We start from the raw sequence: 84,723 nt of genomic DNA, 5'->3' as shown, positions 1-84,723 counted from the left end.
GCCCTCAGCGGCCGCAGGCACGCCGACGGCCGCTGAGGGCACGTCGCTGGATCTGGTCTGTTCGTTGGTTTCGGTCATGGTTGGAGGCGGTTCAGAACTGAAGGCCCGCTTCCCGGGCGGCATCGGCGAGGGCCTTGACCCGGCCGTGGTACAGGTTGCCACCGCGGTCGAAGACCACCTGCTGGATGCCCTTGGCGATGGCGCGGGTGGCCAGAAGCTGACCTACGGCGACGGAGGCGTCACAGGAGGCGCTGGACTCGAGGCTTGTGCGCAGATCCTTGTCGAGGGTCGAGGCCGCGCAGAGGGTGGTCTGGGCGGCGTCGTCGATGACCTGGGCGTAGATGTGGTTGTTCGAGCGGAACACGGCCAACCGCGGACGGTCGGAGGTTCCGTTGAGATGGCGACGCAGACGGCGGTGACGCTTCTGGGTCTGCTGTTTTCTGGAAAGGGTGGACATGGCAGTACAGGGTGGGGACGCTCAGGCAGGCCTCATTTCTTACCGGTCTTGCCGGCCTTGCGCAGGATGCGCTCGCCCGCGTACTTGATGCCCTTGCCCTTGTAGGGCTCGGGCGGCCGAATGGCGCGGATCTTGGCGGCTTCATTGCCCACCAGCTCCTTGTCTGCGCCGGACACCATCACCTGGGTGGTGCCTTCGACCGTGAAGCTCACGCCCTCGGGGGGATTGACCTCCACGGGGTGGCTATAGCCGGCGCTGACCACGAGCTTGCGGCCCTGGACCTGGGCTCGGTAGCCCACGCCGATGATCTCGAGCTTGCGGGTGAAGCCCTGGCTGACCCCCTCGACCATGTTGGCGACGAGGGTGCGGCAGAGGCCGTGACGCTCCCGTGAGCGGCGGCTGCCGTTGGACGGGGTGACCACCAGGGTGTTTTCCTGCTGGCTGACCGCCACACCGTCCGGGAGGGTGCGGCGGAGCTCACCCTTGGGACCTTTGACCGTGACCGCAAGGCCCGACAGGGTGACGTTCACCTTGTCGGGGATGGGGATCGGCGCTTTACCAATACGTGACATGGATCGACTCCCTGATCAATAGATGTAGCAAAGCACTTCACCGCCCACGCCCTGCTTGCGGGCGTCACGGTCGCTCATCACCCCTTTGGAGGTGGAGATGATCGCCACACCGAGGCCACCGAGGACCTTGGGAAGCTGGCGGGTGTTTTTGTAGATGCGCAGGCCAGGCTTGCTCACCCGTTGCACGGAGCGAATGGTGGGCTGGCGGTGCTTGCCGCTGTATTTCAGCTCAAGCACGAGAAAGCGTTCGACGCCTTCTCCCTCTTCGCTGATCTGGTCAATGAAGCCTTCATGCTGCAGCACCTTGGCGATGCTGTGGGAGAGGCGTGAGGCGGGCACCTTGGTGGTCTGGTGCTTCTTCTCACTCGCATTGCGGATGCGAGTGAGCATGTCGGAAATCGGGTCGTGATTGGCCATGGTTGGGATCCGGGGAGAGCTCAGTTGCTGCGGAACGGCATTCCCATCTCGCGGAGGAGGGCCCGGCCCTCTTCATCGTTGCGGGCGCTGGTCACGATGGTGATGTCCATGCCACGGATGGCGTCGATCTTGTCGTAGGAGATTTCGGGGAAGATAATCTGCTCCCGCACCCCCAGGGTGTAGTTGCCACGGCCGTCAAAGCTCTTGGGGCTGACCCCGCGAAAGTCGCGGATGCGTGGCAGGGCCAGGTTGATCAGGCGCTCCAGGAAGGCATACATACGGTCACCCCGCAGGGTGACGACCACGCCGATCGGCATGCCCTGGCGAATCTTGAAGCCGGCGATGGCTTTCTTGGCGCGCGTCACCACCACCTTCTGTCCAGTGATCGTGGCCAGCTCGCTGATCGAGGCCTCAAGGGCCTTGGCGTTCTGGGCGGCTTCGCCAAGTCCCCTGTTGACGGTGACCTTCATCACCTTGGGGACTTCATGGATGTTCGAGAGAGTGAGATCCTTGAGCAACTTGGGCTGGATCGTCTCCCGATAGCGCTGTTTGAGTGACATGGCGGGGATGGGGGAATGCGCTTCTGGGCGTTGTCAGAAAGCGGACGGGTTGGCGTTCAACGGTGGCAGCGGTCGTCCTTGCCCTCAGGCAAGAAGTTCACCCGTCTTCTTGAGGCGACGCTTCTTGGTGCCGTCGGCTTCGACGACGAGCTCCACCCGGCTGGGAACGTTGTTGACGGTGGAGAACACCATCACGTTGGAGGCGTGGATGGAGGCCTCCTCGGTGAGAATTCGGCCGGACTCACCCTCCTGGGTGGGTTTCATGTGACGGGTGCGCAGGTTGATGCCCTGCACGACCACACGGTTCAGGTCGGGAAGGGTGCGCAGGACCTCACCGGTCTTGCCCCTGTCCTTGCCGGCAATCACCTTGACGGTGTCACCCTTGCGGATGCGCATCTTGACCCGTTGGACGGGCCGGGCTTTTGGGGTGGCTGTGGCCATTTCAGATCACCTCCGGGGCGAGTGACACGATTTTGGTGAAGTTGCGTTCCCGCAGCTCCCGGGCCACGGGTCCGAACACCCTGGTGCCTTTGGGGTTGTTGTCGGTGCCCAGGATCACGGCGGCGTTGTCGTCGAAGCGGATCGCATTGCCGGTGTCGCGGCGCAGGGTGGCCCTGGTGCGAACGACCACGGCCTTGACCACATCCGATTTCTTGACACCCATGTTGGGCATGGCGTCCTTGACGGTCGCCACGATCACATCACCCACGTGGGCATAGCGACGGTTGGTGCCCAGCACACGAATGCACTGGATGCGTTTGGCCCCGCTGTTATCCGCGACGTTGAGGAAAGTTTCCTGCTGAATCATGGTGTGGTCTCCTCAGCTCGCGCCGGATGTGGTGAAAACCTCGGCGACGGCCCAGCGCTTGGTGCGGCTGAGGGGACGGGTTTCGGTGATGCGGACCCGATCACCCACGCGACAACGGTTGTCCTCGTCGTGGGCTTTGTAACGGGTGGTGCGGCTGACGGTCTTCTGGTAGATGGGATGGGGGAAGCGGTTTTCAACCGCGACAACCACCGTTTTGTCCATCTTGTCGCTGACGACGACGCCGACCCTTTCCTTGAGTGCCATGGATGGTGTGGGGGGGATCAGGAGGCGGAGGGGGCGGAGCTCTGACGCTCCTTCTGCACCGTCAGCAGGTGGGCCAGCTTGATGCGGCTCTCCTTGAAGCGGTGGGGATGCTCCAGGCGGCGGGTGGCCTGCTGGAAGCGCAGATCAAAGAGATCGCGGCGGCAACCGGTGATCTGTTCGTTGATTTCGGCGTCGGTGAGCTTGCGCACCTCGGCGATGTCAGGACGGGCCATGGGTTCAGGACTCCACAGGAACGGTGGTCTCCGGTTCGACCGCGCTCGCCTGCTCGTCAAGGGCCAGGAACTTGGTCTTGATGGGCAGCTTGTACTGGGCCAGGCGCATAGCCTCCTTGGCAATGGTTTCGGTGATTTCGGCACCGCCCATTTCAAAAAGAATGCGACCTGGCTTGACCACGGCCACCCAGAACTCGGGGTTGCCCTTACCAGAACCCATTCGGGTTTCGGCGGGGCGCATGGTGACGGGCTTGTCGGGGAAGATCCGGATCCAGATCTTCCCGCCTCGCTTGACGTGGCGGGTCATGGCCCGGCGGCTGGCCTCAATCTGGCGGGAGGTGATCCACCCGCACTCCTGGGCCTGCAGAGCAAACTGGCCGAAGGCAATGGTGTTGCCCCGGCTGGCGACACCGCACATGCGGCCTCGCTGCTGTTTGCGGAATTTGACGCGACGTGGACTCAGCATGGTTCAGGCTTCCTGCTCACTCCTCGTTGGAGCGGTCTTCGAACTGTTGGGGCCGCCGGTTGGCGCGGCGCCTTGGTGCTGCTCCAGCGGGGAGTTTTTCCTGTTGACCAGGAAGTACTTCTCCTTTGAATACCCACACCTTGATTCCCAGCACCCCGTAGGTGGTGGTGGCCACCTTGGTGGCGTAATCGATGTCGGCGCGGAGGGTGTGCAGCGGAACCCGGCCTTCCCGGGTCCATTCCGTCCGGGCGATTTCGGCGCCGTTGAGGCGTCCGCTCACCTGGATCTTGAGGCCGAGCACGCCGGCCCGTTGGGCCCGCTGCACGGTCATGCGCATGACCCGGCGGAACGCCACCCGCTTCTCCAGCTGCTGAGCGATGTACTCGGCCAGCAGGAAGGCGTCGGCGTCGACCCTCTCCACTTCCACCACGTTGATGCGTACCTGGCGGTTGCGATCACCGACGGTTTTCTGGATGCCGGCGCGCAGCTCCTCGATGCCGCTGCCCTGGCGTCCCACCAGCACACCGGGGCGGGCCGTCTTGAGCTCGACCTCCAGCTGGTCGGCCTTGCGGGCGATCAGCACATCGCTGATGCCGGCGGAGGCGTACTTCTTGTTGATGAAGCAGCGGATCCGATCGTCCTCCTGGAGGAGGGTCGGATAGGTCTTGCTGGGGGCGTACCAACGGGAGCGGTGTTCCTGGGTGATCCCCAGGCGCAGGCCGGTTGGATGGATCTTGTGTCCCATCGGGCGGTGTCCTCGGGGGTCAGGCGGAAGGGGCCACAACAGCAATGCTGATGTGGCAGGTTTGCTTTTTGATGGCGTAGGCACGGCCCTGGGCCCGTGGCCGGAAGCGCTTCAGGGACGGACCCATGTCGGCGCTGGCGGTGCTGATCACGAGCGAGGCGGGATCGAGCCCCATGTTGTGCTCGGCGTTGGCCACGGCGGAGCGAAGCACCTTGGTGATCGGTCCGGTGGAGCGGTAGGGCATGAACTCGAGCAGGATCAGAGCCTCGCGGTAGGTGCGGCCGCGGATCTGATCGAGCACCCGACGCACCTTGGAGACGGAACCGCGGATGTAGCGGCCGTGTGCGCGGGCTTCTTGGCTGGGGGTGGTGGTGTTGGCCATGGTGATTCGCTCCTTAACGGGCACCTTTTTTGTCTTTGATGTGGCCCCGGAAGGTGCGGGTGGGGGCGAATTCCCCCAGCTTGTGGCCCACCATCTGCTCGGTCACGTAGACCGGCACATGGCTTTTGCCGTTGTGTACGGCAATGGTGTGGCCGATCATCATCGGCAGGATGGTGGAGGCCCGTGACCAGGTCTTGATCACGGTCTTGTCACCAGCGCTGTTCTGCGCTTCGATCTTGCGCAGCAGATGATCGGCGACGAAGGGGCCTTTTTTGAGTGAACGTCCCATAACGAATCAGGCAGACAGCAGTGCGGTGTTGAGCATCAGGAATCCCGTCCGCCACGGCTCCGCTTGGAGGTGCGGCGACGCTTCCGCAGCACAAACCGATTGCTGGGCTTGTTGCGTTTGCGGGTTTTCAGGCCTAGGGCAGGCTTGCCCCAGGGGGTGACAGGACCGGAGCGGCCGATGGGAGCCCGGCCTTCACCACCACCATGGGGGTGATCGCAGGGGTTCATCACACTGCCGCGCACCTGAGGACGGCGTCCGAGCCAGCGGGTGCGGCCGGCTTTGCCAAGGCTGGTGTTGCGCACTTCGGCGTTGCCCACTTCCCCGAGGGTGGCGAAGCATTCACGACGCACCAGACGCACCTCGGTGGAGGGCAGCTTGAGGGCGACGTAGTCGCCTTCTTTGGCCATCACCTGGGCACTGGCACCGGCTGTGCGCACCATCTGGCCGCCACGACCGGCGTAGAGCTCGACGTTGTGAACGCTGGAGCCCAGGGGAATGGCCGACAGCGGCAGGGCATTGCCCACTTCAATCGGGGCCTCGGGCCCGGAGACGACGCTCTGGCCCACCGAGATTCCAGCCGGAGCCAGGATGTAGCGCTTTTCGCCGTCGGTGTAGAAGAGCAGTGCCAGCCGCGCATTGCGGTGGGGGTCGTAGTGGATGGCGGCCACCCGGGCAGCCACGCCGACCTTGTCGCGGCGGAAGTCGACGAGGCGGTAGAGGCGCTTGTGGCCACCGCCGCGGTGGCGGCAGGTGATCACACCGCGGTTGTTACGACCTTTCTTGCGGTGTTTGGCCACCACCAGCGTGCGCTCGGGACGGCGCTCGGTCACCTCGCTGAAGTCGCTGGAGGAGCGGCCGCGGGTGCCGGGGGTGTAGGGGCGGTAGTTGCGGATTGCCATAACGATTCAGACCCCTCAGGCCTCTGGGAACAACTGGATGGCATCGCCAGGGGCAAGACGCACCACGGCTTTCTTCACCTGAGCGCGCTTGCCGGCGAAGCGGCCGACCCGCCGGCTGCGGCGGGGTGGATTCATGGTGCTCACCCCAACCACATGCACGTCGAAGAGATGTTCGACGGCAGCCTTGATGTCGGGCTTCGCCGCCCGCGGATCCACCTCGAACGTGTACTGGTTGAGTTCCAGGGCACGGGTGGCTTTTTCGGTGATCAGCGGCTTGCGGATCACATCCGCGAGCCGGCCATTGAAACGTTCAGTCATCGCCGTAGATCTCCTGAATCTTCGCCAGTGCCTCTTCGCTCAACACCAGCACATTGGCGTGGAGCAGGTCGAACACATTGAGCTGATCAGCGGCGATCAGCTTCACCTTTTCGAGGTTGCGCACCGAGCGGCGCACCACGTCGGTTGGTGCATCAAGCACCAGCAGCACCTTGCTGCCCGCCGGCACCTCCCAGCGCTCCAGGGCCGCCACGATCTCCTTGGTCTTGGGAACCTCAAGATCAGTGGCGAAGCCCTTGACCACCAAGATGTCGGCGGAGCGGCTGATCAGGGCCGTGCGCAGGGCCAGACGACGTTCCTTGCGGTTCATCGCCAGGGTGTAGCTGCGGGGCTTGGGCCCGAAGATCACACCACCACCGGGGCGCAGCGGGGTGCGGATCGAACCCTGCCGAGCCCGGCCCGTGCCTTTCTGCTTGTAGGGCTTCCGACCGCCACCACGGACCTCGGCCCGGGTGAGGGTGCAGGCGGTGCCCTGTCGGGCATTGGCCAGCTGCCTGACCACCGCCCTGTGCACCAGGTCGGCGGCGGAGGATTTCTTGGCGACCTTCAGGTCAAGGGTGGCCTCACCGGCCGCCTTGCCCTGCCAATCGCGAACAACACAATTCACCATCACATTTCTCCTCAGTTCGCGGCCTTGGCGCCGACCCGCAGGGCGGGGCGGATGCTGAGCAGGGCACCGGGCTTGCCGGGCACCGAACCCTTCACCACCAACAGGTTGCGCTCATGATCCACCTTGAGGATGGTCAGGCCGCGGGTGGTGATCTGCTTGCCGCCGTAGCGGCCCGCCATGCGCTTGCCCGGATAGACGCGGCCCGGCGTGGTGCCGGCACCGGTGGAACCAGGTTGGCGGTGGTTCTTGGAGCCGTGGCTCATGGGACCGCGGCTGAAGCCATGGCGCTTCTGGTAGCCGGAGAAGCCCCGGCCGACCGTGTCGCCACTGACATCCACTTTCTGTCCGGCCTCGAAGGCTTCGACAGTGATGGAGGCGCCGAGCTCAAGGCCGTCAAGGGACTCGAGCCGGTATTCCTGCAGGTGGCGCAGAAGTTCGTCGCCCGATTTGGCCAGGTGACCGGCCGCAGGCTTGTTGACGAGCTTCTCGCGGATCTCGCCAAAACCGATCTGAGCGGCGCTGTAGCCGTCGGTGGCTGGAGTTTTGAGTTGGGTAATGCGGCAGGGGCCCGCCTCGATCACGGTGACCGGGATGGATTTGCCGTTTGGGTCGAAGAACTGAGACATGCCCAGTTTCTTCCCAAGGATGCCGAAGGACATAGGAGGGAGAAACGCCAGCGGGACAGTGGCGCGCACTGGGGCGAACCACTCGGGACTGAATCGTGCAGACGCGCTGGGCCAGAAAACTGGCTCCGGAACCACAGGGAGGACGAACCTTCCAGGCGATTGCGGGTGGGCTAGCGGTTAGCGAGACAGTTGGCTGGGACTTGTCCGCGCCTGCTGGGCAGGGCGGCAGTATCCCGGCGGCTGAGGCGTTGCGCGGCTTTACAGCCGGCAAGCCTGGCCGCACTGGCCAGAAGAGACCGTCGCCAGCGACGATCCCGTGCACAGCTCTGGAGGCCCGGCTAGCGGTCGGGCGCAGATCAGATGCACAAGCAAATACCTTACCCCATGGGCTCCACCTACTCCATCCACTCCCTGCCAGACTCTCCAAACCAGTTCTGCGCTGCCCCATGCCTCTGCTGCTCTCTGGCCGTCGCTTCCGTCAGGACCTGGAGAAGGCCGGTGCCCTGGCCCTCTACGCCCCCCTGGAGGGCGGCGCGGAAACCCGGCTGCTGCGTCGTCTGCGGGCGGCCGGCTATGCCGCCCAGATCACCTCGGCCCGGGGACTGGGTGATCCGGAGGTCTTCCTGTTCCAGAGCCACGGGGTTCGCCCGCCCCACCTCGGCCACCACAGCGTTGGCCGTGGGGCCGCCGTGGGTGAGGTGCAACGGGTGATGCCCCAGCTGGGGGCCCTGCTGGAGGGCGCCAAGCCGATGGTGCTGTGGCTGCTGGAGGCCCAGGTGCTCTCCTCGGCGGAGCTGCAGTCGCTCTGCGCGCTCACGAGGCGCGAGCCCCGGCTCAAGATCGTGGCGGAGTTGGGCGGCTCCCGCAGCCTGCGCTGGAAGCCCCTGGAGCCGATGCTTGCCGCCTGAGCAGGCCCTGGCCTGCGGGCGCTGGGTCAAGTTGATCTGCGGGGCCAGCAACCAGGATCTTGCTGCCATCGAAGATCTCTGCGGCCTCTACGCCCTCGCCGGAGTCCACTGCATCGACGTGGCGGCCGACGACGCGGTGGTGGCCGCCGCCCGCCGTGGCCTCAGCTGGGCCAGTGAGCAGCGGCCCCAGCTGAGTACCCCCTGGCTGATGCTCAGCCTCAGCGACGGCGAGGATCCCCATTTCCGCAAGGCTTGGTTCGACCCCAGCCGCTGCCCGCCCGACTGCCCCAGACCCTGCGCCCGCGTCTGCCCTGCCGAGGCGATCCCGGCCGGGGCCGGCGTGAGCAGGGAGCGCTGCTACGGCTGTGGCCGCTGCTTGCCCGCCTGCCCCCTCGGACTGATCGAGGCCCGGAGCCATGGGCTTGATGCCACCACCGTGCCGGAGCTCCTGGCCCGGCTGCGCCCGGATGCGGTGGAGATTCACACCAGCCTGGGCCGGGGGGAGGCCTTCGCCCGACGGCTAGAGCAGGTGGCGGCCTCGGGCCTGCCCTTGCGGCGCCTGGCGGTGAGTTGTGGCCTTGAGGCGGGCGCTGGCGCCGCCAGCCCCCACCCCGGAGTCGGTCCGAGGGAGCTGGCCAGCGAGCTCTGGCAGCGGTTCGCGTTGCTTCGCCGCCATCGCTTTCTGCCCCTCTGGCAACTCGATGGCCGACCGATGAGTGGCGACGTGGGCGATGGTACGGCCCATGCCGCCGTGAATCTTCTGCTGGCGCTGCGCCAGCTGGCGCCGCCGGGACCCCTGCAACTCGCCGGTGGCACCAACGGCCGCAGCCTGGCGCTGCTGCGCCAGCGCAGCGGCGGCCCCCAGTCCGCCCGCCGCGTCGCCGCCGGTGTGGCATTCGGCGGGCTGGCCCGCCGGCTGCTGGCCCCGCTGGTGCTGGAGGCGGAGCGCCGCGGCCGGCGCCTGCTCGATGAACCTTCCCTCTGGCCCCAGGCCCTGACGCTGGCCCAGCAGCTGGTCTCGCCCTGGCTGGCCGCCGATGGCTAGAACGTCGAAGCAGAGGGACCGTGTCCATGACCAGTCCACGTGTTGTACCCCTGGCCGCGGCCTCCTGGCCGATCAGCCCCCAGCGGATCACCGACGATCTCGACCGCCTGCTGGAGGTGCTTCCCGAGCGCGTCTGTGAGGCGCTGGCGAGTCCCTTCAGCCGTGATCAGTTGCTGGAGGTGGTGCTCGACCTGGGGCGCGCCCCGGAAGCCCGCTATCCGGGGCGCGCCCTGCTGCTGGATCAGCGACCGATCGAGCGCTCCGATCTGGCGGCGGTGGTGGGGCGGCTGGGGTCCTTCGGTGGCGACAACCGGGCCGGCATCGAGCGCACACTGCACCGCATCAGTGCGATCCGCAACCGCGGCGGGGAGGTGGTGGGGCTCACCTGTCGGGTGGGCCGGGCGGTTTTCGGCACGGTGGAGATGGTGCGCGACCTGCTGGATAGTGGCCAGTCGCTGCTGCTGATGGGCCGTCCGGGTGTGGGCAAGACCACGGCCCTGCGCGAGATCGCCCGGGTGCTGGCCGACGACCTGGAGCGGCGGGTGGTGGTGATCGATACCAGCAATGAGATCGCCGGCGATGGCGACATCCCCCATCCCGCCATCGGCCGGGCCCGGCGCATGCAGGTGGCGCGGCCTGAGCTGCAGCATCAGGTGATGATCGAGGCGGTGGAGAACCACATGCCCGAGGTGATCGTGATCGACGAGATCGGCACCGAACTCGAGGCCCAGGCGGCCCGCACCATTGCCGAGCGCGGCGTGATGCTGGTGGCCACGGCCCACGGCAACGAGCTGGCCAATCTGATCAAGAACCCCACCCTGGCCGACCTGATCGGCGGCATTCAGTCGGTCACCCTCGGAGATGAGGAGGCCCGCCGGCGCGGCTGCCAGAAAACAGTGCTGGAGCGCTGCGCCGACCCCACCTTCCCCCTGGCGGTGGAGATGCACAGCCGCAGTCGCTGGCTGGTGCACCGTGATGTGGCCCGCACCGTCGATCAGCAGCTGCGGGGACAGCCGGTGCGCCCCCAGGTCCGCGAGCTGGGCAGCGATGGCCTGTTGCGCCTCAACGATCCCGAGCCCGATCCGCCCTCGCCGCGGATGCCCCGCCGCGGGCTTGTGGCCGCTGCCGGCCGCCCGGCCCTGGCGCCGGTGCCCCTGCCTGATCCGGAGCTGCTCCCGCCCCATCGCCGCCCTGCAGCCCCCGCGCCCGTGGCCCCGCCCCTGCGCCTCTACTGCTGCGGGGTCAGTCCCCAGCTGCTGGAGCAGGTGGTGCGCAGCCGCCAGCTGCCCGTGCAGCGCGCCAGCCAGCTGGAGGAGGCCGACGCGGTGCTGAGCCTGCGCCAGCAACTGGGCCGCGAACCGCAGGTGCGCAGCCAGGCCCTGGAACGGCATGTGCCGATCCTGGTGATCAAGGCTGACACCCTTCCCCAGATCCAGCGGGGTGTGGAGCGGCTTCTGCGCCGCCGTGCCGGTGATGGCGATGGGTCGGCAGCGGCCATGGGCCTTGCCGGCGCCCCTGACGATGCCCATGGCGCCATGGAGGAATGCCGGCTGGCGGTGGAGCAGGTGGTGCTTCCCCAGGGCCGGCCGGTGGAGCTGCTGCCCCGCAGCGCACCGGTGCGCCGCATCCAGGCCGATCAAGTGAACGGGTACGGCCTGCGCTGCGCTGAATTCGGCAGTGGCGAGCTGCAGCGGCTGCGGGTCTTTCCCCCCTGACTCGGTGCGCCCAGAGGCAGCGGCTTCGCCACCGGCCCCCAGAGATTGACGAAGGACGGCCCGCTGTGGGTAACTAACAAGGCAACCGGTCAAGCGCCCGACCAACCCTGATCCACCCGCCTGGATCGCCTGGATTGGAAAGCCGCCACTGGAGCTTTGGGCCGTCGCCAAGTGGTAAGGCAGCGGGTTTTGGTCCCGCCATTCCTAGGTTCGAATCCTAGCGGCCCAGTTTTGAGAGATCCCTGCGTGACCCCCAGCCCATTGCTGGTGTTCGACTTCGATGGCGTGCTCGTCGATGGCATGGCGGAGTATTGGTGGGCGGCCCGCAAGGCGGCCCTGAGTCTGCGGCCGGATCTGAGGCTTCCTGAGCAGGCGCCCGCCGCCTTTGTCCGGTTGCGCCCGCTGATCCACAAGGGCTGGGAGATGGTGCTGGTGGCCGCTGAGCTGGCCCGTGGCACCTTCGACCTCACGGCCCCTGGGGCGGCCTACGGCCAGGCTCTGGCTCCGGCCCTGGCCCACTGGGGCTGGAGCCCCGAGATCCTGCAGGCCAGCCTTGAGGCGGTGCGCCGCCAGGCCATTGCCGCCGATCGCCCCCACTGGCTGGCCCTGCACCGCCCCTACCCCGGCGTGCCGCAACGGCTGCGGGCTCTGGCCCAGGAGGGGGCCGACTGGGCCGTGCTCACCACCAAGGGCGGGGCCTTCGCCCGGGAGCTGCTGGCTGCCCAGGGCCTCGCCCCCCTGCAGACCTTCGGCCATGAGGATGGGACCAAGCCCGAGGTGCTGCTGCGCCTGTGCGCGCTGCGGCGACCGCTCTGGTTCATCGAGGACCGCCGACCCACGCTGGAGGCGGTGCGGGCCACCGCCGGGCTGGAGGCGGTGCGTTGCTTCCTGGTGAGCTGGGGGTATCTGTCCCCCAGCGATCTGATCGACCTGCCCGAGGGCCTGGCGCTGCTGGAGCCGGCGGCCTTCGCGGCCCCCTTGGCGGCGTGGCCCTGATCCGCTAGCGTACGCCTGTACTAATTTAAAGTTGTCCGGCGCCAGGGGCGCTGCCGCTGGTTCGCCACCTCCTTGATACAACCAGCGGCTTTGGTGGCACCTCTAGCTGTGAGGCCGCACGGCGACAGGCCCCCAGGGTCCGTCCCTTTCCGGTCCGTTCCTTCATTCTCTTCTGACCATGCCTGCCGACCACAAGAGCACTGACCTCAGGGCTGCCCAGCCCCGCTCCTCGAGCGCAGCGACGGCGGCCGGGGCGGCTGAGCGCGACAAGGCTCTCAACCTGGTGCTCGGCCAGATCGAGCGCAACTTCGGCAAGGGCTCGATCATGCGCCTGGGAGATGCCTCCCGGATGCGGGTGGAAACGATGCCCACGGGTGCCCTCACCCTCGATCTGGCCCTGGGCGGTGGCTATCCCAAGGGCCGGGTGGTGGAGGTCTACGGGCCGGAGAGTTCCGGCAAGACCACCCTCACCCTCCATGCCATCGCCGAAGCCCAGCGCCGCGGTGGGGTGGCCGCCTTCGTGGATGCCGAGCATGCGCTCGACCCGGTCTATGCCGCGGCCCTGGGGGTCGATGTGGAGAACCTGCTGGTCTCCCAGCCCGACACGGGTGAAATGGCCCTGGAGATCGTTGATCAGCTGGTGCGCTCCGCCGCGGTCGACATCGTTGTGGTCGACTCCGTGGCGGCCCTGACGCCCCGCGCCGAGATCGAGGGGGAGATGGGGGACCTGGCGGTGGGCAGCCAGGCGCGGCTGATGAGCCAGGCGATGCGCAAGATCACCGGCAACATCGGCAAGTCGGGCTGCACGGTGATCTTCCTCAACCAGCTGCGCCAGAAGATCGGTGTCACCTACGGCAACCCTGAAACCACCACCGGCGGCAACGCCCTCAAGTTCTATGCCTCGGTGCGGCTCGACATCCGCCGCATTCAGACCCTCAAGCGCGGCACCGAGGAATACGGCATCCGCGCCAAGGTGAAGGTGGCGAAGAACAAGGTGGCGCCACCGTTCCGCATCGCTGAGTTCGACATCCTCTTTGGCCGTGGCATCAGCACCCTGGGCTGTGTGATCGATCTGGCCGAGGAAACCGGTGTGGTGATCCGTAAGGGCGCCTGGTACAGCTACGGCGGCGACAACATCGGCCAGGGCCGCGACAACACCATCACCTGGCTGGAGCAGAACCCTGAGCAGAAGGAGCTGATCGAGGCCGAGGTTCGCCGCAGGCTCACCGAAGGCGCTGATGTGACCGCCAATTCGCTCAAGCCATTGGCAGCGGCGGCCGCCAAGCTGGCCGCCAGCTCAGCTGCATCGGCCCCTGCTGAACCGGACTCCAGCGAATCAGCGCTGGAGTCCGGTTCAGACTCCCTGGAGCCTGCCGCCAGCTGAGCTCAGCTCAGGGGAGCCTCAAGCCTGCTGGCCTGGGGCTCTTGCCTGGGCTTGGCAGCAGTTGGGGTGGGCGCTGGAGCCTGTTGCAGAACGGTGGCGACCCGTTGTAGCTCCTGGATCGCCTCGGCCCCTTCGAGTTTCACCAGTTCGCAGCCGTGGCGTGATTCCACCCAGCTGATGCCGAAGTCGGAGACGAGAAAGCGCACCATGTGGGCATCCCCCAGGTCGGCCACAAACGATGCCCCATGGCCATCGCGGCCATCACCGCAGACGTAGCAGGTGGCCGCTAGGCCTTTGCGCTGCAAGCTGTTGGCCAGGGCCTGCAAGCTCATCACCAGGTCCAGCACCACGGAGCGGTACTGCTCAGCGAGGCGGGGGAACATCGGCCAGCTCAGGATTTCCAGTGATCCTAAGATTTTCTTCCATTTTCTGCTGTGGGCTGGGGCCGGTGTGGGCAAAGGCGCACCCGATCAATCCGAGCCCGATCAATCCGAGAGGGTCCACCAGCCGGCGGCCGGTCCGACGAAACGCACCGTGATCCATAGCAGCACCAGGGCCGCAATGCCCACCCAGGCCCCCTGGGTGGAGACCTGAACGAAGCGGTCGGCCTGGCGGCGGGTCAACGGCAGCCAGGGGACCAGCCGTGGGGAGGTGTCCTTGGCTTTGGCCGATCCGGCTTGCTTCTGCGGCCCACGCGGCGGCAATCCCTGTTCCGATCGGCGTTTGGCCTCTCCCATGCTTCCTGGCAACGTCCTTTCGGCCACCAGGCTACGGGCTCCACTTCGACGGCTGGATCCGCTCAGGTGTCAGAGCGGCAGCAACCTGTTCAGGGCCACCCATGGCTCCAGGGCACTGAGCACCTGCTGCCCCCAGCTGCGGCTGCGCAGGCGTCCGTCCAGCACCGCCAGCCGCCCTCCGCTCCGGCGCAGCCCCGCCAGCGCCAGCTGGAGACGGGTCATGGCCTCCGGCAGCAGCAGCTCCCGGAACCAGTCACGGCCGGCCTGGCGCAGCCGGTTGACCCGGGCTGCCGTGAGCGGGTCTTCGAGGCTGGCGATCGGCAGCGGACCGACGATCACCTGGTGCGGCAGCGGCAGTCGACCCTGGTGTTCCAGCCACCATTGCCAGCCGCAGCAGATCACCCCATTGCTCTCAGGTGCGGTGGTTTCATGGCCCACCCGGCGGCCGAACTCCGCCGCCAGGGCGCTGGCGAGGCTGAGCCGCTGGGAGTGTTCATCCACCAGCACGATCGTCAGACCGCTCTGGCCCAGCACGAGCCGCCGGCAGTGATCGAGCAGATGGGTGCCGAAGTGCGGGCTGTTGGGGAAGGGCTGGCCCAGGGGCGCATACAGGGGCATCGGATCGGAGAGGGGCGGATCCGAGAGGTTCACGCTCACCTGCGGGTGGATGCCTGCCAGGGCGGCGCTGCGCCCGAACTGGCCCACCAGCACAGCGCCGCGGTGCTCCAGCAGCCCCTCCATGGCCTCAAGGGGCTCCAGGGGCTGGCGGTGAAGGCGCCACTGCAGCAGCGCCCTGTCAACGCTGGCCCAGCTGGTCCAGCCAGCTCCAACGGCTGACCGCCAGAGCTGCCAGACCTCCGGCAGAGGGCCGAGCAGCGCCAGCAGGTGCCGCAGAGGGGCTTCCTCCTCGGGACTGATCGGCACCAGTCCCGAGGGGGTGGGGGGATGGGCGAAGATTCTCCGGCTCATGCGCTCATGCAGGACCAGCAGGCTTGGTTCAGCGCTGGGCAGCACCCGGCGCAGCCGCTCCCAGTCGCCGTTCTTGATCGGACGATCGAGGGCCTGGCGCAACTGCTGGTGCAGCCGCTCGGCCTCCGGAATGACGAGTTGCCGCTCCCCCAGCTGGCCCTGGCGCCAGGCCAGCTCCAGCTCCGCGTGATTAAGCAGCCAGAGGGGGGCCTCGGCGGGGGCTCCGGTGGATCCTTCCCAGCAGGGCAGTTGCAGGCCCACGGCCTTCAGCCTGGGTATCTCCACCTGCTGCAGGCGCCGGCGCAGGGGATCGCTCAGCACCAGGGCGATCGAAGCATCCCCCAGGGCCAGGGGCACCAGCAGGCCCACCAGCCAGTCGGGGTCGCTGCCCGGCGCCAGGCGCACCAGGGTGTGGTCAGAGCGCCGCAGACTGCGCGCCACCAGCCGGCTCATGGTCAGGTGGTGCGGCCAGCGGATGCCGCCCTCCTGGCGCAGGAGTTGCTTGAGCTGCTGGTGGGCGCGGGCTTCCAACATCGCGGAATCGTAGGAAGGTGGGGCCCGTGGGCCGTACCAGCGATGACAACTCTCTGGCGAGAGCGACCGGTGGGGGTGGTGGGCCTGGGCCTGATCGGCGGCTCGATCGGCCTTGATCTGATGGCCCTTGGCGTTGATGTGCGCGCTCTGGTGCACCGCGAGGCCACGGCGGAGCGGGCCCTTCAGCGGGGTCTGGCCACTCAGGTGAGCACGGATCCTGTGGTGCTCAGGGGTTGCGGGCTGGTGTTGCTGGCCTTGCCGCTCGATCGGCTGCTGGAGCCCCCACCGGAGCTGCTGGCAGCCCTGCCCAAGGGGGCGGTGATAGGGGATCTGGCCTCGGTGAAAGCGCCGGTGTTGGCGGTCTGGGAGCCCCTCGTTCCCCGCTTCGTGGCCAGCCATCCCATGGCTGGCACCAGCGCGGCCGGGGTGGAGGCGGGCCTGGCGAACCTGTTCCGCGGCCGCCCCTGGGTGGCCACCCCCAGCGACCACACCGACCCCGCAGCCCTGGAGCAGGTGCGCGCCCTGGCGGGCGCCCTCGGAGCCCAGTGGCTGGAGTGCGCCGCACCTGATCACGACAGGGCCGTGGCCCTGATCTCCCACCTGCCGGTGCTGGTGAGCGCCGCCCTGCTGCGGGCGGCCGAGCGGGGCGCAGCGGCGGCGGCGCCCCACTCGGCGCTGCCGGCACTGGTGCGCGCCCTGGCCTCCAGCGGCTTCGCCGACACCACCCGGGTGGGCGGCGGCAATCCGGAGCTGGGCACCCTGATGGCGTGGAGCAACAGCGCCGCCGTGGCCGAGGCGCTGGGGCACTACCGCCAGGCCCTCGACGGCCTTGAGGGCCTGCTGGAGCAGCACGACTGGGAAGGGCTGGCTCGGGAACTGGAGGGCTGCCAGGCCCTGCGGCCGGAGTTTCTCTGACCCCTGGCCTAGGCCAGGGCCAGGCTGCTGCCCCGCGCCTGTAGCAGCTGTTTGCAGGCCATCAACGCCGACAGGCTCACCCCCGCCGTGCCCTCGCCCGGGTGGATGCTGTCGCCGCAGAGCCAGAGCCCAGGCAGGGGGGTGCGACTGGCCAGGCCGAAGGGCCCGAAGCGGGAGGGGTGTTGCCCCAGCCCGCCCACGAAGCCGAAGGGTCGCCCCGTCCAGCGGGCAAACCCCCGTGGCGTAGCCAGTTCCCGATGGCGCCAGGCCGTGGCGGCGAGCCCCAGCTTCTGCTCCAGGCCGGCCTGGATCCGGGCCATGGCCTCAGCCTTGGCCAGGGCATAGGCCCCTTTCTCCAGTTCCAGCCAGGGGCGCGCCGGGGTGAACACGCTGGCGATCACCGTGGCCTGCCCCGCCGGTGCCCGCCCATCCCCCTCGCGGCTCACCGACACAAACAGCGAACCGGGGTCACTCCAGTCGATCTGCAGATGGGCCGGACACTCCACCGGCAGCAGGGCCCGCTCCACGGCGCCATAAAACACCAGGGCTCCGCTGGGGTCGGGGAAGCCGCCGATGCGCTTGCCGTAGGCCCTGGGCATCGCCTCCCCCAGCAGATCAGCCAGGAGCTGGGGGGGCAGGGTTACCACCAGATCACGGCTGAGGCTGGTGAAGGGTCGCCCGCCGGGCCCTTGGCCCCGCACACACCAGCCCTTCGCCTTCGTCTGCTGCAGGCTTGTTGCCCGGTGGCGCAAGAGAAGCTGGCCGCCCTGGGTGGCCAGGGCAGTTTCGAGCCTTGCACTCAGGGCCTGCATTGAGCCCTGCAGGTGCCAGAGGCCCAGGGGCGCCTGGGCCATCGACAGCACGCTGGCGCCATAGAGGGCAGCGGTCCCCCCGGCTGGTTCCTGGGAGTAGAGGCGCAGCTGCAGATCCAGGAAGCGCCGCAGGCGGCGATCGTCGCTGCAGCCGCTGAGGCGCAGCAGGTCAGCCACGCTGGCGAGCACCAGGGCACCACTGACGAGATTGGCGGGTCTCAGGGCCCCGAGCAACTGCCCCATGTCCCAGGGGGTGCGGGGCGGCAGCACCGGATCACGCCCCGCGAACGACCAGTTGGCCCCGTGCAGGGCGGCGCAGAGAGTCCAGAAGCGCTCACTGCCGGGAAACTGCCGCTGCCGTTCCTGGCGCCAGCGCTCGGGATCCCGCCACAGCTGCACGGGCGGATGGCCATCGCAGAGATCCACCACGCAGCCCGGATCGAGCGGGCTGGCCGCCGGCGCCTCGACCCCCAGATGGCGGAACAGCCGCTCGTGGATGCCGCCGGGCTCCAGCCCCGCCACCTGGGTGGCCCCCACATCGAAGACATAGGCGCCACGGCGAAAGGTGCCGGCGCACCCCCCCGTCTGGCTGTGGGCCTCCAGCAGCTGCACCGAGAGGCCTGCGTGGGCCAGCAGCGCGGCGGCGCTCAGCCCGGCGATGCCCCCGCCGATGACGGTGACGTCGTGCTGCACTGAATCGCTGGGGCAGGGGCTGACAGCCAAGCGCAGGCGGCAGGGGCGGCCGGCATGCTGGCAGGGGTGGCAAGGCCGGTGATGCGCGACGCCTGGGTGGGTTGGCTGGAGGAGACCCTCGGCCAGGGGGTGGTGCGCTGCCGGCCCGTGGGTGGCGGCTGCAGTCACAGCGCCTGGGCCGTGGAGCTGAGCGGCGGCGGGCGGCTGTTTGCCAAAACGAACCAGGGACGTCTCCTGCCCGTGCTGGAGGCGGAGATGGAGGGTCTGCGGGCCCTGGCCGCGGCCGCCGACTCCGACCTGCGGGTGCCCAGGCCCTTGCACTGCGCCCTGGCGGGTTCCCAGGCCCTGCTGGTGATCGATTGGTTGGATCTGGACCCTGGTGGATCCGGGTCAGGCACGGCGGCTCAGCTGGCCTGGGCCGCCGCCGGGGCGGCGCTGGCACGGTTGCACCGGCGCAGCGCCGCCTCCAGTGCCGCCACCGGCTCCGCCGGCTTCGGTTGGGCGCACGACAACTACATCGGCAGCACCCTGCAGCCCAATTCCTGGTGCCCCAGCTGGGGACAGTTTTTCGCCGAACAGCGCCTGGGCCCACAGCTGAAGCTGGCCGAGCACTCGGGCCGGGTGTTGAGGGGACGCCAGAGGCTGCTGGAGCTCACGCCGGCCTGGCTCGATGGCCACGGGGCTGTTCCCTGCCTGGTGCACGGCGATCTCTGGGCAGGCAATGCCGCCCGGGTGGCCCCCAGCTCAAGCTCGCCGGGCTCAGCCGTGGTGGCCTTGTTCGATCCCGCCGTCTATCTGGGGGACAGGGAAGTGGATCTGGCCATGGCCCAGATGTTCGCTGGCTTTCCGCCAGCCTTCTTCAGCGGCTACGAGCAGGAATGGCCCAGACCCGCGGGCCATCCGCAGCGGCGCAAGCTCTACGACCTCTACCACCTGCTCAACCATGCCAATTTGTTTGGCGGGGGCTACTGGAGACAGGCCCAGGCCCTGATCGCCGAACTGGTGGCCTGAGCCTGGGCCTGCTGGCGGGTGCGGGCGCTTCAGCCCAGGTATTCCTGACGCAGGGTCTGGAACTGGGACACCACGCCGGCGCGTTTCTCACTGGTGCTGAGGTTCTTCCAGCTCCACTGGCCGACCACCACCAGACCGAGCAGTTCCAGCAGGCCTGGCACCACCGGCAGCAGATTGATGGTGTCGAGCACCCCTTTGATCAGCACCTGGGCCACGATCACCGCCAGCAGGATGCCGACGCCCTTGCCGATGCGGCTGACCTGGGACCAGTCCACCTGATCCAGGGTCTGGTTGACCTTGGAGAGGATCTCGCCGTAGCGCTCGGTGAAGTTGGTGCCAGCTTCGCTCTCCGCCCATGAAGTGCCGGCCTCGGTGGTCGTCGGCTCCTGTTCGGTGGTTGCGTCGCTCATCAATGGAGTGGCGATGGTGTGAGAGTCAAGGGCTCAAGGTATCGGCATGGACAGCGACTGGCCAGAGCAGCTGGCGGTTGATTCGCATCAGCTGACCGTTCTGCGGGCCGTGCTGGCCGCTGCGGCGCCCCAGGAGGGCTGCGCTCTGCTGCTGGGACAGCCCGCCCGCTCAGGAGCTGGAACGCCCGCCCCGGCCCACGTGAAGCTGATCTGGCCCTGTCTGAACATCTGGCCGCAGAAGGAGAAGCGCTGCGGGCGTTTCGCCCTCGACCCACGCGAGCAGCTGCTGGCCCAGAAGTGGGGGCGGCCGCGCGGCTGGCAGGTGCTGGGCACGGCTCACAGCCACCCCAGCTCGGCGGCGATTCCCTCCAGCACCGATTGCGCCTGGGCCTTCCCTCCGGCTCTGATGCTGATACTCGGCGTTGCCGCTGAGCTGCGCGCCTGGTGGATCGTTGAGTCGGCCGAGGGCTCCAGCGCCCTGCCGGCGGCGCGAGAACTGGAGCTGATTCAGCCGGATGTCCGCTCCTTTCGGGGGGGCGAGGATTTGGGAGAGTAGGGAGAGGACCGCCGCGCGCGGTCCCCTCTGCGGTCCACGGCCTTCCTGCCCATGCTTCCTCCTGACATCAGCGGTGTCCAGCTCAGTCCCGACGAGGTGGCGCGTTTCTCCCGCCACTTGATCCTGCCGGAGGTGGGCATGGCAGGGCAGAAGCGTCTCAAGGCGGCTTCAGTGCTCTGCGTGGGCACCGGTGGCCTGGGATCCCCCCTGCTCCTCTACCTGGCCGCCGCCGGCGTCGGCCGCCTCGGCATCGTCGACTTCGACGTGGTGGATCACTCCAACCTGCAGCGCCAGGTGATCCATGGCACCAGCTGGGTGGGCAAGCCCAAGATCGAATCAGCCAAGGCGCGCATCCTTGAGATCAACCCCCACTGCCAGGTGGATCTCTACGAGACAGCACTCACCAGCGAGAACGCACTCGAGATCATCGAGCCCTACGACCTGGTCTGCGACGGTACCGACAATTTCCCCACCCGCTACCTGGTCAACGACGCCTGCGTGCTGCTGGGTAAACCGAATGTGTACGGCTCGATCTTCCGCTTCGAGGGCCAGGCCACGGTGTTCAACCTCGATGCCGAAAGCCCCAACTACCGCGATCTCTTCCCTGAGCCGCCGCCGCCGGGCATGGTCCCCTCCTGCGCCGAGGGCGGTGTGGTGGGCGTGTTGCCCGGCATCATCGGCATGATCCAGGCCACCGAGGCCGTGAAGATCATCATCGGCATCGGCACAAGCCTCAGCGGCCGGCTGCTGCTCTTCGATGCCCTGGCCATGAAGTTCCGCGAGCTCAAACTGCGCCCCAATCCCGAGCGGCCGGTGATCACCGAACTCATCGACTACCAGGAGTTCTGCGGTGTGGGCGGCACGGCGCCGGGTCAGGAGGAATCCGGCAGCGTGCCCAGCATCACCGTGGTCGAGCTCAAGACCGTGATCGACGGCCAACTGGAGGAGTTCCTGCTGCTGGATGTGCGCAACCCCCCCGAAGCCGACATCGCCGTGATCCCCGGCTCGGTGCTGATGCCCCTTGACCGGATCGAGAGCGGTGAGGCCATTGAGACTGTGCGCCGCCTGGCTGAGGGGAAACGGCTCTATGTGCACTGCAAGCTGGGGGGACGCAGCGCCAAGGCTCTGCTGGCCCTGGGTCGCCATGGCATCGAAGGTGTGAACGTCAGCGGCGGCATTCAGGCCTGGAGTGAGCAGGTGGACCCTGCCGTGCCGATCTACTGAGTGCCCCTGCCACTCAGTAATCCACTCCCCGCTTGAGATCGACGCCGCGCTCGGCGTAGTGCTTGTGGCAAACCATCTCGGAATGCACACTGGCCAGATCAAAATAAGCGGGGGGATTTTTGCAACGTCCGGTGATGATCACCTCAGTTTCGGCTGGTTTCCGCAGCAGGGTCTGCATGATCGGCTCCACCGGCAGCAGCTCCAGATCAACGGTGGGATTGAGCTCATCGAGGATCACTGTTTTGTAGAGCCCACTAGAGATGGCAGCCCGGGCAATTTCCCAGGCTCGCTCCGCTTCCACATAGTCAATCGGCTGCTGCTGACCCCTCCAGACGATGGCATCGCGGCCGGAGCGGAGATGATCCACCAAGTGGGGATAGCTCTCGCGCAGGGCCGCGATCGCCGCATCTTCGGTGTAGCCGCTGCCGCCCTTGAGCCATTGCAGGATCAGTACGCGGTGGCTCTTGTCCTGGCTGATGCCCCGACCGATCGCCTGCAGGGCCTTGCCCAGGGCGCTGGTGGACTTCCCCTTGCCTTCACCGGTGTAGATCTCGATGCCGGTGATCCCCTCGCTGTCGTTGGAGCCGCGTCGGTGGGCCCGCATCTCCGAGTGGAGGTCGGCGAGTTGCACCAGTGATCGCGGCGCCCCCCGGCCGGTGACGATCACCTCCATGCCCGCCGGCCTGGCGGCCAGGGTGCGCACCACCTCCTCCACCTCCAGCAGTCCGAGGTCGAGCACCGGGCTGAGCTCATCCAGCACCACCACGGAATAGAGGGCACTGGCGATGGCCCCGCGGGCGATGTCCCAGCCCCGCTGGGCCTCCTGTCGATCGAAGCGGGTGGCCTCCTCGGCGCTGAAATAGTCGCCGCGGCCGGTGCGCACCTGATCGATCAGGTGGGGGAAGCCCTGCTGCAGGGCTTCGATCGCCGAATCCTCGTCGTAGGCGCGGCCGGGGCCCTTGAGGAAACGCAGCAGCAGCACCCGGGTGCGCTTGCGCTCGCAGATTCCCAGGCCGATGGTGCGCAGCACCACCCCGAGGGCAGCCTGGCTCTTGCCCTTGCCGTCGCCGTCGTAGACGTGCAACTGGCCGTGGCTGCGCTCATGGCTGCCGGCGGCCGTTCGGATGCCGATGGCGCGGGATGGCGCACCGGAGGCCGCGCTGGAGGTCGGTGCCATGGCCAGGCCTTCTACGGTTGGATCCTAACGACCCCTGCTCGAGTCCATGCTTTCCCCGGCCCTCCATCCGCTGGTGGAATTCCTGCCAGCGCCTCTGGAGCTGGCCCTTGCCCAGCTGCGCCAGAGCGTCAGGGGGCTGGGCACAGCACTGGTGGCCTACTCCGGTGGGGTCGACAGTGCCCTGGTGGCGGCCATCGCCGCCGAACAACTGGGGGCCGGCGCCGAAGCGGTCACTGGAGTGTCGCCGGCCCTGGCACCCCACCTGCTGCAGGAAGCGCGCTCCCAGGCGGCATGGATGGGGGTCCAGCACCGGGAACTGGCCACCCGCGAACTGGAGGATCCCGCCTACAGCAGCAATCCCACCGACCGCTGCTACGCCTGCAAGCGGGAACTGCATGGCCTGCTGGCCTCGCTCACGGGCGGCACGATTCAGGTGCTTGATGGGGTGAACCAGGACGACCTCGGCGACCATCGCCCAGGCATCCGGGCCGCCCGTGAGCGGGGTGTGCGCTCGCCTCTGGCGGAGCACGGCCTCGACAAGGCGGCCGTGCGCCAGATCTCCAGAGCCCTGGGTTTCCCCTGGTGGGACAAGCCGGCCCAGCCCTGCCTGGCGTCGCGTTTCCCCTACGGCGAGCCGGTCACGGCCTCCCGTCTGCAGCGGGTGGCCGCCGCCGAAGACTGGCTGCGCCAGCGGGGAGTGGAGCAGCTGCGGGTGCGCTGCCAGGGGGCGACCGCCCGTGTGGAGATTCCGGCCGATCAACTCGACGACCTGTTCAGCTGGTTGCCGCGCCAGGAGCTGGTGGAGGCGTTCCGATCCCTGGGGTTCGCGGCTGTCAGCCTCGATCTGGAGGGATTGATCAGCGGCAGGCTCAACCGTGAGGCGAACCTGCAGCCAGCAGCACCGGCGCCACCGGCTTCGCCCGGGCTCAGGCAGCCAGACCGAGCGGTTCCCTGATCTGTTCGCTTATCGAATCAGGGGTTTCCCGGCGGAAGCTCTTGAGGTTGCGGCTGGAGGCCTCCAGCTCATCGGCCAGCACCTGACAGGCTCGCTCGGGCATGGTGTGATCGCCACAGGTGAACACATCCACCGCCGCATAGCCCGACTCTGGCCAGGTGTGGATCGAGATGTGGGATTCAGCCAACAGGGCCAGGCCCGTGACCCCCTGCGGTTCAAAGCGGTGGGTGATCAGATTGAGCAGGGTGGCGCCGGCACGTTTCGCTGCAATCGTGATGGCGTCTCTGAGAAAGGCTTCGTCGTCGAGCTTCTTGGAATCGCAGTTATAGAGCTCGAGGATGCAATGTTTCCCCACCATGTCGCTCGTCGTGGGGGGCTGGCTCGCAGGGCTTTTGGGGCTTTGAGCTCCACTCCATCCCGGGTTGGGGTGGAGGCAGGGCAGGGTCTGGGTCATCGAATGCGGGCACACAAGGCTGCACTCTACGCATCCCTTCAGGTTCACTACGGTTCATGGTCTGAATCCGCCAGCGCCCCCCGGCAGATCCGCACCAGCTGGGAGTCGCCCCCCTGCCAGGTGGCGCTGAATGAGGTCAGGTGGGTGGCGCTCACCAGGCACTGGTGCCCCTTGCCCACCACCTCCAGCAGCAACTCCTGACGCTTGGGGTCCAGCTCCGCCAGCACGTCATCGAGCAGCAGCAGCGGCGGCTCTCCCCACAGCTGCTGCACCAGCTCCAGCTCCGCTAGTTTCAGGGCCAGCACCAGGGTGCGCTGCTGGCCGGCGGAGCCGAAGCGGCGGGCGGGCTCCTCCCCCAGCAGCAGTGCCACCTCATCGCGCTGGGGACCCACCTGGCAGACCCCCAGCCGGCGTTCCTCCGGGCGCTGCCGCAGCAATTGCTCCAGCAGTGCCTCCCGCCAGGGGGCTTCCGCTTCCTCCCCTTCCAGGCGGCTGCCGGCCTGGTAGCGCAACTCCAGCCGCTCGCGGCCGCCGCTGAGCCGCTCCTGCCAGGCGGCGGCCAGCGGCTGCAGCCGGGCCAGGGCGCGGCGGCGGCGGCGGTGCAGGCGCGTGCCGATCAGGGCCATCTGCAGATCGAAAGCGTCGAGCAGCGAAGTCAGTTGTTGCTCCCCCTGGCTGAGGCCCCGGCGCAGCAGCTGACTGCGCTGGCGCAGCAGGCGGCCGTAGCGGGCCAGCAACTCCCCGTACACCGGCTCCAGCTGCAGCACCACCCGATCGAGCCACTGACGCCGCAGGGCGGGCTCTCCCCGCACCAGCTCCAGATCGAGGGCGCTGAAGCCCACGCAGCGCAGAGGGCCCACCAGGTCGAGCTGGCGCTCCAGGGTCCGGCCGTTGCGGCGGGCCTGGCGCCCCCCCTGGCGCCTCATCTCCAGTTCCAGCTCCAGCTGATTGAGCTGCGGCGCTGGCCCGTCCGCTCCAGGGGAGTCGTCATCAGCGCACCAGCCGCGCACCAGCGCCCGGCTCTGGCCATGGCGGATCAGATCGCGGTCGTGGCTGCTGCGCTGGGAACGCAGGCTGCCCAGCAGCTCCACCGCCTCCAGCAGGTTCGACTTGCCCTCGCCATTGGCGCCGATCACGAGCAGCCGCGGGGCTGTGAGCTCGAGCGAAAGCTGGGTGTAGTTGCGAAAATCGAGCAGCTCCAGGCGATGCAGCCGAATGGGTCAGGAGCGACGTGCGGGTAAGCTACGACCACCGGGACAGGGATGACCTCCCCGCTCGGGCATGTAGCTCAGTTGGATAGAGCGTCAGATTCCGGTTCTGAATGTCGGGGGTTCGAGTCCCTCCATGCTCGCTTCATTCGGCTTCCCCTGCTCGCTCTCTGTGTTGCTGGTGAGCACCAGGCCCATGGCCCGGATGCCACCGGGGTCCACCAGGAAGCCGTGCTGTTGAAGGGCTGATAGGGCCTCCGGCGGTGCCGCCACCGAAATGCTGCAGCCACTCAGTTCCCGCCGCAGGCGACTGAGGGCGCCGTGCACCAGCACCGCCAGCACGGTGGTCTGCTGGGGGTCCCGCGGCCAGGCCGAAAGATCCCAGAGGTTGGCGTTGAGGGCCTGATCGCTGGTGGCCCGCACGAAGCCCACCAGGCGTCCCTGTGAATCCCGCACGCACAACTGCCAGGCGCTGCGCTCCAGCACCAGGGCCAGGCGCCGTTCATCGCGCCTCGCCTCGCCGCAGGCCATCAGCAGGCCGTTCAACTCCCCGCTCTCGGGGGGCTCGGTCTCGGTGCGGTAGCCCTCGGGCAGACGCGGGGCTGGTGGTTGGCTTCTGAAGGGAATCAAGTGCCGCTCAACCGGTGTTGCGCAGGCCTGCGGCGATGCCGTTGATGGTGAGCAGGGCGCCGCGCAGCAGTTCGCTGCGGCTATAGGTGCGGCCATCCTGGCCATCACCGCTGCTGGCTTCGCTCATCGGCGGCTGCCGGTTCTGGTCGCGCAAGCGCCGCAGCAGGGCCACCTGCAGGTAGCCCAGGGGAACGATCGTCTGGTTGCGCAGATCGACGGAGAGCTGCAGGGCCGGATCGCCATCCAACAGTCGGCCGTGGCCGGAGATCTTCAGCACCAGATCACGGGTGAGCTCGAACTCGGCGGCGATCACCTGGAAGATCTGCTCGAAGGCCTCGCGGTGAGTGGGGCGACCCAGGGCCTGCACGTAGTGGTGAGCCAGGTCGAGATCCACCTTCGAGAGGGTCATCTCCACCTTGGAGATCAGCATCCGGAAAAAGGGCCAGCGCTGATACAGCAGACGCAGCAACTCCAGCTGGTCGGGATCGTTATCGAGTTCCTCCTGCAGGGCCGCCCCCACACCGAACCAGCTGGGCAGAAGGAAGCGGCTCTGGGTCCAACCGAACACCCAGGGGATCGCCCGCAGGCTGGAGAGATCCTTGGCTCCACTCTTGCGGCGGGTGGGGCGGCTGGAGATCTGCAGCTTGCTGATCTCCTCGATCGGTGTGACCTGCTGGAAGAAGGTCACCAGGTCGGGGTTCTCATGCACCAGCCGGCGGTAATGCACCCGGGAGCGGGCTGCCAGGAGGCCCATCAGCTCGTTCCAGCTCGGGATGGCGTCCACGTTCGTGCCCACCAGGCTGTTCTGCAGCACGGCGGTGGTGACTGTTTCGAGGTTGTAGAGCGCCAGCTCCGGCAGGGAGTATTTGGAAGCCAGCACCTCCCCCTGCTCGGTGATCTTGATGCGGCCGTTGAGGGTGCCACTGGGCTGGGCCAGGATCGCCTGGTAGGCCGGCCCGCCGCCCCGTCCCACGGAGCCACCCCGGCCGTGGAAGATGCACAGCGCCACATCGTGCTCGCTGGCCAGTTGCTGCAGGGCGATCTGGGCCTTGTGGATCTCCCAGTTGCTCGAGAGGAAGCCCGAATCCTTGTTGCTGTCGGAGTAGCCGAGCATCACCTCCTGCAGGGGCTTGTCGGTTTCGGCGCTGCTGGCCAGCAGGGTCCGGTAGAAGGGCTCCGAGAACAGGCGCTGCATCACCGCCGGCGCCCGCTGCAGATCCTCCACCGTTTCAAACAGGGGCACCACCAGCAGCTGGGTCTGCACCGCTTTGGGATCCACCAGGCCGGCTTCCTTGGCCAGCAGCAGCACCTCCAGCAGGTCGGAGACCGTATGGGCCATCGAGATGATGTAGCTGCGGCAGATGCGGGGGCCGAATTCCTGCTGCAGCCGCTGCAGCATGCGGAACACCGCGAAGGTCTCGTCGGTGGCCGGGCTCCAGCGGGCGGCCGGCGGCAGCAGCGGTCGGCGGGTCTTCAGTTCCTGCAGCAGCCACTCCACGCGCTGCTCCTCCTCCATCTCCCCATAGGGAATGGGCAGCTGCAGGTAACGACTCAGTTCATCGAGGGCATCGCTGTGGCGGGTGCTCTCCTGGCGGATGTCAAGGCTGGCCAGGCAGAAGGCGAAGATGTGCACCTGGCTGAGCAGGGTCTGCAGCGGTTCACAGCTCAGGCCGGTGGTCTCCAGGCTGTCGCGCAGCAGTTCCAGATCCTGACGCAGCTCGTTCACCGAGCCGTAGTGCAGTTCGGGCGGTGCGGCGGCCATGGGCCCGGTGCCCGTGCTCAGCACTGATGGACCGGCATTCTCGCAGGGGGATTCCCAGCCGGCTTCGGCCAGCTGCTGGTTGCGCTGGTGGGTGAGGCGCAAACGTTCGAGGATGTAGCTGAGCTTGAGCCGGTAGGGCTCCAGCCGGTAGCGGGCGGCCCGCTCCTCGTAGATCTCCGGGAAGCGCAGCCGGTCCATCTCCAGCGACTCCAGCAGGGGAGCACTCACCTGGGACCACTGCATCGAGATGCTGAGCTGGTCGCGCAGGCCCGATACCGCTGTGATGTAGCGCTCGATCATCAGCTGGCGCTGATAACAGGCGGTGCGCCAGGTGATGTCCGGGGTGACGGAGGGGTTGCCATCGCGGTCGGAGCCCACCCAGGATCCGAAGGTGCAGAAGGCATCACGCGGTGCCTCCACATCCGGGTAGCTATAGGAGAGGGCATTGATGATGCGCTGGCGCAGCAGCGGCATCGCATCGAAGAGCACCTGCTGGAAGTAGTGAAGGGCGTAATCCACTTCATCAAGCACTGAGGGCTTGAACTGATGCAGCTCGTCGGTGCGCCACCACAGCCGGATCTCCTCCTCCAGCTGCAGCCGCAGGCTGCGCTCGTCCTGCAGCTCGCTGGGGCTGTCCTGCTGCAGGCGGTGGATCAGGGCCGCCACCCGCCGCTGTTTGTGGCGCACGGTGTGGCGCACGATCTCGGTGGGGTGGGCCGTGAACACCAGGCGGATGTCGAGTTCCCGCAGCAGGTTCTCGATCTGAGCGGGGGGCACATTCAGCCCGCGTAGGCGGGTGAACAGCTCACGGAAGGTGGCCGGATCGGTCTGGCTGGCCAGCGGTGGGGCGAAGGGATCGGGGCTGGAGGGAGTGGAGGCCTCTTGCAGACTGGCCAGATAGCTGTCTTCCTCGATGTGCTGCTCGAGGATGTTGACCAGCTGGAAATAGAGCGAGAAGGCGCGGGCTGCGGCGATCGCCTCCGAGAGGTCCATCTCGCGGATCAGCTGAACAATGGTGGCTGTGGTGTCGATCGTGCCATCGGCCGCTTCCGCTGGGTCGCTCAGTCGCTTGAGCTGCAGCAGCCGCTCGGCCTGATCGGGCGGGCACTCGCTGCGCAGCACCGTTTGCCAGAGATCCTCCACCAGCTCCAGACGCTCACCCAGCAGCCGGGTGACTCGGGGGGCTGGAGCCGTGGGAACTGCCTGGGCCAGAACGGAGGATGGGGCGGACAGGGGCTGCCGCATGGGGGCCGGCGCAGGCGAGGAAGACTCCATGATCATCCCTAAGGGTGAGAGGCCGCTGTGTTGCGTGGTGCTGGTTCCACTTCGGCCAGCCCCATGGCCGTGACTCCATCGGCCAGGATCCGGCTCAATGGCACTCCGGCGTCGTGCCGCTCCAGCCAGCGCATGGCTTCATTGCCCTGGCGCAGCATGGTGTGGAGCGGCTCCAGCCAGGGACTGAGGCCGAGTTTGGCGGCGAGCGGCGCCATCTGCTCCAGCTCCCGCTGAATCCAGGCAGCGGCTTCGATCTCCTCCCCCGTGCGCCAGTCATGAAGGATGGCCCTGAGGCTGTGGCGGGCGGCGGCGCGGTCGTTGCGGTCGGCCAGCTTGGCCAGCTCATCCGGCCCCAGCCGGCTGGCGCTCAGGGGGTCATGGAGCTGGGGAGTGTCGAGAAGCTGCAGCAGGCGCAGTTCCGCGAACACCGTGACGGCCAGGAGCTGGCGGGGATGGCTGATCAGGTCGCAGATCCGGATCTCCAGCCGGTTGAGGTCGTGGGGCCGGGCGTCCCCGTTGGGCCGCACGGAGGTCCAGAGATGGCGCACGTTGCGCATGGCACCGGCCGCCAGCTGGGCCTCCATCCAGGTGATGTAGTGCTGATGATCGAGAAACAGCGGCACCGTGGGCGGGGTGAGCGGGAACTGCAGCCAGCGCTGGGAGTGGGCGCCGGTGGCGGCCCCATCGAGGAAGGGTGAACTGGCGCTGAGGGCCAGCAGCAGGGCGCCTTCGCAGCGCAGCAGCCGGCAGCCGGCGAACAGGCCCCCCATCTCGGTGAGCCCGAGGTTGATGTGCACGCTGGCGGTCACCACCCTGGTGCCGTAGGTGGCCTCGATGTAGCCGTGATAAGGGTTCGAGGGGTCGGAGCGCTCGAAGCGCTGGCTGTCCCCCAGGCTGAGGGTGCTGCCCGGCAGAAGGGTCAAGCCGCGCTCGTCCAGCCAGCGGCGCAGTCGCCTCCTCGGCTCCAGCAGCAGCTCCAGCTGGCGGGCGTAGTCGGCATCCGGCGGGGTTATGTACTCGAGGTTGCGGTGGTCCGGTTCGGTGACGAACCCCTCGAGCTGGACCGCCACCTGCTCCGCCACCCCCACCACGGTGCCGTCGGCCCGGCCGGTGAACAATTCCACTTCAAAGCCTTTGAGCAGCAGGCGATCGCTCATGTGCCGCTCCCCTGCAGGCAGGCCAGGGCTTTGAGCAGACCGCGGGCCTTGTTGAGTGTTTCCTGATACTCGGCGGCCGGCTGGGAATCGGCCACCAGGCCTGCCCCGGCCTGCACCTGCACCCGCCAGCCCCCCTCGCCGTCGGGGAGCACCACCATGGTGCGGATCGTGATGGCGGTGTTGAGGGCACCGGCCAGATCCACCGCCCCGTACACCCCGGAGTAGGGGCCGCGGGCATCTGGTTCGTGCTGGTGGATCAGTTGCATGGCCCGGATCTTGGGGGCGCCGCTGACGGTGCCGGCGGGGAAGGAGGCCTTGAGCAGATCCCAGACATCGTGGCCTGAATCGAGCAGGCCCTCCACCTGGCTGACGATATGCATCACGTGGGAGTAGCGCTCCACCACCATCAGCTCGGTCACCTCCACCGTGCCCGGCCGGCAGACCCGGCCCAGGTCGTTGCGTCCCAGATCCACCAGCATCACGTGCTCGGCGCGTTCCTTGGGATCGGCCAGCAGCTCCTCTTCCAGGGCCAGGTCGTGGGCCTCATCCACCCCGCGCGGGCGGGTGCCGGCGATCGGGCGCAGGGAGGCCCGGATGCCGCCGGCCACCGGCTCGGCCTTGACCATCACCTCGGGGCTGGAGCCGATCAGATACCAGCCGCCGAAATTGAAGAAGGCCATGTAGGGGGATGGGTTCACCATCCGCAGGCTGCGGTAGAGATCGAAGGGGTCCTGCTGGATGCGGGTCTCCAGCCGCTGGCTGAGCACCAGCTGGAAGACGTCACCGGCGGCGATGTGCTCCCGGGCGGCCACCACCGCTGCCTCGAAATCGGTCTGGCTGCGGTTGCTGCGGGTGTCCAGCTCCAGCGTGGGCTCAGCCTCCCAGCGCAGGGGGCTGACGCCGTCAGGAAGCGGGCCGTGCATGCGCTCCTCCAGTGACTGGATCCGGGCGACGGCCTCGGCGTAGGCCTGCAGGGGATCGGCGCCGCCGCTGAGGTCGGCGTAGGCCACGGCCGTGATCTGACGTTTCACCTGATCGAACACCAGCAGGCTGTCGGCCAGCATCCAGCAGCCGTCGGGCGGGCCGCCGGGGTCGCTGGGGTGGACGGGCACGCTGGGCTCGATCCAGCGGATCAGCTCGTAGCCCCAGAAACCGAACAGTTGCCCCAGGGGCGGCAGGCCGGGGATGGTGCTGGGCCGGAGCGAGGCCAGGCAGCCGGAGAGCAGTTCGAAGGGGTTGCCCCGCAAATGGGCCTGACGGCCATCGCGCCAGCACTGAACGCCGTCCTCGCCGCGCACGGTGAGGGTCCAGAGCGGATCGGCCACCACAAAGCTCCACCGCCCCAGCTGCTCGCCCCCCTCCACCGACTCCAGCAGCACGCCATGGCCGCTGGCGGACCCCACCTTCAGCCAGGTGGTGAGCGGGGTTTCCAGGTCAGCGGGCCAGCGCTTCCAGAGGGGGATGAAGGTGCTGCCGCCCGCCGCCTGGGCGAGGAATGCGTTGCGATCGGGAGAGGGCATCACGGCAACGGGCAGACAAAAAAAACGGGGCACCCGGCCCCGCCTTTCTAAAGGTTGGAGGAATCACGCCCAGGGGCTGATTCCCACCTGGACTCAGGAGTCGAAGGTGTTGCGTCCGGAGAACTTGAGGGTGGAGGGATCGGGGTTCTGGCCGATGCTGCGGGGGTTGTGGCCCACGATCGGACGACCTTCGTTCACTTTCTCGGGGAAAACGCCATCCTTCGGATGCAGATACTCGGTATCTCCGCCCGGGAAAATGCGGTAGATCTTGTAATCCTCGATGCGAGGCTTGAACTTGGTGCGTAGCTGGGTGCCGAGCGCCAGGCACTGCTCCTTGCGGGAGAAGTACATGATGTTCTCGCCCACATTCATCTCCGCAGCTCCACCGGTGGGAAGCTCAAACACCTGGCCCTTGCCACTGGTCCAGGTAATGGCGTACTTCTCCTCGGTTTCGGCGGAGTTGAGCAGACCGCCCGTGCTGCCGATGGACTTGGGGAGTTGACCGCTCAGCGCCGTTGCTGTCATGGCTGTTGGGGATGGTTGAGTCGGCGGACCCATCAGTGAGTCGGCGGACCATGTCGGCTGGAAGCTAGCACTGCAATCTGGGGGGTCCTGCCACAGGCGCGGCTCTCTTCACACCCGTCAACAAACGTTGCCGTCGCCTTCGTTGCTGTGGTCTGCTACTGGAAAGAACACGGTCAGTCCCTGGCCGGTCCGTTCGGTGAAACGGCCCCCCAGGCTATGAAATAGCCGCTGGGTGGCCTGGCGGCTCAACTGCAGGCTGCCGGTGAGCGGATTCCAGCGCAGCACGGGGCCCACATCGGCGGCGGCGTCCTGCTCAGGGGCGTCGGGGGGGGATGCTTCCCGTGCGGGTGGCTCGGTGCAGCGCAGTTGCAGCTTCAAGCGCGAGCCTGCCGGCTGCAGCCGGATCAGCACCGTGCTGCCCGAGGGCAGGCTGCGGATGAAGCGATCCACCAGGCCGCCCAGCATCGTCTCCAGCCGGCTCGGATCGCTCAGCACTGGCGGCAGCTGCGCGCTGATCTCCAGCTTCAGTTTCAGGCCCCGGCGACCCAGCTGCCGTTGCCAGAGCTCCTCGAAGCCCTGCAGCAGCTGGGCCAGGTCGGTGCGGGCCAGGGTCTGGCGGGGCCGAGGCTGGCGCTGGAGTTCGGCCGCATGGAAGATCAGGCCGAAGCGATCGATCTGTTCGCTGCACTCCCCGTCGATCTGCTCCAGCCGCTGACGCACCACCGACGGCAGGTCAGCGCGCCGCAGCAATGAGCGAATCAGGGTGCGGATCGTGGCCAGGGGAGTGCGCACCTCATGGGTAAGGGCCTCGAGCAGGGCCAGCTCACCGCTGCTCTCCCTCTGCCCGTCGTCCCGGCCTTGGACCAGGGGCTGCAGGGTGAGGCTCGGGGCCATCGCCGCCAGCCGCTCCGCCAACCTCGGCCAGAAGCGCAGCGCCATGGTCTCCTCACTGCTCAGCGGCCCGAGGGCCTGCAGGGCCTGGCGCAGCTTTAGGGCGGCCTGGGGGGCGGTGGCCCGCAGGCGCTGATCCACCAGAGCCAGCGTTTCCGAGAGGGTGGTGGGATCGAAGCGCAGCAGCAACTGCCGCTGCCGCGGAGGGCCCTCTAGGGCCATGGCCAGCTGCAGCTTGGGTGTGATCAGCACCAGCAGGGGGTCGGTGCCGTCTTCGGGCTCGAGGGCCAGGCGTTCGTAGCTGCTGGCGTGGCCTGGGGACGGCGCCCCAGCGCTGCCCCTGCTGCCCGGAATGGGCAGCAGGGGCCCCGAGGGGCTGAGGTTGCCGGCGATCTGGGGCGGTGCCCAGACCCAGCCCTGCAGGGGTTCCAGCAGCTCGGGTTCATAGAGCGCCGGCAGCGGCGAGGCCAGCCAGACCCCCCGCAGCGGCTGCAGGGGCGGCAGAAAGTCATCCTGCAGGGTGGCCAGCGCCGCCCACCATTGCCGTCTGGCGGTGTCGTCGTCGCTGCGGCCCGCCGGGACCCCCTGGGCCAGCCGCGCCCGCAGGGCGGCCAGGCTCACCATCGCCGCTGAGGCGGGCGCCCGTGGCGCGACACCGAGGCGCACAGCCCCAGAGAGATGAAGTTCACCAGCATGGCGGAGCGGCCATAGCTCAGCCAGGGCAGGGGAATGCCGGTGATCGGGCCCAGACCGATGGTCATGTTGATGTTTACCACCACTTGAAACATCAGCATCGCGCCGATCCCCACCACCACCAGCGATTCGTAATCGCTGCGGGCCCGCCCGGCGATCTGGAGCAGGCGCCACATCAGCAGCACGAATCCCACCACCACCAGGGTGGAGCCGATGAAGCCGGTCTCCTCCCCCAGGGCACTGAAGATGAAGTCGGTGTGCTGTTCGGGGATGAAGCGCAACAGGGTGAGGTGGCCCTGCATCAGTCCGGTGCCCCAGAGCCCCCCTGAACCGATGCCCACCGTGCTCTGCAGGAGGTGGTACCCCCCACCGAGGGGATCCTGGGAGGGATCGAGAAACATGGTGAGTCGTGCCCGCTGGTGCTCCTTGAGGCCGTGGGCCCAGAGCCAGGGGGTGCCGAGGGCGAACATCCCCTGAATCACCAGAGTGACCGACGCGGCCAGGGACTTCCATGGCAGGGAGCGCCAGGCCAGCACAGCCATGGCCGGCACCCAGGCCACCAGGGCCCAGGGAATGGTGCCCGCCAGGATGGCGCTGAACAGGGGCGAGAGCAGCAGCAGCAGCCAGGCCCCTGGCATCCCCGACCAGAACATCATCACCAGCAGTACCGCTCCGAACACCAGCGAGGTGCCCAGATCGGGCTGCACGAACACCAGCAGCCAGGGCACGCTGATCATGGCCACCGGCCGGATCAGGTCAACGGGCCGCTCCACCGGATGCCGGGCCAGCACACCGGCCAGCAGCAGGATCGCAGCCACTTTGGCGAACTCCGAGGGCTGCACGTTGAAGCCGGCGATGTTGATCCAGCTCTGGGCACCCAGCGCGCTGACCCCCACCACCCGCACCGCCATCAGGCTGGCCACCATCGCCCCGTAGATCAGCCAGCGGAATGGCTGGTAGCGCTCCAGCGGAATCCGGGCCAGCACCAGGGCGAGGCCCAGTCCCACAGCGGCAATGATCCAGTGCTGGTACCAGATCGCGTAAGGGGCCTGGCGCTGGGTGCTGGCGATCAGGATGCCGGCCACCGCCACCATGGCCAGGGGGATGCCCCACAGCATCAGATCCACCCCCTCAAGAAGCCGCCGGCGAGCCGGTTTGGCCGCTGAGAACATGCTGCGCCGGCTGCCCAGCAAGGCCATCGGGATCAGGCGGCGGCCAGGCTGAGGCTGCTGATCCGCTGGGCCAGGCCTTGGAAGGCGCGGGCCGTGGCCGACTCGGGTTGGGCGATCACCACCGGTTGCCCCTGGTCGCCCCCATCCACCACGGCCATCTCCAGGGGCAGCTTGGCCAGCAGGGGCACATCGGCTTCGGCGGCGAGGATGGCCCCGCCGCCACTGCCGAAGATGGCGTAGCTGGCCTCGGGCCGGTCGGGTGGGATGAAGCTGCTCATGTTCTCGACCACGCCGAGCACGGGAACCCCCATCTGCAGGAACATGGCCAGACCGCGGCGGGCGTCCTGCAGCGACACCCGCTGGGGGGTGGTCACGATCACCACTCCGGCCATTGGCACCGCCTGGGCCAGGGTGAGCTGGGCATCGCCGGTGCCGGGCGGCAGGTCCACCACCAGCACGTCGCGCTCACCCCAGTCCGACTGGTAGAGGAACTGGCGGATGATGCCGTTGAGCATCGGCCCCCGCCACACCACCGGCTGGTTCTCCTGGATCAGCAGCCCCATCGACACCATGGCGATGCCGCAGGTCTCGATCGGCACCAGCACCTGCTCGTTGCCGCTGCCGCGTACTTCGGGAGTGCGGTCGGCCACACCCAGCATGGTCGGGGCATTGGGGCCATAGATGTCAGCGTCGAGCAGACCCACCCGCAGGCCGCTCTGGGCCAGGGCACAGGCCAGGTTCACGGCCACGGTGCTCTTGCCCACGCCGCCTTTGCCACTGCTCACGGCGATGATCCGGCCCACGCCGGGGATGCCCTGGCGCTCGGGGAGGGTGCCGCCGCCGCCGGGGCCATGGCCGGCGCCGCCGATCGGTGAACCCTCGGGCCGCCCGCCAGCGCTGGGCTGCGCCAGCTCGATCTGAACATCCTCGATGCTCTCGATGGCCATCAGCGCCTCGCGCGCTTCGGTGGCGATCCGCTCCCGCTGGCTGGTGGCGTAACCCGGCAACGCCAGGCTGAAGACCACGCGGCTCCCCTGGGGACGCACCTGCTGGATCCAGCCCAGTTCGAGCAGACTCCGTCCGGTGCCCGCGTCGCAGAGGGGCTGGAGGGCGGCGAGAGCCTGTTCAGCGGTGGCCATCCGTGGGTGCCGGCATCAGGGCTGATCCTAGGGGCCGCCCCCATGACAGAGGCTCTCGAAGGGTTGTGCCCCGGTTCCACGGGCTGGAATGGTGGAGAGGTTTCGAACGTCCGCTGGGGCGTGATCGTCAGTGGCGGAGCAGGGACAGACGGGCGTGGCCGATGGGGAGACGAACCCTGGGGGAGCCCAGCTCTTGGAGCATCCGCCGGCCGACTCCCGCGCCCGGGCCCGCGCCCTGCTGATGGGCCTTCAGGACAGCATCTGCGCTGGCCTCCAGGCCCTGGATGGCGAAGGGGTGTTTCAGGAGGAGAGCTGGGAGCGGCCGGAGGGCGGCGGCGGCCGCTCGCGGGTGATGAAGGCCGGTCGGATCTTCGAGCAGGGCGGGGTGAACTTCTCCGAGGTGGAAGGCGATCAGCTGCCCCCCTCGATCCTCAGCCAACGGCCTGAGGCCGCCGGCCAGCGCTGGTTCGCCACAGGCACCTCAATGGTGCTCCATCCCCGCAATCCCTACGTGCCCACGGTGCACCTCAACTACCGCTACTTCGAGGCGGGGCCGGTCTGGTGGTTCGGAGGTGGCGCCGACCTCACCCCCTACTACCCCTTCCTCGCGGATGCCCGTCACTTTCACCGCAGCCTGCAGGGGGCCTGTGACAGCGTGGATCCCAGCCTGTATCGCGTCTTCAAGCCCTGGTGCGATGAATATTTCTTCCTGAAGCACCGCGATGAAACCCGGGGTGTGGGCGGCATCTTCTACGACTACCAGGACCCCACCGGCGCGCTCTACAAGGGACAGGATCCCAGCGGACCGGCTGCGGCCGCAGCGGCGAGGGTTGGAGCCTCTCCCCACAGCTGGGAGCAGTTGTTCCAGCTGGCGAGTGCCTGCGGCAATGCCTTTTTGCCCAGCTACGTGCCGATCGTCGAGAAGCGCCATGGCATCCCCTACGGAGATCGGGAACGCCAGTTCCAGCTCTACCGCCGAGGCCGCTACGTGGAATTCAATCTGGTGTTCGATCGCGGCACGATCTTCGGCCTGCAGACCAACGGCCGCACCGAATCGATCCTGATGTCGCTACCCCCTCTGGTGCGCTGGGAGTACGGGTATGGGCCCGAGCCCGGTAGCCGCGAAGCACTGGTCAGTGAGGTGTTCACCACCCCCCAGGACTGGAGCGGGGATGCTGCCCTGGAAGAGCTCTGCCGGGCCCGGGGGGCTTTCGACTGAACCGCCCGGCTAGCTCTGGGGACGCCGCCTTTGCACAGGGCTGAGGCCCTGCTCCAGGGCCGTCACCACCCGCTCGGCGATGGCGTTGAGCGCCGCATCCCGGCTGCCGGGATCCCTCAGGGTCGACTCCAGCGGACTCTCCAGCTTGCCGATCTCGAGGATGGCGATGCCGCGGCGCGGTGCTCCCAGTCCGCCTCGGAACTGAAAGGGAAAGGCCCCGAAGGCAGCGGCCAGGCTTTCGTCGAGCAGGCTGGGGGCTTGGTGCAGGGGCGGGATCAGACCGGAGCCGAAGCCATCCGGTCCGTAGGCGTCGTAGTGGATCTCCATGGCGTACCCCCCCCGGCGCACATGCTCCTTGCCCACACTCCAGTTGGTGCGGGGATCATCCCCGTCGGCGATGCTGCGTTGAGCTGGCACGTAGAGGCTGATCGGAAGACCGCGCTGGCGTCCCAAGGCCACCACCCGCTCGGCGGTGAGCAGATTCCAGTAGAGCTCATCACGGATGCCGGGGATCATCGGCTGGGCCCCGAAACGATCCACCGCTTCACCGCTGGTGCCTGATCCGGCCATGCCCTGGGAATCGGCGTGGCCGGCCATCACCAGGATCGGTGTGCCCGCCGCCAGCGACCGGCGGCCGATCCAGTCTTTGTTCAGTGGTGTGCGCGGCCCGGTGAGCGGGTCGATGGCGAGCATGGCCGGGGCTTCGGCGGCGCTGCCCAGCACCAGCACCAGGCTCAGCCCCAACAGAGCCCAGCGCAGGGGGCGTGGTTGCGCCCGGGGCCGACGCGGGATTGGAGGCTGGGGATGGGGGGGCATGGTCCGGGGATTCAGATGGGGGAACTGAGCAGGGTGCCGTCACTGGCCAGTTGCAGGCGGGGCCCCAGCTCCAGTTCCAGGGCGATCAACTCGTCGCGGTGGGCCCGTAGGCGCAGCTGGCTGAGGGGAGCGTCGTCGGCGCTGACCAGGCGCAGTTCCACCAGCTCCTGGCGGGCGGCCCGCCGCCGGTAGACCAGCCCCGCCATCGGACCGATCAGGGCCAGCAGCAGCGGCCACCAGCCCAGCGCCGGCAGCAGCTGACGCAGCACCAGGCCCAGGCAGGCCGCCCCGACCGTCCCCAGCAGCGAGAGCAGCAGCGCCAGGGTGCCGCTGGCTCCCACCTGGCCGCGGAAGCGCAGCAGCCGTCGCTCGGGATCGCCGTCCTCCGCCTGCCAGCCCCGTTGCTTCAGCCACTGGCTGAGGCCGTCGAGCACCTCGAGGGCCGGCCGCGGCGACTGCACATCCACCACCGTGGTGCGGTCCTTGCTGGCGGCGCGCAGGAAGAACACCAGGCCGATGGTCATCAGCAGGGTCAGCAGCAGGGTGGAGCCCAGGGTGGGGGACAGGAGCGACGGCACGCGGGGGATCCAGTGCGGAGGAGCTCCATTCTCCCCCTTTCGGCACGATGGCGTCGGTTGCTCCCCCGCTCATGCCCTCGGCCCTCTCCCCCACCCCCCATCGCTTCGCTGTGTTCGAGGGGGATCTCGACGCCGACTGGCTCAGCCTGCTGGCCCAGGCCCCGGCCCTGGCGGTGGACACCGAAGCGATGGGGCTGATCCATGGCCGCGACCGTTTGTGCCTGGTTCAGATCGCCGACCATCTCGACAACGTCTGCTGCATCCGCATCGCCCGGGGCCAGCAGGAGGCGCCCCGCCTGCGCCAGCTGCTGGAGAGTGCGGCGATCGAGAAGGTGTTTCACTTCGCCCGCTTCGACCTGGCGGCCCTGGGGGAAGGACTGGGCATTGCCGTGGCGCCACTGTTCTGCACCAAGGTGGCCAGTCGCCTGGCCCGCACCTACAGCTCTCGCCACGGGCTCAAGGAGGTGGTGCAGGAGCTGGTGGGGGTGGAACTCGACAAGCAGTCGCAGAGCAGCGACTGGGGACGGGTGGAGGATCTGGGCGAGGCCCAGCTGATCTATGCGGCCAACGACGTGCGCTATCTGCTGGCAGCCCGTGACGCCCTGTCCGCCATCCTCGAGCGGGAGGGGCGCCTGGATCTGGCCCGCCGCTGCTTCGCCTGCCTGCCGGTGTTTGCCGATCTCGACCGCAGTCGCTTCGGCTCGGTGTTCGAGCATTCCTCCCAGTCGCGCTGAGGCTCGAGGCGAACCAATGTGGCCAGCTCCAGTGGGTTCTGCGATCAATGAGCCCTGCGGTCAGTCCTCGACCATGAAGCCGCTGTCGTCGTCTTCGGCCACCAGCAGCTCATCCAGCAGCTGACCCTGGGCCCTGGCCCCTCCCTGGGCCTCCTGGATCATGCGCTCGGCGATGGTGATGCGCTCGCCCGCCGCTCGCGTTCCCTCCCGGGCGGCCTGCTGATCGACCCGGCGCCGGGCTGCGGCGATGCTCACCCCCAGCAGGGTGGCCAGCTGACCGGTGACGGTGGCGTAGGCCCGGTCGATCGGTGCTGGCATCGGGGATGGGCCTGGGTGAGGTGAGAGCCCATCATCCCTGGGGCTGGGCCAGCAGCCGGCGGTCCACCAGCTCCGCCAGGCGCTCGCTGCCGCCGGACGTCCCCATCCGCTGCCGGCCGATGGCCCCGAGGTGCTGGCGTCGCTGGCCATCCCTCAGCAGCCGCTCTAGTTCGAGGGCCAGCTCCTGCCCGGAGGCGCAGGGGTGCACCGCCCCCCCCAGCAGCCGGCTCTGGCGCTGGGCGAACCCGCGCTTGAACTGCGGCCCCGGCCCAGGCAGCGAAAGCACGGGCACCCCTAGGCCCACCAGTTGCTCGGTGGCGGTGCCGGCGGTGGCCAGACCCACCTCCCCCCAGCCGGCCCAGCGCTCGAAGCAGCCAGGCCCCAGCAGCAGCAGCCGCTGTTGGACCTGCCAGGCAGAGCTGCCGCCGCAACCCTGCGGGAGCTCTACCTCGCGGTAGCCCTGGGCGCGCAGGATCGGCTCCAGGTCGCCGCGGCTGGGGCGGGAGCCGGTGGGGCAGAGCACCACCTGTGGCTCCCTGGCCGGCGAGCAGGCCAGGCCCGCCAGCAGCCGCCGGGCATTGGCGAGGGCTTCCGGCAGCCGGCTGCCGCAGAGCAGCACGATCCGCCGCCGCTGGCCCAACACCTCCGGCAGGGGTCGTCGATCCAGCTGATCCATCATCGGGTTGCCGGGCGCCAGTGCCGCCACCCCCTGGCGCCTCAGCCCCCGGGCAGTGAGGCCATCGCGCACCGCCACCAGCCGGGCGCGACGATCGGCCATCAGGGACCATTCCCAGGGATCCCATTCACTGCCCTTGCAGCGGTGGTAGCAGTCGGCGATGGGGTCGCGGCCGGGCCCACTCCTCCAGGTGTAATCGCTTTTGGGTGTGCCCACGAAGCCGTAGGGCGCGCCGCTGGCCCAGGCCAGCAGCAGGGGCAGCAGATCCCCCACCGCCAGGATCGGCTCGCCGCTGGCACCCCAGCGACGCACCAGCTGCCACTGGCGCCAGCTCAGGCCGCCCAGTCCCGCCCCCAGATCACGCAGCAGCGCGGAGAGGCTCTGGTTGCTGAAGCCGCCGCTGGGCAGCCGCTGGCGGGGGCCCAGCCGGTGCAGCCAGCCCTCCTGCTCCGCCTGCCGGTAGGTCTCCCCCTCCCCCACCAGCGGCAGGACACCGATCAGCACCTGCGGGCGCCGCTGATGCAGCGCTTGCAGGATGCGCAAACCGATCAGATCCTCCCCATGGCCGTTGCTGAGCAGCAGCAGCCGGGGCTGCTGAGGACGGCTGATACGATCCGCAGCAAGGGGGTTCGCCCCTGGTCTGGCGGCATGGCCAAGTGGTAAGGCAGAGGATTGCAAATCCTTTACCCCCAGTTCGAATCTGGGTGCCGCCTCTGATCTCCCCCCCGCCGGCGGGTTGCCGGAGGGGTCGTTCACAGTTCGGCGCTGGCTTCCCAGCGCTCCCCTGTGGGTGACTTGGCTTCGCAGCGCACCTCGTTCTTCTCCACCCTGCAGGTGCCATCGGCGGGCCAGGCGCTGGGCAGGCTGGTGGGCAGTCCGCGCTGATCGAAGCCCAGCTCACTCACGCTGGTGATTTCGGTGCTGAGGGGACCCTTCAGGCGGCAACGACCCTCGCTGCAGTGCAGCCCGGCCCCGCCGTCCTTCACCAGTCCCACGAAGGTGACCAGGTTGGAGGAGATTTCGCCACGGCCGGCGCCGACGAAGCGGATGTTCAGCAGTCCCTGCTGGTTCTGCTCAAAGCGCAGTTCCGAGCAGGGGCCAGGGCTGGCCGCGGCCAAGTTGCGCTGGCAGCTGCGGGTGCTCCGTTGCACCCGGCCGAAGTCGGTGGGTTTGTTCTCCTGGGCCCGAACGCCTGCTGCGGGGATCAGCAGACTGAGCAGCACTCCGGCCAGCAGTAGTGCCGCCCGGCCGGTGCCCCGCCTGGCGCCGCTGGGGGGCCTGAATGACTTGGGAAGGGGGGTGCTGACGGCCAAGGGGAACCCACGCGCAGGGCCACCATTGTGGAACCGCCCTGACCCCAGCTTCTGAGTCAGTAGTCCGAATCGGCTACGCAGTGGCCCTGACAGCTGATCTCGTTGCTGGCGGTGCGGCCGCAGTGGTTGCAGAGCACCGGCTCGCTGGGCGGCGGCTCCGGGGTCTGCAGCGCCTGGGATCCCGGCGGTGGCACAGGCGTTGGCGATTGGTTCTGTGCGGCTGGGGAGGTCATGCCCCGATCATGACGAGATCGCTCGCAGCCCGGAGATCCATGGCGCAGTCCGTCTCGATCGGCGTGGGCACCTGGGCCTGGGGTAACCAGTTCCTCTGGGGGTACAGGCCCGAGCTCCATGACCAGGCCCTGGAGGCCACGTTCCAACGGGCGGTGGCCCTGGGATTTCGTTTCTTCGACACCGCCGACTCCTATGGCACCGGCCGCTTCACCGGCCGCAGCGAAGCGTTGCTCGGTGGCTTCCTCCAAGCCGTGTCCCCCCAGCAACGTGACCGACTGTGCGTGGCCACCAAGCTGGCCCCCTTCCCCTGGCGCCTGGGTCGCCGAGGCTATGAGCGGGCCTTCAGGGCTTCCTGTCAGCGGTTGGGCGGTCGCCTTGATCGGGTGCAGCTGCACTGGAGCACCGCCCGCTACGCCCCCTGGCAGGAGGCCCCCCTGCTGGAGGGACTGGCGGACCTCGTGGCGGCCGGCGAGGTGGAGAGCCTGGGGGTCTCGAACATGGGGCCCAGGCGTCTGAGGCAGGTGCAGCGGCGGCTGGCCGAGCGGGGGGTGCGCCTGGCCAGTCTTCAGGTGCAGGTGTCTCTGCTGGCCCCTGAGGCGGTGAGCGGTGGCGAACTCGGGGACTGTTGCCGGGAGCTGGGGGTGGATCTGATCGCCTACAGCCCCATGGCCCTGGGCCTGCTTGGCGACCGAGTCCGGCCGGGCAGTGGCGCCGGCTGGCCCAAGGGGCCACGGGGGCTGCTGTTCCGGCGGCTGCTGCCGAAGATCGAACCGCTGCTGGCCCTGATGCGGGAGATGGCGGCTGAGCGCGGTGCCCAGGTGAGTGAGGTGGCACTGAACTGGTGCCGGGCCCACGGGGCGATGCCGATCCCCGGCCTGCGCAGTCCCGAGCAGGTCGATGCGGCGGCGGCGGCACTGGCCTGGGAGATGAACGATCAGGAATGCCTCGCCCTCGACCGCCAGGCCCTGGCCCTGCCGGTGAGGATGCCCGCCAACCCGTTCCTCAGTGATTGAGACGGTGATCGAGGATCAGCTCGATTCCGTTGCCGCAGAGCTGTCCGTGGGGTCGGGGGAGAGCACCACGGGCAGCGCCGCCGGTCTGGAAGTGGGGAGGTTGTTAACCGGAGCGGCGGCACCGCCCGGGGCCGAGCTGGATCCCGCTTTGGACGAGGAACCCGAGTCAGCTCCATCCGCTTTTGAGCTGTGCTCGTCACAGGCGCTGAGGGCCTCCTGCAGCAGGGAGTCGAACGTGGCCCCCGGCAGGCGGTGGCGGGAGAGTTCCAGGAAGGCCCGCGCGATCGATTCTCCCGCCGCGGCGCGCAGAGCCGGATTGTTGCGTCGTTCGCACTGCTCCTCCTCGATGGCCTGCAGAAAACGTTCGGTGACGCCCCGTTTGGTGCTGGCCCTGATCTGCGTCTCCTGATCGGCTGGCTGGAGGGTGGCCAGCTGATCCAGCTCCTCCAGGCGCCGCTGAAGGCTCTCGAGCACCTCCTGCGCTTCGGTGGCCACCCGCGTGAGCTGGCCCTCGGAGAGGCGAGGCAGGTCGGCCACGAACACCTTGCCGTGGTCGCGCAGGGTGAGATAAGTGGGTCGACTGACGCTGCGACCCTGGGGAGGAGCATTCAGCCGCCGCGGTGGTGCCGCCGGCTGGGGGCCCGCTGAGCTGCGCCGTCGGGTGATGCGGGTGCTGGAGGTCTGCATGGTTAAGGACGTATGGATTCCCGGGTGCGCCGCCAGCGATCAAGGGCAGCGAAGCCTGCTGCAATCTGCCAGCAGCGGGGATGGGGCTGTCAGTACGGCAAACCCGCCAGGGGCTGGGGGCAAAGGGCCCCGGCCTCCACCACCCCAAGGGGCCAGGCCTGGTGCCCCAGTCGCCCGCACACCTCCAGAGCTCCGGCGACGGCCGGCTCCGGCACCACCAGGCAGAAGCCGACCCCCAGGTTGAAGGTGTTCCACAGATCGGCTTCCGGCACCTCGCCTTCGTCCTGCAGCCAGCGGAACAGCTCGGGCCGCTCCCAGCTGCTGGCTTCGATCCGGCCGCGGGTTCCCTCCGGCAGGCAGCGGGGCAGGTTTTCGGGCAATCCACCGCCGGTGATGTGGGCCATGGCATGGATGGGCACCGCCTGCTGGCGCAGGGCCTTCACCAGGGCGCCATAAAGCAGCGTGGGCTCCAGCAGCGCCGCGATAACCGGCCGGCCATCGCCCGGCAGGGTGACGGCCTCGCTGGTGCCGCTGCTGGCAAGAATCCGCCTCACCAGGCTAAAGCCATTGCTGTGAACACCACTGCTGGCCACCGCCAGGATCCGGTCGCCTGGTCGCACCTGCCGGCCGTCGATCAAGTCGTCCTCCTCCACCACGGCCACGCAGAAGCCGGCCAGGTCGTAGCGGCCGGGGGCGTAGAAGCCCGGCATTTCAGCTGTCTCGCCCCCCAGCAGGGCGCAGCCGCTCTGGCGGCAGCCGTCGGCGATCCCCTCCACCACCAAGGCCATGGCCTCGGGGGCGAGCTTGCCGGTGGCGATGTAATCGAGGAAGAACAGGGGCTCAGCCCCACTGGTGATCACGTCGTTGACGCACATCGCCACCAGATCAAGCCCCACGGCGTGGTGGCGCCCGTGGGCCTGGGCCAGCTCCAGCTTGGTTCCCACCCCATCACTGCCGGCCACCAGCAATGGGCGTCGCAATCCCTCGGGCAGCCGGCACAGTCCGCCGAATCCCCCCAGGCCACCGAGCACCTCAGGCCGGCGGGTGCTCTCGACACTGGTGCGGATCCGCTCGACGAAGGCCCTGCCGGCGGCCACATCCACTCCGGCGGTGCGGTAATCCATGGCGTTGCTCCTGCTGGGCAGATCCTCATCGCCGCTGATCCTCCGATGCCGGCGGACCAGTGTCCATTCGCCAGCCGCCTGCCCGATTGGCACAGGATTCGATCAGCTCTGCTGATGGCTGTGATTGGTGTCGCTGATCGATATCTCGGTCCCATGCGGTTCTCTCCACTGTGGCTGACAGGGATTTCGCCATTGATCACTCCTCCTGATCAAGTCTTGCGGCCAAGTCGCTCAACTCACTTCCTCAGACTTCCTGTAAGTTTTCGAGGTCGTGATTTTTTGTCAGGGACACCACCGCTCGATTTGCGCTATCAGCTCTTCCAATCGTTAGCGCGATTCATCAAGTAACGACCCTTCAATTCGAAGTCCGTTGCCTCACTGTGGTGGGTCTCGTTTGTTATGCGTCGCACTTTCCCCCTCGGGGCCCTTGCCCTCCTGCTCTCCGGTAGTGGCATCGCCCTGCCTGTGCTGGCCAATTCGGCTCGCACTGAATCCTCGCCCCGCATCGCCATGGCCACCCCGGCCCTCACGGCACCTGCCGTCGAGCGCTCCGAGTCGGTTCAGCCCTCCCAGACCGTCGCCATTCGCCAGCAGAACAGCGAAGCCCCGGCCCTTGAGGCCCCCTCCGCTCCCACCGCTCCGGCCCCCACTCCCCGTCGTTTCAAGCTGGCCGGCACCGGTGAAGCCAGCTGGTACGGCCCTGGCTTCTTCGGCAACCGCACCGCCAATGGCGAAGTGTTCCGCCCCGGCACCATGACCGCGGCTCACCGCACCCTGCCCTTCGGCACGAAGGTGAAGGTCACCAATCTCAGGAATGGCCGCAGCGCCATTGTGCGCATCAATGACCGGGGACCCTTCCACGGCAACCGCATCATCGATCTGGCCCACGGCGCTGCCCAGAACCTCGGTCTGGTCGCCAGCGGCGTGGCCCAGGTCCGACTGGAAGTGGTTCAGTAGGGTTCAGCCCTTCCAGACCTTTCCCTTGAGTGGCCCATCCGGCAAACCGCCGGGTGGGTTTTTCGTTCAGCGCCACCATGCAGCTGCTGCACACCTGTGATGAGTTGCGCCGCTGGTGCAGGCCCGCCGGCGAGCCGCCGGCCGCTCCCCTCCACTTCGTGCCCACCATGGGCGCCCTGCACAAGGGTCACCGCCACCTGATCGAGCGGGCGGCCGCTCCCCTGTCCGCCTCGGGGCCACCGCCGCGGGTGCTGGTGAGCGTGTTCGTCAATCCGCTCCAGTTCGGCCCCGGCGAAGACTTCGAGCGCTATCCGCGCGACCCTCTGGCGGATGGCACCCTGGCTGCCGCGGCGGGGGCCACGGCCCTGTTCGCCCCCAGTGTGGCTGAGCTGTTCCCCGGCGGTGAGGCTGAGCTGACCAAGGTGCTGCCTCCTCCCGCTCTGCTCCAGGGGCTCTGCGCCCGCAGCCGTGGGGGCCATTTCGAAGGGGTGGCGACGGTGGTGGCTCGGCTGCTGGCCCTGGTGCGCCCTGATCGTTTGCTGCTGGGCGAGAAAGACTGGCAGCAACTGGTGATCCTTCGGCGGATCGTGGCGGATCTGGCCTTGCCACTGCGGGTCCAGGGATGTGCCACCTGGCGGGAAAGTGATGGTCTGGCGGCCAGCTCCCGCAATCGCTATCTCTCGAAGCTGGAGCGAGGCCAGGCGGCACGCCTGCCCGCTGCCCTGGCCCTGGGGCGGCGGGCCTGGGAGAGCGGTGAGCGGGATCCCGCCCGGCTGGAGCGGTTGGTTCAGGCCGAGCTGGGGCGGGCCGATCTGGCGGTGGAGTATGTGGAGATGGTGGAGGCCCGGCGGCTGCGCCCCCTGGACGCTTCCCCCCCACCCAAGGGGCCGTTGCTGCTGGCGGTAGCCGTCCGCTGCGGCCCCAGCCGCCTGATTGATCACCTTGTGCTGATGAACCGTCCTCCGATCGTCGCCATCGATGGCCCCGCCGGGGCAGGCAAAAGCACGGTCACCCGGGTCCTTGCCCGCCGCCTCGGCCTGATCTACCTCGACACCGGAGCCATGTACCGGGCGGTGACCTGGTGGGTGCTGCGCCATGGGGCCCATCCAGCTGTGGCGGCGGAGGTGGAGCCGCTGCTGGAGGGGCTGGAGCTCAGCCTCGACCTGGAGGCCAGTGGTGAGCAATCGGTGATCGTCAATGGCCACGACGTGAGCCAGGCGATCCGCCATCCCGATGTCACGGCCCAGGTGTCACAGGTGGCGGCCCATGCCTGCGTGCGCGAGGCGCTCACCCAGCAGCAGCGGGCCCTCGGCGCCCGGGGCCGGCTGGTGGCGGAGGGCCGTGACATCGGCACCGCCGTATTCCCGGATGCGGATCTCAAGGTGTTCCTCACCGCCACGGTGGCGGAGCGGGCCCGTCGGCGGGCCCAGGATCTGGAGCAGCGGGGGTTTGCCGTGCCGCCCCTGGCGGAGCTGGAGGTGCAGATCGCCGAGCGCGACCGTCAGGATTCCAGCCGCGAGGTGGCTCCCCTGCTCCAGGCCGAGGATGCGGTGGAGCTGATCACCGATGGCTTGGCCATCGAGGAGGTGATCACGACCCTGATGGATCTGTTCAGGGAGCGCATTCCCGAAGAGGCCTGGCCAGCACCGGAGGCTGGCGCAGCAGCCTGAGTGGCGGGGTCCGGTTCTGGGCTCCCAGCCAGCCGTCGGCTCATCGTTCCGAGGGCTAGGAGGGGGTGCTGGTGGCCAGCAGGTCGTCGAGCAGGCCCGTGCAGGCATCCTCGAGCAGATTCAGCACCCCCTCGAAGCCATCGGCGCCCCCGTAGTAGGGATCGGGCACCTCACGGACGCGGTGTCTGCGGCAGTGCTGGGTGATCGGTCTGATCTGGGCCCTGGATTTACGGCCCCGGGTCATGGCCTGGACCGCCGCCAGGTTGTCGTCATCCATAGTGAGGATGTGATCAAACTGATCCAGATCGGCGACCACGATCTGGCGAGCACGGCTGGGCAGGTGGATGCCGCGCCCGGCAGCCGCGGCGCGCATTCGGGCATCGGCAGGCTGACCGGCATGCCAGTGGCCCGTGCCGGCCGAATCGACATTGAAGGATTTTTCCAGACCCCGCAGCTGCAGGTGGTGCAGGAACACCCCTTCTGCGGCGGGGGAGCGGCAGATATTGCCCAGGCAGACGAACAACAGACGGGAGCGCTCCATCAGCCCCCCGCCCCGCCAGCGAGGCGGCTCAGGGCCAGCCCGGCCCGCAGTCGCACCACCGGGGTGTCATCCCCGGGCTCGCCGGCCAGCTCCTGCAGGGCCTGCAGTCCGGAGCGATGCCCAGGCTCTGCCCTGCCCATGCCGAGCAGCAGTTGCTCCAGTCCCACCGTCACGGCGTAGCGGACCACCCATTCGCCATCGCCGCCACCGCCCAGAAGCGCGTCGAGACAACGCTGCCTTACGTTGATTTGATCGATCTGGGGCAGGGCCTCAAGGCGGAGCTGACCCAGGCCCCGGGCCGCGGCCCGCCGCACGCTGGGCCCGATGTCGCAGGCTAGGGCGCTCTCGAGGAGGTCGAGTCCGCGCACGTCGCCGATCCCTGCGAGGGCACGCACCGCCCAGGCCCGGGCTCCGTAGTTCCGTTCATCGAGGCTGCCCAGCAGCGGCTCCACAGCAGGAGGGCCGATCGCGATCAACCCGTCCACAGCAGCCACGGCGGCCCCAGGATTGTTGAATCCAAGCACTTGGAGCAGGCAATCAATCACGTCCCAGGTCTCGGGATCGCAGTGCGACTCATCCTGATGATCTGCCTTCGCTAGAGCAGCGATGGCTCCAGCCAGATTTTTGGTCGCCTTCTGCAGCCCATCCGCGCTGTCGGCGCGCTCCACGGCTCTGATGAAGGGCCTGACCAGGCTCAGCCCATCGGCTCCTGTCTTATTCAAAGCAAGTCGTCCATCGCCCTAAGCACAGTCTCGGTGTCAGGGGGGGCTTGGCCCCGTTCCACCAGCCCCCGCAGGGCGATCAGTTTGAGGCTGTTTTCAGCCAGGGTGTCCCGGATCGGTTCGAGCGCCGGTCGCCAACCCACGGCGCCCAGGTCCATCAGTGCGGAACGTCGGACCTGCAGCTGGGGATGTTCAAGCAGTTCGATCAAGTTGTGTCCCCAGCGCCGATCTTGTGTGAGCTGGAAAAGGGCCCTCGCGGCGGCGCTGCGGATCAGGGGCCGCTCGTGGATGGCGAAAGGCTGGATCACGTCCACTACATCGGGAGCGACTAGGCCGATGTCCCCCAGGGCCTCGATCAGGGCCTCGCAGGGTTCTCGTAACCTCAGGCTGTTGGGAAGGGGTTGCCCTGCCTGATCGCTGGCCAAGCGGGCGCAGATCGGCGAAACAGCCTCCCTTGCACGGAGTTCCCCAAGAGCTCGCGCCGCCGCTTCCCTCAGCCCGTCGTCCTCGTCCTCAAGGGTAGCAAGCAGATCGGGGATCGCCTGTGGATCTCCTAGCTTTCCCAGCGCCCGGGCGGCATTGCGGGCCACGGCATTCTCTTCCACACCGGACGAAACCGCGCGGGGCTGGCGCCGACGCAAGGCCGCCTGAAGCAGGGGCACTGTCTCCGGATGGCGGCTACGCATACGGCCCAGCCACCAGGCGGCGTAGTACTGATGGGATTGATCCTCGCTTTGGCGTAGGCGCTGCAACGCTTCCTCCTCCGAGATGGGTTCGCCGGCTGTGGCCATGGCGGAATCCAGATCAGCAGTGCCAGCCATGGCCCGCACGGTGCATAGGGGAACCATTGATGTTGCCATTGCATCCATCCGATGGGCCCCATCTCCCCATCTCCCCATGTCCTGATGAGCACTCCGGCGGCGGGATCGTTTCTTTGGCGCTGGGTCTTGGCAGAAACCCCGTTATCCAGGCTCTTCGAGGCCCATGCTCTCCCTCGCAGCCACTGGGTCACCAGACGCCTGCTTCGAGGGGATCTCATCGGTGAGCCTCGCCGCCAGCTACGTGCCCCTTGTGTTCCGCCTCAACTGTGCTCTCTGGGAGGGCACCGCCCTGCGGATCACCACCGAGGGCCACTGCTTCAACGCCTATCGGGAGAGGGTGCAGATCACCATTGATGTGAAGACGTAAATGCAGAAAATACAGTGGAGAGCGGTACTTCGTCCGAAATTGCTGCTTGATGTTGTGGACACATTCTTGACTGAACATTGGTCTTTTGCATTGCCTGCAAAGTCTATGCCCTCACAGGCAAAATGGCCAGAATCTTCTCGTGAATTGCCTTGTATGTCAGTGATCAGGTGATCATCTAGTGCAGTAGTTGCACCCTGCGCTGAATCCGTGCCACTACAACGAGATCATCACTCTTGTCTCCGTCCACCAGCGGGTGGGCGCCACTCAGCTCTTTCAGAACGGCGTCTACAGGAACTCCGCTCATGTCTGAGCAGGGGCTTCTCCTCTGCTCAGACATGAGAAGCAGCTTCGCCACCCCGAGCCGGTGCCGCCGAACTTCACCTCCAAAAGGTCTACTGTTAGCTGGACGTTTCTTTGTCCTGAGAGAATCAGGCGATGACGATCCGGATTCTGGACTGAGCGCCATGGCAAGTACGACCAGCCAGAGCAACACAGGAGCTGATCGTTAGTGGGATCTGATGCAAGCCAGTTTTGATGGCGACTGGCAGGGGTTGACGACCTGGTACGGGCGAGAGAGCGCTGGAATGGATCTGACCCGTGGAGAATCAGATCCAGCTGGGTCAACAATGTACTTGATTATGTAGCAAGCTCCGCACTCCTCAGGACGCGCTCCGGCCGAGCGCCGCAGCTGCAGATGGCATGAACCACACGCTCGGTCATCGCTGCCAAGTTGAAGCGCCGGTTGAAGCGGTAATTGAAGGCACCCAGGTAGCGATCAACGTACTTATCGAATTTCAGGGCATGGAAGGTGCCACTGAAGCTGGTTTTCAAGTTACTCAGCACCATGTTGATCCAGCGGAATTCCGGCAGTTCATTGGGATGGCGTCCTTTCACCACCACAGATTGATGCAGGCAACCGACTATCGCCTGCCTGATCTTGTTGTGAACCAGCCATGCCGTGCGGTAGTTCACGCCGAGATGACGCCTCAGAGCGAGTGAGGAGATGCCAGTCTTGGCCTGGCCCACCAGGTAGAAAGCGAGAAACCAGGTGGTCAAAGGCAACTTTGTCGCCTCCAGGATGGTTCCGGCCGTGAGGGTGGCCTGATGGCGACGGCTCCGGCATTGATAGCGCTTGTGGCGCCTGCCGTGGATCAGTCCGTACTCCTTGCAATCACAGCGGCGGCAACGGAAACCATCAGGCCAGCGCGCCTGCTCCAGGGCGGCTACTGCTTCGCAGAAGCCCAAGGGCTACGCATTTTTCCTCGGTGCCGTAGAGCTCGATGAACCTTGGCAGCGACAGGTCGGCCTGGAACTGAATCTGATTCATAGACATGGCAAACACAACTGGTACATGTATACCAGTCTAGGCGGCAAGACCTGCTTGCGCAGCTTGCTACCTAATCAAGGCCTCTATGCAGTGTGCCAGGAAGCTTGCCCCAAGGACCATTTGATCTGAATTTTGGCTGCCTGTAAGTACCAAGAGCTTTGTACATCTGATCATTGAATACGATGAGAAGTATCAGCTGTCTCGCAGAGATGAACGGCGTTATCAGCCCACCATGCAAGGCTGAGTCAAAGTGAAGCCAATTCGCTTGAGTTTGGCATTGCTCACTCTCGCATTGAGCACGCGATCGGCCGTGTCCACCGACAGCCATTTCGCTGGTGGTAGGCCAGCCTGTTCGCACAAGCGGTCCGTAAGTTCCTGACCGGTGTACTGGGTATCATTCACCAGATTGTAGATCTCGTTGAGGTTGTGCTCGAAAGCAAAATTTACTCCACGAACAATATCATCAAGATGGACCCAGCAAGGCACATTGTGACCATTGCGCTGAATCGTGCTGCCTGCTGCTGAAAGGAGCATGCCAGGAATATCGCGGCCAGGGCCATAGATGCCGCCCAGCCGTAGAATGCAGACGTTGACTGTCTCTGAGCGGACCGATTGAATAATCTCTTCAGCTCCTGCCAGGACCTCATTGACGGGGTGAAGACAGCCGAGCTGGTCAGTCTCGTCGGTCATTGCTCCGCGCCGATTTCCATAAACGCCGCAACTGCTCAAGTGAACCAACTGAAGTGGTGATTTACTTGAACGATGCCTTACCGAATTAATCAATAACTCCAGGCCTCCAAGGAATGTCTCCCGATATTGATTAATGTCAACATGAGCGCTCTTTGAGGGCGCAAAGGACACCAGTATTCCATCAAGATTTCTAGTAAAATCTAGGCTGCTGCTAGAGTCTGTGGAATCAAAAACAACTGGCGTATCAACAAGTTCAGCCAATTCGATCAAGCGTTCATGACGGGTTGTGGTTCCCCAGAGTTCATGCCCCTGCTCCCTCCAGGCCTTGGCGACCGCTTCACCGACGTAGCCACAGCCCAGGATGGCCCGCTGCTCACCTGAGGGCAGGGTGGGCCGCTGCTGGTTGGCCAGCAGCTGGTAGAGCGAAGCCAGATCCGGAGAGGAGGTCACTTGACTGTTGCATTTCGTAAAGATTAGCCTAGAGTTGATGGGAAAGCGTGGCGAAGGCTACTGTTTTTCTCCATGCAGGTGGTTTTCAGGTCGGCCTCGCTTGAGAGAGTGGCTTGAGGCGTGCCGTTCCAATGCCCAGCTACCGGATCACTGCGGAGGGACTTGAGGAACTTCGGGTGACCTGCCCAGGTTGCAGTGGTGACGCCCTCGTTCTGGCCCTCAGGGACCAGGAGATGCGGAGCTATAAGGTGAAGCAACGCAGTGATGACTGTCGCCAATGGTGGTTTCAGGTGACCTTTGGCCAGGCAGGGCATGAAGCCAGTGAAGACAGGTCTGTCACCAAGGAGTTCAGCGTCTATCGAATCGACGATTAACGGTGAGATTGACACCATGGATAACTCTCACCACTGCTGATGACGGAAATCCCTGCTGGTGCCCAGCGACCAGCCGTTCATCGGGTAAGAGAATGTCCTCTCCACCAGCGCCATGCCGGTGGCTCCGGGCGACCGACTGGTGGACCGCAGCACGAGCTTCCTGATCTAAGGCGAGAGCTAACGGCGCAAGCGGCCACGGCGAGCAGTCAGCTCCGGTTCGGCCAAGTTGATCTCGCCGCCACTCTGCAGGATGTCGCACCCTTCGATGCGAGGAGTGGCGGCACCTCAAAGAGGCCCATGGCATGCCCTGGCGGTGGTGCATCAGGCCCAGGAGCATGCCCGAAGTTCCATCCCGGCGATAGGAATGCGGGGAGGCAGCCATTGAGCGATCGAGCCCTAACCAGACAACCCATCAGCCAATAGGATGGGAGAGATAGTTGGGGCTGGCAAGGCCATTCCTTTCTGCCTGTAGGGCTGATCTCAGAGGTCGAATAGCACCTCGTGGATGTAGGCCTCAGTCCATTCGGCCCCGTGGAAACGTGTGAGCATGCCCCGTGCTGGGTCCTTCTCGGCCCGGTAGGCCACATAGCGCTGCTGGCCTGCCAGAAGCGCTATGTGGCGCTGCTCCTCCACAGGGGTGGCTTCCGCCACCAGCTGGAGATAGAGATCGAAGTAGGCCACGAAGGCCGGAAACACGGCTGAGCGGATCAGCTCATCTCCTTGCTCGCCGAGGGGAAGGCGCGTCCACAGGAACCCTGGAGAGAAGTAGGGCTCCGCTTCCGATGGAATCGGCCCCCCTGAAGGCAGAAGCTTCGTCCAGTTCTCCCACAGCGGCACCAGACGCTCCCAGACTCGCATGGTGTGGGCCTGATCCTTTTTGAGTGCGGGTTGAAGATCTAGCGCGATCAGATGACCCGAGGGCAGAGTGACCAGATCGGCTCCGAAGAAGGGAAGATCGAAGTTACTGGAGGGATTGGCCACGAAATTCAGCACCGAGGCGGCCATCCCGGCCTCCACGCATGCGGCCCGAACCTGCCGGAGCTTGTCAGTTCTGCACGCCCAGGTGGACGTTGTCACAGCGACAGGGTGGGCTTTGGAACCGGTGACACCTTCACGCCGCAGAAAACGGGGCTCGATCGGGTAGGCCTCAGGCCGCAGAGGCTGAAGGGCCTCCACGGCGTGATCCAGGAAAGGCCCCCATCTCCATCCGGGCAGGGTGACTGGATCAAGGCTGCACGGGTGGGTCGGCAAGGAAGGAGTCATGGGGCTAGCTCGGGGGTCGGATCGGGTGCCTGGCGGTTCCCGGGGAATAGAAACTCATGCAGGAAACGGTCCGACCAGGCCTTGCCGAAATGGCTGGTGAACAGACCGTGAGCTGGATCACGTTCGGCGCTGTAGATGTCGTAGGCGTTCTGCAGACGGGCTACCTCCTCAGGATCCAGGGAAAGGCCGGTGGCGGGGCTGTCGTGCAGGGCCCAGTACTGGGAGAGAAAGGCACCAAACGCTTCGGGCAAGGCTCCCTGAGCCTGTTCAGCGTTCCCGCGGCAGAACAGCAGCCAGGGGGAGAAGTACTGGTGCGGGTCATAGGAGCGCATGGTCTCCTCGCCACTGAGATCAGGAAACCGGTCGTGCAATCGATGCAGGCCCTGGAGGTGCCGATCCAGATAGTCTGGGGTCTGAAGCAGGGGCTGGAAATCGAGCACGGCCACCAGTTTCTGGCGTGCGCCGAACCAGAGCAGATCGATCCCCAGCAGAGGCTGGTCGCGGCTGAAGGCGGGATAGGCCACTGAATTGAGCACCTGCAGACTGTCCCCTGCATCGAGCCGGGTCACCCGCCAGCGGCGGATGCCGGGCAAGTGCCACAGCCAGCTGCGGATGACGCTGTTGCCTTTGGCAGATCGGCATTCCGCCAAGCCGTCCGGGATCGACAGAGCCTCTGCCCCCCTGGCTTTGATCCCGGCATGGAGCTCATTGAGGAAGGAGTCGAACATTGGGAGGATCAGGCCTCAGTGGCCAGTCGCTGGGGTGGAGAGGTGGAAACGACTCTGGGCTTGAGCAGAGATGGCTTCCAGCTGATCGGTGCTGGGGCAGCGCAGCTCTGTGCAATAGGTTGTCATGCTGACTCCATCGAGAAACTGCACACTGCTGACACGGATTCGTACCCCCTCGGTCACAAACCAGCAACGCTCCACGCCGACATTTGTGTCATAGCGGGTGGTAATCGTCAACAGGCCGTCATCGGCAAAGGAGTAGGTGCTCATCACCGGCTGCTTCTCGATGTAGCCCTTGTCCCGCAGCAGAAACCCCTGGCGGGGATTCTGGTCATCCACCACATCGACCAGCACGGCCGCCTGCTCGTCACTGCGGCTCCCCTCCTTGAGGTTGCTTTCCCACCAGAAGCGAGCTCCGCCCGCCACTTGGGCTGATGAGGCCAGCCCAAGGCTGTCGCAGACCCGCTGAACCACCGAATCGGAGGCCTCGAATGGCTCGATTGTGAGGTTGGAATCGCCGGCTTCATCGTCCTGATGATCGAGATGGTGAACGGCGCGGCGCGTCAACCAAGTGCCGGCACTGGCGGCCAGGAACTCCGCCATGGTCAAAGGTGGTGCGGTCTGCATCGAATCAGGCGGCGACAGCCTCGGTGCTGCCGGCCCGCTGGCGACGGGTGAGGAAGCCGAAGAGCACCTTTCCGATGGCCGCCACCAGGTTGCCCTCCAGTTCCTGGAACATCCTCATGTTGCAGAGGAAGGCCTCGTTGGCCTCGGCCACGATGCGATCAGCTGTGCCCTGGTCGATCGGCAGTGCGTCGAGGGTGGCGCGGTAGTTGGTCTTGAACGCCTTCTCGTCGGCGATGGCGTCGAACTCGTAGAAGCGCAGGCCGTCGTGCTCGCTCAGGTTCATCGCCTTCTGGGCGATGTTCTTGAGAATGATGCCGCCGGAGAGATCGCCGATGTAGCGGGTGTAGTGATGGCCCACCAGCAGCTCTGGAGCGTCCTTGGCCACCTGATGCAGACGGGCCACATAAGACTGTGCGCCAGGTGTGGCCTGGATCTTCTGGCGCCAGTCGCCTCCGTAGTAAAAGGTGAGATCCTGCTCAAGGGCCTCGCGGCGGTTGAGCTCGGCGAAGGCGATCGGCCCGACCACTGGATGAGCGGTGAGCTTGCCGATCGCCTCTTCCATGGCGCTGTACACATACCAGAGGTCGGCCACCAGGGTGCGGTAGCTGGCCTTGTCCACCACCCCCTTGAGGAAGCAGCTCACAAAACCGGTGTTCTCGGCCATCGTGTGGGCTTTTTTGGTTCCCTCCCTCAATTGGGAAGCAAGTGCGACAGGCATGGGGAGGGAGGCGGAAGAGGGCAGTCTTGAACGCTACAAGTGCCCACCCCCTGAATACGTCCATCAGCCGGAGGGCCTTAAGGAAACTCTTGAAAACAACCGGTGGCGATGTGTCGCGACTGATCCACCCACCGCCGGCTGAGCTCAGGGTTGGATCAGGTGGAAGAGCTGGTGTCCCGTTGGCTGACCAGTTGTGCCAGGACAGCCTCGATGCGCTGCAGTTCGGCGTGGGAGGTGAGGGTGGAGTCCACCTGCCTCTGGGGGAGCTTGAGACGCTGGCCCATGGCCGTGACATCAGCCACCAGGCGATCCCTGTAGGCGGCAAGGACCTCGATGGAGTCGTTCAGTTCCTGAAGGCTGGGTTCTGACATGGAGTGGCGCATTCCTGCCGATAAGGGTACGAAGCCAGCTGACGCGTGCCATGACCAGCGCGCCACATCACCCGCCTCCGCCATCCGAAGAAGAAGAAAATGTAAAATACGCTCTTCGGTGAGGGCCTGCTTCTCCCCGGCCACCAGGGTCATGACTCTGGGGACCCCTGTTCCTGCCTGGGGTCTTGTCGGCTGCCACCATCGCGCGCATGGCCGGCCTGGTTCGCATCACGAAATCTTGCGTGACGCGTTTAATGGGGGGGGTTGCCAGGGTCTCCGGGTAACTTCATGGAGCTTCGGTCCTCGGGACTAGCGCGATCAATGGTTTCCTGATTTCTCCTGTAGCAATCAGAGCCGTTTGAGTAATGCACGAAGCTCATTTCAACATTTTCCCTAGTCCGGGTTTGTCCCCATGCTCGACGCCTTTTCTCGCACAGTTATCAGTGCTGACGCCAAAAATGCTGCCATCGGCAGCGGTGAACTGGCGACACTTCGCAAGTACGTTTCCGAGGGCAACAAGAGGCTTGACGCCGTTAATGCCATCACCTCCAATGCCTCCTGCATCGTTTCTGATGCTGTCACTGGCATGATCTGTGAGAACACCGGTCTTATCCAGGCTGGTGGTAACTGCTATCCCAACCGTCGCATGGCCGCTTGCCTCCGCGATGGAGAGATCGTGCTGCGCTACATCAGCTATGCACTCTTGGCTGGTGATGCGTCTGTGCTGGATGATCGCTGCCTGAACGGCCTTAAGGAGACCTACATCGCTCTGGGCGTGCCTCTGCAGTCGGCTGCTCGCGCCGTGTCGATCATGAAGGCATCCTCCACCGCCCACATCAACGAGACCAATACCACCGGCACCAATCCCGACGAGACCCGTTTCCGCAAGATGGAAACAATCCAGGGTGACTGCTCCGCATTGGTGGCCGAAGCTGCTTCCTACTTTGACCGCGTGGCCAGCGCACTCGCTTGATCGGCTGACTTGTCCATTTTCACTTCTTTACCCTCCAACACAGGAAACATTCGATGAAATCAGTTGTCACCACCGTTGTGACCGCCGCTGACGCGGCCGGTCGCTTCCCCAGCCAGAACGATCTCGAAGCCGTTCAGGGCAACATCCAGCGCGCCGCGGCCCGCTTGGAAGCCGCTGAGAAGCTGGCGAATGGTTGGGAAAAAGTTACCCGTGAAGCCGGCGACGCCTGCTTCAAGAAGTACCCCTACCTCAAGCAGCAAGGCGAAGCTGGCAGCAACCAGACCAAGGTTGACAAGTGCTACCGCGATCTGGGCCACTACCTGCGCCTGATCAACTACTGCCTCGTGGTGGGCGGCACCGGCCCCCTCGACGAGTGGGGCATCGCAGGAGCTCGTGAGGTGTACCGCACCCTCAACCTGCCCACCTCGGCCTACGTGGAGGCACTCACCTACACCCGTGACCGCGCCTGCTCCCCTCGCGACATGAGCCCCCAGGCTCTCAACGAGTTGAAGAGCTACCTGGATTACGCCATCAACTCCCTCTCCTGAGGGCGGTCTGATCGGCTGATCCTCCAGTGGGGAGGCCTTTGGGCCTCCCTTTTTTTCGTTCTATGGCCCCTCCGTCCTCACAAGGCCTCCTCTCGATGACTCCTGCCACCAGCGCCAGCGCTCTTGATCAGCTGTTCGTCGATCTCGCGCATCCCAATCCCTACGTGCAGACCGAGGCCTTCCTCGCCATGGTCCGCCACCACTCCGAGGCTTCCCTGCCGCGTCTTATCCTCCTGCTCGATCATGAGGACGTTGTTCGACGGCGGGCTGCGGTGCGAGCCCTGGGTGCATTCGGGGAGCCGGCGATGCTGCCCCTGGCACAGAAATTTCAGACAAGCCACGATGGCACCGTTCGCGCCAGTTGCGTGAAGGCCTATGCCCAGATCGCCTCGAATCTCCCCGGCCTTCAATTCCCCAGCGAAGCCATGGCTGTCCTCAAGACCGCTCTGGATGACGAGTCCCCCGTGGTGGCCATTGCGGCAGTGATGGCCCTCGGCCAGGTGGGGGAACAGGCCCTTCCGCTGTTGATCCAAGTCTGCCGGGGAAGCAACGAGGCTCAGGCTGTGGCAGCGGTGAATGCCCTTGTCAACATCGATCATCCTGATGTCTCCATCTGCCTGGCCCAGTTGGCAGCCTGCGAAGACACCGACGCCTATGTACTGGAGTCTGTGACCTCCGCCCTGGTAAGGGTGGATGATCTGCGTGGGCGTCAGCCTTCCCTGCTGTCCTCTTGATGCTGCCTCAGTTGCTGAATGGAGAGAATCAGGATGGGTTTCACCTCAGGGCTGGCTTCGCTGCCTGCAGCTGACTCCAGGTCTGGTAGGGCGTCGATCGCCCCTAGTTTCATCAGAGAGAGGGCCGTGTTCTTGCGCACCTGAGCCGAGTTGTCGCCGAGCAAGGGTGTCAGTAGAGGAGTTGCCCAGGTCGGCTCGTGGAGTTTACCGAGCAGGATGACGGCTTCGGCTCGTACGAGTTCAGCGGAATCGCCAAGGGCCTCGATCACCAGCTCTCGGGCTTCTTGGTCATCGAGGGACTGAATTTGCTCACCGAGAGCAGCAATGGCTGCGATCCTCACCTCCGTGTGGGAGGACCGTGCGGCGCGTCGCAGGGCAGCGGGTGCCTGGGCGCCAACGAAGGCAAGCCCCCAACTGGCCAGGCCCAGATGCATGGAGCTACTCTCGCTGCTGGAGAGTACAGCAATCAACGCTTCCACGGCACACTCTCCGGTGGCGGCCATTGCGCCGACGGCCGATCCCTGCACCACCGGATCCCCATCGTTCAGCAGGGCTTCAACCAGAACAGGCAGAGCTCCAGGATCGGCGATCAGGGTGAGGGTTTTCGCGGCTGCACGGCGAACAGTCACATTCTCATGGGTGCGCAGTGCGTGGCAGAGAGCCGGTACGGCTGCTGTGCCGATCGCACCAAGGCTTTCGGCGAACGTGAGACGCATCAGGCCACGTGGATCTCCCAGCCCTGCCACCATTTTTTCGATCAGCATCTCGTCGCCTTGGGGGCGTTCACCTGAACGAAGTTGCCTCTTGAGATCTGCGGCGAGCAGGGAGGCCTCTGACTCGCTGAGGAAGACGGCTGGAGGTGTGGCTGGAATCCCGGTGGGCTCGCTGCTCAAGGCATCTGGGAGGAGCATGGGTCATTGTCTCAGCATGGAAGCCATCGTGGTGACTGGTGATGTGGCAAGTAACATGTCAAGCTTCCAAGGGCTCCCATGACCACGTTTCTGCTGTCCCACAACCTGCAGGTTCAGAGTGGATCTGTGCCGCCATGGGATGCCCAACAACTGGCTGAGGGGCTACCGCTTCACTGCTCCAGCATCACCAAGGCTGAGGCTCTGTCCCATCCTCACTGGTTGATCAGGATGGAGAGCACAGCGGACTCGACGGCGCTGGCCAGGGAACTCTTGGAGGGCTGGGCCTTGCTGCGGAGGCACCACGGCCACGACACGAACCACACGATCCTGGCTCTGGGCGGCCGCAAGGACATACCATCTGCACCCGGATCTCCACTGGAGCTGGGTGCCTGGGGGGTTGACATCGTGGAGACGGTGGATGCCGATGCCTTTCTTGCGTCCATCAACTGGCAAGCCCTGAAGGCGGGCCGACCTGCCGATGGTGTCTTCGAGCTGGTGCTTGATCCTGCAGAGGGCTAGTGAGTGGCTAGGGGCTCGCTTGAAGTGCTCCATCACCCCTTCTTGTTGCTGGCACGTTTACGTGATGGCCTGTCCTCCGGGGTGTTCTCTCCGGCTGTGGGAGCAGATTCCGAATGTTCGGCGATGGATGCTCCCACATGGGTGACGACGGCACCTTGCTGGTGGAGGCCGTTCATCATGCTGCTGAGGCTTTGCAGTGGAATCCTCAGGACTCTGGTGGAGAGGCGTTGGGGAGTCTGCGGATAGGCCACGGTGACGACGAGTGCGTCGGTGAGAGATGGCCCCATAGGATATTGTGCGAGAGGATCGCATCATGCCAAAAAATCTCGTTGGTTCCTCCTTTCGCAATGATCGTATACAACACTCTTCGTTAGGGGACAAACCGGGGAAAGGGAACACGTAAATGGGACAATGGAGTATCGCTAGATCTGGGTGACAATGATGGGCGATTCCGGTCGCTTCAACAACCTCCATCCCGGCCTCAGTCACGATGAGGCATTGCGCATTCTTGCCTTGCCGGTGGAGCAGCTTGAGTCAAGCAGCGATCGCTACATGGCTGCAGCCCACATGATCAACTTTCCCGGTCCGCGTTCTGAGCTGGCACTGCTGAGCCTGCTTGATGACAACGACGACAGCCAACCCACTCGTCTGGCCAGGCGAAAGGCGGTGGAGGTGCTGGCGCGCCTTGGCTGTAAGGATGCCATCACAAGCATCGGCAGATGTCTCCTGAGTGAGGATCACTACCTAGTAGAAAATGCAGCGTGGGCCCTGCAACAACTGGGTTGCCAGGATCCACGCATCCTCAACCAGATGATCATGTTGTTGGCAGATACCGGGCAGAACCGGCGCATACTGGCTCAGAGTCTGGCTGGCTTAGGGGTAATTGAGGCCCTTCCGGCGATCGAACTCCTTCAGGATGATGAATTGCCAGGAGTGCGTGGGGCTGCTCTGGCGGCAGTCGCCACCCTGTCGGGAAGCCATGAGAGAGTCAGTGAGCTGGCAGAGCACTTGTTTCTTGCCAACCAGATGGATCGACAGTCGGCGATCCAGGATGTGATCAATTCCAGGGCCGCAGGGCTGCTTCCCCAGGTTCTGCAGTCGCCGGTCTCCTCAGTCTTTCGGCTTCGAGCCCTTCGGCTGCTTTGGCCGGAAGCTGAGCCACTTCATCAGGGCCTGTCGCTTCTGGAAACTCTCGATAGGCTGCTCTTGGATCAGCCGGAAGATGTCCAGGTTGTTCATCGCTATGATGAAGTACCAGAGATTTCCTTTCTGATCAATGAGTTGTTTGGTACCGACTTCAGTCGTTGCTATCTTGCTCTTCAAGCCATGAGCACTCATCCTGGGGTGTCACTCTGGCCTCTCCTAGAGCAGCGTTGGATGGAGGAAGCCCATAACGATTATGGAGCCCACTATTTCTTCCTGCGGCTGTTTGGGCGGATTGCAAGCTGGGGAGATGCGCAGGATTGCGTGGAGGACCTTTGTGAAACTGCCATTCAAAATCGCAGGCCACAATTTGTGAAGTCCCGTCCTGCCGCTATTCTCTCACTGTTGCGTTTAAATCCTGAACGGCTGTCCTCACGTCTGTCAGATTTGATGGATGCGCAGGAGGAAGCCAGTTGGGAGTGTAGATATGCTGCCTTGATGGCTATGCAGGAATTAGTCACGCAGGGATCCCTCACAAGCATTTCCGGCTTAGCGGAAATGATCCTGCGTCGTGATCCCGATCTCTATGTAGAAAGCAAAAGGAGGCAAGTCCGTGCGCTACTGGCTGATCTCTGAATAGCGGGTTCGGTGGCTTCCATGATTTGCCCAGTAGCTGACAGTTCCATTGCACATAGGCCGTGGTACTCTCGCAACGGCTCTGAGGATTTTGAAGCTCCGGCGTGGGCCCATAGGCCATTGGCCAACATCCTTGACAGACAGTATCCGTCCACCAAGTGATGTCAGGCACGATTCAAATCGATCAATCAAGCTCTGATCAACCGTTTCAAAAATGAAGTCTGTGCCATCACAGATCAAGTGATGGGAGCGAATCCAGGTTTGAAGTTGCTTTTCTGGGCTGTGTATGCTCATGCCGTTTCGGGTTGAGCAGCTTGATTGTCCCTCAGCCAGTCAGCGCCGAGATGATCAGCGTAACGTTCCAGCCGTTTGAAGCGGAGTGGGCCGTATTCGGAGCCCCAGCGATAGGTATGGGTGGCAGGGTCGAAGCCGCGATCTCTGCTGATCCATTGGTGATCATCAAACTCAACTTCACTCACGAGATAGGTCATTTGACCTCCTCGCGGAATAAGGCATTGGCAGCCCGGCTCGACTTCACCGGAGTAACGATCGGTAGTCGTGACACGGAATTCCATCGCGCAGCCGGGTCGGGGCAGCAGATCCTCCCGTTCTAACCCATTCAAGAGATCGGGTTTTGTACCACCGCCAGCACAACGTATGCCATTGCGGAGCCCAAAATTGAGCATGAGAATATGATCGGCGGATACCACCATGTGATGAACCCCTTGTCGGTATGGCCGCCAAGGATCGTAATCGTAGCTCTGTTCGGAGTAGAACCAGGGTCCCTGAAAAAGATTCCAAGGAAGGGGCCTAAAAAAAATATTGATATGGGAAAACTTAGAAGGCTCTCCTCGGGCCTGATCATGATTGCTAAATCGGCCAGAGAGAGTCTTTACGAAGTGGGCAGCTTGTTTGGCATCCATCATTCTGTTGCTATACGCCTCACCTCAGAAGCAAAGGATGTTTGCAACACTCCAGACCCGGCTGATGTACGCAGAACTGAGGAGCGACAGCGGACATGTTCGGATATAAACCAGATTCGTTCTTCGGCAATGGATTGGCCATAAGTTGTGTGGAGAACAAAGGTATCATCGTCAAGAAAGTGATATGCTGAAGCAGCGCTCTCTGCTTCAGCATAGCCAACACTACGGACTAACTTTCCAGCTCGATCATTCTCGGGAATGGGAATCAGAATGCAGGAGCCCTTGGATGTAGCGGAAGGGTCGTCTGGTTCCCAGTCCGAATCTGCCTCCCATGACATCTGGAATGGAGAGAATATAGTGGCAGAGTCTATGGATTCACGGGTAAGGATGTCGCTTACATCTGGATGGTCTGTAGATAACAGTACAATTTCAATATGACTGAGGACATCCTCAAACTGTCGAAAGGCAAGCGAATGGGCTGAACGCATCGACCGCCACTGGCCTTGAGATCGAGTTAAAAAACGCTCAATGGTCATGCACAAGGAGACTCGATCCATGACTTACGGAAGGTTTTGGTCTGCCTGCCTGCACCATGCTCACCAGGCTATGAATCATGATGTCCATGGCAGAGCCTTGGTGAGAGGGTTGTCGCACTACTGGGGCTGGCTGGCGATTCAACTGCTGTTCCATGCGAGAAGGCTGAGCGCACAAATGGCGGGAAGGTGGCGTGATTCAGAGTTGCATGCTCACATGGCACTTGGGCAGAGTGCCATGTGAGCATGCAACTATCTTAGCCAGAGACAGGGGCGGTCAGTTAATCATTTACAATAGATACAATGGAGCCTCCGCGTCGCTGCAGGCTTTGCAGCGTTGAAGTGAGACTGCTAAACGGAACAATGGAGACCTGCACAGCCCTGCGGTTGAGTCCGCTAGGAGAGGCGGTAGTCCAGTTGATCCGAAAGCGTCTGTCATTCCGGTTCGTGCTGCCGCCTCTGCCGCCGCGAACGGCCACGGAAGGAGCGTCACCTGTGGCAAGACTGAGCTGAAGCTTGGAAGAGGAGCTACCGTCAAAGGAAGCTTGTCCGCCCTTGAGTTTTAATGAACGCGTATAGGTGAGGTTACTTTCCCCGGTTTGGGTATGAGTTGTGCGCCAGTAAGGCACCGTGTCGAAGCCGAAGGCTCCTATGTATTCTGGGGAGTAAACATAGCTAGCGATCTCGGCTTCATACCCCTCGTTAGCTAAGCGTTGAACATGCTCGCTCACTTCGGCCTGATCGCGGGGAGCCCTTCCGAGCAGATGCTTGAAATTGAGCTCCACAAAGCGGTATGGCCCATTCTTGTCAAGGAAGTGTCGGCGGTAGGTGTCTGAGCTGGCCAAGGCTGCAACCAGTCCCTGGACTGCGAGGTCCCCTTGGAGGAAGAGACTTTCAGCAGTTAATACCAGCTCCTCATCCATCAGATGGGCGTTGCCGAAGACCTGGCGGTAGACGGATCGCAGCACCATCTGTGCATGAGAATAATCTTGCACTGAAGTTGTTGCTTGTCTGGTGATCACTGGCATGGCGAAGAGAAAACAGTTGAAGTCGGGGGAGAGAAAGGAATGTACAGGTTGCTCAGCGAGCCAGCCGGGCAGATGGCCCCTGCTTGGATCAGGCCACTTCCGTGATCGAGACAATTCGGCCCCCACGGCGATGGATATAACCCAGTTGGGTCGTCATGTCCTTGCCGGATACCAGATAGCTGGCATTCGGGGTGCGCTGGCGCCCTCCAGCGGGTTGCGCTTGTACAACGATCCGATACCTTTTTGTGGTGGGATCTACAGAGCCGCTGAAAACACTCGAGCGATTGATCCGCACGGTTGTGTTGCTCCATCCGGCAGGGAGCGCTTTGGCCGCCAGCGAATTCACCAGACTTGAGGAATTCTGAATGGTGTCACTGCTTGAATATCCCGCCACCAGCGACAGGTGGCGATTGAAGCCGATCTGGTCGCGGCCATTCTCCGTCTGGATACGGGGGAAGGGAACTGTATCTTCACCGAAGTACGTCTGATATTCGGTGCTATCGAGGTAGCTGCTGATGTCTGCCTCATAGCCGTTTTCAGCCAGCAGGCGGATGTGTTCACTCACTTCCGCCTGGGAGTTAGGTGCGCGGCCGAGCAGGTGCTTGAAGTTGAGCTCTACGAAACGATAGGGAGCGTTGGTTTCAAAAAAGCGGCGACGGTATTCCTGGGAGCAGGCAATGGAACGCACGAACTCACGGGTGCTCAGATAACCCTCGATGAACTTGCTTTCTGAGGTGAGCACGCGCTCGCTTTCCATCAGATGAGGGTTACCCATCACCTGCCGGTAGGTGGCACGGATCAGTGCCTGGATCTGGTCGGCAGTGTCTCCCTGGCAACGCTGGAAGACCTCCTGACTGCGCTGGCCAAGACCGAAGCCCACATACAGATCACCTCTCAGGCTTGAGCTATCACCGCCATCGCTGCTGCTTCGGCGCACAGGAGCAAAGGCTCCTCGACTGCTCATACCCGAGCCAGAAAAGCTTCTTCCGGACTGGGTGAGGTAAGCATGTGCCGGCAGACGAATGGTTATTGGCTGTCCCATGGCGAGGTTGGTCAGCAACTGGCTACGTGACCCCATTGCGATGTCGCTGCCAGCGAAGCTCTGCTCCAGCGCGGCGATGCGATTGAAGGACGACTGTGCTGCCCCTTCTGGGCTGTTCCAGGAACGGATATGGGGTGCCGTATGTTCTCCAAAGGCTGAGGCGTACTCGTCGGAATCGATCAGGGCGTCGACATCCGCTTCAAAGCCTTCGTTGGCGATTATAGCTACGTGCGTGCTCACCTCAGCCTCGTCGATGGGAGGTCGCCCCAGCAGATGCTTGATGGCCAGTTCAACCGAACGGTGAGGCGCAACGGCTTCGTAAAAGCGTGAGCGATAGAAGGGTGACTTGGCCAGGCAGCGGACAAAATCGCGTACCGAGATGGTGCCGTTGCGAAGTTGTGATTCGGCAGAGTCAATACGCTCGCTTTCCATGGGCATGGTGTTGCCGAACACATGCCGGTAAGAGGCGCTGATCACGAGGTTCAGGCTCGTTTCATCGGCGCCGAGCTTGTAAGAAGCAGGTGCATCGAGGAGAGTGGTGGCACCAAAGCTCAGGGCTGCTGACTGGGAAGACATGGTTTTGCAGGTGGCGAGGGGGAGTCGGCAAGGGGGAAATGAAAATTTCGCTTATCAGTTTGGAGTGATACTGGCAATCACTCCACCTTCACGGTGAATTTCCTTGTAGGTTTGAGACAGCTTGTTGAAGGGGACGAAATAAGTCCGATTGGACTTTTTGTAGCGTGAAATCGGCCGGATCGATTTGGCCCTGTAGGCCGTTACTTCAACCCGATAGATGCGACCCTCCTGGCCGGCACCGACTCCCAGTCGCGTTGCGGCGTCTTGGAAATTGGCAGAAGGCCTGAAGCTCCATCCTTGTGTATCCGTGGAGGAGGGAGGAACAACCGGGAGTGGGCGATTTACATAGACATTGCCACCTAGTCGTGCTGCCTTGCCGGATAGATTGCCTTTGAAGCTACTGCTGCTGGCACCACGGAGCAGTTGGAAGCTCCAAGTGAATTCCTGCAAGGTTTTGCAGCTTTCGGTCTTCCAGCCACGGTGGAAGGGGACTGTCCACTCACCGAAAGTGTCTTGATATTCCGTTGAATCTATGAAACTGTCGATATCCGCTTCGTATCCTTTGCTATCGAGAAGTTCGGCATGGACGCGCATCTCGGCAAAGTCGGCTGGGGCCCGGCCCAGGAGGTGGCGGAAGGCCAGCTCGATGTAGCGGTAGCGAGGGCAGGAATCAAAAAAACGAGTGCGATACAGCTCACTTTTGGCAACGCTGCGTACGAACTCGCGCAGGCTGAGCTCGCCCAGCTTGAACTGCGATTCGGGGACCAGCTGGCGCTCGCTTTCCATCACATAGGAGTTGCCGAGCACCTGCCGATACACGGCACGGATGAGCTGTTCTTTTTTGGCGTCTGTATCGTTTGGTAACAGTTCAAGCGGATCCTGGCTGTCAAACCTTTCGACGCCTAGGAGCGAGGCGGGACCAAAAGCCATTATGAACGCAGGTCTTGAGTGACTCCGTTATAATCATATGTCCCTGCCCCTTCTCCCTGAGTTCTTAATAAAGCTCAACTGGAGGGAGGAAGCTGAGGGTAGTGACACCCTATCTCAAAGCAGATTGATGGCGTGCAGAGGCCCGTTGCCGCTCAGTAGTTCCATCAGGATTACCAAGGTTCCCAACATAGCAAGCCGCCCGTTCCACACTTCCGAGCTGTTGTTCCAGCCCCAGGCCCACTTGTCCTGTGGATACAGCTTCACCTTGATGTGAAGTGTGGCTGCCTGGTCAAGGTTTACCTCCGGCCCGGCCAGGGCTTTCTGCACCAGATCGGCCAACCCGTGGATGAAGGAGGGGGTGGTGTCGAGGGCCGGTACACGGCGGAAGTTGAGGATGCCCACCTGTGTGGCGATCTCCCGGTATTCGATGTCGATTTCCTCGAGGGTCTCGATGTGCTCGCTCACGAAGCTGATGGGCACCACCACCAGATCCTTCACGCCTGCTTCACCAAGCTCATGCAGGGCTTCATCGGTGTAGGGCTTCAGCCACTCCACTGGGCCCACCCGGCTCTGGTAGGCCAGGGTGCAAGGGTTTGAGTGGCCTAGGTCGCGGGCCAGTCTTTCCATGATCAGGCGGGCGCAGGTCTCGATCTCGTTCTGATAGGGATCGCCCGCCACTTCCACGTAGCTCTTGGGCACGCCATGGGCGCTGAAGAACACATGGGCGCTGCCGGGTTCGGGACAGGCCTGAATCTCCCGAGAGATCAGTTCGGCCATGGCCCCTAAGTAGCCGGGGTCGTCGTAGTAACCGCGGATGCAGTGGATCGGAAGCTTTGCGAAGTCTGGATCAGCTCTACGCAGGCGCTGCAGTTCCCGAAAGCTGGACCCGCTGGTACTGATCGAGAAATGGGGGTAGAGAGGCAACACCACCACCTGATCCATCCCGTCCGCTTTGATGTCGGCCACGGCCGACTCGGTGAAGGGATGCCAATAGCGCATGGCTACGTAGCTTGTGGCCTCGATTCCTCGCGCCCGCAGCTCGCTCTGCAGTTCGCGGGCCTGCTGCTCGGTGATGCGGCGTAGAGGGGAACCCCCGCCAATCGAGCGATAAGCTTGCTTGGACTTGTTGCTGCGCAGGCTGCTGATCAGCCAAGCCAGGGGCTTCTGCAGCACCGGGGTTGGAAGCCGGATGATTTCCGGATCGGAGAATAGGTTATAGAGAAACGGGGCGACATCCTCAATCCGCTCAGGGCCTCCGAGGTTCAGGAGAACCACGCCGACCTTGGCATGGTCTGTGGGAGGGTGATGGTCCATACATGCAGGCGGTAATGTTTAGGTCATCAGGCTGTCGCGGGTCGTATGGCGAGTGAGAGGGTTCCAACAGTCCAGCTCCTGGAACGGCCGTCCGATCAGGGTCTCTCGAATCGAGTCCAGCCCTGATGAGCTCGTGAAGTCGGAACCACGGATCGATTCGGCTGCTGAAAGGTCAGCATCAGTCAGGCTCGCCCAACGAAAATCGGCATAATCCAGCTGACAACCTGAGAAACGCACCCCTTCGCAAAGAGCACCGCGCAGCACGGCATGACGCAGATCCGCTCCTGCCAGGCGCACTCCTCTCAGGCAAGCACCGCTGAGATCTGCGCCGCTGAGGTATGCACCCATCAATAGGGAGCCGCTCAGGTCCATGCCGGAAAGATCGGCGCTATTGAGAAAGTGGCCGCTTAACTTGGCCTTAGGACCTACTGCACCGGAATCTCGATACTCGTAGTTGTCTGGCCAGATGGTCATGCCGTCATATCGAGCTAGTCGCAGATCGGCTCCATCGAGTGTGCATTCACTCAGATTCGTTCCCCTTAAATCGACACGACAAAGACGTGCTTCTGTGAGATCAGTAGCACCGAGATCCAGCCCACGCCAATCAGCTCCTCTAGCGTCGAAAGCACGATCGATGGCCTGGTTGGAAGGGAGTTTGGATTCCGGAGGAAGCCAACCAGGCACTATGGAGGATTGCGATGCGCTATGCACGAGGCCCATGAATACTTAGAAACAATCTGTAAAGATGCAACTCTCCCAGGTTACGTTACTGCTGGGGAGCCTTGTTCATCCACTGGGAAGTGAGCGCCCCACGATATAGAAATAAAACATCACAGAACAGTGGCTCCTGCCTCTCCAGCTTGACAAGAGAACTCCCTGATCATCTCCTCCAGATGGCGAATGACCATTTCCAGGCGCCAGGTATCCTTGCTTCCGCCGAGCGATCCGTAGTGAATAGATGCGACTTCACGCAGGTAGCATAAAGCCTTGGCCATGCTGTCGATAGGAACGGCCAGTTCTCGATAAAGTACACGTAAGCCGCTGACTCCTGGTGGGTGCGTGAATGTCTGCCGATCAGCGGCCACGGCATAGATGGCGATGCGGAGAAAATGCCAGCAGTCGCGCCAGCATGCCTCGGAGCGATTTTCCGGGAAAAGTGATCCACCGGGCTTGATCAGGCCAGGATCCTCTGCCACCAGTCTTCTCTTGACGTCTGCTACTACTTGTGAGGCGTTCTCTTGAAGCAGGCGTAGTGGTTCGGAATCAATGCAGGAGAACTGGCAAATCTCATCGAATTCCTTTGTGGTCAAAGGCCTGCTCGCATCATCAGCACACCGGAAAATTGCACGAACATTCGCCGGGAGGGTCTTGTCATGAGCAAGACCAAGGATGCGAGCCCCTTCAATTATCTCAGGCAAGCTTTTCGCCATCACTTCTGCAGCATCGATGATTTTGCCTTCATGAGGAGATCGAGGCTAACCTGGCCATTGCCTCACGTCCCAACCCTGCAGAGACCACGGGAGTTGCTACTAGATGTCCATGTCGTTCATTATACAACGCCCAGATGGCTCCATTCGCTATACCAGGACAATGGCGGACGATCGCATCTGCTAGCCCAGGTTTCAGTCCGAGAGCATGAAATAGCTGCCGACACTCATCCTCGCTGCTGACATGAACATGGCGGATCGCTGAGCCTACGACCCAGGTCAATGAAGTGTCCTCAATTGGTCCACTTGAACTGGAACAGGCAAGCAGAAGATTGTTGCCGGGGTTGTCTGTCTGAGAGTAAGTAGCCCCCCACAGATCGATGGTTTCGGGGAGAAGATTTATGCGTAGATCAGTTTGACCTTCGTCGACGACGATGTCATGCTGGCCATAAGATGACTTCAGCAGGGTGAGAAGCCTGTGACAAGAATCATTCATGACAGTCTCTCTGCGGTGTGCTCTCCCATCTGGTACTTGCCAGGAACTCGCTCGGTTTCCAGCCTCTCGAGCACTAGCCCGGCCCACCGGTGCTGAGCATGGAAAGCGCGATCCAAAGCATCAATCCAGTGATCACGAAGCCCCCTGCCGCGACGGTGTTCAGCCAGAGCTTGCGAGCCCATGGAGCGGGGGCATTGGCCAGCCAGTCAGGCAGTTGACCCATGGTGCTGTTCTGCCACGTCAGCGACTGTGCGGGAGCCCGCTTGGCGATGCTGTCCCGCCAGTAGGCTCCATAGCGAGGGGCTTGTTGGTTGAAGGGCATTGTGCCCACCGGCTGTCCAGGCAGAACACGGGATCGCTGGAAGGGCACCGTATCGTTACCGAAGGTCTGCATGTACTCTTCGGAATCCAGGAGTGCATCCACTAGGGAAGGAAGACCACGCTGGGCGATCAGAATCGAATACGCGATGCGTTCCTGGTCACCGTAGACGGGCCTCCCAAGCACTCGGCCGATGGTCTGCTCGACCATTCGATAGTTGCTGTTGCAGCGGTAGAAGTCGTCGCGGAATTTCTGCGACAACAGTAGGCCACGCACGAAGTCCCGCATGGTGATTTGCCCGGAGCGCAACTGGGATTCCAGCATGGGATCGCGGTCCACCTTGAAGGCGTGGAAGAAGATCTGTCGATAGGCCTGCTCGATCTGGATATCCAGATCACGACGATCGCAGGTCCCGGCGATGCTGCGCGCGGCCGACTGGGACTGTCGGCTCCATTCCTCATCGGCCAGGGCGAAGCTGGTGACCCTCGCATTCATTGTAAGCGTACTAACAGGAAGCAAAGGCAGTGCCATGGTTACTTGATAGTTTGAATGAAATCTTCCTCTAGAAGATGGAGTTTATGGGGGCGGGAAGAGGGAATCCACATCAATCGTGACTTTCCCTGCTCGCGGATTGAGGTTCATTGAACAGAGGGTAAATGCTCTGTCTGTGAAGTGATCCCATTTGGCTGGCACAGACATGAAGAAGGCCCCCCGAAGGAGGCCAGTATCATTGAGAATTGGCGATCTTAGGTCGCCTTGCCTGCTTCAGACAAGCGCGTTGATGGCATAGTCGATGTAGTTGTTCGCCTCGGTTCCAGGCTCTCCACTCATTCCGTGGTTGGCCTTGATGTATTTCAGGGCCTCCACGTACCAGGAGGGAGAAAGTTCAAAGGTACGGTTGATCTCATCGATGCCAGCGATCAGATATTCGTCCATCGGACCGGTGCCACCAGCAACAAGACAGTAGGTGACCATGCGCAGATAGTAACCGATATCACGGGCGCACTTGTCCTTCCCGCGTTGGTCGGCAGCATACGTGGGCCCCTGCATCTGGGTGGTGTAGGGGAACTTGCTGTAGACGGCTTGAGCGGCACCATTCACAAGGGTGTCTGCTTTGGCTGTCAATCCTTTAGCAGCCTCAAGAGCCGACTTGGCTCGAGTGAAGCGTCCGAAGGCAGCGTTGATTTCGGTGTTGCTTATAAAGCGGCCTTGGGAGTCGGCAGCTGCGACAGCCTCGGTTAGCGGAGTCTTCGACATGGGTGAGGGGGGGAGCGTAAGGAATGTCCTGAAATGAAATGCTGATCAGGCCACGGCGGCGGCGGCGCGATCAAAGTAGGTGCCGATTTCGGAGATCAAGTTGCTGCAATCGCCCGATGTGATGCCGCCGCGATCGTTGACGATGGCAATGGAGGCATCCTTCATTTTGCGTACACCTTCGGCGACGGAAGCGCCAGGAGTGCCAAGGGCAAGATAGGTTTCCCGCAGGCCGTTGAGGCAACGATCTTCGAGAACGGATGTGTCTCCGGTGAAAATGGAATACGTGATGTAGCGGAGGATGATCTCCATGTCACGTAGGCATGCGGCCATCCTGCGGCTTGTGTAAGCGTTGCCCCCGGGTGCGATCAGCGCCGGTTGCTGAGCGAACAGATCGCGGGCTGCATTGGCAACGATCGTGGAAGCGTTGGAGGTGATCCGGTTGACGGCATCCATTCTCTTGTTGCTATCAGCAACAATCGACCCCAGGGCGTCGATCTGTCCAGAACTGAGGAATTCGCCTCGGGCATCAGCCTGGGCAATGACCTTGGTGAAAGCGTCGAACATTGATTAAAAAGCTCCTGTTCTCGACGGATGGGGGTCGTGAGTTGTGTGAGAGTGCGCAACTTGCGCCCTCGAGAGTCAAGTGCGTAGTTTCTGGCTATGGGCCGACTGAGCCTGCCGATAGCCAGAAGGGCTTCCGCTGACATGAGTATTGTTAACCCCCTTGCCGTTCCCTTGGGCGAGGATTCACAAACGGTCATCTTTGGGAGAGTGCCCAGCTGTGCAGTCCCTCCAAGGCATTAAGGGATCAGCGTCCGCCGTAGGCACTCAGTGAGGGCTGAGGCCAGCGAGATCCGAGAGGGGCCTGTGGCCTTCATAGATCCCCAGATACCGAGGCAGCCTGCGGTTCCGTTCTTCTGAGCTCTGGTGGGCGATCACGTAGATTCACCCTATCAGAATTGTTTTGACCAAACTATTATCCTAGGTGTGCCGTCCCGGAAATAACATCCAGAATAGTGGGGTGTTACCCGAGTGGCTCCGTGGCGCTTGGTCGTCCGATGCCACCGCTGGTCCTCAGCGATGACGAGGTTCGGCAACTGCAGTGCATCGCCAGCTCTCGCTCGCTACCTCATTCGATCGTGCAGCGCGCCCAGATCGTGCTGGCCTGTGGTGCTGGCGAAACCAACACGGCTATCGCCAAGCGAATGGGGCTGACGGGGATGACGGTCGGCAAGTGGCGCAAGCGGTGTCGGGAGCTGGGCCTGGAAGGGCTGCATGACAAGCTCCGCCCTGGACGGCCTCGCACCTATGAGGACGACACGGTGGCGGAGGTGATCAACCGGGCGCTGCAGACCTAGGCGAAGCCTTCTCCGAAGGAGTAGCCCACCGATGGCAGCACCCAGTGGATCTTCCTCGCTGATCCCGGCCAGGCTGGGCACTCGGGCGTGCAGGGCGATGGGATTTGCTTGAGCCTGGACAGGCCATGGAGCCCTGGGCGACAAGGTCTTGACGCTTGGCGCGCTGTCTGAGCAGAACCCCTACTGCAAAGACCTCACACATCTTCAGAGACTGCACCGAATTGCGGGGGTTTGCTTCATCTCGGCATGGTGCCGGTTCAAGCTTGGTGATTGAGTGGAGTGGCTAGAGCCCCTGCCCTGCTCACGGGCAGCGCAAGGCTTCACGAGCCAAGCTTCCAGCACTCCAGCCAGGCTTTGGGGATTTCCGGGCTGAAGTCCTCGGTGCGCTGGAATTCAAACGGCCCCGCCAGGGATCCCCAGAGCTGCTCATGGGTGGCGGGGTCGTTTCCCCTGTCGATTGTGCGCATCGACGTGCCGTCGATTTCGAAGCTGCTCACGAGGTAGGCCGTGGAGCCCTTGCGTTCCACCAGGCAACGGCAGCCGGGTTCGACCTCCCCGACGAAGCCCTCACCCTTCTCTTGCACCACATAGGTGCAACCGTCGAGCAGGCGCAGATCCTCCGTTTGGATCTGCGCCATGCGCTCAGGATCCTCCACCGCTCCCCAGAACCGTCGCTCGTCGTGGAGGGCGTGGTTGAGGATGCGCAGGCTGCCATCCGACGCGTTCTCCGCTCGCAGCACGCGGATGCGGTAGGGCTGGCCAGGGGCGAAGGCATACCACTGCTCCAGCAGAAGCGAGCCTGGATCCAGATGCGGCAGCGGCCGGAAGCGCACCAGGATGTGGGCGTACAGGGGGGGGTTCTCGAAAGCCTGCTCCTGGTTACTGAACCCGGCGCTCAGCATCCGGACCAGGCGCGGCAGGGAGCTGGTCATGGGGCCAATCCTATGGGGCCGGCCTCCAGCCGTGCCCTCAGCGCTTGAGCAGGCGCAGGCGGAATTCCGCCACCTGGCGCACCAGCTCAGGCTCCTTGAGGGCGAAAGGGTGCTCGCTCAAGGCACCGATCACCCCCTCAAGGGCGGCTTCACGGGCGGCCGAATCGGCGGGATCGAGGTTGCCGATCTGTCCCCAGGCCTCATCGAAGGCCATGGCGTAGCTGTCCGCGTTGCTGAACTGCTGGTTGGAGGGTTGCTCGGGAGGGGTTCGCATCGCGTCAGATCAGCTCAGCTTCGAAAACACCCAGCGGAGTTGGTGGGTCTGGCCCGCTGGAACGAGGGAGTTCAGAACAAAATGCCAGGACCCAGATTTGAACTGGGGACACGGCGATTTTCAGTCGCCTGCTCTACCAACTGAGCTATCCCGGCCGGCCGCATGGCAGCACTTGAGGATCTTAGATCACGGCCTGGAGCAGGCGTCCGGGCCAGACAGAGCAGCCCCATTACCGGGTATCCAGCCTCCCTGAGGGCAGCGGCGGCGGCCATGGCCGTAGCTCCGGTGGTGAGGATGTCATCCACCAACAGCAGGCCCTGGCGGGAGCGCCGGCTGCGGGAGACGCCGCTGGGGATCACCCGGAAAGCCCCCTCCTGGTTAAGCGCCCGCAGGCGGCGGTTGAGGTGGTGCTGTCCCAGCGTGGCCCTGCTGCGCTCCAGGGGGGCCACGCTGGGCAGCCCCAGCCCTTGGCAGATCAGCAGGGGCAGGGGGTTGGCCCGCCGTTTCCAGCTGGGGATCGCCACGACACTCAGCCCCCGCAGAGAGGCGGGCAGGGTGGCGGCCAGGCAGCTGGCCAGGCAGGGGATCGCCTGACTGCCGGGCTCGCGCCGCTGGCGCAGCAGCAGGTGGCGCAACCCCCCCTGATACCAGCCCAGGGCCCACCAGGGCATGGGCTCGAGGCCGCACAGACCCCCGGGCTGATCGGGCTGGGTCTCGAGATCCAGTGAGTGGCGGCAGGCCTGGCAGGGCTGCGGCTGGTGATGATTCTCTCCGCGCTCAGCTTCGCTGGCGCGGCCGCAGAGCGGACAGGTGGCCTGGGTGATCAGCTGGAGGCATCCCCTCCACAGGGCCTGGACCATGGCGCTGTTCTCCCGGAACACGAGTGACCTTGTCGCCCAGTGTTCCCATCAGCTCAGGCCTCGGGCAGACCCTTGAGCATCGCCACAAGGGTGCGGTGGGCATCCTCGCTGTCGCTGAGCACGTGATCGAAGGGCACTGAGAGGTGGGCGCCATCCACCTCGAGCTCCATAGCCTCGGGGCCGACCCGCAGCATTCGAGCGGCGCTGGCCTGCTGTGCTCCGCCGTAGTGGCGGGCGTAGGCCAGCACGGCGGAGCCGTGGTCCTTGTTCATGTGGCGGCAGATCCGATCACTGACGGCTTCGCTGAGGGGATCGCTGGCCATGGGGGCAGGGCAATGGTTCCTGTCGATTGTGGCGGAGACCGGACTCAGACCAGCGCGAACCGCTGCCAGAGCAGCAGTCCCAGCCGGATGGCGCTGAAGCCGACATAGCCGGCCAGGACCACGAACAGGGTCATCGAGATCACGGTCCGCAGGCGGTCGCTCATGGGCTCTTGGGAAGGGGGGCAGGCCCCTCCATCTTCGGCGTTGGGCCGGTCGCCCTGAGGGAGCCCAGGGCCAGCCGCGCCATGCCCTGGGCCGCCGTGAGGCCCGGACGGTTGAGCACTGGCCTTGCGATCGCCTGCTGGCGCAGCTGACGCCATTGGGGATTGCGTGCACCGCCCCCCAGGCTGATCACCCGCCGCAGTGGGGGGGCACCCAGTTGAGCCAGGCGCAGCCAACCTTGGGCCTCGATCCGGGCCAGCCCTTCCAGCAGCCCCTGGAGAAAGAGTGCATCGCTCACGGGCCTGGGCTCCAGGATCGGCAGCAGATCCGGGTCGTCGAGGGGGAAACGCTCCCCCTTCGCTGGCAGGGGCCGGTAGTGCAGTCCGCTGGGCCTGGATGGATCGATCTGACGGCTGAGCCGCTCCAGCTCGGCATCACTGAAGAACTGGCGCAGCACGCCGCCACCGGCGTTGGAGGCTCCGCCCACCAGCCAGCGCCCCCCCAGCCGATGGCAGCTCAGCCCCGGGGCCTCGATCGGCTCCGACACAAACTGTTTCAGCACCAGGGTGGTGCCCAGCACGGTGATCCCGTCGCCAGGGGCCGGATCGGCCGCCAGCACTCCGGCGTTGGCGTCGGTGCTGCCGGCCACCACCAGGCAGGAGCCCGGCAGCCCCAGCTCAGCGGCGCAGCCGGGAGCCAGTGGTCCCAGCACCGTGCCGCTTTCGACCACCTCTGGCAGCGCTGCCGCCCACGCTTGCCGCTCCAGCTCACCGGCCCAGCACTGTCGCCTGAGATCCCAGCCCAGGCGCAGGTTGTTGCCTTCTTCGCCCCAGCGCCAGTCGCCCAGCAACCAGCCCATCAGCCAGTCGGCCTGGTGGCGCAGAAGCAGATCAGCACCTGCTCCGGCTGCCGCAGTCCTCCCCGTGGGCGAGGCCAGCAGGCGCAGGGCCCGGGCCAGGCTGCCGGTGACACTGGCGGCGGCGCAGCCGGCGGGCACCAGCGCCGTGAGGGCTTGCGCCTGCTCAGGGCAGGCCTGGCTGTAGGCCAGGGCGGGTCCCAGGGGTGTGCCGTCCGAGCGGCAGGCCAGCAGGGTGCCCGATGTGCCATCGACGCTGATGGCGGCCAACCGCCGCCTGAGCTGGGCGGGCAGGGCCTGCACCAGCGCCACCAGACCCTGCCGCCAGCTCCCTGGGTCGTTGAAGCTGCTGGGATAAGCCGTGGCCTGCTCACTCAGCACCTGTCCCTGGGCATCGATCACCGCCAGGCGGAGGCCACCGCTGCCGGCATCCACCCCCGCAGCCAGGGGGTGGAGCTCGTCGTCGCCAGGGCAGCTGAGCGCGGAGTTCAGGCGGCTGGCTGGCCCACGGGGACATGATCGGCCGTGGCCTGCTGCAGCCTGGCGGCCGCCTCACTCACGTCTTCCCAGGGCAGGTTGAGGTCGGGCCGACCGAAGTGGCCATAGGCGGCCACATCCTGATAGAAGCGGCCGCCCCGCTGACGAGGAAGTTCGCGCAGGCCGAAGGTCTCGATGATCGCCCCGGGGCGCAGGTCGAAGTGCTCCTGCACCAGGGCGGTGAGATCGTCGTCGCTGATCCTGCCGGTGCCGGAACTCTGCACCAGGATGCTCACCGGTTTGGCCACGCCGATCGCATAGCTGAGCTGAACCTCCACTCGCCGGGCCAGGCCAGCCGCCACCAGGCTCTTGGCCACATGGCGGGCGGCATAGGCCGCGGAACGATCCACCTTGGTGGGATCCTTGCCCGAGAAAGCTCCGCCGCCGTGACGCGCCGTTCCGCCGTAGGTGTCAACGATGATCTTGCGGCCTGTCAGGCCCGCATCACCCTGGGGGCCGCCCACCACGAACTTGCCGGTGGGATTGACCAGAAAACGCACCGCCCCGCGCTCGGGTTGCAGCGGCAGATCGGCCGTGGCCGGGATCACCACATGGGTCCAGAGGTCATCGGCGATGCGCTGGCGCAGGCCTGCTTCGTCACTGATGCCGTCGATCTCCGCCAGGTGCTGGGTGGAGATCAGGAGGGTGTCGATCGCAACAGGTCGATCGTTCTCATAGACCACACTCACCTGGGTCTTCCCATCGGGGAGCAGGTAGGGAAGGGTGTTGTCGTGACGCACCTGGGCCAGCTGGCGCGCGAGCCGGTGGGCAAGGCTGATGGGCAGGGGCATCAGCTCCGGGGTTTCGTCGCAGGCGAAGCCGAACATGATCCCCTGATCGCCGGCTCCCACCAGATCAAGCGGGTCGCCGTCGTGGTCGTCGGCTTCATTAACGCCCTGTGCGATATCAGGGGATTGCTGGTCGAGGGCAGTGAGCACCGCGCAGCTGTTGGCATCGAAGCCACCGGCTTTGGCGCCGCTGTAGCCGATTGAGGCGATCACCGATCGCACCAGGCTGGTGATGTCGACCCGGGCGGTGGTGCTCACCTCGCCGGTGACCAGGCAGAGCCCCGTGTTGACCACGGTTTCGCAGGCCACCCGGCTGGCGGGGTCGGCGCTCAGCAGAGCATCGAGAACGGCATCGCTGATCTGATCGCAGATCTTGTCGGGATGGCCCTCTGTGACCGATTCAGAGGTGAAGACGTAACGGCTCATCCCGGCTTGCACGGTCATCAAGATGACTGAGCTTATCGCCCGACTCCCAACTCCTGCCAGTGATCGAGATGGGGCAGATGCTCCGGCAGCGGCGGCCTGCTGCTCCAGCCGGCGCTGTAGCCCAGGGCCAGGCCCACCCCCGCCCCCTCGGCCATGCGCAGATCACTGCTGGCATCCCCGATCAGGGCACAGGCCGAAGGGTTGACGCCAAGCCTGGAGCAGAGCCCGTGCACGGCCGCTGGATCCGGCTTCAGCGGTCGCATGTCGGCGCTCCAGATCTCCTGGAACAGCTCGGAGAGCCCATGGCCGCCCAGGAAGCGATGGATTCCCTCGCTGTCATCGTTGCTGATCACCGCCAGCAGCACGCCCGAGCGGTGCAGCTCCAGCAGCAGGGGCTTCACCCCCTCGGTGAGCGGTGCCAGGGGCGCCTCGCCCGGACGCGGCCCCTGGCCATGGATGAGCTCACGATCTACGGCTGGATCTGTGGCCGGATCTCTGGTCGGATCGGTGGCCGCGAACACGGCTTCGCTGTGGGCCAGGGCATCCGGCCATCCCAGACCCACCTGACAGAACGCGGTGGCGGTGGAGATCAGGTTGTGCTGGCGGCTGGCCACGGCGGTGGTGCCCGCCGGGTGGAGCCGATCGCTCTCCAGGCCGTAGGCCCGCTCCAGCAGGTGCTGGAACTGGGGGCGGCTGGCTTCAGGCAGATGCTCCAGGCAGGCCTGGAGCCTGGCGCGGCTCAGGGCCAGCAGGCCCGGCTCACTGAGGCTGAGGGTGCCGTCCTTGTCAAAAAGGATGGCTTCAACCGATCCGAGGGGTTGACCACGCAGAAGCAGTTCAGCCATCGGATCGGTGCAGGGGCCTCAGGCTATGGCGCTCAGTCGAGGGTGACGCCCATGGGCTCGTTCTCCTCGGCCTGCTCCAGCAGCATCTGCTTGTAGCGGGCGGCCATTTCCTCGGCCTTGTCGAACACCTTCTGGGGATCGGTGAGCATGTCACCGGGTTCGGGCTCGAGGGCTTTGGTGGAGAGGGAGATGCGGCCCCGCTCGGCGTCGAGGTCGATGATCATCACTTTCATCTGATCGTTCACGTTGAGCACCGTGTGGGGGGTCTCGATGTGCTCGTGGCTGATCTCGGAGATGTGCAGCAGGCCGCTGACACCGCCGATGTCGATGAAAGCGCCGTAGGGCTTGATCCCCCGCACGGTGCCGATCACCACCTCGCCCACCTCGAGGCGATTCATCTTGCGCTCCACCAGGGCGCGGCGATGGCTGAGCACCAGGCGGTTGCGTTCCTCGTCCACCTCCAGGAACTTGAGGGGGAGGAAATCGGCAACGAGATCTTCCTTGGGCTTGCGGGTGCTGATGTGGCTGCCGGGGATGAAGCCTCGCAGGCCTTCCACCCGCACCAGGGCACCACCGCGGTTGGTGGCGAACACCTCCGAGTAGATGGTGGCGTCTTCCTTCTGGAGCTGACGCACCCGCTCCCAGGCCCGCTGGTATTCGATCCGGCGGATCGAGAGGGTGAGCTGGCCGTCCTCGTTCTCCTCGCTGAGGATGAAGAACTCACGGATCTCACCGGGCTCCAGCACGTCGGAGAGGTTCTCGACCCGGTTGATCGACACCTCCTGCAGTGGCATGAAGGCTGCGGTCTTGGCGCCGATGTCGATCATGGCGCCCTTGGGCTCCATGGCGAACACGGTGCCGTTGACCACGTCGCCGGGCTTGAAGTTGTAGTCGTACTTGCTGAGCAGGGAGGCGAACTCCTCCAGCGAGAAGCCGGCACCTTCGGTGTCGCGGCTGGCGGCGCGGCTGCTGGGGTCGTCGGCTGTGGGGACCTCTTCCGGAATGTCGAAGTTCAGATCAGCCGAGGTCTCGCTGGTCGGATCAAGATCTGCCGGGGCCTCCCCCGTCGGATCCAGTTCGGCCTCGGTGCTGCTGATCTCGGAAGGGGTCACGGTCATGGAAGGGGGGGCGGTCTGCCCAGGGCAGAATGAAGGGAACCGAGTGCCTGCCCGCCGACAGACGCACGCGATCCACGATCATACAAATCCACCCTCCCCAGGCCTTCAGCTCACGGCGGCGAGGGCCCCATCAGGGCGCTGGCGAGAGGTCCGGCCGCTGAGCCCCTCAAGGGTGGCGACGAAGTCGCTGATGCCCTGGAACTGCCTGTAGACCGAAGCGAAGCGCACGTAAGCCACCTCGCTGATCTCGCTGAGCTGCTGCAACACCAGTTCACCGATCTCAGCGCTGCTCACCTCGCGGCCGTGGCGCTGCTGCTGCAGTTGCAGCTCAATGTCGTCGACGATGGATTCCAGACGCGCGGGCTCAAGGCCGGTTTTTTCGCAGGCGCGCACCAGGCCATGCAGCAGTTTGCTGCGGCTGAAGATCTCTCGGTTGCCGGTGCGTTTGATCACCGTGATCGGCACGGTTTCCACCCGTTCGTAGGTGGTGAAGCGAAAGTCGCAGTGGAGGCACTCACGCCGCCTGCGCACACTGCGGCCACTGTCCGCGGATCGGGATTCCAGCACCCGGCTCTCGGTGTGTTGGCAGGAGGGACATTGCATCCCTTGGCGACCCACGCGGTTTGATTCCTGAAAGTGTAGTCAGTTGCGCTCCGATTGAGAAGCGGGTAGTGCTCAATTCAGCGCCGGAGGCAGAACTGCGCTGTCCTTTGCAGGGCGTTTGATGTTGGTAACCGCTGATGGGTGATTACCGGTGATGGCTGCGCACATCAAAAAGCCCCCGCCGGGGCGAGGGCTGAATGGGGTCTGGGGCCTCAGTGGACCCAGGGTCTCACTTGCCGATCTTCGGGGGATCGCGGAAGGCGATCGCGAAGAAGAGGGTGGCGATCGCCAGGGTGAGGATGAGGATGTAAGCGAAGCTCTCCATCGAGAATCTCCTGAGTGGGGGCGATCAGCTGAGCTTGGAGCCAGCCGGTGGGATGTAACCCTCGGGGAGACGGCGGGTGGTGCGGTCTCCCAGCTTCTGGAACAGGCCGAATTCCACCTGCTCACCCAGGTCGGGGTCGATGCCGGCGAACACATCCCGATACAGGGTGCGAGCGCCGTGCCAGATGTGCCCGAAGAAGAAGAGCAGGGCGAAGGTGGCGTGGCCGAAGGTGAACCAGCCGCGGGGTGAGCTGCGGAAGGTGCCGTCGGAGTGGTAGGTCTCGCGGTCGAATTCGAACGCTTCACCCAACTGGGCCTTGCGGGCCAGCTTCTTGACAGCTGCAGGGTCGGTGTAGGTCTGGCCGTTGAGGGCACCGCCGTAGATGGTGGCCGTCACGCCGGTCTGCTCGAAGGAGTAGCGGGCTTCGGCGCGGCGGAAGGGAATATCAGCCCTGACGATGCCTTGGTCATCTTCGAGAACCACTGGGAAGTTCTCAAAGAAGTTGGGCAGGCGGCGCACCTGGAGGTTGCGGCCGTCCTTGTCGGTGAAGCTGATGTGACCAAGCCAGGTGGTGGGCAGGCCATCGCCGTTGACCATCGGACCGACGCGGAACAGACCACCCTTAGCTGGACTGTTACCGACGTAGTCGAAGAAGGCCAGTTTCTCGGGGATGGATCCATAGGCCTCTTCGGCACTGGAGCCGTTCTCGAGGGCTGTCTGGACGCGGCGGTTGATCTCGGTGCGGAAGTAGCCCTGATCCCACTGGTAGCGAGTGGGGCCGAACAACTCCACAGGTGTGGCTGCTGATCCATACCACATGGTTCCGGCCACGATGAAGGCCGCAAAGAACACCGCAGCAATGGCACTGGCCAGCACCGTTTCGATGTTCCCCATCCTCAACGCCTTGTACAGACGCTCCGGTGGGCGAGTGGTGATGTGAAAAATGCCGGCGATGATGCCCACGATGCCGGCGGCGATGTGGTGGGCCACGATCCCGCCCGGGTTGAAGGGGTTAAATCCTTCAGGTCCCCAGGCGGGCTGCACCTTCTCAAGGTGACCCGTGAGGCCGTAGGGATCGGAGACCCACATCCCCGGTCCGAAGACTCCGGTGAGGTGGAAGGCGCCGAAACCGAAGCAGCCGAGGCCGGCGAGCAGCAGGTGAATGCCGAAGATCTTGGGGAGGTCCAGCGCCGGTTCACCGGTACGGGGGTCCTGCCAGATCTCCAGATCCCAGTAGGTCCAGTGCCAGATGGCGGCCAGGAACAGCAGGCCGCTGAAAATGATGTGTGCGGCAGCGACGCCTTCGAAACTCCAGAAGCCGGGGTCGACTCCAGTTTCTCCGGTGATGCTCCAGCCGCTCCAGCTGCCGGTTACACCCAGGCGGGCCATGAACGGCATGACGAACATGCCCTGGCGCCACATCGGGTTGAGCACCGAGTCGGATGGATCAAAAATGGCGAGCTCATAGAGCGCCATGGAGCCGGCCCAGCCGGCGACCAAAGCGGTGTGCATGAGGTGCACGGCCAGCAAGCGGCCCGGGTCGTTGATCACGACCGTGTGCACCCGATACCAGGGCAATCCCATGGGGGTCAGGTCCGGGGTAACGAACAGCTGCCTGTGACGACATGACGCCAGCACAAGCAGTGGACGATCAAAAGGATCGTTCCGTGCTTGCGATCGTAAGGGGTTCCCCTGGCCAGCGGGAGCGGGGCCGGCGAGCTGAAACGAGCCGTGACGCGCGATCCGGCGCTTTACCCGGATGGTTATTTACAAAACGCAACTTGCAGGGCTCAGAATGGAGGCTTCCGCGCCTGATCCTGATGCCCGTGATCCGCTTCGCCCGTGAGGGCCGTGATGTGGAGTGCTACCCCGGCGAAAACCTGCGGGAGGTGGCCCTGCGCGAAGGGCTGGAGCTCTACGGGCTCAAGGGGCAGCTCGGCAATTGTGGTGGCTGCGGACAGTGCATCACCTGCTTTGTCGATGTGGTGGCCGAAGCCTCGCCGGGCGCGCTGACCCCCCGCACCGCCGTGGAGGACCGCAAGCTGCGCCGACGTCCCGAGGGTTGGCGTCTGGCCTGTCAGGCCCTGGTGCAGCGCTCGCTGGTGGTGCTCACCAGGCCCCAGGCGGGCCTGGCTGATCGTGAGGCCCTGCTGGCGGCGGCCCGGGCGGAGCCCCTGGGGGCCGGGCCCACGGCCTGGCCGGCCACGGAGGAGCCGCCGGCAGCTGAGCCCACCGACCTTGAGTCAACCGCTACGGCCGGTGAAGCGGTGGAGTAGGGCCCCATCGGTGGGTGATACGGTCGCCCCACGCCACCCTCAACCCGCCCTAAAGCTTCCATGGAAACCAATGATCTGGGTTTTGTGGCCAGCCTCATGTTCGTGCTGGTGCCGGCCGTCTTCCTGATCGTTCTCTACATCCAGACCAGCAGCCGCGAGCAGGGTTGAGCCTGGTTCGGGGCGGTTTCAAAGCCTCTTGAACGTTCTTTGGCCTCCCACGCTGAACTACCGCCGGTGGCCATGACATCCATGGTCATCGGCATTTTTTTGGTGTCTTCAGCGCAGGCTCTAAGGGCTCAGCGGCCTGATTCGGGCTCCCGCACCAGCAGCACCGGTGCCGGTGCATGCACGCGGATGTAATCGCTCACGGAGCTGCCCAGCAGACGGTCGATGTCCACCAGACTCCTGGCCACGAGGGGTCTGCGGTCCTGGGAGGCGATCACCAGCAGATCGGCCTTGGTCTCATTGGCCATGGCACAGACCCCGCGGCCGACGTCGCCGGTGCCATGAATACCCTTGAGCTCCACCCCGAGGGTGCGGGCCCGCTGCACCGCTTTGTCGATCACCAGGTCGGCGGGGCTTTTGCCACCGCGGCTGGGCTGGATGTCCTGGCGGGAGATGTGCACGCCTGTGAGGGTTCCTCCGGGGATCTCCCGCACCAGTTCGCAGGCGATCCTGAGGGCGTCATCGCCCACGCCGGTGCCGTCGAGGGTCACCATCACCCTGTTCACGTGGCGCACATAGAGGTCGTCGCGCACCAGCAGCATCGGCCGAGTCGAGAGCTGAAAGACGTACTGGCTGGAGCTGTTGGCCAGGATTGACTGCAGCCGCCCCAGACCCCTCGACCCCATCAGGATCAGATCGGCATCCAGCTCGTCGGCCACCTTGAGAACGGTCTGCTTGGTGTCGCCCTGGCGAATGATGGCATTCACCTCCGTGGGATCGAGCCCCAGCCGCTGGATCGCGTCGGCCACGATGCCAGAGGCTTTCTGCCAGTGCTCCTGAAAATCCTCGCCGGCCTGCTCTGGCACCACGTGCAGCAGGTTGAGCCGGGCCTGTCGGAACGCCGGGAGTTCCCGCAGCATGCGCACCATTTCCTCGACGTGGCCCTTGCCGGAATCGGCGATCAGCAGATTGCGGAACACGAGGCTGTCGCGGCTTTTTGGCAGCCTATGGCCTGCATCTGGTTGCTTGAGCTGTGGCAGGAGAGGCTGTAATGGAGTGGCAAGAGGGGCAGCCCAGCTGGCTGCTGCGGCGCCGTG

Annotated in this window: 97 protein-coding genes, 4 tRNA genes and 2 pseudogenes; 28 read left to right on the top strand and 75 right to left on the bottom strand. The window is 64.9% G+C overall.

The annotated features are described in order from the left end of the window. Positions 1 to 91: 91 nt before the first annotated feature. From rplR to rplC, 16 genes are all read right to left on the bottom strand, one after another. On the bottom strand, positions 92 to 457 hold the full coding sequence (gene rplR, locus KBY67_RS06505) for a 50S ribosomal protein L18 (RefSeq protein ID WP_255109975.1): 366 nt from the start codon (positions 455 to 457) through the stop codon (positions 92 to 94). A 32-nt stretch (positions 458 to 489) separates the two neighbouring features. Beyond that, positions 490 to 1,029 (bottom strand): 50S ribosomal protein L6, encoded by a 540-nt coding sequence (gene rplF, locus KBY67_RS06500; RefSeq protein WP_094555107.1) that lies wholly within the window; start codon positions 1,027 to 1,029, stop codon positions 490 to 492. Positions 1,030 to 1,044: 15 nt separating this feature from the next. Next, positions 1,045 to 1,446 (bottom strand): 30S ribosomal protein S8, encoded by a 402-nt coding sequence (rpsH, locus tag KBY67_RS06495; RefSeq protein WP_255109973.1) that lies wholly within the window; start codon positions 1,444 to 1,446, stop codon positions 1,045 to 1,047. A gap of 20 nt (positions 1,447 to 1,466) precedes the next feature. Beyond that, complete coding sequence (gene rplE / locus KBY67_RS06490) at positions 1,467 to 2,006, bottom strand: 50S ribosomal protein L5 (protein ID WP_255109971.1); 540 nt, start codon at positions 2,004 to 2,006, stop codon at positions 1,467 to 1,469. 84 nt (positions 2,007 to 2,090) lie between these two features. Beyond that, positions 2,091 to 2,447 carry a 50S ribosomal protein L24 gene (gene rplX, locus KBY67_RS06485; RefSeq protein ID WP_255109969.1) on the bottom strand — a complete coding sequence of 119 codons (357 nt, stop codon included), beginning with the start codon at positions 2,445 to 2,447 and terminating at the stop codon, positions 2,091 to 2,093. Position 2,448: 1 nt separating this feature from the next. Next, entirely contained in the window at positions 2,449 to 2,814 is a 366-nt protein-coding gene (gene rplN / locus KBY67_RS06480; RefSeq protein ID WP_255109967.1) for a 50S ribosomal protein L14, read from the bottom strand. A 12-nt stretch (positions 2,815 to 2,826) separates the two neighbouring features. Then, entirely contained in the window at positions 2,827 to 3,078 is a 252-nt protein-coding gene (gene rpsQ / locus KBY67_RS06475) for a 30S ribosomal protein S17 (RefSeq protein WP_006173347.1), read from the bottom strand. A 17-nt stretch (positions 3,079 to 3,095) separates the two neighbouring features. After that, on the bottom strand, positions 3,096 to 3,311 hold the full coding sequence (rpmC, locus tag KBY67_RS06470) for a 50S ribosomal protein L29 (protein WP_255109965.1): 216 nt from the start codon (positions 3,309 to 3,311) through the stop codon (positions 3,096 to 3,098). Positions 3,312 to 3,315: 4 nt separating this feature from the next. Further along, positions 3,316 to 3,777, bottom strand: a complete 462-nt coding sequence (gene rplP / locus KBY67_RS06465) for a 50S ribosomal protein L16 (protein ID WP_255109963.1) — start codon at positions 3,775 to 3,777, stop codon at positions 3,316 to 3,318. A 16-nt stretch (positions 3,778 to 3,793) separates the two neighbouring features. Continuing rightward, positions 3,794 to 4,522, bottom strand: a complete 729-nt coding sequence (rpsC, locus tag KBY67_RS06460; protein WP_255109961.1) for a 30S ribosomal protein S3 — start codon at positions 4,520 to 4,522, stop codon at positions 3,794 to 3,796. A gap of 19 nt (positions 4,523 to 4,541) precedes the next feature. Then, complete coding sequence (gene rplV / locus KBY67_RS06455; protein ID WP_255109959.1) at positions 4,542 to 4,904, bottom strand: 50S ribosomal protein L22; 363 nt, start codon at positions 4,902 to 4,904, stop codon at positions 4,542 to 4,544. Positions 4,905 to 4,917: 13 nt separating this feature from the next. Beyond that, positions 4,918 to 5,193 carry a 30S ribosomal protein S19 gene (gene rpsS / locus KBY67_RS06450; protein WP_185464180.1) on the bottom strand — a complete coding sequence of 92 codons (276 nt, stop codon included), beginning with the start codon at positions 5,191 to 5,193 and terminating at the stop codon, positions 4,918 to 4,920. Positions 5,194 to 5,228: 35 nt separating this feature from the next. After that, positions 5,229 to 6,092, bottom strand: a complete 864-nt coding sequence (gene rplB / locus KBY67_RS06445; RefSeq protein ID WP_255109956.1) for a 50S ribosomal protein L2 — start codon at positions 6,090 to 6,092, stop codon at positions 5,229 to 5,231. 15 nt (positions 6,093 to 6,107) lie between these two features. Beyond that, positions 6,108 to 6,410 (bottom strand): 50S ribosomal protein L23, encoded by a 303-nt coding sequence (locus KBY67_RS06440; protein WP_094555099.1) that lies wholly within the window; start codon positions 6,408 to 6,410, stop codon positions 6,108 to 6,110. Next, the gene (gene rplD, locus KBY67_RS06435; RefSeq protein ID WP_255109954.1) at positions 6,403 to 7,038 is read right to left on the bottom strand and encodes a 50S ribosomal protein L4; all 636 of its coding nucleotides are present in this window, start codon (positions 7,036 to 7,038) and stop codon (positions 6,403 to 6,405) included. Before rplD ends, KBY67_RS06440 begins: the two co-directional genes overlap by 8 nt. Positions 7,039 to 7,049: 11 nt before the next feature. Next, positions 7,050 to 7,697 (bottom strand): 50S ribosomal protein L3, encoded by a 648-nt coding sequence (rplC, locus tag KBY67_RS06430; protein ID WP_255109952.1) that lies wholly within the window; start codon positions 7,695 to 7,697, stop codon positions 7,050 to 7,052. 413 nt (positions 7,698 to 8,110) lie between these two features. On the opposite strand from rplC, the gene KBY67_RS06425 reads away from it, so the two are divergent. The 6 genes from KBY67_RS06425 to recA all read left to right on the top strand — a co-directional run bounded on the left by KBY67_RS06425 (position 8,111) and on the right by recA (position 13,712). Continuing rightward, the gene (locus KBY67_RS06425; RefSeq protein ID WP_255109950.1) at positions 8,111 to 8,572 is read left to right on the top strand and encodes an NAD(P)H-quinone oxidoreductase subunit N; all 462 of its coding nucleotides are present in this window, start codon (positions 8,111 to 8,113) and stop codon (positions 8,570 to 8,572) included. Then, positions 8,562 to 9,617 carry an LdpA C-terminal domain-containing domain gene (locus tag KBY67_RS06420; protein ID WP_255109948.1) on the top strand — a complete coding sequence of 352 codons (1,056 nt, stop codon included), beginning with the start codon at positions 8,562 to 8,564 and terminating at the stop codon, positions 9,615 to 9,617. The genes KBY67_RS06425 and KBY67_RS06420 overlap by 11 nt, the downstream gene beginning before the upstream one ends. Before the next feature lie 26 nt (positions 9,618 to 9,643). Continuing rightward, the gene (locus KBY67_RS06415; RefSeq protein WP_255109946.1) at positions 9,644 to 11,332 is read left to right on the top strand and encodes an AAA family ATPase; all 1,689 of its coding nucleotides are present in this window, start codon (positions 9,644 to 9,646) and stop codon (positions 11,330 to 11,332) included. Between the two features lie 157 nt (positions 11,333 to 11,489). Beyond that, positions 11,490 to 11,561 (top strand) — tRNA-Gln (locus KBY67_RS06410). A gap of 17 nt (positions 11,562 to 11,578) precedes the next feature. Continuing rightward, a complete protein-coding gene (locus KBY67_RS06405) occupies positions 11,579 to 12,328 on the top strand; it encodes an HAD family hydrolase (protein WP_255109944.1) in 750 nt (249 codons plus the stop codon). 178 nt (positions 12,329 to 12,506) lie between these two features. Further along, positions 12,507 to 13,712, top strand: a complete 1,206-nt coding sequence (recA, locus tag KBY67_RS06400; RefSeq protein ID WP_255109941.1) for a recombinase RecA — start codon at positions 12,507 to 12,509, stop codon at positions 13,710 to 13,712. Positions 13,713 to 13,714: 2 nt separating this feature from the next. Here recA and KBY67_RS06395 read toward each other — a convergent pair whose 3' ends face one another. The 3 genes from KBY67_RS06395 to KBY67_RS06385 all read right to left on the bottom strand — a co-directional run bounded on the left by KBY67_RS06395 (position 13,715) and on the right by KBY67_RS06385 (position 15,952). Next, positions 13,715 to 14,095, bottom strand: a complete 381-nt coding sequence (locus KBY67_RS06395) for a DUF1815 family protein (protein WP_255109939.1) — start codon at positions 14,093 to 14,095, stop codon at positions 13,715 to 13,717. A gap of 102 nt (positions 14,096 to 14,197) precedes the next feature. After that, positions 14,198 to 14,449, bottom strand: coding sequence for a DUF2839 domain-containing protein (locus KBY67_RS06390; protein WP_255109938.1), 252 nt, complete (start codon positions 14,447 to 14,449; stop codon positions 14,198 to 14,200). 69 nt (positions 14,450 to 14,518) lie between these two features. Beyond that, the gene (locus KBY67_RS06385; RefSeq protein ID WP_255109936.1) at positions 14,519 to 15,952 is read right to left on the bottom strand and encodes a helicase; all 1,434 of its coding nucleotides are present in this window, start codon (positions 15,950 to 15,952) and stop codon (positions 14,519 to 14,521) included. A 42-nt stretch (positions 15,953 to 15,994) separates the two neighbouring features. Here KBY67_RS06385 and KBY67_RS06380 point away from each other — a divergent pair, with 42 nt between their 5' ends. Further along, on the top strand, positions 15,995 to 16,867 hold the full coding sequence (locus tag KBY67_RS06380; RefSeq protein ID WP_255109934.1) for a prephenate/arogenate dehydrogenase: 873 nt from the start codon (positions 15,995 to 15,997) through the stop codon (positions 16,865 to 16,867). 8 nt (positions 16,868 to 16,875) lie between these two features. Here KBY67_RS06380 and crtD read toward each other — a convergent pair whose 3' ends face one another. Next, the gene (gene crtD, locus KBY67_RS06375; protein ID WP_261350597.1) at positions 16,876 to 18,402 is read right to left on the bottom strand and encodes a C-3',4' desaturase CrtD; all 1,527 of its coding nucleotides are present in this window, start codon (positions 18,400 to 18,402) and stop codon (positions 16,876 to 16,878) included. A gap of 51 nt (positions 18,403 to 18,453) precedes the next feature. Between crtD and KBY67_RS06370 the strand changes: the two genes are divergently transcribed. Beyond that, entirely contained in the window at positions 18,454 to 19,383 is a 930-nt protein-coding gene (locus KBY67_RS06370; RefSeq protein ID WP_255109932.1) for a fructosamine kinase family protein, read from the top strand. A gap of 29 nt (positions 19,384 to 19,412) precedes the next feature. Here KBY67_RS06370 and KBY67_RS06365 read toward each other — a convergent pair whose 3' ends face one another. Continuing rightward, positions 19,413 to 19,793 (bottom strand): CAAD domain-containing protein, encoded by a 381-nt coding sequence (locus KBY67_RS06365; protein WP_255109930.1) that lies wholly within the window; start codon positions 19,791 to 19,793, stop codon positions 19,413 to 19,415. A gap of 46 nt (positions 19,794 to 19,839) precedes the next feature. Here KBY67_RS06365 and KBY67_RS06360 point away from each other — a divergent pair, with 46 nt between their 5' ends. Continuing rightward, positions 19,840 to 20,349 (top strand): M67 family metallopeptidase, encoded by a 510-nt coding sequence (locus KBY67_RS06360; protein ID WP_255109928.1) that lies wholly within the window; start codon positions 19,840 to 19,842, stop codon positions 20,347 to 20,349. A gap of 51 nt (positions 20,350 to 20,400) precedes the next feature. Further along, positions 20,401 to 21,573 (top strand): molybdopterin-synthase adenylyltransferase MoeB, encoded by a 1,173-nt coding sequence (gene moeB / locus KBY67_RS06355; RefSeq protein WP_255109926.1) that lies wholly within the window; start codon positions 20,401 to 20,403, stop codon positions 21,571 to 21,573. Positions 21,574 to 21,586: 13 nt separating this feature from the next. On the opposite strand, the gene KBY67_RS06350 is transcribed toward moeB, so the two are convergent. Further along, the gene (locus tag KBY67_RS06350; protein WP_255109923.1) at positions 21,587 to 22,750 is read right to left on the bottom strand and encodes a cob(I)yrinic acid a,c-diamide adenosyltransferase; all 1,164 of its coding nucleotides are present in this window, start codon (positions 22,748 to 22,750) and stop codon (positions 21,587 to 21,589) included. Between the two features lie 46 nt (positions 22,751 to 22,796). Between KBY67_RS06350 and larE the strand changes: the two genes are divergently transcribed. Next, positions 22,797 to 23,705 carry an ATP-dependent sacrificial sulfur transferase LarE gene (larE, locus tag KBY67_RS06345; protein ID WP_255109920.1) on the top strand — a complete coding sequence of 303 codons (909 nt, stop codon included), beginning with the start codon at positions 22,797 to 22,799 and terminating at the stop codon, positions 23,703 to 23,705. On the opposite strand, the gene speD is transcribed toward larE, so the two are convergent. Further along, complete coding sequence (gene speD / locus KBY67_RS06340) at positions 23,677 to 24,159, bottom strand: adenosylmethionine decarboxylase (protein ID WP_255109918.1); 483 nt, start codon at positions 24,157 to 24,159, stop codon at positions 23,677 to 23,679. The two genes, larE and speD, sit on opposite strands and share 29 nt — an antisense overlap. Positions 24,160 to 24,206: 47 nt before the next feature. Further along, positions 24,207 to 25,355 carry a DNA replication/repair protein RecF gene (gene recF, locus KBY67_RS06335; RefSeq protein WP_399214049.1) on the bottom strand — a complete coding sequence of 383 codons (1,149 nt, stop codon included), beginning with the start codon at positions 25,353 to 25,355 and terminating at the stop codon, positions 24,207 to 24,209. An 81-nt stretch (positions 25,356 to 25,436) separates the two neighbouring features. Between recF and KBY67_RS06330 the strand changes: the two genes are divergently transcribed. After that, positions 25,437 to 25,510, top strand: a tRNA-Arg gene (locus KBY67_RS06330). 494 nt (positions 25,511 to 26,004) lie between these two features. Here KBY67_RS06330 and ppc read toward each other — a convergent pair. The 7 genes from ppc to KBY67_RS06290 form a co-directional block, all read right to left on the bottom strand. Continuing rightward, positions 26,005 to 29,040: a phosphoenolpyruvate carboxylase gene (gene ppc, locus KBY67_RS06320; protein ID WP_399214031.1), complete on the bottom strand. Its 3,036-nt coding sequence runs from the start codon at positions 29,038 to 29,040 to the stop codon at positions 26,005 to 26,007. 2 nt (positions 29,041 to 29,042) lie between these two features. Further along, entirely contained in the window at positions 29,043 to 30,191 is a 1,149-nt protein-coding gene (gene gshA, locus KBY67_RS06315; RefSeq protein WP_255109913.1) for a glutamate--cysteine ligase, read from the bottom strand. After that, positions 30,188 to 31,711, bottom strand: a complete 1,524-nt coding sequence (locus KBY67_RS06310; protein ID WP_255109912.1) for an anthranilate synthase component I family protein — start codon at positions 31,709 to 31,711, stop codon at positions 30,188 to 30,190. Before KBY67_RS06310 ends, gshA begins: the two co-directional genes overlap by 4 nt. Positions 31,712 to 31,804: 93 nt before the next feature. Further along, the gene (locus KBY67_RS06305) at positions 31,805 to 32,236 is read right to left on the bottom strand and encodes a photosystem I reaction center subunit II PsaD (protein ID WP_255109910.1); all 432 of its coding nucleotides are present in this window, start codon (positions 32,234 to 32,236) and stop codon (positions 31,805 to 31,807) included. A gap of 117 nt (positions 32,237 to 32,353) precedes the next feature. Further along, positions 32,354 to 33,751, bottom strand: coding sequence for a HAMP domain-containing sensor histidine kinase (locus tag KBY67_RS06300; protein WP_255109907.1), 1,398 nt, complete (start codon positions 33,749 to 33,751; stop codon positions 32,354 to 32,356). Then, positions 33,745 to 35,019 (bottom strand): rod shape-determining protein RodA, encoded by a 1,275-nt coding sequence (gene rodA, locus KBY67_RS06295; protein ID WP_255109905.1) that lies wholly within the window; start codon positions 35,017 to 35,019, stop codon positions 33,745 to 33,747. The genes KBY67_RS06300 and rodA overlap by 7 nt, the downstream gene beginning before the upstream one ends. Positions 35,020 to 35,024: 5 nt before the next feature. Continuing rightward, on the bottom strand, positions 35,025 to 36,131 hold the full coding sequence (locus KBY67_RS06290) for an Mrp/NBP35 family ATP-binding protein (protein ID WP_255109903.1): 1,107 nt from the start codon (positions 36,129 to 36,131) through the stop codon (positions 35,025 to 35,027). Between the two features lie 154 nt (positions 36,132 to 36,285). On the opposite strand from KBY67_RS06290, the gene hemF reads away from it, so the two are divergent. Further along, on the top strand, positions 36,286 to 37,350 hold the full coding sequence (gene hemF, locus KBY67_RS06285; protein WP_399214047.1) for an oxygen-dependent coproporphyrinogen oxidase: 1,065 nt from the start codon (positions 36,286 to 36,288) through the stop codon (positions 37,348 to 37,350). 9 nt (positions 37,351 to 37,359) lie between these two features. On the opposite strand, the gene KBY67_RS06280 is transcribed toward hemF, so the two are convergent. Both KBY67_RS06280 and KBY67_RS06275 read right to left on the bottom strand, forming a co-directional pair. Then, positions 37,360 to 38,166, bottom strand: a complete 807-nt coding sequence (locus tag KBY67_RS06280; RefSeq protein ID WP_255109901.1) for a dehydrogenase — start codon at positions 38,164 to 38,166, stop codon at positions 37,360 to 37,362. A gap of 11 nt (positions 38,167 to 38,177) precedes the next feature. Beyond that, positions 38,178 to 38,732, bottom strand: coding sequence for a cofactor assembly of complex C subunit B (locus tag KBY67_RS06275; RefSeq protein WP_399214045.1), 555 nt, complete (start codon positions 38,730 to 38,732; stop codon positions 38,178 to 38,180). 83 nt (positions 38,733 to 38,815) lie between these two features. Between KBY67_RS06275 and KBY67_RS06270 the strand changes: the two genes are divergently transcribed. Beyond that, positions 38,816 to 39,478 (top strand): ribonuclease D, encoded by a 663-nt coding sequence (locus tag KBY67_RS06270; protein ID WP_255109898.1) that lies wholly within the window; start codon positions 38,816 to 38,818, stop codon positions 39,476 to 39,478. A gap of 60 nt (positions 39,479 to 39,538) precedes the next feature. On the opposite strand, the gene KBY67_RS06265 is transcribed toward KBY67_RS06270, so the two are convergent. Further along, positions 39,539 to 39,796, bottom strand: a complete 258-nt coding sequence (locus tag KBY67_RS06265) for a hypothetical protein (protein ID WP_255109896.1) — start codon at positions 39,794 to 39,796, stop codon at positions 39,539 to 39,541. Positions 39,797 to 39,827: 31 nt separating this feature from the next. Continuing rightward, positions 39,828 to 41,015: a lipid-A-disaccharide synthase-related protein gene (locus KBY67_RS06260; protein WP_399214027.1), complete on the bottom strand. Its 1,188-nt coding sequence runs from the start codon at positions 41,013 to 41,015 to the stop codon at positions 39,828 to 39,830. A 99-nt stretch (positions 41,016 to 41,114) separates the two neighbouring features. Between KBY67_RS06260 and KBY67_RS06255 the strand changes: the two genes are divergently transcribed. Continuing rightward, a tRNA-Cys gene (locus tag KBY67_RS06255) sits at positions 41,115 to 41,185 on the top strand. 39 nt (positions 41,186 to 41,224) lie between these two features. On the opposite strand, the gene KBY67_RS06250 is transcribed toward KBY67_RS06255, so the two are convergent. Beyond that, positions 41,225 to 41,785 carry a hypothetical protein gene (locus KBY67_RS06250; RefSeq protein ID WP_255109894.1) on the bottom strand — a complete coding sequence of 187 codons (561 nt, stop codon included), beginning with the start codon at positions 41,783 to 41,785 and terminating at the stop codon, positions 41,225 to 41,227. Positions 41,786 to 41,841: 56 nt separating this feature from the next. Beyond that, positions 41,842 to 42,018 carry a hypothetical protein gene (locus tag KBY67_RS06245; RefSeq protein ID WP_255109891.1) on the bottom strand — a complete coding sequence of 59 codons (177 nt, stop codon included), beginning with the start codon at positions 42,016 to 42,018 and terminating at the stop codon, positions 41,842 to 41,844. A 39-nt stretch (positions 42,019 to 42,057) separates the two neighbouring features. Here KBY67_RS06245 and KBY67_RS06240 point away from each other — a divergent pair, with 39 nt between their 5' ends. After that, positions 42,058 to 43,032 carry an aldo/keto reductase gene (locus KBY67_RS06240; RefSeq protein ID WP_255109888.1) on the top strand — a complete coding sequence of 325 codons (975 nt, stop codon included), beginning with the start codon at positions 42,058 to 42,060 and terminating at the stop codon, positions 43,030 to 43,032. Positions 43,033 to 43,047: 15 nt separating this feature from the next. On the opposite strand, the gene KBY67_RS06235 is transcribed toward KBY67_RS06240, so the two are convergent. Further along, a complete protein-coding gene (locus tag KBY67_RS06235) occupies positions 43,048 to 43,719 on the bottom strand; it encodes a hypothetical protein (protein WP_255109886.1) in 672 nt (223 codons plus the stop codon). 89 nt (positions 43,720 to 43,808) lie between these two features. After that, positions 43,809 to 44,843: a phosphoribosylformylglycinamidine cyclo-ligase gene (gene purM / locus KBY67_RS06230; RefSeq protein ID WP_255109884.1), complete on the bottom strand. Its 1,035-nt coding sequence runs from the start codon at positions 44,841 to 44,843 to the stop codon at positions 43,809 to 43,811. A gap of 399 nt (positions 44,844 to 45,242) precedes the next feature. Between purM and KBY67_RS06225 the strand changes: the two genes are divergently transcribed. After that, complete coding sequence (locus KBY67_RS06225; RefSeq protein ID WP_255109882.1) at positions 45,243 to 45,800, top strand: septal ring lytic transglycosylase RlpA family protein; 558 nt, start codon at positions 45,243 to 45,245, stop codon at positions 45,798 to 45,800. Between the two features lie 77 nt (positions 45,801 to 45,877). After that, a complete protein-coding gene (locus KBY67_RS06220) occupies positions 45,878 to 47,470 on the top strand; it encodes a bifunctional pantoate--beta-alanine ligase/(d)CMP kinase (protein WP_255109981.1) in 1,593 nt (530 codons plus the stop codon). A 55-nt stretch (positions 47,471 to 47,525) separates the two neighbouring features. Here KBY67_RS06220 and KBY67_RS06215 read toward each other — a convergent pair whose 3' ends face one another. From KBY67_RS06215 to KBY67_RS06205, 3 genes are all read right to left on the bottom strand, one after another. Beyond that, on the bottom strand, positions 47,526 to 48,011 hold the full coding sequence (locus KBY67_RS06215) for a low molecular weight protein-tyrosine-phosphatase (RefSeq protein WP_255109880.1): 486 nt from the start codon (positions 48,009 to 48,011) through the stop codon (positions 47,526 to 47,528). Next, entirely contained in the window at positions 48,011 to 48,505 is a 495-nt protein-coding gene (locus tag KBY67_RS06210) for a HEAT repeat domain-containing protein (RefSeq protein ID WP_315855559.1), read from the bottom strand. The genes KBY67_RS06215 and KBY67_RS06210 overlap by 1 nt, the downstream gene beginning before the upstream one ends. A gap of 224 nt (positions 48,506 to 48,729) precedes the next feature. Then, entirely contained in the window at positions 48,730 to 49,554 is an 825-nt protein-coding gene (locus KBY67_RS06205; RefSeq protein ID WP_255109876.1) for a HEAT repeat domain-containing protein, read from the bottom strand. Positions 49,555 to 49,717: 163 nt separating this feature from the next. Here KBY67_RS06205 and KBY67_RS06200 point away from each other — a divergent pair, with 163 nt between their 5' ends. Then, on the top strand, positions 49,718 to 49,921 hold the full coding sequence (locus tag KBY67_RS06200) for a hypothetical protein (RefSeq protein ID WP_255109874.1): 204 nt from the start codon (positions 49,718 to 49,720) through the stop codon (positions 49,919 to 49,921). 636 nt (positions 49,922 to 50,557) lie between these two features. Here the strand turns inward: KBY67_RS06200 and KBY67_RS06195 are convergent. The 7 genes and pseudogenes from KBY67_RS06195 to KBY67_RS06165 form a co-directional block, all read right to left on the bottom strand. After that, a pseudogene (locus KBY67_RS06195) lies at positions 50,558 to 51,254 on the bottom strand (transposase). Between the two features lie 216 nt (positions 51,255 to 51,470). Continuing rightward, positions 51,471 to 52,388 carry an NAD-dependent epimerase/dehydratase family protein gene (locus tag KBY67_RS06190; protein WP_255109872.1) on the bottom strand — a complete coding sequence of 306 codons (918 nt, stop codon included), beginning with the start codon at positions 52,386 to 52,388 and terminating at the stop codon, positions 51,471 to 51,473. A gap of 854 nt (positions 52,389 to 53,242) precedes the next feature. Then, positions 53,243 to 54,025, bottom strand: a complete 783-nt coding sequence (locus tag KBY67_RS06185; RefSeq protein WP_255109870.1) for a phycoerythrobilin:ferredoxin oxidoreductase — start codon at positions 54,023 to 54,025, stop codon at positions 53,243 to 53,245. Next, positions 54,022 to 54,753 (bottom strand): 15,16-dihydrobiliverdin:ferredoxin oxidoreductase, encoded by a 732-nt coding sequence (locus tag KBY67_RS06180; RefSeq protein ID WP_255109869.1) that lies wholly within the window; start codon positions 54,751 to 54,753, stop codon positions 54,022 to 54,024. The genes KBY67_RS06185 and KBY67_RS06180 overlap by 4 nt, the downstream gene beginning before the upstream one ends. A gap of 15 nt (positions 54,754 to 54,768) precedes the next feature. Further along, on the bottom strand, positions 54,769 to 55,356 hold the full coding sequence (locus tag KBY67_RS06175; RefSeq protein WP_255109867.1) for a phycobiliprotein lyase: 588 nt from the start codon (positions 55,354 to 55,356) through the stop codon (positions 54,769 to 54,771). A 28-nt stretch (positions 55,357 to 55,384) separates the two neighbouring features. Next, positions 55,385 to 56,098 carry a heme oxygenase (biliverdin-producing) gene (locus KBY67_RS06170; protein ID WP_255109865.1) on the bottom strand — a complete coding sequence of 238 codons (714 nt, stop codon included), beginning with the start codon at positions 56,096 to 56,098 and terminating at the stop codon, positions 55,385 to 55,387. A gap of 155 nt (positions 56,099 to 56,253) precedes the next feature. Next, on the bottom strand, positions 56,254 to 56,622 hold the full coding sequence (locus KBY67_RS06165; protein WP_255109863.1) for a hypothetical protein: 369 nt from the start codon (positions 56,620 to 56,622) through the stop codon (positions 56,254 to 56,256). Between the two features lie 259 nt (positions 56,623 to 56,881). Between KBY67_RS06165 and cpeB the strand changes: the two genes are divergently transcribed. The 3 genes from cpeB (at position 56,882) to KBY67_RS06150 (ending at position 58,724) form a co-directional block, all read left to right on the top strand. After that, positions 56,882 to 57,442, top strand: a complete 561-nt coding sequence (gene cpeB / locus KBY67_RS06160) for a class 1 C-phycoerythrin subunit beta (RefSeq protein WP_255109861.1) — start codon at positions 56,882 to 56,884, stop codon at positions 57,440 to 57,442. Positions 57,443 to 57,495: 53 nt separating this feature from the next. Next, entirely contained in the window at positions 57,496 to 57,990 is a 495-nt protein-coding gene (gene cpeA, locus KBY67_RS06155) for a class 1 C-phycoerythrin subunit alpha (protein ID WP_255109859.1), read from the top strand. 95 nt (positions 57,991 to 58,085) lie between these two features. After that, positions 58,086 to 58,724 (top strand): HEAT repeat domain-containing protein, encoded by a 639-nt coding sequence (locus tag KBY67_RS06150; protein WP_255109856.1) that lies wholly within the window; start codon positions 58,086 to 58,088, stop codon positions 58,722 to 58,724. Here the strand turns inward: KBY67_RS06150 and KBY67_RS06145 are convergent. Continuing rightward, positions 58,700 to 59,440 carry a HEAT repeat domain-containing protein gene (locus tag KBY67_RS06145; protein WP_315855558.1) on the bottom strand — a complete coding sequence of 247 codons (741 nt, stop codon included), beginning with the start codon at positions 59,438 to 59,440 and terminating at the stop codon, positions 58,700 to 58,702. The two genes, KBY67_RS06150 and KBY67_RS06145, sit on opposite strands and share 25 nt — an antisense overlap. A 273-nt stretch (positions 59,441 to 59,713) precedes the next feature. Between KBY67_RS06145 and KBY67_RS06140 the strand changes: the two genes are divergently transcribed. Continuing rightward, positions 59,714 to 60,154: a DUF2656 family protein gene (locus tag KBY67_RS06140; RefSeq protein WP_255109852.1), complete on the top strand. Its 441-nt coding sequence runs from the start codon at positions 59,714 to 59,716 to the stop codon at positions 60,152 to 60,154. Between the two features lie 441 nt (positions 60,155 to 60,595). Beyond that, on the top strand, positions 60,596 to 61,933 hold the full coding sequence (locus KBY67_RS06135) for a HEAT repeat domain-containing protein (RefSeq protein WP_255109850.1): 1,338 nt from the start codon (positions 60,596 to 60,598) through the stop codon (positions 61,931 to 61,933). Here KBY67_RS06135 and KBY67_RS06130 read toward each other — a convergent pair. The 13 genes and pseudogenes from KBY67_RS06130 to KBY67_RS06075 all read right to left on the bottom strand — a co-directional run bounded on the left by KBY67_RS06130 (position 61,916) and on the right by KBY67_RS06075 (position 72,342). After that, positions 61,916 to 62,227 (bottom strand): CpeR family transcriptional regulator, encoded by a 312-nt coding sequence (locus KBY67_RS06130; protein ID WP_255109847.1) that lies wholly within the window; start codon positions 62,225 to 62,227, stop codon positions 61,916 to 61,918. The two genes, KBY67_RS06135 and KBY67_RS06130, sit on opposite strands and share 18 nt — an antisense overlap. Beyond that, on the bottom strand, positions 62,224 to 62,856 hold the full coding sequence (locus KBY67_RS06125; RefSeq protein WP_255109845.1) for a chromophore lyase CpcT/CpeT: 633 nt from the start codon (positions 62,854 to 62,856) through the stop codon (positions 62,224 to 62,226). Before KBY67_RS06125 ends, KBY67_RS06130 begins: the two co-directional genes overlap by 4 nt. After that, entirely contained in the window at positions 62,856 to 63,392 is a 537-nt protein-coding gene (locus KBY67_RS06120) for a phycobiliprotein lyase (RefSeq protein ID WP_255109843.1), read from the bottom strand. Before KBY67_RS06120 ends, KBY67_RS06125 begins: the two co-directional genes overlap by 1 nt. A 278-nt stretch (positions 63,393 to 63,670) precedes the next feature. Continuing rightward, positions 63,671 to 64,417, bottom strand: coding sequence for a phycobilisome rod-core linker polypeptide (locus tag KBY67_RS06115; RefSeq protein ID WP_255109841.1), 747 nt, complete (start codon positions 64,415 to 64,417; stop codon positions 63,671 to 63,673). Between the two features lie 88 nt (positions 64,418 to 64,505). Next, positions 64,506 to 66,035, bottom strand: coding sequence for a phycobilisome rod-core linker polypeptide (locus tag KBY67_RS06110; protein WP_255109839.1), 1,530 nt, complete (start codon positions 66,033 to 66,035; stop codon positions 64,506 to 64,508). Positions 66,036 to 66,089: 54 nt separating this feature from the next. After that, positions 66,090 to 66,965: a phycobilisome linker polypeptide gene (locus KBY67_RS06105; protein ID WP_255109837.1), complete on the bottom strand. Its 876-nt coding sequence runs from the start codon at positions 66,963 to 66,965 to the stop codon at positions 66,090 to 66,092. A gap of 114 nt (positions 66,966 to 67,079) precedes the next feature. After that, the gene (hemH, locus tag KBY67_RS06100; RefSeq protein ID WP_255109835.1) at positions 67,080 to 68,279 is read right to left on the bottom strand and encodes a ferrochelatase; all 1,200 of its coding nucleotides are present in this window, start codon (positions 68,277 to 68,279) and stop codon (positions 67,080 to 67,082) included. Positions 68,280 to 68,297: 18 nt separating this feature from the next. Then, a complete protein-coding gene (locus KBY67_RS06095; protein ID WP_315855560.1) occupies positions 68,298 to 68,753 on the bottom strand; it encodes a pentapeptide repeat-containing protein in 456 nt (151 codons plus the stop codon). A 30-nt stretch (positions 68,754 to 68,783) separates the two neighbouring features. Then, positions 68,784 to 68,999 (bottom strand): annotated as a pseudogene (locus KBY67_RS14765) (pentapeptide repeat-containing protein); the annotation flags it as partial. A gap of 110 nt (positions 69,000 to 69,109) precedes the next feature. After that, the gene (locus KBY67_RS06090; protein ID WP_255109833.1) at positions 69,110 to 69,709 is read right to left on the bottom strand and encodes a phycobilisome polypeptide; all 600 of its coding nucleotides are present in this window, start codon (positions 69,707 to 69,709) and stop codon (positions 69,110 to 69,112) included. A 566-nt stretch (positions 69,710 to 70,275) separates the two neighbouring features. Next, positions 70,276 to 71,052: a phycobilisome rod-core linker polypeptide gene (locus KBY67_RS06085; protein WP_255109831.1), complete on the bottom strand. Its 777-nt coding sequence runs from the start codon at positions 71,050 to 71,052 to the stop codon at positions 70,276 to 70,278. A 234-nt stretch (positions 71,053 to 71,286) separates the two neighbouring features. Beyond that, entirely contained in the window at positions 71,287 to 71,778 is a 492-nt protein-coding gene (cpcA, locus tag KBY67_RS06080; protein WP_255109829.1) for a phycocyanin subunit alpha, read from the bottom strand. Between the two features lie 45 nt (positions 71,779 to 71,823). Then, positions 71,824 to 72,342 (bottom strand): phycocyanin subunit beta, encoded by a 519-nt coding sequence (locus KBY67_RS06075; RefSeq protein WP_255109828.1) that lies wholly within the window; start codon positions 72,340 to 72,342, stop codon positions 71,824 to 71,826. Between the two features lie 494 nt (positions 72,343 to 72,836). Here KBY67_RS06075 and KBY67_RS06070 point away from each other — a divergent pair, with 494 nt between their 5' ends. Further along, positions 72,837 to 73,136, top strand: coding sequence for a helix-turn-helix domain-containing protein (locus tag KBY67_RS06070; protein WP_255109826.1), 300 nt, complete (start codon positions 72,837 to 72,839; stop codon positions 73,134 to 73,136). Positions 73,137 to 73,456: 320 nt separating this feature from the next. Here the strand turns inward: KBY67_RS06070 and KBY67_RS06065 are convergent, their stop codons facing one another. The 3 genes from KBY67_RS06065 to KBY67_RS06055 form a co-directional block, all read right to left on the bottom strand. Next, positions 73,457 to 74,068 carry a chromophore lyase CpcT/CpeT gene (locus KBY67_RS06065; protein ID WP_255109824.1) on the bottom strand — a complete coding sequence of 204 codons (612 nt, stop codon included), beginning with the start codon at positions 74,066 to 74,068 and terminating at the stop codon, positions 73,457 to 73,459. A gap of 37 nt (positions 74,069 to 74,105) precedes the next feature. After that, on the bottom strand, positions 74,106 to 74,342 hold the full coding sequence (locus KBY67_RS06060; RefSeq protein WP_255109822.1) for a hypothetical protein: 237 nt from the start codon (positions 74,340 to 74,342) through the stop codon (positions 74,106 to 74,108). An 82-nt stretch (positions 74,343 to 74,424) separates the two neighbouring features. Next, positions 74,425 to 74,497, bottom strand: a tRNA-Phe gene (locus KBY67_RS06055). 139 nt (positions 74,498 to 74,636) lie between these two features. Here KBY67_RS06055 and KBY67_RS06050 point away from each other — a divergent pair. Beyond that, entirely contained in the window at positions 74,637 to 74,936 is a 300-nt protein-coding gene (locus KBY67_RS06050; RefSeq protein WP_255109819.1) for a hypothetical protein, read from the top strand. A gap of 319 nt (positions 74,937 to 75,255) precedes the next feature. Here the strand turns inward: KBY67_RS06050 and KBY67_RS06045 are convergent, their stop codons facing one another. The 8 genes from KBY67_RS06045 to psbB form a co-directional block, all read right to left on the bottom strand. Beyond that, positions 75,256 to 75,525, bottom strand: coding sequence for a DUF2470 domain-containing protein (locus KBY67_RS06045; RefSeq protein ID WP_255109817.1), 270 nt, complete (start codon positions 75,523 to 75,525; stop codon positions 75,256 to 75,258). Positions 75,526 to 75,685: 160 nt separating this feature from the next. Then, positions 75,686 to 76,978: an FGGY-family carbohydrate kinase gene (locus KBY67_RS06040; RefSeq protein ID WP_255109815.1), complete on the bottom strand. Its 1,293-nt coding sequence runs from the start codon at positions 76,976 to 76,978 to the stop codon at positions 75,686 to 75,688. A gap of 53 nt (positions 76,979 to 77,031) precedes the next feature. Next, positions 77,032 to 78,294, bottom strand: a complete 1,263-nt coding sequence (gene metK, locus KBY67_RS06035) for a methionine adenosyltransferase (protein WP_255109977.1) — start codon at positions 78,292 to 78,294, stop codon at positions 77,032 to 77,034. 32 nt (positions 78,295 to 78,326) lie between these two features. Then, positions 78,327 to 79,139, bottom strand: coding sequence for an HAD family hydrolase (locus KBY67_RS06030; RefSeq protein ID WP_255109813.1), 813 nt, complete (start codon positions 79,137 to 79,139; stop codon positions 78,327 to 78,329). A gap of 32 nt (positions 79,140 to 79,171) precedes the next feature. Further along, a complete protein-coding gene (locus tag KBY67_RS06025; RefSeq protein ID WP_255109811.1) occupies positions 79,172 to 80,257 on the bottom strand; it encodes a 30S ribosomal protein S1 in 1,086 nt (361 codons plus the stop codon). A 105-nt stretch (positions 80,258 to 80,362) separates the two neighbouring features. After that, positions 80,363 to 80,860, bottom strand: a complete 498-nt coding sequence (nrdR, locus tag KBY67_RS06020; protein WP_255109807.1) for a transcriptional regulator NrdR — start codon at positions 80,858 to 80,860, stop codon at positions 80,363 to 80,365. Between the two features lie 229 nt (positions 80,861 to 81,089). Next, positions 81,090 to 81,185 carry a photosystem II reaction center protein T gene (locus KBY67_RS06015; RefSeq protein ID WP_006042122.1) on the bottom strand — a complete coding sequence of 32 codons (96 nt, stop codon included), beginning with the start codon at positions 81,183 to 81,185 and terminating at the stop codon, positions 81,090 to 81,092. A 24-nt stretch (positions 81,186 to 81,209) separates the two neighbouring features. After that, positions 81,210 to 82,769: a photosystem II chlorophyll-binding protein CP47 gene (gene psbB / locus KBY67_RS06010; RefSeq protein WP_255109805.1), complete on the bottom strand. Its 1,560-nt coding sequence runs from the start codon at positions 82,767 to 82,769 to the stop codon at positions 81,210 to 81,212. 236 nt (positions 82,770 to 83,005) lie between these two features. On the opposite strand from psbB, the gene KBY67_RS06005 reads away from it, so the two are divergent. Beyond that, positions 83,006 to 83,461, top strand: coding sequence for a 2Fe-2S iron-sulfur cluster-binding protein (locus tag KBY67_RS06005; protein WP_255109803.1), 456 nt, complete (start codon positions 83,006 to 83,008; stop codon positions 83,459 to 83,461). A 60-nt stretch (positions 83,462 to 83,521) separates the two neighbouring features. Next, positions 83,522 to 83,629 (top strand): photosystem II reaction center protein PsbM, encoded by a 108-nt coding sequence (psbM, locus tag KBY67_RS06000; protein WP_006173432.1) that lies wholly within the window; start codon positions 83,522 to 83,524, stop codon positions 83,627 to 83,629. Between the two features lie 128 nt (positions 83,630 to 83,757). Here the strand turns inward: psbM and KBY67_RS05995 are convergent, their stop codons facing one another. Continuing rightward, on the bottom strand, positions 83,758 to 84,606 hold the full coding sequence (locus KBY67_RS05995) for a universal stress protein (protein ID WP_255109798.1): 849 nt from the start codon (positions 84,604 to 84,606) through the stop codon (positions 83,758 to 83,760). Positions 84,607 to 84,723 lie beyond the last annotated feature (117 nt).

Source organism: Synechococcus sp. RedBA-s (assembly GCF_024345495.1).
Taxonomy (GTDB): domain Bacteria; phylum Cyanobacteriota; class Cyanobacteriia; order PCC-6307; family Cyanobiaceae; genus Regnicoccus_A.
Note: the sequence above shows the minus strand (reverse complement) of the source record. Positions and strands in the feature narration are given on the sequence as shown.

What these genes read in the sequence shown, in the direction of transcription:
- rplR (WP_255109975.1), bottom strand. Translation starts at nt 457, where the DNA reads ATGTCCACCCTTTCCAGAAAACAGCAGACCCAGAAGCGTCACCGCCGT.
- rplF (WP_094555107.1), bottom strand. Translation starts at nt 1,029, where the DNA reads ATGTCACGTATTGGTAAAGCGCCGATCCCCATCCCCGACAAGGTGAAC.
- rpsH (WP_255109973.1), bottom strand. Translation starts at nt 1,446, where the DNA reads ATGGCCAATCACGACCCGATTTCCGACATGCTCACTCGCATCCGCAAT.
- rplE (WP_255109971.1), bottom strand. Translation starts at nt 2,006, where the DNA reads ATGTCACTCAAACAGCGCTATCGGGAGACGATCCAGCCCAAGTTGCTC.
- rplX (WP_255109969.1), bottom strand. Translation starts at nt 2,447, where the DNA reads ATGGCCACAGCCACCCCAAAAGCCCGGCCCGTCCAACGGGTCAAGATG.
- rplN (WP_255109967.1), bottom strand. Translation starts at nt 2,814, where the DNA reads ATGATTCAGCAGGAAACTTTCCTCAACGTCGCGGATAACAGCGGGGCC.
- rpsQ (WP_006173347.1), bottom strand. Translation starts at nt 3,078, where the DNA reads ATGGCACTCAAGGAAAGGGTCGGCGTCGTCGTCAGCGACAAGATGGAC.
- rpmC (WP_255109965.1), bottom strand. Translation starts at nt 3,311, where the DNA reads ATGGCCCGTCCTGACATCGCCGAGGTGCGCAAGCTCACCGACGCCGAA.
- rplP (WP_255109963.1), bottom strand. Translation starts at nt 3,777, where the DNA reads ATGCTGAGTCCACGTCGCGTCAAATTCCGCAAACAGCAGCGAGGCCGC.
- rpsC (WP_255109961.1), bottom strand. Translation starts at nt 4,522, where the DNA reads ATGGGACACAAGATCCATCCAACCGGCCTGCGCCTGGGGATCACCCAG.
- rplV (WP_255109959.1), bottom strand. Translation starts at nt 4,904, where the DNA reads ATGGCCAACACCACCACCCCCAGCCAAGAAGCCCGCGCACACGGCCGC.
- rpsS (WP_185464180.1), bottom strand. Translation starts at nt 5,193, where the DNA reads ATGGGACGTTCACTCAAAAAAGGCCCCTTCGTCGCCGATCATCTGCTG.
- rplB (WP_255109956.1), bottom strand. Translation starts at nt 6,092, where the DNA reads ATGGCAATCCGCAACTACCGCCCCTACACCCCCGGCACCCGCGGCCGC.
- KBY67_RS06440 (WP_094555099.1), bottom strand. Translation starts at nt 6,410, where the DNA reads ATGACTGAACGTTTCAATGGCCGGCTCGCGGATGTGATCCGCAAGCCG.
- rplD (WP_255109954.1), bottom strand. Translation starts at nt 7,038, where the DNA reads ATGGTGAATTGTGTTGTTCGCGATTGGCAGGGCAAGGCGGCCGGTGAG.
- rplC (WP_255109952.1), bottom strand. Translation starts at nt 7,697, where the DNA reads ATGTCCTTCGGCATCCTTGGGAAGAAACTGGGCATGTCTCAGTTCTTC.
- KBY67_RS06425 (WP_255109950.1), top strand. Translation starts at nt 8,111, where the DNA reads ATGCCTCTGCTGCTCTCTGGCCGTCGCTTCCGTCAGGACCTGGAGAAG.
- KBY67_RS06415 (WP_255109946.1), top strand. Translation starts at nt 9,644, where the DNA reads ATGACCAGTCCACGTGTTGTACCCCTGGCCGCGGCCTCCTGGCCGATC.
- recA (WP_255109941.1), top strand. Translation starts at nt 12,507, where the DNA reads ATGCCTGCCGACCACAAGAGCACTGACCTCAGGGCTGCCCAGCCCCGC.
- KBY67_RS06395 (WP_255109939.1), bottom strand. Translation starts at nt 14,095, where the DNA reads ATGTTCCCCCGCCTCGCTGAGCAGTACCGCTCCGTGGTGCTGGACCTG.
- KBY67_RS06390 (WP_255109938.1), bottom strand. Translation starts at nt 14,449, where the DNA reads ATGGGAGAGGCCAAACGCCGATCGGAACAGGGATTGCCGCCGCGTGGG.
- KBY67_RS06385 (WP_255109936.1), bottom strand. Translation starts at nt 15,952, where the DNA reads ATGTTGGAAGCCCGCGCCCACCAGCAGCTCAAGCAACTCCTGCGCCAG.
- KBY67_RS06380 (WP_255109934.1), top strand. Translation starts at nt 15,995, where the DNA reads ATGACAACTCTCTGGCGAGAGCGACCGGTGGGGGTGGTGGGCCTGGGC.
- KBY67_RS06370 (WP_255109932.1), top strand. Translation starts at nt 18,454, where the DNA reads ATGCGCGACGCCTGGGTGGGTTGGCTGGAGGAGACCCTCGGCCAGGGG.
- KBY67_RS06365 (WP_255109930.1), bottom strand. Translation starts at nt 19,793, where the DNA reads ATGAGCGACGCAACCACCGAACAGGAGCCGACGACCACCGAGGCCGGC.
- KBY67_RS06360 (WP_255109928.1), top strand. Translation starts at nt 19,840, where the DNA reads ATGGACAGCGACTGGCCAGAGCAGCTGGCGGTTGATTCGCATCAGCTG.
- moeB (WP_255109926.1), top strand. Translation starts at nt 20,401, where the DNA reads ATGCTTCCTCCTGACATCAGCGGTGTCCAGCTCAGTCCCGACGAGGTG.
- KBY67_RS06350 (WP_255109923.1), bottom strand. Translation starts at nt 22,750, where the DNA reads ATGGCACCGACCTCCAGCGCGGCCTCCGGTGCGCCATCCCGCGCCATC.
- larE (WP_255109920.1), top strand. Translation starts at nt 22,797, where the DNA reads ATGCTTTCCCCGGCCCTCCATCCGCTGGTGGAATTCCTGCCAGCGCCT.
- speD (WP_255109918.1), bottom strand. Translation starts at nt 24,159, where the DNA reads ATGACCCAGACCCTGCCCTGCCTCCACCCCAACCCGGGATGGAGTGGA.
- ppc (WP_399214031.1), bottom strand. Translation starts at nt 29,040, where the DNA reads ATGATCATGGAGTCTTCCTCGCCTGCGCCGGCCCCCATGCGGCAGCCC.
- gshA (WP_255109913.1), bottom strand. Translation starts at nt 30,191, where the DNA reads ATGAGCGATCGCCTGCTGCTCAAAGGCTTTGAAGTGGAATTGTTCACC.
- KBY67_RS06310 (WP_255109912.1), bottom strand. Translation starts at nt 31,711, where the DNA reads ATGCCCTCTCCCGATCGCAACGCATTCCTCGCCCAGGCGGCGGGCGGC.
- KBY67_RS06305 (WP_255109910.1), bottom strand. Translation starts at nt 32,236, where the DNA reads ATGACAGCAACGGCGCTGAGCGGTCAACTCCCCAAGTCCATCGGCAGC.
- KBY67_RS06300 (WP_255109907.1), bottom strand. Translation starts at nt 33,751, where the DNA reads ATGGTGAGCCTGGCCGCCCTGCGGGCGCGGCTGGCCCAGGGGGTCCCG.
- rodA (WP_255109905.1), bottom strand. Translation starts at nt 35,019, where the DNA reads ATGGCCTTGCTGGGCAGCCGGCGCAGCATGTTCTCAGCGGCCAAACCG.
- KBY67_RS06290 (WP_255109903.1), bottom strand. Translation starts at nt 36,131, where the DNA reads ATGGCCACCGCTGAACAGGCTCTCGCCGCCCTCCAGCCCCTCTGCGAC.
- KBY67_RS06280 (WP_255109901.1), bottom strand. Translation starts at nt 38,166, where the DNA reads ATGCCCCCCCATCCCCAGCCTCCAATCCCGCGTCGGCCCCGGGCGCAA.
- KBY67_RS06270 (WP_255109898.1), top strand. Translation starts at nt 38,816, where the DNA reads ATGCCCTCGGCCCTCTCCCCCACCCCCCATCGCTTCGCTGTGTTCGAG.
- KBY67_RS06265 (WP_255109896.1), bottom strand. Translation starts at nt 39,796, where the DNA reads ATGCCAGCACCGATCGACCGGGCCTACGCCACCGTCACCGGTCAGCTG.
- KBY67_RS06245 (WP_255109891.1), bottom strand. Translation starts at nt 42,018, where the DNA reads ATGACCTCCCCAGCCGCACAGAACCAATCGCCAACGCCTGTGCCACCG.
- KBY67_RS06240 (WP_255109888.1), top strand. Translation starts at nt 42,058, where the DNA reads ATGGCGCAGTCCGTCTCGATCGGCGTGGGCACCTGGGCCTGGGGTAAC.
- KBY67_RS06235 (WP_255109886.1), bottom strand. Translation starts at nt 43,719, where the DNA reads ATGCAGACCTCCAGCACCCGCATCACCCGACGGCGCAGCTCAGCGGGC.
- purM (WP_255109884.1), bottom strand. Translation starts at nt 44,843, where the DNA reads ATGGATTACCGCACCGCCGGAGTGGATGTGGCCGCCGGCAGGGCCTTC.
- KBY67_RS06225 (WP_255109882.1), top strand. Translation starts at nt 45,243, where the DNA reads ATGCGTCGCACTTTCCCCCTCGGGGCCCTTGCCCTCCTGCTCTCCGGT.
- KBY67_RS06220 (WP_255109981.1), top strand. Translation starts at nt 45,878, where the DNA reads ATGCAGCTGCTGCACACCTGTGATGAGTTGCGCCGCTGGTGCAGGCCC.
- KBY67_RS06215 (WP_255109880.1), bottom strand. Translation starts at nt 48,011, where the DNA reads ATGGAGCGCTCCCGTCTGTTGTTCGTCTGCCTGGGCAATATCTGCCGC.
- KBY67_RS06205 (WP_255109876.1), bottom strand. Translation starts at nt 49,554, where the DNA reads ATGGCTGGCACTGCTGATCTGGATTCCGCCATGGCCACAGCCGGCGAA.
- KBY67_RS06200 (WP_255109874.1), top strand. Translation starts at nt 49,718, where the DNA reads ATGCTCTCCCTCGCAGCCACTGGGTCACCAGACGCCTGCTTCGAGGGG.
- KBY67_RS06185 (WP_255109870.1), bottom strand. Translation starts at nt 54,025, where the DNA reads ATGACTCCTTCCTTGCCGACCCACCCGTGCAGCCTTGATCCAGTCACC.
- KBY67_RS06180 (WP_255109869.1), bottom strand. Translation starts at nt 54,753, where the DNA reads ATGTTCGACTCCTTCCTCAATGAGCTCCATGCCGGGATCAAAGCCAGG.
- KBY67_RS06175 (WP_255109867.1), bottom strand. Translation starts at nt 55,356, where the DNA reads ATGGCGGAGTTCCTGGCCGCCAGTGCCGGCACTTGGTTGACGCGCCGC.
- KBY67_RS06170 (WP_255109865.1), bottom strand. Translation starts at nt 56,098, where the DNA reads ATGCCTGTCGCACTTGCTTCCCAATTGAGGGAGGGAACCAAAAAAGCC.
- KBY67_RS06165 (WP_255109863.1), bottom strand. Translation starts at nt 56,622, where the DNA reads ATGACCCTGGTGGCCGGGGAGAAGCAGGCCCTCACCGAAGAGCGTATT.
- cpeB (WP_255109861.1), top strand. Translation starts at nt 56,882, where the DNA reads ATGCTCGACGCCTTTTCTCGCACAGTTATCAGTGCTGACGCCAAAAAT.
- cpeA (WP_255109859.1), top strand. Translation starts at nt 57,496, where the DNA reads ATGAAATCAGTTGTCACCACCGTTGTGACCGCCGCTGACGCGGCCGGT.
- KBY67_RS06150 (WP_255109856.1), top strand. Translation starts at nt 58,086, where the DNA reads ATGACTCCTGCCACCAGCGCCAGCGCTCTTGATCAGCTGTTCGTCGAT.
- KBY67_RS06145 (WP_315855558.1), bottom strand. Translation starts at nt 59,440, where the DNA reads ATGCGTCTCACGTTCGCCGAAAGCCTTGGTGCGATCGGCACAGCAGCC.
- KBY67_RS06140 (WP_255109852.1), top strand. Translation starts at nt 59,714, where the DNA reads ATGACCACGTTTCTGCTGTCCCACAACCTGCAGGTTCAGAGTGGATCT.
- KBY67_RS06135 (WP_255109850.1), top strand. Translation starts at nt 60,596, where the DNA reads ATGGGCGATTCCGGTCGCTTCAACAACCTCCATCCCGGCCTCAGTCAC.
- KBY67_RS06130 (WP_255109847.1), bottom strand. Translation starts at nt 62,227, where the DNA reads ATGAGCATACACAGCCCAGAAAAGCAACTTCAAACCTGGATTCGCTCC.
- KBY67_RS06125 (WP_255109845.1), bottom strand. Translation starts at nt 62,856, where the DNA reads ATGGATGCCAAACAAGCTGCCCACTTCGTAAAGACTCTCTCTGGCCGA.
- KBY67_RS06120 (WP_255109843.1), bottom strand. Translation starts at nt 63,392, where the DNA reads ATGACCATTGAGCGTTTTTTAACTCGATCTCAAGGCCAGTGGCGGTCG.
- KBY67_RS06115 (WP_255109841.1), bottom strand. Translation starts at nt 64,417, where the DNA reads ATGCCAGTGATCACCAGACAAGCAACAACTTCAGTGCAAGATTATTCT.
- KBY67_RS06110 (WP_255109839.1), bottom strand. Translation starts at nt 66,035, where the DNA reads ATGTCTTCCCAGTCAGCAGCCCTGAGCTTTGGTGCCACCACTCTCCTC.
- KBY67_RS06105 (WP_255109837.1), bottom strand. Translation starts at nt 66,965, where the DNA reads ATGGCTTTTGGTCCCGCCTCGCTCCTAGGCGTCGAAAGGTTTGACAGC.
- hemH (WP_255109835.1), bottom strand. Translation starts at nt 68,279, where the DNA reads ATGGACCATCACCCTCCCACAGACCATGCCAAGGTCGGCGTGGTTCTC.
- KBY67_RS06095 (WP_315855560.1), bottom strand. Translation starts at nt 68,753, where the DNA reads ATGACCATCTGGCCAGACAACTACGAGTATCGAGATTCCGGTGCAGTA.
- KBY67_RS06090 (WP_255109833.1), bottom strand. Translation starts at nt 69,709, where the DNA reads ATGGCGAAAAGCTTGCCTGAGATAATTGAAGGGGCTCGCATCCTTGGT.
- KBY67_RS06085 (WP_255109831.1), bottom strand. Translation starts at nt 71,052, where the DNA reads ATGGCACTGCCTTTGCTTCCTGTTAGTACGCTTACAATGAATGCGAGG.
- cpcA (WP_255109829.1), bottom strand. Translation starts at nt 71,778, where the DNA reads ATGTCGAAGACTCCGCTAACCGAGGCTGTCGCAGCTGCCGACTCCCAA.
- KBY67_RS06075 (WP_255109828.1), bottom strand. Translation starts at nt 72,342, where the DNA reads ATGTTCGACGCTTTCACCAAGGTCATTGCCCAGGCTGATGCCCGAGGC.
- KBY67_RS06070 (WP_255109826.1), top strand. Translation starts at nt 72,837, where the DNA reads ATGCCACCGCTGGTCCTCAGCGATGACGAGGTTCGGCAACTGCAGTGC.
- KBY67_RS06065 (WP_255109824.1), bottom strand. Translation starts at nt 74,068, where the DNA reads ATGACCAGCTCCCTGCCGCGCCTGGTCCGGATGCTGAGCGCCGGGTTC.
- KBY67_RS06060 (WP_255109822.1), bottom strand. Translation starts at nt 74,342, where the DNA reads ATGCGAACCCCTCCCGAGCAACCCTCCAACCAGCAGTTCAGCAACGCG.
- KBY67_RS06050 (WP_255109819.1), top strand. Translation starts at nt 74,637, where the DNA reads ATGTCATCCACCAACAGCAGGCCCTGGCGGGAGCGCCGGCTGCGGGAG.
- KBY67_RS06045 (WP_255109817.1), bottom strand. Translation starts at nt 75,525, where the DNA reads ATGGCCAGCGATCCCCTCAGCGAAGCCGTCAGTGATCGGATCTGCCGC.
- metK (WP_255109977.1), bottom strand. Translation starts at nt 78,294, where the DNA reads ATGAGCCGTTACGTCTTCACCTCTGAATCGGTCACAGAGGGCCATCCC.
- KBY67_RS06030 (WP_255109813.1), bottom strand. Translation starts at nt 79,139, where the DNA reads ATGGCTGAACTGCTTCTGCGTGGTCAACCCCTCGGATCGGTTGAAGCC.
- KBY67_RS06025 (WP_255109811.1), bottom strand. Translation starts at nt 80,257, where the DNA reads ATGACCGTGACCCCTTCCGAGATCAGCAGCACCGAGGCCGAACTGGAT.
- nrdR (WP_255109807.1), bottom strand. Translation starts at nt 80,860, where the DNA reads ATGCAATGTCCCTCCTGCCAACACACCGAGAGCCGGGTGCTGGAATCC.
- KBY67_RS06015 (WP_006042122.1), bottom strand. Translation starts at nt 81,185, where the DNA reads ATGGAGAGCTTCGCTTACATCCTCATCCTCACCCTGGCGATCGCCACC.
- psbB (WP_255109805.1), bottom strand. Translation starts at nt 82,769, where the DNA reads ATGGGATTGCCCTGGTATCGGGTGCACACGGTCGTGATCAACGACCCG.
- KBY67_RS06005 (WP_255109803.1), top strand. Translation starts at nt 83,006, where the DNA reads ATGCCCGTGATCCGCTTCGCCCGTGAGGGCCGTGATGTGGAGTGCTAC.
- psbM (WP_006173432.1), top strand. Translation starts at nt 83,522, where the DNA reads ATGGAAACCAATGATCTGGGTTTTGTGGCCAGCCTCATGTTCGTGCTG.